Genomic DNA, 115,025 nt, shown 5'->3' on the forward strand with positions numbered 1-115,025 from the left:
CCTGCCGAACGCCGTCATGCGGTAACCAACCCGCGCATATCAGCATCGACCGCGCGTCGCAGACACGCTGAACCCGCACCGACCCCACGCCAGAACAGAGGCGCCGCCACGACAACCAGTCGCGACGACGCCTCACCCTGCCCCTTGACAGGAGATCCCTACATATCAGCCGAGGGCGGCGGCCTGCGCTGCGAGTCGCTCGACCCGGGCCCAGTCGCCGGCCGCGAGGGCGTCCTTCGGGGTCAGCCACGAGCCGCCGACGCACCCGACGTTCGGCAGCGCGAGGTACGACGCTGCCGACGCCGCGGTGATCCCGCCGGTCGGGCAGAACCGCGCCGCCGGGACCGGCGAGGCGATCGACGAGAGGAACGGCACGCCCCCGGACGCCTCGGCCGGGAAGAACTTCATCTCGGTGAGCCCGGTCTCGAGGACGGCGAGCACCTCGGAGACGGTGGCGGTGCCGGGCAGGAACGGCAGCCCGGTGTCGGCCATGCCCGCCAGCAGCGACGGGGTCGCCCCGGGGGAGACGAGGAACTGCGCGCCGGCGTCCACCGCCTCCTTGGCCTGACCCGGCGTCAGGACGGTGCCGGCGCCCACGAGGATCTCGGGCACCTCGTCGGCGATGGCCCGGATCGCGTCGAGCGCGACCGAGGTCCGCAGGGTCAGCTCGATGACCGGCAGCCCGCCGGCCACCAGGGCCCGTGCGACGGGCACGGCCTGGGCCAGGTCGTCGACGACCACGACCGGCACCACCGGGACGCGGTCGAGCAGGGAGCGCTCGGACGGTGACAGCTCAGACGGGGACAACGGAGACCTCCTGCGGCGGGACCGGCACGCCGGGGAACACGCTGGCGCCGGTGTCGGCCGAGCCGACGGTGGCCCGGAAGGCGGCGAACAGCTCGCGGCCGGTGCCGGACCACTCCGGCCCCTGCGGGGCGCGACCGGTGGCCGGACGGTCGTTCAGCTCGGCGCGGTCGACGTGCAGGTCGAGCAGCCCCGTGTTCGCGTCGACCGTGATCGCGTCCCCGTCGTGCACCCGGGCGAGCGGGCCGCCGAGGGCGGCCTCCGGGGTGACGTGGATGGCCGCGGGCACCTTGCCCGAGGCGCCGGACATCCGGCCGTCGGTCACGATCGCGACCTGCTGGCCGCGGTCCTGCAGCACGCCGAGCGCCGGGGTGAGCTTGTGCAGCTCGGGCATCCCGTTCGCGGCCGGCCCCTGGAAGCGGATGACCGCCACGAAGTCGCGACCGTCGAGCTCGCCGTCGCCGAAGGCCCGGAGGAGCTCGTCCTGGTGGTCGAAGACCAGGGCCGGGGCGGTGACGGCCCGGTGCTCGGGCTTGACCGCGGACGTCTTGATGACCGCGCGGCCCAGCGGCCCGGACAGCAGCTTCAGGCCGCCGTCGGGGGTGAACGGGTCGTCGGCCGGGCGCAGCACCGTGGTGTCGAGGGAGGCCTTCGGGCCCTCCTCCCAGGTCAGGTCCTCGCCGCGCAGCCGCGGCTCGGTCGTGTAGCGCCACAGCCCGTGTCCGGCGATCGTGCGGACGTCGTCGTGCAGCAGCCCCGCGCGCAGCAGGGTGTGCACGAGGAACGCGATCCCGCCGGCGGCGTGGAAGTGGTTCACGTCCGCCTCGCCGTTGGGGTACATCTTCGCCAGGCTCGGCACCACCGCGGACAGGTCGGACAGGTCGTCCCAGGTCAGCGTGATCCCCGCGGCCCGGGCGATCGCGACCAGGTGCAGGGTGTGGTTGGTCGAGCCGCCGCTGGCGAGCAGGGCGACGCAGGCGTTGACGATCGCCCTCTCGTCGACGATCTCGCCGATCGGGGTGTTCTCGCCGCCCTGGCGGGTCAGCTCGGTGACCCGGGCGCCGGCCGCGCGGGTCAGCGCCTCGCGCAGCGGGGTGCCGGGGTTCACGAACGACGACCCGGGCAGGTGCAGCCCGAGCACCTCCATCAGCAGCTGGTTGGAGTTCGCCGTGCCGTAGAAGGTGCAGGTGCCCGCCGAGTGGTACGACGCGGCCTCGGCCTCGAGCAGCTCGTCGCGGCCGACCTTGCCCTCGGCGTGCAGCTGGCGGACCTTGGCCTTCTCGCCGTTCGGCAGGCCCGACTCCATCGGGCCGGCCGGGACGAAGACGGTCGGCAGGTGGCCGAAGGAGAGCGCCCCGATCAGCAGGCCGGGGACGATCTTGTCGCAGACGCCCAGCATCAGCGCGCCGTCGAACATGTCGTGGGACAGCGCGATCGCGGTCGACATCGCGATCACGTCGCGGCTGTACAGGGAGAGCTGCATGCCGTCGCGGCCCTGGGTGATGCCGTCGCACATGGCCGGGACCCCGCCGGCGAACTGCGCGATGCCGCCGGCGCGGATGACGGCCTGCTTGAGCGCGCGCGGGTAGGTCTCGAACGGCTGGTGCGCCGAGAGCATGTCGTTGTAGGCCGACACGATCGCGACGTTCGGCTTGGTCCGGCCCCGCAGCGCCTTCTTGGCGGGCGCGTCCGAGGCGGCGAAGCCGTGGGCGAGGTTCGCGCAGGCGAGCCGGCCTCGGGCGGGGCCGCGGTCACCGGCGGCCCGGATCTGGGCGAGGTACGCCGTGCGGCCGGGCGCGCTGCGCTCGACGATGCGCGCGGTCACCTCGGCGACGACGGGGTGGAGGGGCGTGCGAGATGACGTGGTCACTGGTCGGACTCCTGCCAGGATCGGCCGTCCCGCTCGAGGAGCGTGGTGGCGGCGATGGGCCCGCTCGTGCCGGCCGGGTAGCGCAGCGGCTGGTCGGGCGACGTTGCCCAGCGGGTGAGGATCGGCTCCACCCACGTCCACGCCGCCTCGACCTCGTCGCGGCGCATGAACAGGGTGGGGTTGCCCTTGATGACGTCCATCAGCAGACGCTCGTAGGCATCGGGGAGGCGCTGCTCGAACGTCGTCGCGTAGCTCAGGTCCAGCGACACCGGGCGCAGCCGGATCCCGCCGGGGCCCGGCTCCTTCGCGGTCAGGTGCAGGCGCATGCCCTCGTCGGGCTGGACCTGGATGTGCAGCCGGTTCGGTTCGGTGACGCCCTCGCTGTTGGGGAACATGTGGTGCGGCGGCGCCTTGAAGACCACGATGATCTCCGAGGCCCGGCGGTCCATCCGCTTCCCGGTGCGCAGGTAGAACGGCACGCCCGCCCAGCGCCAGTTCTGCACCTCGGTCCTGAGCGCGACGAAGGTCTCCGTGCGGCTGCTTCCCGCGTGCTGGGCGGAGCGGCCGAGGTCGTCGACGTACGACGCCACGGGCGCGCCGTCGACGAGCCCGGCGGAGTACCGGCCGCGGACCGTGTCGCGGTCGACGTCGGCGGGCGTCATCGGCTTGAGGGCCTGGAGCACCTTCAGCTTCTCGTCGCGGACGGTCTCGCGGCCGACGTGCGAGGGCGGCTCCATGGCCACCAGGCAGAGCAGCTGGAGCAGGTGGTTCTGGACCATGTCGCGCATGGCGCCGGCGTGGTCGTAGTAGCCGCCCCGGTCGCCGACGCCGAGCGACTCGGCCACGGTGATCTGCACGTGGTCGACCCAGCGCGAGTTCCACAGCGGCTCGAGGAAGGCGTTGGCGAAGCGCGTGACCAGGAGGTTCTGGACGCTCTCCTTGCCGAGGTAGTGGTCGATCCGGAAGATCTGCGACTCGTCGAAGACGTGGCCGACCGCGTCGTTGACGGCCTGTGCGGACGCGAGGTCGTGGCCGATCGGCTTCTCCAGCACGACCCGGGCGCGCTCGTCGACGACACCGATCTCGTCGAGCCGGCGGCTGATCGCCCCGAACAGGGAGGGGGCGACCGCGAGGTAGAAGACCCGCACCGTCTGCTCGGCGCGCGGCCGGTCCTTGAGCAGTGCGTGGAAGCGGTGCCAGTGGTCGGGCTGCTCGGCATCGAGCATCAGGTGGCGCAGCCGGCCCAGGAACCGGTCCACGGTCTCGGTGTCGAGGTCGTCGGGAGCCACGTGCGTGGTCAGCGCGGTGCGGACCTCCTCGCGCCAGCCCTCGTCGTCCAGCACGGAGCGGGACACCCCCAGGATGCGGGCGTCGCCGGGCAGCTGGCCCTCGAGGTCGCGGTGGTACAGCGCCGGCAGCAGCTTGCGCAGCGCCAGGTCTCCCGTGCCGCCGAAGACGGTGAAGTCACACGACTCGGGGAGCGTGTGAGCGGTGGCGGTCTGGTCCATGCGCACCACCGTAGGGAGAAGTTTGGATCGATACAAGCAGGACTAAGGTATTTTTGAGATCAAAGTCGTGAACACTGTGTGACGGCGAGGAGGGACATGAGCGAGACGGTGCGAGAGTCGGCCGCGCCGGCGACCGCGGGAGAGCTGCTGGAGCTGGTGCGCACGGGTCGGGCCGCCACCCGGTCGGACCTGCGGCGGCTGACCGGGCTGTCCCGGACCGCGGTCGTCAGCCGCATCGCCGCGCTCACCGAGGCGGGGCTGCTGCTGATCGGGGAGGAGCTCGCCTCCACCGGAGGCCGCCCGCCCGGCGCCCTGGTCTTCAACAAGGACGCCGGGGTGGTCGTCGCGATCGCCATCGGTCGCTCCCGCACCCAGCTGGGGGTCTACGACCTCGAGGGCGCCGAGCTGGTCTCGCACTCCGGCGACCACGAGGTGGGCGCGGGGCCCGAGGAGCTGATGCCCCTGGTGGCCGAGCGGCTGGCGCAGCTGCTGGGCGGGATCGAGCCTCCGGTCGCCGCAGTCGGCCTCAGCCTGCCGGGCACGGTCGACGTGGTCCGCGGGCTGAGCATCGACTCCCCGGTCATGGCGGGCTGGGACGGCGTCGAGCTGGCGCCGTACCTCCAGGACGTGGCCCGCGCTCCGCTGTTCGTGGGCAACGACGCCGACGTCCTGGCCCGCGCCGAGCTCCTCGGCCGGTCCGGCCAGCTCGCCGACGCCCTCGTGGTGAAGGCGTCCACCGGTCTGGGCCTGGGCATCATCGCCGACGGGCGGGTGCTCTCCGGCCACGTCGGCGCAGCAGGGGAGATCGGGCACACCCGCGTCGAGGCGGGGGACGCGCTGCCGTGCCGGTGCGGCGCGACCGGTTGCCTGGAGACGGTGGCGGGCGGGTGGGCGCTGGTCGGTCGTCTCGCGGAGCACGGCCACCAGGTCGGGCACGTGCGGGACCTCGTCGCCCTGGCCCTGCGGGGTGACGCCACCGCCCGGGCGCTGCTGAGGGACAGCGGCCGCCACCTCGGCGAGCTGCTCGCGGTGGCCGTGAACCTGCTCAACCCCCAGGCCGTCGTGCTCGGCGGCGACATGGCCTCGGCGTTCGACACCTACGCGGCCGGCGTGCGCGAGAGCATCTACGCCCGGGCCGCCGCCCTCGCCACCCGCGACCTGCAGATCCTGCCGGCCACCCACGGGGACCGCTCCGGCCTGGTCGGGTGCGCGGCCCTCGCCCTGGACCACGTCCTGGCGCCGGCCGCGGTCGATGCCCGGCTGGTGGCCCAGACGACCCGGGTGGCCGAGGACGCGCTGCGATGATGCCGGCGTGACCACGGCCCGCAGGGCGTCCTGCTGCCCCTGCCGCCAGCCGTGCTTCCCTGAGTAGGTTGTCGCTCATGACACGCGTGCACGCCTTCGGTGACGACGTCCTCGGTGAGCTCGATGCCGTGGGCCTGGCGGCCCGGATCCAGTCCCGCGCCGTCTCCGTCGCCGAGGTCGTCGAGGCGGCGATCGCACGCGCGGAGCGGGTGGACCCGCTGCTGAACGCGATCGCGCACCCCGCCTACGAGCGCGCCCGGGACGAGGCGCGCAGTCCCCGCGGTGGCTTCTTCGCCGGGGTGCCGAGCTTCCTCAAGGACAACGTCGACGTTGCCGGCATGCCGACCCACCACGGGACCGACGCCTTCACCTCCCGGCCCCGGCGCCACGACGGCGACTTCGCCCGGATGTTCCTGGCCACCGGGCTGGTGCCGCTCGGCAAGACCCGGCTCTCGGAGTTCGGCTTCAGTGCCTCGGCCGAACACCCCCGGCTCGGGGCGGTCCGCTCCCCCTGGGACACCGACCGCTCGGCCGGCGCCTCGTCGGCGGGGTCCGCGGCCCTGGTCGCCGCGGGCGTGGTGCCGATCGCGCACGCCAACGACGGCGGCGGCTCGATCCGGATCCCGGCGGCGGTCAACGGCCTGGTCGGGCTGAAGCCGACCCGCGACCGCCTCGCCCAGGACAAGCTCATGCGGGACATGCCGGTGCGGATCGTCTCCGACGGCGTCCTCACCCGCTCGGTGCGGGACACCGCTGCGTTCTACCGGGAGGCCGAGAAGGTCTACCGGGAGCTGCGGCTGCCGCCGGTCGGCGACATCACCCGCCCCGGCCGCGCCCGGCTGCGCGTCGCCGTGGTCACCAGTGGGGTGGGCGTCGGTGCCTCACCCGAGGTCGCGGACCTCACGCTCAAGACCGCGCAGCTGCTCGAGGAGCTCGGCCACCGGGTCGAGCCCGCGAGTGCGCCCGTCCCCGGCTCCTTCCCCGACGACTTCCTCCTCTACTGGGCCCTGCTGGCGCTCGCGCTGGTGCGCACCGGCAAGCGCCGACACGGGCGCAGCTGGGACCCCGGGCGCCTGGACAACCTGACCCTCGGCCTGGCCCGGCACGCGCGCCGCAACCTGCACCGCGTGCCGCTCGCGATCACCCGGCTCAAGCGCTCGCGCCGGGTGACGGCGGAGCTCTTCGGCTCCTACGACGTGGTGCTGACGCCGACGCTCGCGACCGAGACGCCGCTGGTGGGGCACCTCGACCCGACCCAGGACTACGACACGATCATGGAGCGGCTGCTCGGCTGGGTGGCCTTCACCCCGCTGCAGAACGCCAGCGGAGACCCGGCCATCTCGCTGCCGCTGGCGACCACCTCCTCCGGCATGCCCCAGGGGATGATGTTCGGCGCGGCCGCCGGCCGCGAGGCCACCCTCCTCGAGCTCGCCTACGAGCTCGAGGAGGCCCGTCCCTGGGCCCGCATCCAGGACTGATCCGCCGAGTCGGCGCAGTTTCACCCACCCACACGCCCGAGTCGGCGCAGTTTCACCCGTCAGCGCGGTGCGACGAGCAGCGCCTGCGAGGAGCGGGCGACCAGGCCGGTCTCGTCGGAGATCGCCGCGGTCGCGATGCCCACCGCCCCCGAGCCCAGGGTCGTCTCGGCGTCCAGGCACACCCAGTCGCCCACGGGCGGGCGCAGCACGTGCACCGTCAGCTCGGTGTTGAGGAACGCCCACCGGCGTACGTCGAGGGCCGCGCTCACCCCGGAGGCCGAGTCGGCGCAGGCCAGCAGCCGCTGCACCGGCGAGAGCGGCTCGCCCTCGACCAGCGCCGGCGGCCGCATCCACACCACGCCCGGTCCGGCGGTCTCGACCGAGCCGGACACCCACCGCCACTCGACGGCGTCGAGGTAGCCGCCGTGCCAGGCGGTCGGCCGCGCGTGGTGCGCGCCGTCGGCCGGACCGTGCTCCGGCGGCTTGGGCTGCTCCGGCCCCCGGTCGGAGGCGGGGAAGAGCCAGGCGCGGGCCGACGCGACCACTCGGCCCCGCGCCACGTCGTACAGCTCGGCGCCGACCAGCTGCACCGAGCGGCCGGGCCGCAGCACGGTCGCCGTGGTCGCGAGCCGGCCGACCGGGACCGGCCCGTGCAGCTCCATCGTGAACCGGCCGATGACGGCGTCCGAGGAGCGTTCGAGAGCCCGGGCCAGGAGTGCCGCGGGAGGCCCGCCGTGCTGGGCCTCGGGGCTCCACGGACCGGCGGTCGCGGGCAGCGACTCGAAGGTCTCGCGACCGTCCCCGGAGGCGTCCAGGAGCCGGTAGAAACAGGGGTGCTGAGCCGATTTTTCGATCACGTGTCTCCCTGTGTATTGTTCTCGCTCGTTGCCCCTTTAGCTCAGTCGGCAGAGCGTCTCCATGGTAAGGAGAAGGTCTACGGTTCGATTCCGTAAAGGGGCTCTGGGTGTGGGATTGCGGCGGCCAGTATTCTGGTCGGCGCACCCTGTCCCGGTGGCGGGGTAGCTCAGGTGGTTAGAGCACACGGCTCATAATCGTGGTGTCGCGGGTTCGAGTCCCGCCCCCGCTACTCAGTTCGACCCTAGACCAGCAACAAAAGGACTTCCCGTGGCCAGCAAGAGCTCCGACGTTCGCCCCAAGATCACGCTCGCGTGCGTGGACTGCAAGGAGCGCAACTACATCACCAAGAAGAACCGTCGCAACGACCCCGACCGGCTCGAGCTGGCCAAGTTCTGCCCCCGTTGCCGCAAGCACACCGCTCACCGCGAGACCCGCTGAGCGCGTCTGCACCACAGTCCTCCGTGGACCCGCCCGAGTGATTCGGGCGGGTCTACGTCTATTTTGGAGCCCATGCCAGTCGACCAGTCGCTCGTCGGTCGGGAGTTCCCGCCGACCAGTCCGTACCCCGTCTCCGTCGAGAAGGTCCGCGCGTTCGTCGCCTCGACCGGCGGGGAGTACGACGGCGGCCCGGTGCCCGCGACGTTCCCGATCGTGCTGGCCTTCGACGCGATGAACGCGTTCCTCGAGGCGGAGGCCATCGACCTGTTCCGGATCGTGCACGGCGAGCAGAAGTTCTTCTACGAGCGCCCGGTCGTTCCCGGTGACGTGCTGACCGCGACGCTGACCGTGGCCAGCCTGCGCCAGATCGGCGGCAACGACATCATCGGCACCGCCAGCGAGATCACCGACGCCGAGGGGGCGCTCGTCTGCACCACCACCGCCACTCTCGTCCACCGGGGGGCCGAGGCATGAGCACCGACTCCACGAGCCTGGGCACGCAGGTCTTCACGATCACCCGCGCCGACCTGGTCGCGTACGCCGGCGCGAGCGGTGACCACAACCCGATCCACCAGGACGAGTCGGTGGCCCGCAGCGTCGGGCTCCCCGGCGTGATCGCCCACGGCATGTACACCATGGCGCTGGCCGCCCGCGCGGTCGAGGCGTGGTTCCCGGGCGCCGAGGTGGTCAGCTTCGGCTGCAAGTTCACCAACCCGGTGGTGGTGCCTGCCGACGGCGGCGTCGACGTCGAGGTGGCCGGCGTGGCCAAGCCCGGCGAGGACGGCCTGACCACCGTGGCCCTCACCGTCACCAGCGGCGGCCAGAAGGTGCTCGGCATGCCCAAGGCAGTCGTGCGTGTCTGAGCAGCTGCGCGACCACACCACGCTCCGTCTCGGCGGCCCCGCCCGCGACTTCGTCACCGCCGGGACCGAGGCCGAGCTCGTCGAGGCGGTACGCCGTGCCGACGAGGCCGGCGAGCCCGTCCTGGTGCTGGGCGGCGGCAGCAACCTGGTGGTCTCCGACGACGGCTTCGACGGCACGGTCGTGAAGGTCGCGACCCGCGGCATCGAGCCCGACGTCGAGGACGCCGCTCCCGGCGGGCCGAGCTCCTGCGGCGGGGTGATGGTCACCGTGGCCGCGGGCGAGACCTGGGATGACCTGGTGGCCCGGGCCGTCGCCTCGCAGTGGGTGGGCGTCGAGGCCCTCTCCGGGATCCCCGGATCCGTCGGCGCGACCCCGATCCAGAACGTCGGCGCCTACGGCCAGGAGGTCGCCCAGACCATCGCGTCGGTGCGGGTCTGGGACCGGACCCTCCGGGGCATCCGTACCTTCGCCAACGCCGACTGCGGCTTCGGCTACCGGCACAGCCGGTTCAAGGCGGACCCCGGGCGGCACGTGGTGCTCGACGTGACCTTCCAGTTCCGTCAGGGCAGCCTCGGCGCGCCCGCGACGTACGCCGAGCTGGTGCGCACCCTCGGCGTCGAGCCCGGCGGACGCGCGCCGCTGCAGGACGTCCGTGACGCGGTGCTGTCGCTGCGCCGGGGCAAGGGCATGGTGCTCGACGCCAGGGACCACGACACGTGGAGCGCCGGTTCGTTCTTCACCAACCCCGTCGTCGAGCCCGAGTTGGTTCCCGAAGGGGCGCCGGCCTGGCCGCAGCCCGACGGCACCGTCAAGACCAGCGCGGCCTGGCTGATCGACCACGCCGGCTTCGGCAAGGGCCACGGCAACGAGCTCGCGAGCCTGTCCACCAAGCACACGCTGGCGGTCACCAACCGGGGCAGCGCCTCCACCGCGGACCTGCTGGCGCTCGCCCGCGAGGTCCGCGACGGCGTGGAGAAGCGCTTCGGGATCCAGCTCGTCAACGAGCCGGTCCTCGTCGGCTGCGACCTGTAGGGATCAGACGGTCGAGGTGTCGCTGGAGACGACGGCCAGCGAGAACAACCCGATGAGCCCGATGATGCCGATCACCAGCAGCACGGTGCCGATGATGCCCATGATGCGTCCGGCGTTGGCCTGGTCGCGGCCGCCGTACATGCCCGGGTTGGCGTCGATCTCACGCACCGCCTTCGCCCCGGTCCGCCACGCGAACGGCGAGAGCACCAGCGTGATGCCGCCGCAGAACGCGATGCCGACCAGGCCGATCAGGCTCAGCACCAGGGCCGTGGTGGCCGACGGGTGGTTGGCCGGCGCGGGGGCGCCGTAGCCGTAGCCCGGCTGCTGCCCGTACGGCTGCTGTCCGTAGGGCTGGCCATAGGGCTGCTGTCCGTACGGCGGCTGTCCCTGGCCGTAGGGCTGCTGCTGGCCGTAGGGGTTCTGCGCCGGCGGGGGAGTCCCGTAGGGCTGCTGCCCGGAGGGGCCCTGCTCGTAGGGGTTCTGGCCGTACGCCGGGGGCTGCTGCCCGGGGGCGCCGTAGGGGTTCTGCCCGTAGGGCTGGTGCGTCGGGGGCAGCTGCTGGTCGTCGTTGCCGGAGCCGCCGGGCTCGTTCGAGCCGGAGTCTGAGGAAGTCACGCGTCCATCCTCTCAGGAACGGCATCCAGCCAGGCGTCGACGTCTGCCGTCAGCTCCTTCTTGACCTCGTCCGGCGCCCTGGAACCCCGGATCGACATCCGGGCCAGCTCCGCCAGGTCGGCGTCGGTCAGGTCGTGGGCCGCGCGCATGGTGGCGTACTGGCCGGCGAGCCGGGAGCCGAACAGCAGCGGGTCGTCCGCGCCCAGCGCGACCGTGGCGCCGGCCGCCATCAGCGCCGGCAGCGGCACCGAGGTGAGGTCGGAGTAGACCCCGAGCGCGACGTTGGAGACCGGGCACACCTCCAGCACGACGCCGGCCTCGACGATCCGGTCCAGCAGGGCGGGGTCCTCCACCGAGCGGATCCCGTGGCCGAGCCGGTCGGCGCGCAGGCTGTCCAGGCAGACCCGGACGCTCGCCGGGCCCAGCAGCTCGCCGCCGTGCGGGACCAGCGCCAGGCCGGCCCGTTCGGCGATCGCGAACGCGGGCGCGAAGTCCCCGGTGGTGCCGCGGCGCTCGTCGTTCGAGAGCCCGAAGCCGACGACGCCGCGGCCGGCGTACTGGGCGGCCAGCCGGGCCAGCGTCCGGGCGTCGAGCGGGTGCCGGGTGCGGTTCGCCGCGATCACCACCGCCATGCCCAGGCCGGTCTCCCGCGAGGCGTCCCGGACCGCGTCGAGCACGAGGTCGGTGAAGGCCGTGATCCCGCCGAACCGGGCGCCGTACCCGCTCGGGTCGACCTGGATCTCCAGCCAGCGGCCCCCGTCGCGGACGTCGTCCTCGGCCGCCTCGGTCACCAGGCGGCGTACGTCGTCCGGCGTGCGCAGGACGGAGCGCGCGACGTCGTAGAGCCGCTGGAACCGGAACCAGCCCTTCTCGTCGGCGGCCGACAGCTTCGGCGGCCACTCCGAGACCAGCGAGTCGGGCAGCACGATGCCGTCACGCTCGGCCAGCTCGAGCAGCGTCTCGTGCCGCATGGAGCCGGTGAAGTGCAGGTGCAGGTGCGCCTTCGGCAGCGCGTGGAGGTCGCGCACTCAGGCGAACAGCTTCTGGAGCCGGGTGATGCCCTCGGCCAGGTCGTCGTCGCCGAGCGCGTAGGAGAGCCGCAGGTACCCGGGCGACCCGAACGCCTCACCGGGCACCACCGCGACCTCGGCCTTGTCGAGGATGTACTCGGCGAGCTCCGCGGAGGTCTCGACCATCCGGCCGTCGTGCTCCTTGCCGAGCAGCCCCAACACCTGGGGGTAGGCGTAGAACGCGCCGTGCGGCGTGGGGCAGACGACGCCGTCGATCTCGTTGAGCATCGCGACGATCGTCTTCCGGCGCCGGTCGAAGGCGACCTTCATCTCCTCGACCGCCGTCAGGTCGCCGCTGACCGCGGCGAGCGCGGCCCGCTGGGCCACGTTGGAGACGTTGGAGGTGGCGTGCGACTGGAGGTTCGTCGCGGCCTTGACGAGGTCGGTCGGGCCGATCATCCAGCCCACGCGCCAGCCGGTCATCGCGTAGGTCTTGGCGACCCCGTTCACGACGACGCAGCTGTCGGCCAGGAACGGGCACAGCACGGGCATCGAGCCGGTGTCGACGCCGTCGTAGACGAGGTGCTCGTAGATCTCGTCGGTCAGCACCCACAGCTGGTGGTCCTCGACCCACTGGCCGATGGCCCGGATCTCGTCGGCGGTGTAGACGGCGCCGGTCGGGTTCGACGGCGAGACGAACAGCAGCACCTTGGTGCGCTCGGTGCGCGCCGACTCGAGCTGCTCGACGGTGACCTTGTAGTCCTGGGTCTCGTCGGCCAGCACCTCGACCGGCACGCCGCCGGCGAGCTGGATCGACTCGGGGTACGTCGTCCAGTACGGCGCCGGCACGATCACCTCGTCGCCCGGGTCGAGCATCGCGGCGAAGGCGGCGTAGATCGCCTGCTTGCCACCGTTGGTGACCAGCACGTTCGCGGGCTCGATCTCGTAGCCGCTGTCGCGCCGGGTCTTCTCGGCGATCGCCTTCTTCAGCTCCGGCAGGCCGCCGGCGGGCGTGTAGCGGTGGTTGCGCGGGTCGCGGCACGCCTCGACGGCCGCCTCGACGACGTAGTCGGGGGTGGGGAAGTCGGGCTCGCCGGCGCCGAACCCGATGACCGGTCGACCCTCGGCCTTGAGCGCCTTGGCCTTCGCATCCACCTTGAGCGTCGCGGACTCGGCGATCGCGCCGATCCGCTGCGAGACGCGGCGGTCGCGGGGGCTCCCCTGGCCGCTGGGGCCGGGCTGGGCGGGCGAGTTGGCGGTCATGGCACCATCGTAGAGGCGGGGTTTCTCGGGAGCAGGCCGGGTTTCACGCCCGGGACGCACCCGCGGCGGGGCCGGTTTGGACTCGGCCTCGGTCTTGCCCGTAGACTCCCGCTTTGGTGGTTTCCCACATGCTCCGGCATGCCCGCGAACGGGTCATCATCGGAGGGCACTAGCTCAACTGGCAGAGCATCGGTCTCCAAAACCGAAGGTTGGGGGTTCAAGTCCCTCGTGCCCTGCAGAGCCGGACACGGCAACGCAGACGCATGGCAGCAACGCAGATGAACAGCAGCAACAGCTTGGTCAGCTGGTCGACGCCGACCAGGTCGTCGAACGAGGAGAGGTGACGAGCGTGTCGGACAGCAAGGCCGTCCGCGGTTCGCGGGACAGCAGGGCCGACAAGCGCACGAGCCTCCCCACGTTCTACCGGCAGGTCGTCGCCGAGCTGCGCAAGGTGGTCTACCCGACCCAGGAGCAGCTGGTCACCTACTTCCTGGTGGTCATGGTGTTCGTCCTCTTCATGATGGCGGTCGTCTCGGCGCTCGACCTGGCGTTCGGCAAGCTCGTCTTCGCGGTCTTCGCCGGCAACTCGGACCAGTGACCCACGCGGGACCGCCCGTCGGCGGCCCGCCCCGTAGAACGAAATTGACATCGAAGTGACGGAGCATCACGTGTCGGAGCAGTACGACTCGGTCGAGACCGAGGAGACGGTGGCCACGGGTACGCCCGAGGCCGACGCGTCGGCGGAGGAGACCCTCGACGCCGCCGCGGACGCCGAGAGCGCCGTCGACACCGAGGACACCGACGTCACGTCGGACGAGGACGCCGAGCCCGAGACCGGGTCGGCCGATGAGGACGACGACCCGCTCGAGGCGTTCCGCCGGGAGCTGTGGGCCAAGCCGGGCGACTGGTTCGTGGTGCACACCTACTCCGGCATGGAGAACCGGGTGAAGTCCAACCTCGAGAACCGCATCATCTCCTTGAACATGGAGGACTACATCCACGAGATCGTGGTCCCCACCGAGGAGGTCGCGGAGATCAAGAACGGCCAGCGCAAGATGGTCAAGCGCACCGTTCTCCCGGGTTACGTCCTGGTCCGGATGGACCTCACCGACGAGTCCTGGGCCGCGGTCCGGCACACCCCCTCGGTCACCGGCTTCGTGGGCCACAGCCACCAGCCCGTACCGCTGAGCATGTCCGAGGTCGAGAACATGCTGGCCCCCGCCGTGGTGGCCCGCGCCGAGGCCGAGGCCGTGGCGGCCGGTGTCCCTGCCGCCAGCGGCGCCGCGCCGGCCAAGAAGCCGGTCGAGGTCGCCGACTTCGACGTCTCCGACTCGGTGATGGTGGTCGACGGACCGTTCGCCACGCTCCACGCGACGATCACCGAGATCAACGCGGAGTCGCAGAGGGTCAAGGCCCTCGTCGAGATCTTCGGCCGGGAGACCCCGGTCGAGCTGAGCTTCAGCCAGATTCAGCGCGTCTGAGCGGACGGAGCTTGCTCCGGCCGGTCAGAACCCCGCGCTGAGGTTGAGGAGCGTCGACGTACGTCCGAGCGCAGCGAGGAAGTGCGTGACGCGTCTCGAAACCCGGTAAGAGAACAGGGAAACACCTGTGGCAGGGGGAACCACCCCCGTCATGACCACGAGAGAGAGAAGAAGAATGCCTCCCAAGAAGAAGATCGCCGCGCTCGTCAAGGTGCAGCTGCAGGCTGGTGCCGCGACGCCGGCCCCGCCGGTCGGTACCGCCCTCGGTCCGCACGGTGTGAACATCATGGAGTTCTGCAAGGCGTACAACGCCCAGACGGAGTCCATGCGCGGCAACGTGATCCCGGTCGAGATCACCATCTACGAGGACCGGTCCTTCACCTTCGTCACGAAGACCCCGCCGGCCGCCGAGCTGATCAAGAAGGCCGCCGGCCTGAAGAAGGGCTCGGGCGTCCCGCACAAGGAGAAGGTCGGCAAGCTGACCAAGGACCAGATCCGCGAGATCGCCACGACGAAGCTCCCGGACCTCAACGCGAACGACATCGACGCCGCGATGAAGATCGTCGAGGGCACCGCCCGCTCGATGGGCGTCACCACCGACTGATCACCCCTCGCTGGTCGAGCCTGTCGAGACCACGAGCCATCTAGCACCTGTGGCAGGGCCGCGCTGGCCCCCTGAAGACCACACCTGGAAGAGAAGAGAAACCAGACATGCAGCGCAGCAAGACCTACCGCGCGGCCGCCGAGCAGTTCGACAAGGACGAGCTCTACGCCCCGCTGGCCGCGATCAAGATCGCCAAGACCTCGAGCAAGAAGAAGTTCGACGAGACCGTGGACGTCGTCATGCGTCTCGGCGTCGACCCCCGCAAGGCGGACCAGATGGTCCGCGGCACCGTCAACCTGCCGCACGGCACCGGCAAGACCGCCAAGGTCCTGGTCTTCGCGAACGCCGAGAAGGCCGAGGCTGCGCGTGAGGCGGGCGCCGACGTCGTCGGCGGCGACGAGCTCATCGAGAAGGTGGCCGGCGGCTGGCTCGACTTCGACGCCGTCGTCGCGACCCCGGACATGATGGGCAAGGTCGGTCGCCTCGGCCGCGTGCTCGGCCCCCGCGGCCTGATGCCGAACCCGAAGACCGGCACCGTGACGCCGGACGTGGCCAAGGCCGTGTCCGACATCAAGGGCGGCAAGATCGAGTTCCGCGTCGACCGGCACGCCAACCTGCACTTCATCATCGGCAAGGCCTCCTTCTCCGAGGTCCAGCTGGCGGAGAACTATGCCGCCGCGCTCGAGGAGGTGCTGCGGCTCAAGCCCGCCAGCTCCAAGGGCCGCTACCTGAAGAAGGTCACCGTCTCGACGACCATGGGCCCCGGCGTCCAGGTCGACCCCAACCGCGTCAAGAACGTCGCGGCCGAGGACGAGGCGACCGCCTGAGGATCGCACTCGCGACCACGCACGAAGGGCCGGCCACCCCACGGGGGTGGCCGGCCCTTCGGCTGTCGAGGGTCGTTCAGTCCGTGAAGATGCGCTCGTCGACGAGCTGCTCGTTGACGTTCTGCCCGGTCGCCTCGAAGCGGCCCTGGTCGAACCGCTTCCGGAACTCCAGCTCCACGCCGTCGCGGCCGAAGCGGTTCTTCTCGACCGAGAGCACCGCCCACTCGCGGAACCGCTCGGCGTTGCCGAGGTCGTAGGTCAGGTGGTGGCGGGCCACGATGTCGTACTTGCCGTTGAGGATGAGTACGACGTCCGCCTCGTAGGCCAGCGCGGAGGAGCCGCGCAGGTGGTTGACCCGCATCCGCTTCCCGGTCTCGAGCGCTGACTTGTCCGCGGCGACGATGGCCAGCACCGGCACCGCGGCGTCGATGGCGAGGTCCTTGAGCCCCTCCACCACCGTCGTGGTGCGCTCCATCTCCTCGGCCGGGCCGTCCGGCACGAGCACCTTCTGCAGGTAGTCCACCACCACCATCGGGGAGAGCCCGGTGAGGTGGTGCGTGGTGTCGACCGCCTTGCGGATCGCCGCCAGGTCGGTCGCGCTGCCGGTGGAGCGGTGCACGTACAGCAGGTCGGCGTACTTGCGGACCTGGCTGAGCGCCTCGTTGCCCGCGACGACGTCGTCGAGCCGCTCCTCCATGGAGCCGCCGCCGACGGCGTCGAAGGCCTCGCGGATCGCGGTCAGCCGGGCCTGGTTGGTGTCGTCGAGCTCGCCGGCCTCGAGGGCGACGAGCTTCTCCACCAGGTCCTCGGGGGCGTGCTCGTAGGAGAAGTAGATGACCGGACGTCCCTCACGGACGACGTTGCGGGTGAGCTGGAGCGCGAAGGTGGTCTTGCCCAGACCCTGCGGGCCGGCGAGCAGGCACAGCCCGCCGGAGCGGAGGCCACCGCCGATGACCGGGTCCAGGCCACCGAAGCCGGTGGCCCACACGCGGTCCGCGGCGTGGCGGCCGGTGCGCAGCCGCTCGTCGGTCCGGGCCATCACCATCGAGACGGAGTTGAGCTTGTCGTCCATCCCCACAGTGGAGCAGCAGCGCTTCCTCCGCGTGCCCGGAATGCGCCACCCGGGCGCTCGCCATCCCCAGAACTGGGTACGGCGCCCGACCCCCCTGCGTCCGGTCCGGCGACCGGCGCCTCTACGTTGGCGCCCATGCGCTGCGTGATCCTCGACGACTACCAGGGAGCCGCCCTCGCCCTGGCCGACTGGTCGGGCCTCGAAGGGGTGGAGGTGTCTGCGGTCCGCGAGCACCTCGACGACGAGGACGCGCTGGTCGCGGCGGTCGGCGCCGCGGAGATCCTGGTGGTGATGCGGGAGCGGACCCCGCTGCCGGCGTCGGTGCTCGCCCGGCTGCCACGCCTGCGACTGGTGGTGACCAGCGGGATGCGCAACGCCTCGATCGACGTCGCGGCGGCGGGTGAGCGAGGCGTCGTCGTCTGCGGCACCGCCAGCCGCCCGACCCCGCCGGTGGAGCTGACCTGGGCGCTGCTGCTGGGTCTCGCACGGCACGTGGTGCCGGAGGCGACGGCGCTGCGCGCGGGTGGGCCGTGGCAGTCCACCCTCGGCCGCGACCTGGCCGGCTCGACCCTGACCCTCGTCGGGCTGGGCAAGATCGGCACCCGGGTGGCCGCCGTCGCGCGGGCCTTCGGGATGGACGTCGTGGCCTGGAGCCCGCACCTGACCGCCGAGCGTGCCGACGCGGCCGGGGTGCGACTGGCGCCGAGCCTGGTGGCGGCGCTGGCCGAGGGCGACTTCGTGTCGCTGCACCTGGTGCTCTCCGATTCCACCCGCGGCCTGCTGGGGCCCGACGAGCTCGCGGCGATGCGCGACACGGCGTACCTCGTGAACACCTCGCGGGCGGGCCTCGTCGACACCGCCGCGCTGGTGGCGGCGCTCGAGGCGGGCCGGATCGCCGGCGCCGGCCTCGACGTGTACGACGTGGAGCCGCTGCCGGCGTCCGACCGGCTGCGGTCGCTGCCGACCGTGCTCGGCACGCCGCACCTCGGCTACGTCACCGAGGGCAACTACCGGACCTACTTCACCGAGGCCGTGGAGGACATCGCCGCCTGGCTGGCGGGGGAGCCGGTCCGCCTGCTGACCTGAGCCGCACCGATTTGGACGGCCGTCCGGATTGCCCGTAGTCTTCCCGTCGAAACCAGAGACCGCCGGTTGTCGCGCTGCATCAGCAGCACGACCGAAGGCTCCGCGAGAGTGGACGGCCTGCGCAGGGACAGAGCACGAACCGTGTCGCGAGACGCGGGATCCCACGCCCTGAGCCTGCGCTCGGGGCGTTCGTCTTTCCCGGGGTCGGGCGGCGGTCTCCCAGTCCGGAAGGAGACCCATGGCGCGCTCAGACAGGCAGGCGGCCGTCGCGGACATCGTTGAGTCGTTCAACGATGCCGCCGGTGCTGTGCTGACCGACTACCGCGGTCTCACCGTGAAGCAGCTGCAGGAACTGCGGCGCTCCCTCGGCGAGAACGCCAACTACGCCGTGGTCAAGAACACGCTGGCCAAGATCGCCGCCAACCAGGTGGGCATCTCCGGCTTCGACGACCTGCTCGCCGGCCCGACCGCGATCGCCTTCATCCAGGGCGACGTCGTCGAGGCGGCCAAGGGTCTGCGTGACTTTGCCAAGGCGAACCCCGCCCTGATCATCAAGGGCGGTGTCCTGGACGGACAGCCCCTCGACGCAGCCGAGGTGGCCAAGCTGGCCGACCTCGAGTCGCGTGAGGTGCTGATGGGCAAGCTGGCGGGCGCGATGCTCGCGTCGCTCAGCCAGGCCGTCTACCTGCTCAACGCCCCCATCGCCCAGGCTGCCCGGCTCGCCGGTGCGCTGCAGGCGAAGGCCGAGCAGGACCCCTCGATCCTCGCAGGTGGTGCCTCCCAGGAAGCCAGTACTGGGCCGGCCGCCGCCGAGGAGGCTCCGGCACCAGCGGACGAGTCCGCCGACGCCGAGGTCCCCGCTGACGAGGCCGCCGCTCCCGCGGAGGCCTCCGAGGGCGAAGCCACCGAGGCCTGAGGGCCCCGGTAACCAACCACCTGTAACCCGGCCTGTCGCGACCCGGCAGGCCACCGAATGGAAGGAACCGCCACCATGGCGAAGCTCACCACCGACGAGCTCCTCGACGCGTTCAAGGAGATGACCCTCATCGAGCTCTCCGAGTTCGTGAAGGAGTTCGAGGACACCTTCGGCGTCACCGCTGCCGCTCCCGTCGCCGTTGCCGCCGCGCCGGCCGCGGGCGGCGCTGCCGCCGGCGGCGAGGCCGCTGCCGAGCAGGACGAGTTCGACGTCGTCCTCGAGGCTGCCGGTGACAAGAAGATCAACGTCATCAAGGAGGTGCGCGCCCTCACCTCGCTCGGCCTGAAGGAGGCCAAGGAGCTGGTGGAGTCCGCGCCGAAGCCGATCCTGGAGAAGGTCACCAAGGACGCCGCGGAGAAGGCCAAGGAGGCCCTCGAGGGCGCCGGCGCCACCGTCACCCTCAAGTGACGTCTCGCTGAATCCCCGAACAGGGGCGGCCACCCGCACGGGTGGCCGCCCCTGTTCTGCATTTCCGGGGGAGTGCTCCTCGCGCAGCGGGTGGCGGCCGTCACAGAAAGGACTGGACCGGAGGTTTCCGCAGTCTGGCCCGAGGGCACGGTGAGCCGGGGAGGCCATGGCGTGGACGGTCGGTGATCTCGTGGCGGGAGCCGCGTAACCTCACCGGCGCGACGCCGTTGTTACTGACCAGTGGGCTCGATGCGGGCGATGTCTCGTGCGCCCACGCGGGGGCTTGCGACGGGGAGATTCACGAGAGGGAGAGAGCGCAGCCATGGGCGTGGAGATCAAGGTCGAGGACTTGAGCAAGTCCTTCGGCAAGCAGCTCATCTGGGGAGACGTGACCCTCACCGTCCCCGCCGGCGAGATCTGCGTCATGCTCGGTCCCTCCGGCACCGGCAAGTCGGTGTTCCTCAAGACCCTGATCGGGCTGCTCAAGCCCGACAAGGGCTCGATCGTCATCGAGGGCACCGACATCGCCAGCTGCAGCGAGAGGGACCTCTACGAGATCCGCAAGCTGTTCGGCGTGCTGTTCCAGGACGGCGCCATGTTCGGCTCGATGAACCTCTACGACAACGTCGCCTTCCCGCTGCGTGAGCACACCAAGAAGTCCGAGTCCGAGGTCCGTGACATCGTCATGGAGAAGATGGACCTCGTCGGCCTGATCGGTGCCGAGGACAAGCTTCCGGGCGAGATCTCGGGCGGCATGCGCAAGCGCGCAGGCCTGGCCCGCGCCCTGGTGCTCGACCCCGAGATCGTGCTCTTCGACGAGCCGGACTCCGGCCTGGACCCGGTGCGCACCTCGTTCCTCAACCAGCTCATCGTCGACCTGAACGCCCAGATCGACGCCACCTTCCTGATCGTCACCCACGACATCAACACCGCGCGCACCGTCCCGGACAACATCGGCCTGCTCTACCACCGGCACCTGGCCATGTTCGGCCCGCGCGAGATGCTGCTCTCCTCCGAGGAGCCGGTGGTGCGCCAGTTCCTCAACGCCCAGCGGGTCGGTCCCATCGGCATGTCCGAGGAGAAGGACGCCGACGAGCTCGCCGCCGAGGCGGACCAGGAGCTGCCGCCGCTGCCGCCGATCCCCATGCAGCTCGAGCCCTCGAACGGCATCGCCCGACGCAGCCAGCGCGAACCGGGCGCCTGGTGCCGCGAGAACGGCGTCACCCCGCCGCCGGGCTCGTTCGAGGAGAACATGACCATGACCACCGGCGTCTGAGGCGGGACACGTGGCAACCCTGACCGCCAGCCGGGCACTCGCTCCGGTCGGTACCGCCGGCAAGCTCTTCGCCTTCGGTCTCGACGTCGGACGCGGGCTGTTCCGACGCCCCTTCCAGATGCGGGAGTTCCTCCAGCAGGCGTGGTTCATCGCCTCGGTGACGATCATCCCCACCGCCCTGGTCGCCATCCCGTTCGGCGCGGTGATCGCGCTCCAGGTCGGCGGCCTGATCAAGCAGTTCGGCGCCCAGTCCTTCACCGGGTCCGCGGCGGTCCTCGCCGTGGTCCGGGAGGCGGGCCCGATCGCCACCTCGCTGCTCATCGCGGGTGCGGGAGGCTCGGCCATCGCGGCCGACCTCGGCGCCCGCAAGATCCGCGAGGAGCTCGACGCGATGATGGTGCTGGGCATCGACCCCATCCAGCGCCTCGTCGTGCCCCGCGTGCTCGCCTGCATGCTCGTCGCGGTCTTCCTCAACGGCCTGGTGAGCGTGGTCGGTGTGGCCGGTGGCTACGTCTTCAACGTCGTCCTGCAGGACGGCACACCAGGGGCCTACCTAGCGAGCTTCACAGCCCTGGCCCAGCTGCCAGACCTGTGGCAGGGCATGGCCAAGGCGTTGGTGTTCGGCCTGATCGCGGCGATCGTCGCGTCGTACAAGGGCATGAACGCCGCCGGGGGACCGAAGGGTGTCGGTGACGCGGTGAACGAGTCCGTCGTCATCACCTTCATGTTGTTGTTCGTCGTCAACTTCGTGATGAGCGCGATCTACTTCCAGCTCGTCCCACCGAAGACGGGTTGATCCCATGGCCAGCATCAAGGCGGTCTACGTCAAGCCGCTCAAGACCCTCGACAGCCTGGGCGAAGAGCTCGCGTTCTACCTCAAGGCCCTGGCCTGGACCCCGCGCACGGTCCGGCGCTACAAGAAGGAGATCCTGCGCATCCTCGCCGAGGTGACCCTCGGCTCGGGCGCGCTGGCGGTCATCGGTGGCACCGTGGGCGTCATCACGGCCATGTGCTTCTTCACCGGCACCGAGGTCGGCCTGCAGGGGTACGCCGCGCTCAACCAGATCGGCACCGCCGCGTTCTCCGGCTTCGTCTCCGCCTACTTCAACACCCGGGAGATCGCGCCGCTGGTGGCCGCGATCGCGCTCGCGGCGACGGTCGGCTGCGGCTTCACCGCCCAGCTCGGTGCGATGCGGATCTCGGAGGAGGTCGACGCCCTCGAGGTGATGGCGATCCCGTCGCTGCCCTTCCTGGTGACCACCCGGATCATCGGCGGCCTGATCGCGATCATCCCGTTGTACGTCGTGGGCCTGTTGTCGTCGTACTTCGCGACGCGGCTCACGGTCACCCAGTTCTTCGGGCAGAGCACCGGTACCTACGACCACTACTTCAACCAGTTCCTGCCACCCGGCGACGTGCTGTGGTCCTTCGGCAAGGTGCTGGTGTTCGCGGTGACGGTGATCCTGATCCACTGCTACCACGGGTACACCGCCTCCGGCGGTCCCGCGGGCGTGGGCGTGGCCGTCGGCCGCGCGGTCCGCACCAGCATCGTGGCCATCAACGTGATGGACCTGTTCCTGTCCATGGCCATCTGGGGCACCACCACGACCGTCCGGCTGGCGGGGTGAGGCAGACGTGAGAATCCTGCAGAACTTCAAGGTCCTGGGCCTGGTCTTCCTGTGCCTGCTGCTCGCCGGCGTCTACCTGACCTACGGGATCTTCAGCAAGAAGTTCGTCGACTACGACGAGGTGAAGCTGCAGACCTCGACGATCGGGCTGCAGCTGCCCGCGCGTGCCGACGTGAAGATCCGCGGCGTGATCGTGGGGGAGGTGCTCGCCTTCGACAGCAACGCCGAGGGCGCCGAGCTCACGCTGGGCCTCTACCCCGACAAGATCGACACGATTCCCGCCAACGTGACCGGCGCGATCGTGCCCAAGACGCTCTTCGGTGAGAAGTACGTCTCCCTGGTGGTGCCGGACGACGCGGACGCCGACCACATCGAGGCCGGGGCGACGATCGACCGGACCCAGGTCGCGACCGAGGTCGAGAAGGTCCTCTCCGACCTCTATCCGCTGCTGCGCACCGTGCAGCCGGCCGCGATCAACCAGACGCTCAACGCGCTGGCCACCGCCCTCGAGGGCCGGGGCGAGCAGATCGGCGAGAACCTCGAGACCGTCGACAGCTACCTCAAGCGGATCAATCCGCAGATCCCGGCCATCGTCGAGGACCTGCGCCTGACCGCGGACGTCTCGGACACCTATGCCTCGGTGATGCCGCAGATCGCGGACATCCTGCGCAACACCGTCAAGACCACCGGCACCCTGAAGGACCGGCAGGCCAAGCTCAACGCCCTCTTCACCGACGTGACCGGCTTCTCGAACACCGCCACCGGCTTCCTCCAGGACAACGGCGACAACCTGATCCGGCTGAGCAAGGTGGGGGCCGAGCAGCTGCGCGTCTTCGCCAAGTACGCCCCCGAGTTCCCCTGCCTGACCAAGGGCATCGTGAACGCCGGCAAGCTCCAGGCCGAGGCGTTCCGCGGCTTCACCCTGCACATCGTGCTGGAGACGCTGCCGAACCAGCCGCGCGGCTACGGCGCGCAGGACGTGCCGCGCTACGGCGAGGACCGCGGGCCGAACTGCCTGCACCTGCCCAACCCGCCCTGGTCGCAGTCCAACCCGGTGCGGCACCAGCCGGACTTCAACGACGGTGTGGACGAACCCACCGGCAAGGGGACCAGCAGGGTCGCCCCCAGCTACTACCGCGCCGGCCTCACCGGCAGCCGCCAGGAGTCGGCCTTGCTCAAGTCGCTGCTCGCACCCTCGCTCGGCATGACCGCCGACGACGTGCCCGACCTCGGTGTCCTGCTCCTGGGACCCATGGCCCGAGGGGCGGAGGTGTCGCTGCGATGAAGATGCTCGACAAGCGCACCGCCTCGGACCTCACCAAGCTCCTGATCTTCATCGTGGTCACCACGTTGGCCACGGGCGTCCTGGTGATCACCATCGGCAACCTGAGCTTCGGCGGCAGCAAGGAGTACCAGGCCGAGTTCGTCGACGCCACCGGCGTCGTCAAGGGCGACGACGTCCGGATCGCGGGCGTCAAGGTCGGCACGGTCAAGGACATCGAGATCGTCGACCGCACCCGGGCGATGGTGACCTTCAGCGTCCAGGACGACACCGCCCTGAGCAAGGCGACCCACGCCAACATCCGCTACCGCAACCTCGTGGGCCAGCGGTACATCTCGCTCACCCAGGAGATCGGCGACGCGGGGACCCTGCCCGAGGGGGCCACGATCCCGGTCGCGCAGACCTCGCCGGCGCTCGACCTGACCGTGCTGTTCAACGGCTTCAAGCCGCTGTTCCAGGCGCTCTCACCGGCGGACATCAACAAGCTGTCCTACGAGATCGTCCAGGTCTTCCAGGGCGAGGGCGGCACGCTCGAGGGACTGCTCTCGCACACCGCCTCGGTGACGTCCACGCTCGCCGACCGCGACAAGGTGATCGGCAGCCTGATCGACAACCTCAACGAGGTGCTGGACCACATCGGTGACCGGGACGACCAGCTCACCCAGCTGATCCAGACGTACCGCACCTTCGTCGGTGGCCTCAAGGACGACCGCGAGGCGATCCTGGGCTCGCTGGACCAGATCTCGCAGCTCTCGGTGCAGACCGCCGACCTCGTCTCCGGCATCCGCGAGCCGTTCGTCGACGACATCAAGCAGCTGCGGTCGGTGGCGGGCACCCTCGACGCCAACAAGAGCGAGCTCGACCGGGCGCTGCAGGTGCTGCCGATCAAGCTCAACAAGGTGGGCCGGACCGCGATCTACGGTTCCTGGTTCAACTTCTACCTCTGCCACTTCGAGGGCCGCGTCCGGCTGCCCGGTGGCCAGTCCCTCCCGGTGGACTACAACACCCAGTCCGACCGGTGCGACCTCGGGGGGAACCAGTGATGAGCGTCCCGTTCCGCGAGCGCAACCCCGTCATCGTGGGTGCCGTCAGCCTCGCCGTCATCGCCGTGATGATCCTGGCCGCCTTCCGGGCCCAGGACCTGCCGCTGATCGGCGGCGGCGACACCTACTACGCCGCGTTCTCCGAGTCCGGCGGCCTCAAGGCCAACGACGAGGTGCGCATCGCCGGCGTCCGGGTGGGCAAGGTCGAGAGCGTCGAGCTCGAGGGCGACCACGTGAAGGTCACCTTCCGGGTCGACAGCGGTGCCGACTTCGGCGACCAGACCCACGCCGCGATCAAGGTCAAGACGCTGCTCGGGGCCATGTACCTCTCCCTCGAGCCGTCGGGGTCCGGCCAGCTCGCGGAGGGCACCGAGATCCCCGTCGACCGCACCAGCTCGCCGTACGACGTGATCGACGCGTTCTCCGGCCTCGGCGAGACCTCCGAGCAGATCGACACCGACCAGCTCGCCAAGTCGCTGACCACCCTCGCCGACCTGACGCGGAACACGCCCGAGGAGTTCCGCCACGCGCTGGACGGCGTCTCGCGGCTCTCCTCGAACATCGCCGCCCGCGACGACCAGATCAACTCCCTGCTGAAGAACCTCAAGCGTGTCTCCAGCGTCCTCGACGACCGCGACCAGGACATCGTCGGGCTGATGAAGGACTCCGACGTCCTCTTCCGGGCGCTGGTCGAGCGCCGCCAGGCGGTGCACAACCTCCTGGTCTCGACGTCCACCCTCTCCAAGGAGCTGACCGCGCTGGTGAAGCAGAGCCGAGCTGACCTCAAGCCCGCCCTGACCCACCTGGAGTCCGTCGTCGCCGTGCTGAACAAGAACGAGGACAACCTCGACAACAGCCTGCGCCTGATGGCGCCGTTCTACCGGGTCTTCGCCAACACGCTCGGTGACGGACCGTGGTTCGACACCTACATCCAGAACCTTCCCCCGGTTCCGCAGGTGGGCTGACATGACGACCCTGAAGAAGCTCATCGTCCCGGCGGTCATCGTGGCCCTCGTCGCGGCCGCGGCGCTGACCATGTTCCGCGGCGGGGACCAGAAGACGCTCGTGGCCAAGTTCCCGCGCACCATCTCGATCTACGAGGGGAGCGACGTGCGGGTGCTCGGCGTCCCGATCGGTCAGGTCGACAAGGTGACGCCGTCCGGCACCGACGTCGTGGTCACGATGTCCTACGACCCCGAGGTGAAGATCCCGGCCGACGCCAAGGCCGTCATCATCGCGCCCTCGATCGTGGGTGACCGCTTCGTGCAGCTGACGCCCACCTACGAGCAGGGCGACGACGTGATCTCCGACGGGACGGTGCTCGACCAGGACCGTACGGCGGTGCCGCTCGAGCTCGACCAGATCTACTCGTCCATGGACGACCTGACCGTGGCGCTCGGCCCCACCGGCGCGAACCGCAAGGGTGCCCTCACCGACCTGCTGGAGTCGACCGCGAAGAACTTCGGCGGCCAGGGAGCGCAGTTCCACCAGACGATCGAGGACTTCGGCAAGCTGAGCGCCACCCTCGACGACAACAAGGACGAGCTCTTCGGCTCGGCCCGCGAGCTCGAGGGCTTCATCGGGACGCTGGCCAAGAACGACAAGACGGTCCGCCAGTTCAACCAGTCGCTCGCCGACGTCTCCTCGATGCTCTCGGGCGAGCGCCAGGAGCTGGCCGCGTCGCTGAAGAACCTCGCGACGGCGATGGGCCAGGTGTCGACCTTCGTGCGCGACAACCGCGAGATCCTCGGCCGGAACATCACCGGGCTCAACCGGGTCGCCAAGGTGCTGGTCAAGCAGCGCGGCGCGCTCGACGAGGTCCTCCAGGACGCGCCGCTGGCGCTGAACAACCTCGCCCTGACCTACAACCCGCAGGCAGGGACGCTCGACACCCGGTCCAACCAGGGCGAGCTCGGCAACCAGATCTCGAACGACCCGGCGGCGTTCCTGTGCTCGCTGGTCTCCCAGGCCGACACCAGCGGACAGGCGTGCGACGCGATCTCGCAGTCGTACCCCCGGACCGGCACGTTCGGCCAGGGGGCCCGGTCGGCACCGCACGACGTCTACGACCCCACCCTCGGTGGCCTGGTGGAGGTGCAGCGATGAGCCGCGTGACGACGATGCTGAAGGCGCTTGTCCTGCCGCTGGCGGGCTCGCTGCTGCTGACCGGCTGCGACTTCGACGTCTACAAGCTGCCGCTGCCCGGCGGCACCGACGTCGGTGACAACCCGATCACGGTGCACGTCATGTTCCGCGACGTCCTCGACCTGGTCCCCAAGTCGACCGTCAAGGTCAACGACGTCAGCGTCGGGCAGGTCACCGACATCGAGCTGAAGGGCTACACCGCCGACGTGACCATCGAGCTGCGCGGGGACACCGAGCTGCCCGACAACACCGAGGCGACCATCCGGCAGACCAGCCTGCTGGGCGAGAAGTTCGTGTCGCTCGCCCCGCCCACGGAGGGTTCCGACGGCACGCTCGGCAACGGCGACGTGATCGACCTCGACCACTCGGGGCGCAACCCCGAGGTCGAGGAGGTCCTCGGCGCGCTGAGCCTGCTGCTCAACGGCGGTGGCGTGGCGCAGCTGAAGACGATCGCGCATGAGCTCAACCTCGCGCTCGAGGGCCGCGAGGACTCCGCCAGGTCGGTGCTGACCCAGGTCAGGACCCTGATGACGCAGCTGGACGAGAACAAGGCGGACATCGTCCACGCCATCGACTCGCTGAACTCCCTCGCGGTGTCGGTGCGCAAGCAGGAGGGCAGCATCGACGCCGCCCTCGAGGAGCTGCCCGGCGCGCTCACCTCGCTGGACAAGCAGCGCGGTGACCTGGTCCGGATGCTGCAGGCGCTCGACCGCCTCGGTGACGTCGGGGTGCGGGTGATCGAGGCGTCGAAGGACTCCACGATCGAGTCGGTCCGTCAGCTCGACCCGGTGCTGACCGAGCTCGCGAACTCCGGCGACGACTTCGTGAAGTCCTTCAACGTCTTCCTCACCTACCCGTTCGTCGACGAGGTCGTCGGCCGCGACCCGCAGGTGGCCCGCAACCTGCACATGGGCGACTACACCAACCTCTCGATCGAGATGGACTTCTCGGCCACGGGCGACGGCGGCGGCTCGACCGGCCTGCCGACGGCGCTGCCGTCGGACCTGGACCCCACGGTGATCCTCGACAACGTCACCAAGTGCCTCCAGAACGGCAAGGTCGCCAGCAAGCCGTGCCAAAAGGTGCTCAAGAACGTCGAGTCGCTGGCGAAGCTCCGTGAGGAGTGCGCGAAGCAGCAGAACAAGAACAAGCCCATCTGCGAGTACGTCAATGCGCTGCCGGGTGCGCCCACTCCCTCCGGTGGGGGCGGCCTGCCGACGAGCCTGCCCTCGGTCCCGGGCGTCCCCCGCGCCGGGTTCGGTCCCACGCAGCACTGGTCGGCGCAGGGCCCCACGATGAGGCAGCTGATGAAGCTCTACGACCCGTCCCTCGTCAGCCTCCTCGTCCCCGGGATGGTGGTCCGATGATCACGCGCCGCACCAAGATCCAGCTGATGGTGTTCGTCCTGATCACCCTGCTGGGCGTGAGCTACGTCGGTGCGCGCTACGCCCGCCTCGACCGGCTGATCTTCGACGACTCCTACACCGTGGTCGCCCACTTCAAGGACTCCGGCGGCATCTTCGCCGGCGGAGAGGTGTCCTACCGCGGCGTGCGCATCGGCCAGGTCGGGAAGCTCCAGCTCACCGACGAGGGCGTCGACGTCTACCTCGACATCGACAAGTCCTACGACTCCATCCCCGCGGACACGCTCGCGGTGGTCGGCAACAGGTCGGCGGTCGGGGAGCAGTACGTCGAGCTGCAGCCGCAGGTCGACACCGCGCCGTACCTCGACGACAGCTCGCAGATCGCCGCCGACGACACCCGCACGCCCATCGCCACCGAGAAGCTGCTCGGCGACATCACCAACACGGTGGAGTCGGTGGACAAGAAGTCGCTGCGCACCAGCGTCACCGAGCTGGGCAAGGCCTTCGGCGGCACCGGCAAGGACCTGCAGCAGATCATCGACACCGGCAACTCCTTCATCCAGTCGGCCAACCAGAACTTCGACGTCACCAAGGCCCTGATCCAGGACAGCAACACGGTGCTGCACGGCCAGATCGCCTCGGCCAGCGCGATCCGGACCTTCGCTCGCGACCTGTCGCTGTTCAGCGGCACGCTCGCCGGCTCGGACAAGTCGCTGCGCGCGGTCATCGACAACGGCTCGGCCACGGCGACCCAGCTGCGCACCTTCCTCGAGGACAACCAGGTCGAGCTCGGCGAGCTGATCAACAACCTGGTCACGACCGGCGACGTCGTGGTCAAGCACCTCGACGGCATCGCGCAGATCCTGGTGATCTACCCCTACGTCGTCGAGGGTGGCTTCACGGTCGTGTCGAAGTCCCCGGACACCGGTCTCTACGACGCCCACTTCGGGCTGATCCTGACCCAGGACCCGAAGGTCTGTGAGCGGGGCTACGAGAGCACCAACACCCGGCCGCCGCAGGACGGCAGCAACGCGCCGATGAACGAGCAGGCGCACTGTGCCGAGCCGCCGTCGGTCAGCAACGCTCGAGGCGCGCAGAACGCCCCCCGGGCGGGCGCGGCCTACCGCGCGCCCGCGGGGCCGAGCTACCGCGCACCCGTGGTGGCGTCGTACGACCCCGCGACGGGCAAGTTGTCGTGGGGTGGCAAGGTTGACCCGGCTCTCGGTTCGCCCGGCACGCCGGCCCCAGCAACCCTTGGAGAGGAGTCGTGGAAGTGGCTGTTCCTCCAGCCCCTGATCAAGACGCAGGAGTGACGAGCAGCAGCGATTCCGACTCATCGGTCCACTCGGTGACGACGGAGTCCTCCACGGGGGAGCATTCCGGATCCGCGACCTTCCGGGTCGTCGTCCTCGGCGTGCTCGTCGTCGTCCTGCTCGCGTCCTGCGGCACCCTCATCTGGCTGCTCGCCGGCCGTCGCGGCGAGGCCGACGACGTCCAGCGTGAGCGGGAGTCCGTGATGGCCCAGACCGACCAGTTCATGCTCCGGATGGGCACCTACGGACCCGACCTGCTCGACGACAAGGGGCAGATGCCGGAGTACCGGAGCCGGGTCGAGGGGGTCATCACCCCGAAGTTCGCGACCTCGTTCGAGAAGCAGGCCGGCACCGCCGAGCAGCTCGTCGCCCAGGCCGGCGTCTCGCGCACCGCCGACGTCTTCGCCACCGGAGTCTCCACGATCGACAGCGACTCGGCGACCGCGCTGGTGGCCGGGACGTTCACCGACAGCTACCAGAAGGGCGGCCGGCAGGAGCCGATCCCGTTCCGGATCTCGGTGTCGCTGGTCAAGACCGACGGGAAGTGGCTCGTGGACGACTTCACCCCCGTGACGGGAGAGGCACAGTGACGCCCAGCTGGTACGACCTCCTCGACGTCGCCCCCGACGCCTCCGAGGCGGAGATCCGGGCCGCCTGGAAGGCCGCCATCGTCGACCTCGACCCCACCGACCGCAGGTTCCGGGTCTACAACCAGGCCGCCGAGGTGCTGCTCGACCCGAAGCGTCGGGCGCAGCACGACGCGGAGCTGGCGTCGCAGCCGACCGACGAGGAGGGGCCCGTCGCTGCCGCGACGGCGCCCGGGGCCGGCGCTGCCGGCGGGCTGGTCGGCCGCCTCCACCGGTCGCGGAAGCCGAAGGAGGCCACACCGGCCCCGTCGGCCACTCCGGTCACCCACGAGGACCACAGCCTCCAGGACCGCACCCGCCGGGGCGTCCCCGGCTGGGCCCTCGCGGTGCTGGCCGTGCTGACCGCGGCCTCGGTGGGGGTCGCGGCCTGGCTGTGGTTCGAGGTGCCCTCCGACGCCGCGGTGCAGGAGTCCACCCGGGCCGCCCAGGGCGCCGCCGAGCGTGCCATCGGTCCGATCCTGTCCTACGACTACCGGCACCTCGACGAGGACCAGGCGGCGGCGGAGTCGTACATGACCTCCGGCTACCGCGACGACTACGACAAGCTGTTCGCGGTGGTCAAGCAGAACGCCCCGGGCATCCGGACCGTGGTCACCGGGAAGGTGGTGTCCTCGGGCATCGTGCGGTCCGGCTCGGACCGGGTGGAGGTGCTGCTCTTCGTGGACCAGCCGACGACCAACAAGCAGCACAAGACCCCCGTCGTCTACAAGAACCAGGTGCGCGTGCAGATGGAGAAGGTGGACGGGGACTGGCTGGTGGACTGCCTGATCACCACGCCGAACGGTCACTGCGACTGAGCGCCCCGGCGCGGACACTTGACCAAGCGGGCCGCGCGGCGCATCATCTTCGTCAACGTCTCGCCCGCGTGGCTCGCCGGTCTTGTGGCGCGCCCCCCGTTCAGGTATCGTTGCGCTTTGCGCCTGCCCTCAAATGCGAATCGCCTGCCCGGTGGCTGATTTAGTGGTGGGCCGGCGCCATCCATGAGAGCGAACCCGTCGAAGGACACCTCTTGGCCGCGCGCACCACCCCCGCCCGTACGAATTCCACTGGCCACCGCCGCATCTCTTTCGCAAAGATCACAGAACCTCTCGAGGTTCCCCAGCTCCTCTCCCTGCAGACCAACAGCTTCGACTGGCTGGTCGGCAACGAGGCGTGGAACGACGCCGTCGAGCGTCGGATCGCCGAGGGTGAGGACGTCTCCCGCAAGTCCGGTCTCCAGGAGATCTTCGAGGAGATCTCGCCGATCGAGGACTTCTCCGAGACCATGTCCCTCTCGTTCGAGAACCCGGTCTTCTACGACCCGAAGTACACCGTGGACGAGTGCAAGGAGAAGGACTTCACCTACTCCGCCCCCCTCTACGTCTCGGCGGAGTTCACCAACAACGACACCGGTGAGATCAAGGGCCAGACGGTCTTCATGGGCGACTTCCCGCTCATGACCGACAAGGGCACCTTCATCATCAACGGCACCGAGCGCGTCGTCGTGTCGCAGCTGGTCCGGTCGCCCGGCGTCTACTTCGAGCGCTCCGCGGACAAGACGTCCGACAAGGACATCTACACCGCGAAGCTGATCCCCTCGCGCGGCGCGTGGCTCGAGTTCGAGATCGACAAGCGCGACCTGGTCGGCGTCCGTCTCGACCGCAAGCGCAAGCAGAACGTCACGGTGCTGCTCAAGGCCCTCGGGTGGACCAACGAGCAGATCCGCGAGGAGTTCGGCGAGTACGAGTCGATGATGCTGACCCTGGAGAAGGACCACACCCAGGGCCAGGACGACGCGCTGCTCGACATCTACCGCAAGCTGCGCCCGGGCGAACCGCCCACGCGTGAGGCCGCGCAGACGCTGCTGAACAACTACTACTTCAACCCGAAGCGTTACGACCTCGCCAAGGTCGGCCGCTACAAGATCAACAAGAAGCTGGGCCTCCTCGAGGCGTTCGACCAGCAGACCTTGACCATCGACGACGTGGTCGCCGCGATCAAGTACATCGTCGCGCTGCACGACGGCCGCGAGCAGCTCGAGATGCCGCAGGGCACCCTCGACATCGCCGCCGACGACATCGACCACTTCGGCAACCGCCGCATGCGCACCGTCGGCGAGCTGATCCAGAACCAGCTCCGCACCGGCCTGGCCCGCATGGAGCGCGTGGTCCGCGAGCGGATGACGACCCAGGACGTCGAGGCGATCACGCCGCAGTCCCTGATCAACATCCGTCCCGTGGTCGCGGCGCTGAAGGAGTTCTTCGGCACCTCGCAGCTCTCGCAGTTCATGGACCAGACCAACCCGATCGCCGGCCTGACGCACAAGCGTCGCCTCTCGGCGCTCGGCCCCGGTGGTCTGTCCCGTGACCGCGCCGGCATGGAGGTCCGCGACGTCCATCCGTCGCACTACGGCCGCATGTGCCCGATCGAGACGCCGGAAGGCCCGAACATCGGTCTGATCGGCTCGCTCGCCTCCTACGGGCGGATCAACCCGTTCGGCTTCGTCGAGACCCCCTACCGCAAGGTGGTCAAGGGTGTCGTCACCGACCAGGTCGAGTACCTCACCGCCGACGACGAGGACCGTCACGTCATCGCGCAGGCGAACGCCGTGCTCGACGAGAAGGGTCGCTTCGCCGAGGAGCGGGTGCTGGTCCGCCAGCGCGACGGCGAGGTCTCCGAGATCCTGGCCGACGAGGTCGACTACATGGACGTCTCGCCGCGCCAGATGGTGTCGGTCGCGACCGCCCTGATCCCCTTCCTCGAGCACGACGACGCCAACCGCGCGCTCATGGGTGCCAACATGCAGCGCCAGGCCGTGCCGCTCATCACGAGCGACTCGCCGCTGGTCGGCACCGGCATGGAGTACCGCGCCGCGGTCGACGCCGGTGACGTCGTCACCGCGACGAAGGCCGGTGTGGTCAAGGAGGTGTCCGCCGAGATCGTCGAGACGATGAACGACGACGGCACCTACTCGACGTACAAGCTGGCGAAGTTCCGCCGCTCCAACCAGGGCACCTGCATCAACCAGCGTCCGCTGGTGAGCGAGGGTGACCGTCTCGAGGTCGGCTCGCCGATCGCGGACGGCCCGTGCACCGACGACGCCGAGATGGCGCTGGGCACCAACCTGCTCGTGGCGTTCATGCCGTGGCAGGGCCACAACTACGAGGACGCGATCATCCTCAGCCAGCGCCTGGTGCAGGAGGACGTCCTCACCTCGATCCACATCGAGGAGCACGAGGTCGACGCCCGCGACACCAAGCTCGGCCCCGAGGAGATCACCAGGGACATCCCGAACGTCTCCGAGGAGATGCTGGCCGACCTCGACGAGCGCGGCATCATCCGCATCGGCGCCGAGGTCACCACCGGTGACATCCTGGTCGGCAAGGTCACGCCCAAGGGTGAGACCGAGCTGACCCCCGAGGAGCGGCTGCTCCGCGCGATCTTCGGTGAGAAGGCGCGCGAGGTCCGCGACACCTCGATGAAGGTGCCGCACGGTGAGTCCGGCACGGTCATCGGCGTCCGCGTCTTCGACCGCGAGGAGGGCGACGAGCTTCCTCCGGGCGTCAACCAGCTGGTCCGCGTGTACGTCGCGCAGAAGCGCAAGATCTCCGTGGGTGACAAGCTCGCCGGCCGTCACGGCAACAAGGGCGTCATCGCGAAGATCCTGCCGATCGAGGACATGCCGTTCATGGAGGACGGCACCCCGGTCGACGTCGTGCTCAACCCGCTCGGTGTCCCGCGTCGTATGAACATCGGCCAGATCCTCGAGCTCCACCTGGGCTGGCTCGCCAAGCAGGGTTGGGACCTCGACCTGTCGGACGACAAGAACGACGCCGACTGGAAGCAGCGCCTGATCAAGATCCACGCGGACAAGGCCGAGGCGAACACCAAGGTCGCCACGCCGGTCTTCGACGGTGCGCGTGAGGACGAGATCACCGGCCTGCTCGGTGCGACGATCCCCAACCGCGACGGCGTGCGGATGATCGACGAGACCGGCAAGGCGAACCTGTTCGACGGCCGCTCCGGCGAGCCGTTCCCGGACCCGGTGTCGGTCGGCTACATGTACATCCTCAAGCTGCACCACCTCGTGGACGACAAGATCCACGCGCGCAGCACCGGCCCCTACTCGATGATCACGCAGCAGCCGCTGGGCGGTAAGGCCCAGTTCGGTGGCCAGCGGTTCGGTGAGATGGAGGTCTGGGCGATGGAGGCGTACGGCGCCGCCTACGCCCTGCAGGAGCTGCTCACGATCAAGTCCGACGACGTGCCCGGTCGCGTCAAGGTCTACGAGGCCATCGTGAAGGGCGAGAACATCCCCGACTCCGGTATCCCCGAGTCGTTCAAGGTGCTCGTCAAGGAGATGCAGTCGCTCTGCCTCAACGTGGAGGTGCTGTCGCAGGACGGCTCGGCCATCGAGATGCGCGACGCGGAGGAGGACGTCTTCCGCGCCGCCGAGGAGCTCGGCATCGATCTCTCCCGCCGCGAGCCCAGCAGCGTCGAAGAAGTCTGAGGAGTCGGGCGGCGCGCCCGGCAGGTTCCGGAGCGCGCCGCCCCACCTCAGTCCACAGCCTTGATTCACAGAACTAACGAAGGACAACAGCCACCGTGCTCGATGTGAACTTCTTCGACCAGCTTCAGATCGGCCTGGCCACCGCGGACGACATCCGCACCTGGAGCCACGGCGAGGTCAAGAAGCCGGAGACCATCAACTACCGCACGCTCAAGCCCGAGCGTGACGGCCTCTTCTGCGAGAAGATCTTCGGTCCCACCCGGGACTGGGAGTGCTACTGCGGCAAGTACAAGCGCGTGCGCTTCAAGGGCATCATCTGCGAGCGCTGCGGCGTCGAGGTGACCCGGTCCAAGGTGCGCCGTGAGCGCATGGGCCACATCGAGCTGGCCGCCCCGGTCACGCACATCTGGTACTTCAAGGGTGTGCCGAGCCGCCTGGGCTACCTGCTCGACCTGGCGCCGAAGGACCTCGAGAAGGTCATCTACTTCGCGGCGTACATGATCACCGCCGTCGACGAGGACGCCCGCCACCGCGACCTGTCCTCGCTCGAGGGCAAGGTGCAGCTCGAGCGCGAGCGCCTCGAGAAGCGTCGTGACGGCTCCATCGAGGACCGCGCCCGCAAGCTCGAGGAGGACCTCGCGGCCCTGGAGGCCGAGGGTGCCAAGGCCGACGCGCGTCGCAAGGTCAAGGACGGCGCCGAGCGCGAGATGAAGCAGCTCCGCGACCGTGCGCAGCGCGAGATCGACCGTCTCGACGAGGTGTGGAACACCTTCAAGTCCCTCAAGGTCCAGGACCTCATGGGCGACGAGATGCTCTACCGCGAGATGAAGAACTGGTTCGGAAAGTACTTCGAGGGCCACATGGGCGCCACGGCGATCCAGAGGCGCCTCGAGGACTTCGACGTCGAGGCCGAGGTCGAGTCGCTGCGCGACACGATCGCCAACGGCAAGGGCCAGCGCAAGGTCCGCGCCCTCAAGCGCCTCAAGGTCGTCGACGCCTTCCGCAAGACCGGCAACAAGCCGCAGGGCATGGTGCTCGACGCCGTCCCGGTCATCCCCCCGGACCTGCGTCCGATGGTGCAGCTCGACGGTGGCCGCTTCGCGACCTCCGACCTCAACGACCTGTACCGCCGCGTGATCAACCGCAACAACCGCCTCAAGCGGCTGCTCGACCTCGGCGCGCCCGAGATCATCGTCAACAACGAGAAGCGGATGCTCCAGGAGGCCGTCGACTCGCTGTTCGACAACGGCCGTCGCGGTCGTCCGGTCACCGGCCCGGGCAACCGGCCGCTGAAGTCGCTGTCCGACATGCTCAAGGGCAAGCAGGGTCGCTTCCGCCAGAACCTGCTCGGCAAGCGCGTGGACTACTCGGGCCGTTCGGTCATCGTGTCGGGTCCGCAGCTCAAGCTGCACCAGTGCGGTCTGCCCAAGCAGATGGCGCTGGAGCTGTTCAAGCCGTTCGTGATGAAGCGCCTCGTCGACCTGTCGCACGCGCAGAACATCAAGTCCGCCAAGCGGATGGTCGAGCGGGCGACGTCCGGTGCCCGGTACGCCGTGGTGTGGGACGTCCTCGAAGAGGTCATCACCGAGCACCCGGTGCTGCTGAACCGTGCACCCACGCTGCACCGCCTCGGCATCCAGGCGTTCGAGCCCCAGCTGATCGAGGGCAAGGCCATCCAGATCCACCCGCTCGTCTGCTCGGCGTTCAACGCCGACTTCGACGGTGACCAGATGGCTGTCCACCTGCCGCTCTCCGCGGAGGCGCAGGCCGAGGCCCGGATCCTGATGCTGTCGACGAACAACATCCTGAAGCCGTCGGACGGTCGCCCCGTGACCATGCCGACCCAGGACATGATCATCGGTCTGTTCTTCCTCACCACCGACCGTGAGGGCGAGCCCGGCGAGGGTCGTGCGTTCTCGTCGCCGGCCGAGGCGATCATGGCGTTCGACCGTGGCGAGATCACGCTGCAGAGCAAGATCCGGCTGCGCCTCGACGACATCGTCCCGCCGCTCGAGCTCGAGCTCGGCGAGGACTGGGAGGAGGGTCAGTCCCTGACCCTCGAGACCACGCTGGGTCGATCGCTGTTCAACGACACCCTGCCGGCCAACTACCCGTACGTGAACTACGAGGTGGGCAAGAAGGCCCTGGGCGCGATCGTCAACGACCTGGCCGAGCGCTACACCAAGGTCGAGGTCGCGGCGTCGCTGGACGCGCTCAAGGACGCCGGCTTCCACTGGGCGACCCGCTCGGGCGTCACGGTCTCGATCGACGACGTCACCACGCCGCCGGAGAAGGCCAAGATCCTCGAGGGCTACGAGGCCCAGGCCGCCAAGGTGCAGAAGCAGTTCGAGCGCGGTCTGGTCACCGACGAGGAGCGTCGCCAGGAGCTCATCGAGATCTGGACCCAGGCGTCCAACGACGTGGCCAAGGCCATGGAGGGCACCTTCGACCGGTCGAACCCGATCTACATGATGGTCGACTCCGGTGCGTCCGGAAACATGATGCAGATCCGTCAGGTCGCGGCCATGCGTGGTCTGGTGGCGAACCCGAAGGGCGACATCATCCCGCGGCCGATCAAGGCGAACTTCCGCGAGGGCCTCACGGTGCTGGAGTACTTCATCTCCACCCACGGTGCCCGCAAGGGTCTCGCCGACACGGCGCTGCGTACCGCCGACTCGGGCTACCTGACCCGTCGTCTGGTGGACGTCTCGCAGGACGTCATCATCCGTGAGGACGACTGCGGCACCGAGCGTGGCCTGCCGAAGCGGATCGGTGAGCGTCGTGAGGACGGCACCGTCGTCAAGCACGAGAACGCCGAGACCGCGGCGTACGCCCGGTCCGCGGCTACCGAGGTCACCCACCCGGAGACCGGCGAGGTGCTCGCCGGTGCCGGTGAGGACCTCGGCGACGTGAAGATCGGTGAGCTCGTGGCCGCCGGTATCGAGGAGGTCAAGGTCCGCTCCGTGCTGACCTGTGACGCCCGCACCGGTACCTGCGCCAAGTGCTACGGCCGCTCGCTGGCCACCGGCAAGCTCGTCGACATCGGTGAGGCGGTCGGCATCATCGCCGCCCAGTCGATCGGTGAGCCCGGCACGCAGCTGACGATGCGTACCTTCCACACCGGTGGTGTGGCCTCCGCGGACGACATCACGCAGGGTCTGCCCCGCGTGGTCGAGCTCTTCGAGGCCCGCTCGCCCAAGGGTCGTACGCCGATCTCCGAGGCCGCCGGCCGCGTGGAGATCGAGGAGACCGACAAGGCCCGCAAGGTCCTCGTCACTCCTGACGACGGCTCCGAGGTCCAGGAGTACCCCGTCTCCAAGCGCTCGCGCCTGATGGTCGCCGACGGCGACCACATCGAGGTGGGCCACCACCTCACCGCGGGTACCCCCGACCCGCAGGACGTCCTGCGGATCCTGGGTGTCCGGCGGGCGCAGGAGCACCTCGTGGACGAGGTCCAGGCGGTGTACCGGTCGCAGGGTGTGTCGATCCACGACAAGCACATCGAGATCATCGTGCGGCAGATGCTGCGCCGAATCACGGTCATCGAGTCGGGCGACACCAACCTGCTGCCCTCCGACCTGGTCGACCGGGTGCTGTTCGAGGAGGAGAACCGTCGCGTGGTCTCCGAGGGCGGCAAGCCGGCCTCGGGTCGCCCGGTCCTCATGGGCATCACCAAGGCGTCGCTCGCGACCGAGTCGTGGCTGTCGGCGGCCTCCTTCCAGGAGACCACCCGCGTCCTCACCGACGCGGCGATCCACGGTCGCTCGGACTCGCTGCGCGGCCTGAAGGAGAACGTGATCATCGGAAAGCTGATCCCGGCGGGTACCGGCCTCGAGCGGTACCGCAACATCCGGGTGGAGCCGACCGAGGAGGCGCGTGCCGCGGCCTACTCCGTCACCGGCTACGACTCGTACGACTACGAGTTCGGCAACACCGGGAGCGGTCAGGCCGTCGCGCTGGACGACTTCGACTTTGGCTCATACCAGAACTGATCGCGTCAGCGATCAGCTCTGATTGCGGGAGCCAGATCGAGCAAGCCAACGCCCGCCCACGCTTGCGTGGGCGGGCGTTGGTGCGTCGAGATCCATCTCGTGACCCGGGCGGGACCCCGTCACCTCTTCTGGGTGGCGGGGGTTTCGTCATTTCCCGGCGGTTGCGCCGGCCGCGGCCTGTCGTGGGGAAGCGGCCGGGGTGTCGAGTCGGAGGCGTGCGCGGTTGCGTTGGGGAGACCTGCGAGAATTCGCGGGTGACCAGTGCTGTCGTTCCGTCCTCCTGTGACGTGCTCGTCGTGGGGGCGGGGCCGGCGGGGTCGGCCGCCGCCGCGTGGGCGGCGAAGGCCGGGCTGGACGTGCTGCTCGTGGACTCGGCCGACTTCCCCCGGGACAAGACCTGCGGGGACGGGCTGACGCCGCGGGCGATCGGGGAGCTGCAGCGGCTGGGCCTGGAGGACTGGCTGCGCGCGCACACCGTGAACCGGGGGCTGCGCGCCCACGGGTTCGGGCAGACGCTGCTGCTGCCGTGGCCGGGCGGCTCATTGCCGGACTGGGGATCCGCGGTGGCCCGCACCGAGCTGGACGACCACCTGCGCACCACAGCAATCAAGGCCGGCGCCCAGGCGATCGACGGCGCCCGGGCGGTGGACGTGCACCTGGACGGTGGCCGGGTCGCGAGCGTGACCTTCGAGCGCGCCGGTGCCGGCGGGACCGCCCACGTCGAGGTTGCCTGCCGGCGGCTCGTCGTGGCCGACGGGGTGCGCTCCCCGCTGGGCAAGCTGCTGGGCCGCGAGTGGCACCGCGAGACCGTGTACGGCGTGGCCGGCCGCTCCTACGTGGCCTCTGAGCAGTCCGACGACCCCTGGATCAGCTCGCACCTCGAGCTGCGCGGGGCGAGCGGCGAGATCCTGTCCGGGTACGGCTGGATCTTCCCGCTGGGGACCGGGGAGGTGAACCTCGGCGTCGGCACGCTCGCGACCGCGAAGCGGCCTGCGAACGTCGCGATCAAGCCGCTGATGTCCTTCTACGCCGAGGAGCGGCGCGAGGAGTTCGGCCTGTCCGGGGACCTGCGGGCCCCCACGTCGGCGCTGCTGCCGATGGGCGGCGCGGTCTCGAACGTCGCCGGACCCAACTGGGCGCTGATCGGCGACGCGGCGGCGTGCGTGAACCCGCTCAACGGCGAGGGCATCGACTACGGCCTGGAGACCGGCCGGCTGGTCGCGGAGACGCTGCAGGGGCACGACGACCTCGCGACCGTGTGGCCGGCGCTGCTGCGCGACCACTACGGCGAGTCCTTCTCGATCGCGCGGCGACTGGCCGGCCTGGTCACGGTGCCGCGGCTGCTGCCGACGCTGGGCCCCGCCGGGATGCGTTCGGACTGGATGATGACCCTGGCCCTGCGCTGGATGGGCAACCTCGTGACCGAGGAGGACCGGGACCGCTCGGCGCGCGTGTGGCGCTGGGCCGGGCGCCGTTCGCTCGCGCGCGACCACCGGCCGCCGTTCGCCTGATGTCCCTCTGGTACCGCCTCACCATCGCGGTGGGCCGGCTGGCGATGCGCGTCCTCGGCGTCACCACTCGGTGGACGGGGGAGCACCACCTGCCGGTGTCCGGGCCGGTGCTGCTGGCCAGCGTCCACGTGTCCTACCCCGACTTCCTGTTCGTCGGGAAGGCCGCGCTCGCCCGCGACCGTGCGGTGCGGTTCATGTGCCGGCACGACGTGTGGCACGTCCCGCTCGTCCGCCGCGCCATGGACTCGATGCGGCACGTCCCCGTCGACCGCCGGGCGCCGGCGGCGGCGTACCTCCGGGCCCGCCGGCTGCTCGCCGAGGGGGAGGCGGTCTGCGTCTTCCCCGAGGCCGGGATCTCGCACTCCTTCACCGTGCGCGCGCTGATGCGGGGGGCGGCGGCGCTGGCCCGGGAGACCGGGGTGCCGGTCGTGCCGGTCGTGGTCTGGGGCAGCCAGCGCATCTTCACCGTCGGCAGGGACGGCCGCCGGCCGCGCCCGGACCTGCGCCGCGGCCGCACCGTCGACGTACGGTTCGGCCCGCCCACCACGGTGCCGCCGGACGCCGACCTGGTCGCGGCGACCGAGGCGCTGGGGCACACGCTGACCGCGATGCTGGAGTCGGTGCAGCGGCTGCCGGAGCACCGGCCCCGTGACGGCGAGCACGCGCCGTGGTACCCCGCGCACCTCGGCGGTCACGCGCCGGACCGCCGGGCCGCGCTCGCCCTGGACGACGTGCCGCGCTCCGCGGTGCGGCCCACCTGGGGACCCTCGGCCGACCCACTACCGTGAGGGCATGGGGACCCTGCCGAAGCGCCAGCGTGTCGGTGCGTACGCCGTGATCCTGCGCGACGACCGGATCCTGCTGAGCCGGCTGGCCCCGATGGTGACCAGCGAGGAGCTGTGGACGCTGCCGGGGGGCGGGCTCGACCACGGCGAGGACCCGCGCGACGCGGTGGTCCGCGAGATCCACGAGGAGACCGGCCTGACCGCCGAGGTCGGGGAGACCGCCCGCGTCTACTCCGCCCACCTGCCCAGCGCCTGGCGTGACGGCCGGCGGATCGACGCCCACGCGCTGCGCATCGTGTACGACGGCTGGGTGCCGGTCGACGCGCCGGAGCCGCACGTGGTCGAGGTGGACGGGTCCACCGCCGAGGCGGCCTGGGTGCCGGTGCGCGACGTCCTCGACGGGACCGTGCCGGTGGCGGCCCTGGTCATCGAGTCGTTGCGCGACCACCGGCCGTTCCGCAAGCAGCGGGTGGCGGCGTACGCACTGGTGGTCCGCGACGAGCAGGTGCTGCTCACCCGGATCTCCGCACGTGGCCACCACAGCGGTTCGTGGACCCTGCCCGGTGGCGGTGTCGACCACGGCGAGTCGCCGCGGGAGGCCCTCGAGCGGGAGATGGTGGAGGAGTGCGGGGTCGCCGGCACCGTCGGCACGCTGCTCGACGTCCACGACGCGCACTTCAGCGGCACCGCCCCGTCGGGCCGGCACGAGGACTTCCACGCGGTCCACCTCGTCTTCGAGGCCGACGTGGCCCCCGACGCGGAGCCACGGGTGGTGGAGGTCGACGGCACCACCGACGCGGTGGCCTGGGTGCCGCTGGACCAGGTCGGCTCCGTGGCGTACCCGGTGCTCGACGTCGTCCGCCACGCCCTGGAGGTCCGCGGCGACCGGCTCCGGCGGCACCCGGTCTGAGCCCCGCCGGGGGCTGCCCACGGACCGGCGGTGGACCGGACCGGCGCTGGGCGCCCGTTATCGTGGGGCGGTGGATGCGCCCGACCTCGTTGCCGAGCTTCGCTCCCGGGGGATCCCCGACGTCGACGGCTCCAGCCTGACCCGCGCCCTCTACTCCTCCGACGCCTCGCTCTACCGCGTCGTGCCGCAGGCGGTGGCCAGGCCGCGACACGACGGGGAGCTGCTCGCACTCCTCGACGCCTCCCGCAGCCTCGGGGTGCCGCTGACGATGCGCGGCGCGGGCACCTCGATCGCCGGGAACGCCGTCGGCCCCGGCATCGTCGTGGACACCCTCAAGCACCTGAACAAGGTCGTCTCCATCGACCGCGAGGCCGGCACAGCCGTCGTCCAGCCGGGCGTCGTGCACGCCGACCTGCAACGGGCCGCCGCCCCGCACGGGCTGCGGTTCGGCCCGGACCCGTCCACCCACACGCGCTGCACGATCGGCGGGATGGTCGGCAACAACGCCTGCGGCTCGCGGGCGCTGGGCTACGGCCGCACCGTCGACAACGTCGAGGGGATGCGGGTCGCGTTCGGCACCGGCGAGGTGGTCTCGACAGGCTCGACCACCGGAATGGGCGGCTCGACCAGCGGGGGCGACGGCGTCGCCGCGTCCGCGCTGGGGTCGCTCGTCGACCAGCACCTCGGGCACGTGCGCACCGAGTTCGGCCGGTTCACCCGCCAGGTCAGTGGCTACTCGCTCGAGCACCTGCTCCCCGAGAACGGCCGGCGCGTGGACCGGTTCCTGGTCGGGTCGGAGGGCACGCTCGGGCTGGTGCTCGAGGCGACCGTGCGGCTGGTGCCCGAGGAGACCGGGCGGCTGCTGGTGCTGCTCGGCTACCCGTCCATGGTGGAGGCGGCCGACGCGGTCCCGGCGCTGCTGGCCGCCGGTGGCGGCCGGCTGATCGCCTGCGAGGGCCTCGACGCCCGGATCGTCGACCTGGTCCGAGCCCGTGGCGGTGGCGTGCCCGAGCTGCCGCGCGGTGCGGGCTGGCTGTTCGTGGAGGTCGCCGGCGAGGACGCCCCGGCGCTCGCGGGCCGGCTGGTCGCCGAGTCCGCCGCCCTCGACAGCCGGGTCGTCTCCGACGCCGCCGAGTCCGCTGCGCTGTGGCGGATCCGCGAGGACGGCGCCGGTCTGGCCGCCCGCAGCCTGGGCCGCCCGGCGTACTCCGGCTGGGAGGACGCCGCCGTGCCGCCCGAGCGGCTCGGCGCCTGGCTGCGCGACTTCGACGAGCTGCTGCGCGGGCACGACCTCGACGGCGTGCCGTACGGGCACTTCGGCGACGGCTGCGTGCACGTGCGCATCGACTTCCCCTTCGAGCCCGGCGACGACCGCGGCCGCAAGCTGTTCCGCGACTTCCTGACCGCCTGTGCCCTGAAGCTGCGCGACCACGGCGGCTCGCTGTCCGGGGAGCACGGCGACGGCCGGGCCCGCTCGGAGCTGCTGCCGCTGATGTACGACGTGGAGTCGCTGCGGCTCTTCGGTGCGGTCAAGGCCGTCTGCGACCCGGACAACCTGCTCAACCCCGGCAACCTGGTCGACCCGGCGCCGCTGGACGCCGACCTGCGGCCGGTCCGGCCCCGGCTGCCGATCACCCCGGCACTGCGCCTGACCCACGACGGCGGGTCGCTCGGCAACGCGGTCCACCGCTGCACCGGGGTGGGCAAGTGCGTGGCGCCGAGGACCAACGGCGTGATGTGCCCCTCCTACCTCGCGACGCGCGACGAGAAGGACTCCACGCGCGGCCGTTCCCGAGTGCTCCAGGAGGCCCTGGACGGGACCCTGGTCCGCGGCCTCGGCGACCCCGCGGTCGACGTGGCGCTCGACCTCTGCCTGGCCTGCAAGGGCTGCGCGTCCGACTGCCCGACCGGTGTCGACATGGCGACCTACAAGGCCGAGGCCCTGTACCAGAAGTACGACGGGCCGGACGCGACCGAGCGGCGGCCGCGCAGCCACCTGCTCCTCGGCCGGCTGCCCCGGTGGGCCGCGTTGGCCGCCCCGATGGCTCCGGTGGCCAACCGGATGACGAAGCTCGGCCCCGTCGCGCGGCTGGCGAAGGCCGCGGCCGGCATCGACCAGCGCCGGTCGATCCCGTCGTTCGCGCCCAAGACGCTGCGGCGCGGCCGGGCCAAGGGGCTCGACCGGCTCGACCGGCACGGGGTCCAGCCCGACGTGTGGATCTGGGCGGACTCCTTCACCGACCACTTCCTGCCGCAGACCGCGCACGCCGCGATCCGGGTCCTCGAAGCGGCCGGCCTGACCGTGCGGGTCATCCCCGACGACGCCTGCTGCGGCCTCACCTGGGTCACCACCGGCCAGCTCGACCGGGCCCGCGCGATCATGGAGCGCACGGTCGCCACACTCGCGCCGTACGTCTTCTCCGGCGTGCCGGTCCTCGGCCTGGAGCCCTCCTGCCTGGCCACGCTGCGCAGCGACGCCGTCGAGCTCACCGACGACCCGCGGGCCCACGACGTGGCCGGGGGAGTGCTCACCCTCGCCGAGCTGCTGGCCGACCTCGACTGGACCCCGCCGGACCTCAGCGGCGTCACCGTGGTCGCGCAGCCGCACTGCCACCACGCCTCGGTCCTGGGCTGGGAGGCCGACCAGCGGCTGCTGGAGTCCGCCGGCGCGACCGTCACCCGGGTCGCCGGCTGCTGCGGGCTGGCCGGCAACTTCGGCATGGAGAAGGGGCACTACGAGGTGTCGGTGGCGATCGCCGAGACCCACCTGCTGCCGGCGGTGCGGGCCCACCAGGACGCCGTCGTGCTCGCCGACGGCATGTCCTGCCGGGTCCAGCTCGACGACCTCGCGGACGTCCCGGCGATTCATCTGGCCGAGCTGCTCGCCTCTAAACTCGAGGCGTGAACCCCCGCCACCGCCGTCTCGTGATCCCGGTGGCCCTGGCGGCCCTCCTGCTGCTCGTCGTCATCGCCGCGGTGGTGCAGAGATGAGCGAGCCGCTGCTGCGGGCGCTGTCCCGGATGCGTGGCCACCTGCTCGACCCCGACAGCCTGGTCAAGGCCGTCGCGTCCGGACGCCAGAAGGGGCAGCAGCCGCGCTGGAAGCGGGTCGAGCTGCGGTACGTCGACCTCAAGGCCGGCCGCCACCTCCAGGTCACGGCGTACGACGCCACCCAGGCGCACACCTCCAACCACGCGGTCGGGCAGGAGGCGCGCGACGCGGTCGACGACCTGCTCGACCAGCCCTTCGGCAACTGGCACGTGGACACCACGACGCAGAGCCACCAGGTGCGGGTCACCAAGAAGCTCGAGGCCGTCGTGCACACCACCGAGCGGTCCGCCGAGGTCGAGGTGGACCGCGGCCACGACCGGGACAAGACGCGGCTGCTCGCCGAGGACGACCCGGTCTTCCGTGCGCTCGGCCTGACCGACGCCCAGGGCCGGATGAAGCCGAGCCGGCAGGCGAAGTACCGCCAGGTCGAGGAGTTCCTGCGCCTGCTCGACGCCTCCGTCACCGACGCGCTCGACAAGGGCCACCTGCGCCGTCCGACCGCCGCGGAGCCGCTTCGGATCGTGGACCTCGGCTGCGGCAACGCCTACCTGACCTTCGCCGCCCAGCGCTATCTGACGACGGTGCGGGACCTGCCCGTCGTGGTCACCGGCGTCGACGTCAAGGAGCAGTCCCGCCAGCACAACAGCGCGGTGGCGGCCGACCTGGGCATCGACGCGGAGTTCGTGGTCGGCTCGATCTCCGGCGCCCAGCTCGACCCGGCGCCCGAGGTGGTGCTGGCCCTGCACGCCTGCGACACCGCGACCGACGAGGCGCTGGCGCGGGCCGTGGAGTGGGAGGCCCAGCTGGTGCTCGCCGCGCCCTGCTGCCACCACGACATCGCCGCCCAGCTGCGCAAGGCGCCCACGCCCGCGCCGTACGCCATGCTCACCCGGCACGGCATCCTCCGCGAGCGCTTCGCCGACACCCTCACCGACGCGCTGCGTGCCTCGCTGATGCGGCTGGCGGGCTACCGCGTCGACGTCGTGCAGTTCGTCGAGAGCCAGCACACCCCGCGCAACACCCTGCTCCGGGCGGTGCGCACCGGCAGCCCGGTCAGGGGTGGCGGCGTCCGCAAGGAGTACGACGACCTGGTCGCCACCTGGTCGCTCCGGCCCCGCCTCGCCGAGCTCCTCGACCGGCCGCGCCCTGCCTCCGGGGCCACCGGGGGCGCCGATGCGTGACCGGGTGCTGGCCGGCATCCTCGTGGTGCCGTTCGTGATGGGCGCCGCGGCGGCGCCCTCGCACCCCGGTCGCGTCGAGCTCACCTTCCGCGACCCCGCCATCGTCGAGTCCAGCGGGCTGGTCCTTCAGGACGGGCTCTTCCTCACCACCAACGACTCCGGCGACTCCGGCCGGGTCTTCGCCGTCGACCCGGCGACCGGCCGGACCGTGGGCGTCACCACCTGGTCCGAGGACCCGACCGACGTGGAGGCGCTGGCGCCCGCCGGCCGGGGCGCCGTCTGGGTCGGCGACATCGGCGACAACACCGCCTCCCGCGACGGCGTGCAGGTCACCCGCGTCCCGGTCGGTCGTGGTGACCGCACCGCCGACGCGACGACCTACGAGCTGACCTACCCCGAGGGCGCCGTGAACGCCGAGACGCTGCTCGCGGACCCGTCGACGGGACGGCTCTACGTCGCCACCAAGAACGTCTTCGGCGGCTCTCTCTACGAGGCGCCGGCCCGGCTCGACCCCGAGGGTCCCAACCGGCTGCGGGAGGTCGGCCCGGTGCTGCCGATCGCCACCGACGGCGCCTTCTTCCCCGACGGCAGGCACGTCATCCTGCGGGACTACTCCCGGGCCGTCGTCTACACCTTCCCGGCACTGGAGGAGGTGGGCTCGTTCCGGCTGCCCGACCAGGACCAGGGGGAGGGCCTTGCGGTCGCGGCCGACCACACCGTGTACGTCAGCTCCGAGGGGCAGGACCAACCGGTGCTGCGGGTCCCGCTCCCGGCCGACGTACGCCGGGCCGTGGCGCCGGCGTCCGCCTCGCCGACCGCTGCCCCGACCGCCTCGCCCTCGTCGGGCACCTTCTCCCGCGAGGGCCGGGAGCTGCCCGAGCAGGAGTACACCGACCGGCCGGCCTGGCCGTGGTTCCTCACGGCCTGGGTCGTGCTGGGCGGCCTGGTCGTGCTGGTCCGCTCGCTGCGCCGCCGCTGACCGGCGGTCCTCGGAAGTGGCTCGGAGGGTCGCCCTCGCGGGTGAACCCGATTGCCCCAGCACGTCGCTAGGCTCCGCGACGTGCCGCGGACCCGTCGCTCCTCGCCCGACCAGCCCGGCTGGACCCGTCGCCGTAGCGGCAGGGGCTTCGTCTACCTCGACGAGGACGGCGACCGGCTCGCCGAGGAGCACGCCCGGCGGGTGCGCGACCTGGTCATCCCGCCCGCATGGGAGGACGTGTGGATCTGCCCGTGGCCCCACGGCCACCTCCAGGCGGTCGGCACCGACGACGCCGGGCGGCGGCAGTACCTCTACCACCCCGACTGGCGGGCCCGACGGGACGCGGAGAAGTTCGACCGGATGCTGGAGTTCGGCACCGCACTGACCCGGGCACGCGAGCTCGTCGTCGCCGACCTGGGGCGCGAGGGGATGCCGCTGGAGCGGGCCTGCGCGGCCGCCGTGCGCCTGCTGGACCTCGGCTACTTCCGGATCGGCAACGACGTCTACGCCGACACCAACGGCAGCTTCGGGCTGACCACGCTCGAGCGCCGGCACGTGCGCCGGCAGCAGGACCGGCTGGTGTTCACGTTCACCGGCAAGTCCGGGGTCGACCACCGCATCGAGATCGACGACGCCGTGGTGATCGAGGCGATCGACATCATGCGACGCCGCCGCGGCCAGGACCTGCGGCTGCTGTCGTACAAGGAGGGGCGCTCGTGGCGGTCGATCCTCCCGACGCTGGTCAACGAGTACGTCCGCGCCAGCACCGGGCTCGAGGCCACGGCCAAGGACTTCCGGACCTGGCACGCGACCGTGCTGGCGGCCGCCGCCCTGGCCGAGACCGACGAGCCGGGGGAGAGCAAGGCGTCGCGCAGGCGTGCGGTGTCGGGCGCCATGAAGGAGGTCGCGGCGTTCCTCGGCAACACGCCGACGCTGGCGCGCTCGTCGTACGTCGACCCGCGGGTGGTCGAGGCCTACGAGGAGGGCCGCACGATCAACGGCACCACCCGCCGCAGCCACGACACCCCCGACGCCCGGCAGGCCGCCCTCGAGCGCGCCACGCTGCGGCTGCTCACGCGCTCCTGACCGGCTCGAACACCCAGTTCTGCCGCACGTAGAGCTCGGTGAGGCCCAGCTGGCGCATGTTGTGCTGGGACGGGTTCGGGTTGCCGGGGGACTCCGGCCAGGTCTCGGTGGACAGCCAGGTGCAGCCGCGCGCGGCGCCCTCGCGGATCCGCGCCGCCATCAGCGCGGACTGCGCGCCCCGGCGCCGGAACTCCGGCAGGGTCGCCGCGCCGCTGAGGGTCGCCACGTCACCGTGCACGAAGAGGTTGGCGACGGCGGCCAGGTCGTCGCCGGCCCACGCGCCGTAGGTCACCCAGTCGTCGCCGTACGTCGGGGCCTCCGCGAACCAGGCCTCCATCGCGGGGTCCGCCGGCATCCCGAACCCGGTGCGGATCACCCGGCCGTACCCGGCGGCGTGCTCCGGCCCCAGCCGGTCGATGCGCAGGTCGGTGTGGTCCGGGCCGGGGTCGGGAATCCGGCCGAAGTACTTCACGAACAGCGAACCGGGTGCCAGCCCCCGCTCCTCCAGCAGCCCCTGCCAGTCGGCGGGGCGGGCGTGCGGGGCGACCTGGAACGCCAGCGCCGGCACGGCGCGCTCGGCCGCCAGCCGCAGCACCTCGTCGACCGTGCCGGCGGTGAGCGGCGCTTCGAGTCCGAGCCCGATCGCCTTGTTCCAGTAGCCACCGGTCGGGTCGTGGGTCATCAGGGTCAGCACGCCGCCGCCGATCCGGACCGCGTCCATGCCGAGCGCACGCTTCGCGTCCGCGGACGCGTCGTGGTTGAGGCGGTACATGAACTCCGCCTCGGCCTGCTCGGCGAGCACCCCCCACGCGGGGTCGAAGGTCGTGGGCACCGCACCAGCATGCCCGCCTCCCCTGCGGTCGCGCCACGCCCGCCGTCGGACCCGGCGGGCACAATCGAGCAATGGAGATCACCGTCGTCCAGGGCGACATCACCCGGCAGCAGGTCGACGCGGTCGTCAACGCCGCCAACCGCGCGATGCGCGGCGGCGGCGGGGTCGACGGGGCCATCCACGCCGCCGGCGGCCCGGCGGTCCTCGAGGACTGCATCGCCCGCTTCCCGCGCGGCCTGGCGACCGGCGACGCGGGGTGGACCACGGCGGGCGAGCTCCCGGCGCGCTGGGTCATCCACGTGGTCGGGCCGAACCACCGGGCCGGCCAGACCGACCGCACGCTGCTGACGTCCTGCTACGCCCGCGCGCTCGAGGTCGCCGACGAGCTCGGTGCCGCGACGGTCGCGTTCCCGTTGGTCAGCGCCGGCATCTACGGCTGGCCCAAGGACGACGCGATCGCGGCCGCCGTGGAGACGCTGGCGGCCGCGGAATCAGCGGTCGCCGAGGCCCGGATGGTGGCCTACGACCACGCGACGTACGCCGCGATCCGTCAGAGCCTGCCGACCACGTAGTCGATGCAGCCGGTGAGCGCCTCGACGTCGGCGGGGTCGACGGCGGGGTACATCGCGATCCGCAGCTGGTTGCGGCCCAGCTTGCGGTAGGGCTCGGTGTCGACGACGCCGTTCGCGCGCAGCGTCGCGGCCACCGCGGCAGCGTCGATGGAGTCGTCGAAGTCGATGGTGCCGATCACCAGCGAGCGGTGCTCGGGGTCGACGACGTACGGCGTGGTGTACGCCGTCTTCTCGGCCCAGCCGTAGAGCGCGTCGGAGGAGGCGGTGGTCCGTTCGACCATGCCCGCCAGGCCCCCTTGGGCGTTCATCCAGTCCAGCTGCTCGGCCATCAGGAAGAGGGTGGCGACCGCGGGGGTGTTGTAGGTCTGGTTCTTCCGTGAGTTGTCGATCGCGGTAGGCAGGTCGAAGAAGGCAGGGACGTGCCGGTCGTTCGCGGCGATCTCGGCGGCCCGGTCCAGCGCTGCGGGCGACATGATCGCGAGCCACAGCCCACCGTCGGAGGCGAAGCACTTCTGCGGCGCGAAGTAGTAGGTGTCGACCTCGGTCAGGTCGACCGGCAGGCCGCCGGCGCCCGAGGTGGCGTCGACGAGCACCAGGGCGTCCGTGGCGCTCGTCCCGGCCGGCCGCACGACGGGAGCCATCACGGCGGTGGAGGTCTCGTTGTGAGCCCAGGCGTAGGCGTCCACGCCGTCCTCGGCCACGGCGGTGGGGCGCGAGCCGGGCTCGGAGGCGATCACCGACGGGTCGGCGAGCCAGGGGGCGTCCTTCGCGGCCTTGGCGAACTTCGAGGAGAACTCGCCGAAGGAGAGGTGCTGGCTCTTCTCCCGGATCAGGCCGAAGGTCGCGATGTCCCAGAACGCCGTCGCGCCACCGTTGCCCAGCACCACCTCGTGGCCCTCGGGCAGCGAGAACAGGTCCGCGAGACCCTCGCGCACCCGTCCCACGAGGTCGCGCACCGGCGCCTGGCGGTGCGACGTGCCCATCAGCGACGCGCCGGTCGCGGCGAGCGCGTCGAGGTGGCTCGTCTGGATCTTGGAGGGGCCCGCCCCGAAGCGGCCGTCGGCCGGGAGGAGGTCGGTGGGAATCTGCACGGGGTCCTGCGGGGCGTCGGCCATGGGCAACCTTCCGGGAGGGGCAGGTGGTGACTCCTGACGACGCTGTCAGCCCTTCTATTGTGTCATCCGCCACCCCTGCCCGACGGAGGAGTCCACATGACCCGCAGCTCCGGTTTCGACGACCAGGCCCGCGCGCGGCTCGCCTTCCGCATCGAGGCGGGATTCCTCGGTGACGGGCCGGGCGTCCTCGGCGTCGGATCGGCTCTTGGCTGAGAGGCAGGCCGCGGTGGAGATCCTTCGCGTCGGCTACGGCCAGCCCGATGCGATGCGGCTGATCGCGGAGGTGCAGGCGGAGTACGTCGTGCGCTACGGCGGCCCCGACGACACCCCGCTCGACCACGCGATGTTCGAGCCGCCGGCCGGCAGCTTCTACGTCGGGTACGTCGCTGGCGAGGCGGTCGCGACCGGGGCCTGGCGGCGCTGCGAGGTCGAGGCGTTCGGCAGCACGGAGACCGCCGAGATCAAGCGGATGTACGTCGTCCCGCGGTGGCGCGGCGCGGGCCTCGCCCGGCGGATGCTGGCCCACCTCGAGGCGAGCGCCGCTGCCGCCGGTGCGCGGGCCCTGGTGCTGGAGACCGGGCTGCGCCAGCCCGAGGCGATCACCCTCTACGAGTCCTCCGGGTACACGCCGGTCCCGGGTTTCGGCTACTACCGGGACGCGCCGCTGTCGCGGTGCTTCGGGAAGCGGGTCTGACCCCTGCGGGTCGCTAGCGGCAGGACCGGGCCTGGTGGCTCGGGCCGTGGCCGCTCGCGCAGCCCGTCCCGGCGGACGTGCTGCCGCCGGCGACGGCGTGCGCCAGCTGCGCGGGGGAGATCCCGCCGGTGATCCCGAGCAGGGCGCCGATCAGGACCAGCCGCGGGACGATCGCGCAGGCGAGGTGGCGGAGGAGGTGCCGGGGGACGGCGGACAGGCACTCCTGGGGCCGGTCTTCCTCGGTCTCGACTGCCTGGTGCTGCACGGGTCTCCTCGTGTTCGCTTCCCCGGGGACCCGCGGGAGTCTAGGAAAAATGCATGCACCCGCGTCAAGCGCATCCCCCATTGTGGGGATCAGGTGACCATTTCGGGCTCCTCGTCACGCTCCTGCCGCGTGGCCACCAGGCTCGTGGTCACGGTGACGGCGAGGATGCCGACGACCACCCCGAGCGACGCCAGGGTGGGGATCTCGGGCACCGCCGTCCACTGCAGGTGCCCCCAGTGCAGCGCCAGCTTGGCGCCGATGAAGCCCAGGATCGCGGCGAGGCCGTAGCCGAGGTGCACCAGGCGGCTCAGGGCGCTCTCGAGGACGAAGTAGAGCGCCCGCAGGCCGAGCAGGGCGAAGGCGTTGGTGGCGAAGACCAGATAGGGGTCCCCGGTGATGCCGTAGACCGCCGGCACCGAGTCGATCGCGAAGACGATGTCGGTGGCCAGCACCGCGAGGACGACCAACGCGAACGGGGTCAGCGCCCGGGCCCCGGCGCGACGCACGGTGAGCCGTGGGCCGTCGTACTCCTCGGTGACGGGGAACAGCCGACGGGCCGCCCGCACCACGCGCATCCGGGAGATGTCGACCTCCTGGCCGTGGCCGCTGAGCGTGTCGCGCAGGATCTTCACGCCGGTGACCAGCAGCACCAGCCCGAAGACGAGGAAGACCCAGTCGAACGCCGCGAGCGCGGCGGCGCCGAGGGCGATGAAGAGGCCGCGCAGCACGAGCGCGCCGATGATGCCGTAGAGCAGCACCCGCTGTCGCAGAGCCGGCGGTACGGCGAACGCACCGAGCAGCAGCATGAACACGAAGAGGTTGTCGACGCTCAGCGACTTCTCGACGAGGTAGCCGGTGAGGTACTCCACGCCGCGGTCGGTGCCGTGCTGCCACCAGACCCAGCCACCGAACGCGAGCGGCAGCGCGACGTAGAACGCGGACCACGCCAGCGCCTCGCGCAGGGAGACCTCGTGGGGTCGGCGGGTGAGCAGGAAGTCCACGGCCAGGAGGACCAGGACGAGGCCGATCGTGACGGCCCACAGGGTCGGGGTGCCGATCGTGGCAGTGGCAGCGGCGATGAGAGGCACGGGGTCTCCTCGGACGACAGATGGTGTCCGAGGTCTTCCTCGACCGGCTCCTGGAGCTGCCGGTGCCCGCCCGGGACGGCCACGGGGCCGTCGTACTGACCGGAAGGTGCTTGGGTGAGGTACTCCCCTCGAGCCCCCAGTGTACTGACCCTCTTCAAGAGCTGGTTCCGTGACGGCAACCGCCCCGGCTCAGCTGACGACGAGGTACCGCTCGTCGTCGATCTCCCGGCCCCAGTAGACGGGTTCCGGCAGCAGCGTCAGCTCGGCCTCCCGGCCGGCCCCCTCGACCAGCGCGACGGTCTCGGCCGCGGACAGCCCGGCGCCGTTGAACCACCGGCCCTCGACCAGCAGCAGGCGGCCGCCCGGCACCAGCAGGTCGATCCAGCGGCGCAGGGTCGCCGCCGGGTCGGGCATCGCCCACAGGACATGGCGGCACAGCACCACGTCGTACGACGCCGGGTCGAGCGGCGGCGCCGAGGCGTCGCCCTCGGTGAACCGCACGGCGGTGTCACCGGCAGCCTTCTCCTGCGCCAGCCGCACCATCTCGGGGGAGATGTCGACCCCGTCCACCGTGTAGCCGTGCCCGGCGAGCAGCAGCGCCAGCGTGCCGGTGCCGCTGCCCAGGTCAGCGACCCGGGCGGGCGCCGGCGGCAGGGCGTCGAGCAGCAGCTCGCGCCATGCCGCGCGGACCGTGTCGTCCCGAAGGCCGTGGTCGGCCGCTTCGTCGAAGCTTGCGGCTTCAGCATCCCAGAGGTCGCGGGTCTGCTGCAGGTCGTCCCGTGAGGTCATGCGCGCAGCATAGGAGTCGGTGTCGACATATTGCCGGCGGTGGCCGGATTCTTCCGGCGGGGCCGGATTCTTCCGGCGGGGGCGGATTCTTCCGGCGGGGGCCGGGCTCTCTTTCGGCGGGGTCTCGGGGTCTCATCGGTGGGGTCGGCTGCGCGGGCAGGGCGCCGTCGCTTGCTTCGCCGTTGGCGCCGCAGCGTCGTCTGCTTGGGGTTGCGCGCCGTGGCGGCGCCCCCCGGCTCGCTTTTACGCTCCTTGCACCCTGCCCGCGCTGCCGACCCCACGGTGCGGCAGCCTCGCCCTCGCCGCTTCTGGCTGGGTGGGGGGTGGTCGGTTGCGTCGCTGACTGCGTTCACTCGCGTCTTGGTCGGCTTCTGATCCACTCGGGTGGTGGGTGCCCACGCTTGGGTGGGGGCAGGAACTCGGGTCGGCCGTCGTGGGGGTTGAGGCGGACCTGCCAGGGGGTGTGGTGGATGACCCGGTGGTGCTGGCCACAGAGCAGGACGAGGTTCTCGAGCTTGGTCTCGCCGCCGTCGACCCAGTGGAGGATGTGGTGGGCGTGGCACATGAGCGGGGGCCGGGTGCAGCCGGGGAAGGTGCAGTGCCGGTCCCGGCAGACCACGGCCCGCCAGATCGCTGGGGTGACCAGCCGGCTGGTGCGGCCGACGTCGAGGACCTCGCCCTTGCCGCCGAGGGCGACGGGGATGATGTCGGCGTCGCAGGCCAGCCGCCGGATCACCGAGGGCGCCAGCTCGAGCCCGTCATCCGTGACGGCGGGGGTGCCGAGGGTGGCCCAGTCGATCTTCTGGCGCAGCACCTCCAGCGACGTGGTGACGGTGACCCGGGGTCTTGCGCCGTGGCAGTCCGGGGGCAGGTCGGTGTCCAGGGCGTGCTGGGCGGTCGCCACCAGGGCGTCCCACATGCGGGCGCCGTGGTCGCGGGGGTCGACGTTCTCCTCGCAGGTCTCGGGGTCGACGGCGGGTTCGGGCTTGGTGAGCGGCAGGAAGGCGGCCTTGAGGATGGCGGCGTCCTCGACGGTGCCGCGGCCCCGGAGCCGGACGCCGCCGGCGCCGTCCTCGGTGATGGACAGGTGCCGGTGCAGGTGCGCGGCCCGGTCCTCGCGGTCCAGGGCCTTCTCGGCGTCGCGTTCGGCCTTGTCGGGGTCGACCACCAGCACCAGGCGCTTGGCGGCATGGTGCAGCTCGGTGGCGGTCAGCCGGGACGCCGCCTCCAGCAGCAGCTCCTCGCCCTCCGCCCGGACCGCGGGGTCGAGGGGGAGCTTCTCGATCGCGGCCACGATGATCGCGGCCTGCTCCGGGGAGACCCGTCCGGCCAGCAGCGCGGCGTGGGTGGCGGTCCGCTCCGTCACCAGGAGCGGGGCCTGCTCGACGGTGCGGTGCCCCTGCCCCCGTTTCATCCCGGCCAGGTGGGTGAACCAGCCGGCGGTCGAGGACCAGGCCAGCTCCTGCTTCGGGATCTTCCGGGCCTCGATCTCGGCCAGCATCGAGGCCTCCAGGCCGGCCAGGTGCGCGCGGAGCGTCTCGGCCTCGGCGACCGCCTCGACCAGCTCCTCCGACGTCTTGGCCGCCCACAGCGCCTCGTCCAGGCAGGCCAGCCGACCGTTCACGTCCGCGACCACCCCCGCGGGGGTGGTGGGGAGATCGGTGGGCTGCTCCATGTCCTGACTCAACCAGAGCCCACCGACAGTCCCGGGCTCCTGACCTGTGCATATCTCATCTGATGAGACGCTATCCGAAGAAACTTTCGAGAAACTTTTCGAGCCGAAGGGGACCGACCGCCGACCGCGAGCCGGAAACCGGCCGCGACCCCGAGCGGACCCCCGCCGTAGCCAGCCAAGACCGCAACCAGAGCGAACCCGCAAGCCGAGTGGCGGTGGTGCGCCGGCGCAGGCTGCGCATTCGTCTGACACGGCTCGAAGACCGACCTACCCTCGTCCGGTGTCTCGGATCCGAACCACCCCAGCCCTCGCCCTGCTCATCCTTCTAGCCCTGGTCTCAGCGCCCGCGTCGGCCACGCCGCTCGAGGACTACGCGTCGTACCAGCCGCAGACGAAGTGCTCGCCGCGGGCCAAGCCCGGGACGACGTACCTCGGGAAGCGGCTGGTGAAGCGCTTCGGGGGTGGGTTCGGGCCGATCTCGCGCTCGTGCGACAGCGGCGGCACCTCCGAGCACAAGGAGGGTCGGGCGTTCGACTGGTTCCTCGACGCGTCCAAGAAGTCCGACCGCAAGCGGGCGCACGCCTTCATGGACTGGGTCTTCGAGACCGACCGCCGTGGCAACACCGACGCCCGGGCGCGCCGGATGGGGATCATGTACGTGATCTGGAACGACCACATGTACCCGGCTTGGAGCGGGTTCGAGAAGGAGTCCTACCTCAGCTCGGGGTGCAAGAGCCGCAAGAAGTGCAGCACGACGCTGCGCCACCGCGACCACCTGCACGTCTCGCTGACCCGCAAGGGCGGCAAGGGCCGCACCAGCTGGTACGACGGGCGGCTGCCTCAGGGCTGACCGGCCTGCCGCGCGGGCTTCATGGGAGTGCCGAGCGCCGGTTCGCGCGTTCCGATGGTGCCGAGCGCTCCCATGAAGTCGTCAGGGAGCGTCAGTCCTTCGCCCAGTCGGCGTTCCAGCCGTCGACCTCGTCGGCCTTGCGGGACGACGGGCCCGTGTAGACCGCCGAGGGGCGGATCAGCCGGCCGGTGCGCTTCTGCTCGAGGATGTGCGCCGACCAGCCGCCGGTGCGGGCGCAGGTGAACATCGAGGTGAACATGTTGGCCGGCACCTCGGCGAAGTCGAGGACGATCGCGGCCCAGAACTCGACGTTGGTCTCCAGAACGCGGTCCGGGCGGCGCTCGCGGAGCTCGGCCAGCGCGGCCTTCTCCAGCGACTCGGCGACCTCGTAGCGCGGGGCGTTCAGCTCGCGCGCCGTACGCCGCAGCACTCGCGCGCGCGGGTCCTCGGCCCGGTAGACACGGTGCCCGAAGCCCATCAGGCGCTCGCCGGAGTCGAGCAGGCCCTTGACGTAGGAGCGGGCGTCGCCGGTCTTCTCGACCTCCTCGATCATCCCGAGCACCCGCGAAGGCGCGCCGCCGTGGAGGGGGCCGCTCATCGCGCCGATGGCGCCGGAGAAGGCCGCAGCGACGTCGGCGCCGGTGCTGGTGATCACGCGGGCGGTGAACGTCGAGGCGTTCATGCCGTGCTCCGCGGCCGAGGACCAGTAGGCATCGATCGCCTTGACGTGCTTGGGGTCGGCCTCGCCCTTCCACCGGATCAGGAACTTCTCGGCGAGGGTCTTGCCCGTGTCGACCTCGGACTGGGGGACCACCGGCATGTGCAGCCCGCGCGCGGACTGCGCGGCGTACGAGAGAACCATGACCGCGACCCGGCCGAGGTCGGCCCGGGCCTGCTCGTCGGAGATGTCGTAGGTCTGGCCGAAGCCGAAGGCCGGGGCGAGCATCGCGACCGCGGCCTGGACGTCGACGCGCACGTCGCCGGTGTGGACCGGCAGGTTGTACGGCTCGGCGGGCGCGAGCCCCGGGGTGTAGCTGCCATCGATCAGCAGGCCCCAGATGTTCTCGAAGGGCACCCGCCCGACAATCTCCTCGATGTCCACGCCGCGGTAGCGCAGCGCGGAGCCTTCCTTGTCGGGCTCGGCGATCTCGGTCTCGAACGCAACGACACCTTCGAGTCCGTGGTGTACCTCGGTCATGCGCTCGCGGCTCCTCTGCTCGGTGGGCGCCCGGTCGGGCGTGCCGGACGCATTCTGCACCCCTGTCCGGATCGTCGCACCTGCCCCCTCGCAACGCCTAGGGTCGAGGGCATGGCGACTGTGGACGGAACCGGACGGATCGACCTGCCCTCCCTGCGAGCGGAGTACACCCGCGCCGGGCTGACCGAGGCCGACCTCGAGCCGGACCCCTTCGCGATGTTCGACCGGTGGATGCACGAGGCGATCGCCGCCGACCTGTACGAGGCGAACGCGATGGTGGTGGCGACGGTCGGGCCCGACTTCCAGCCCTCCGCCCGGATGGTGCTGCTCAAGGGCTTCGACGAGCGCGGCTTCGTCTTCTTCACCAACACCGGCTCGCGCAAGGGCCAGGAGCTGGCCGGCAACCCGCGCTGCGCGCTGCTCTTCCCCTGGCACCCGCTCGAGCGCCAGGTGCGGGTCGACGGCGTGGCCGCGCCGCTGGACCGCTCGGCGGTGGAGGAGTACTTCGCGCAGCGGCCCCGGCGCTCGCGGCTCGGGGCGTGGGCCTCCCACCAGTCGAGGGTGGTGACCGGTCGCGACGAGCTGAGCCTGGCGTACGCCGAGGCCGACGCCCGCTACCCCGACGAGGTGCCGGCGCCCGAGGAGTGGGGCGGCTACCGCGTGCACGCGGAGGCGGTCGAGTTCTGGCAGGGACGACCGGGCCGGATGCACGACCGGCTCGTCTACCGCCGCTCCGGTGCGGGCTGGTCGACGGAGCGGCTGGCGCCGTGACCGACGTGGGTGTCCTGGGTCTGCGCCCGTGGTGATCGCGGTGTTCTTCGACGGTGACGGCACGCTGTGGGACTTCGACGCGGTCATGGTCGGGGACTCACTGGCGCACGACGTCGAGGCGGCACAGCGCGCCGGCTGGCGGGGGATCTGGCTGAACCGGCGCGGCGCGGTCAACGAGAGCCACACCGAGCCGGACGCGGAGATCTCCACGTTGGCCGAGCTGCCGAACCTGATCGCCGGACTGGCGGACGGCACCTGCTGAACCTGCAGATCCGGGAAATCCACTTGTGAGTGAGCGCTCACTCACTTACTCTGGACGGCGTGACTCCCCGCGCCGCCGCCATGGCTCCCGACGATCGCCGCAGGGCGATCCTCGCCGTGCTGGTCCCGCTCATCGTCGAGAGGGGCGGCGACGTCAGCACCCGTGAGATCGCCCGGGCCGCCGGCATCGCGGAGGGCACGATCTTCCGGGTCTTCCCGGACAAGAAGAGCCTGATGCTGGCCGCCGCCGAGGAGGCGATCAACCCCGCCGACGGGCAGGCCGCCTTCGACGAGGCGATGGCCGGGGCCGAGGGGCTGCGCGCGAAGGTGGTGGTGGCCACCGAACGGGTGCTCGACCGGATGCGGCTCACGATGTCGGTGATGATGGCCGCCCGACAGCACCTGATGGCCGCCCACGAGGCGGGCGAGCACCAACGCACGGGGCCCGACGGGAAGCCGGCGTTCGGGCCGCCGCCGTTCGTGATGCAGGCCCAGGAGGACCTGCACCGGCGGCTCACCGGCCTGTTCGAGCCGCACCGCGACGAGCTGGCCGTCGAGCCGTCCGTCGCTGCCGTCGCCCTGCGCTCGCTGATCTTCGGCGCCAGCCGACCCGAGCTGGGGATGACCCCGGCGCTGACCCCCGACCAGATCGCGGACCTGCTGCTCGACGGCGTCCGCCGGAGGGACTCCTGATGCTGCTCCGACTCCTGCGCACCCACCTGCGTCCCTACCGCCGATGGCTCGCCGCGGTCGTGGTGCTCCAGTTCATCGGCGTCGTCGCGATGCTCTACCTGCCGAGCCTCAACGCCGACATCATCGACTTCGGCGTGACCCGGGGGGACACGGGCTACATCATCCGCACCGGGGCCCTGATGCTCGCGGTCTCGCTGGCGCAGATCGCCTGCTCGGTCGGTGCGGTCTGGTTCGGTGCGCGTACGGCGATGGGATTCGGCCGCGACGTCCGCGCGGCGCTGTTCCACCGGGTCGGGACGTTCTCCCAGCGGGAGGTCCAGCACTTCGGGCCGCCCTCGCTGATCACCCGCGGCACCAACGACGTCCAGCAGGTGCAGATGCTGGTGCTGATGGCCTGCACCATCGCGATCTCCTCGCCGATCATGATGATCGGCGGCGTGATCATGGCGCTGCGCGAGGACGTCGGGCTCGGCTGGATCCTCGCCGTGGTCGTGCCGGCGCTCTTCCTGTCCGTCGGCCTGGTCGTCAGCCGGATGGTGCCGAGCTTCCGGCTGATGCAGGCCCGGATCGACGAGGTCAACCGGGTGCTGCGCGAGCAGATCACCGGCATCCGCGTGGTCCGTGCGTTCGTGCGTGAGCCCTACGAGGCGGAGCGTTTCGCCGGCGCCAACGGCGACCTCACCGAGGTCGCGGTCCGGGCCGGTCGGTGGATGGCCACGATGTTCCCGCTGGTGATGCTGGTCGTGAACGTCTCCAGCGTCGCCGTGATCTGGTTCGGCGGCCACCGCGTCGACAACGGGCAGATGCAGGTCGGCGCGCTGACCGCGTTCCTCTCCTACCTGATGCAGATCCTGATGTCGGTGATGATGGCGACCTTCATGCTGATGATGGTGCCGCGCTCCGCGGTCTGCGGCGACCGGATCGTGGAGGTCCTCGACACCGAGACCTCCGTCGTCCCGCCGGCGGACCCCGTCGTGCCCGACCCCGCCCGGCGCGGCTGGCTCGACCTCGACGAGGTCGTCTTCTCCTACCCGGGCGCGGAGTCCCCGGTGCTGAACGAGGTCGGGTTCGGGGCGCGGCCCGGGCAGACGGTGGCGGTGATCGGGTCCACCGGCGCCGGCAAGTCCACGCTGGTCAACCTGGTGCCGCGGCTCTTCGACGTCACGTCCGGCACGGTCTCGGTCGCCGGGGTCGACGTACGCCGTCTCGCCGCCGACGACCTGTGGGCGCAGATCGGGCTGGTCCCGCAGCGGGCCTGGCTGTTCAGCGGCACCGTGGCCAGCAACCTGCGGCACGGGAAGCCGGACGCCACCGACGACGAGCTGTGGGCGGCGCTGGAGGTCGCGCAGGCGCGCGACTTCGTCGAGGCCCTGCCCGAGGGGCTGGACGCGCCGGTCAGCCAGGGCGGCACCAACTTCTCCGGCGGCCAGCGCCAACGCCTCGCCATCGCCCGCGCGGTCGTGCGCCGGCCCGGGATCTACCTCTTCGACGACTCCTTCTCCGCGCTCGACCTGGCCACCGACGCCCGGGTCCGGGCGGCCCTGCGTCCGGTCACCACCGACGCCACGGTGCTGATCGTGGCCCAGCGGGTCTCCACGATCATCGACGCCGACCTGATCCTGGTGCTGGAGGACGGCCGCGTCGTCGGTCGCGGCACCCACGACGAGCTCCTCGCGAGCTGTGGCACCTACCAGGAGATCGTCACCTCCCAGCTGAGCAGCGAGGACGCCGCATGACACAGCAGGACGTGGTCTCGACAGGCTCGACCACCGAGGGGAGAGCGCCCAAGGGCAAGGCGCTCGCGGCCACCGAACGCATCCAGGCGCCCGTCGGAGGGCCCGGCCGCGGCCCGATGGGCGGCGGCATGGTCGGCCAGAAGGCGATGACCTTCGGGCCCTCGGCCCGACGGCTGGTCGCCCAGATGCGCCCGGACCGGGGCAAGGCCGTGGCCGTGGTCGTCCTCGGCGTCATCAGCGTCGCGCTGATGTCGGTCGGGCCGCGCATCCTCGGCCAGGCCACCGACCTGGTGTTCTCGGGCCTGTTCAGCCGCACCATCCCGGCCGGAGTCACCCAGGAGCAGGCGGTCGAGGGGCTGCGCCGTCAGGGGGACGGCAACCTCGCCGACATGCTCGCCTCGATGGACCACGTGGTCCCCGGCCAGGGCGTGGACTTCGACGCCGTCCGCAACGTGCTGCTCGTCGTCCTCGCGATCTACGCCGGCGCCGCGCTGCTCGGCTGGCTGCAGGGCTTCGTGCTCAACACCGTCGTGCAGAACACCGTCTACCGGATGCGCGAGGAGGTCGAGGCCAAGATCAACCGGCTGCCGCTGGGGTACTTCGACCGCTCGCCGCGCGGGGAGCTGCTCAGCCGCGTCACCAACGACATCGACAACGTCAGCCAGACCCTGCAGCAGACCATGAGCCAGCTGATGACCTCGCTGATGACCGTGGTCGCCGTGCTCGCGATGATGATCTGGATCTCCCCGCTGCTGGCGCTGATCGCGCTGGTCTCGGTGCCGATCTCCCTGCTGGTGACCCGCGCGATCATGAAGCGCTCGCAGGGCATGTTCGTCGCGCAGTGGCGGCGTACCGGCCGGCTGAACGCGCACATCGAGGAGACCTTCTCCGGCCACTCCCTGGTCAAGGTCTTCGGCCGCCAGCACGAGGTCGAGGAGACCTTCGCCGAGGAGAACGACGAGCTCTACCGGGTCAGCTTCGGGGCGCAGTTCGTCTCCGGGCTGATCATGCCCTCGATGATGTTCGTCGGGAACCTCAACTACGTGGTGATCGCCGTGGTCGGCGGGCTCCGGGTCGCGAGCGGCTCGCTGTCGCTGGGGGAGGTGCAGGCGTTCATCCAGTACACCCGCCAGTTCACCCAGCCGCTCACCACCGTGGCCTCGATGATGAACCTGCTCCAGTCCGGGGTCGCCTCGGCCGAGCGGGTCTTCGAGCTGCTCGACGCCGAGGAGGAGCCGGTGGACGCGCCCGCGACTTCGGCCCCCGCCGTACGCCGTGGCGAGGTCGCCTTCGAGGACGTCGCGTTCCGGTACGACGAGGACCAGCCGCTGATCGACGACCTGTCCCTGGTGGCCCGGCCGGGCCAGACCGTCGCCATCGTGGGCCCCACCGGCGCCGGCAAGACGACGCTGGTCAACCTGGTGATGCGCTTCTACGACGTCGACGCCGGGCGGATCACGCTGGACGGCGTCGACATCACCGCGATGCCGCGCTCGGCCCTGCGCGGCCAGATCGGCATGGTGCTCCAGGACACCTGGCTCTTCGAGGGGACCATCCGCGACAACATCGCCTACGGCCGCCCGGATGCGACCGAGGAGCAGGTCCTCGAGGCCGCGCGGGCGACGTTCGTCGACCGGTTCGTGCACTCGCTGCCCGACGGCTACGACACCGTGATCGACGAGGAGGGCAGCAACCTCAGCGCCGGTGAGCGCCAGCTGGTCACGATCGCCCGGGCCTTCCTCACCGATCCCGCGCTGCTGATCCTCGACGAGGCCACGTCCTCGGTCGACACCCGCACCGAGCTGCTGCTCCAGCACGCCATGGCGGCGCTGCGCACCGACCGCACCAGCTTCGTCATCGCCCACCGGCTCAGCACCATCCGCGACGCGGACCTGATCCTGGTGATGGAGCACGGCGCGATCGTCGAGCAGGGGACCCACGACCAGCTGCTGCACGCCGAGGGCACCTACGCCCGGCTCTACAACGCCCAGTTCGCGCAGGCCGTCGCCTGACGGGAGGGGGCCGGGCACTTTCCCCGCCCGGGGAAAGTGGCACTGGTCAGGGGGAAGGCCACCTGACCAGTGCCTGTTTCCCCTGACCGGTCAGCCGGCATGCGGGCCGGGACGGCGGGGTGCGGGCTCGGCCACTACCCACCCGACGCGGTAATTCTCTTGAAGGCCCCGGACGCTCGGCCTACGGTGGTCGCACACGGGAAAGGAGGTGGTCCGAAGAATGAATTCTTATGGGACGCGTGAGGTGGCTGCCCGCTAGCAGCAACCGTCAGCGAAGTACTGCTGGCGAATCCACAGCAGCTACCCGACCCGCAGACGATCCGGTCATCACGTCCACCGGAGCGGGCCTCGCTCGAGGTCCACGTCTGCGGGTCGCTGCATGTCCGGGGCAGGTGTGGCCGCGCGCACATTGGTTGCCGATATCAACCATTCGGGATATGGTTGCTCCCGGCAACTTTTCTACCTCCCGCGAATCGAGCTTCCTTGTCCACCCAAGCAGCACCCACCTCCGCCGAGCAGGCCGGCCAGATGACGCACCGCGAGGTGCTCGAGGCCCTCAGCGGCCTCCTCCTCGCCATGTTCGTGGCGATGCTCTCCAGCACGATCGTCTCGAACGCGCTCCCGACGATCGTCTCCGACCTGCACGGCAGCCAGACCGGCTACACCTGGGTCGTGGTCGCCACCATGCTGACGATGACCGCGACCACCCCGATCTGGGGCAAGCTCGCCGACCTGTTCAGCAAGAAGGTCCTCGTGCAGTCCGCGCTGGTGATCTTCTCGATCGGCTCGATCATCGCCGGCCTCGCGCCCTCGATGAGCGTGCTGATCGGCGCCCGTGCGGTCCAGGGCCTCGGCGTCGGCGGCCTGACGGCCCTGGTCCAGGTCGTCATCGCCTCGATGGTGTCGCCGCGTGAGCGCGGCCGCTACTCCGGCTACATCGGCGCGGTCTTCGCGCTCGCCACGGTCTCGGGCCCCCTCGTCGGTGGCCTCCTGGTCGACACCGTCGGCTGGGAGTGGTGCTTCTTCGCCGGGCTGCCGGTCGCGGCCCTGGCGTTCGTCGTGCTCCAGAAGACCTTGCACCTGCCCGTCGTCAAGCGCGAGGTGCACATCGACTACCTCGGCGCGTTCCTGCTCGTGGGCGGCGTCTCGATCTTCCTGGTCTGGGTCTCCCTCGGTGGTCAGCAGTTCGGCTGGACCTCCGGCACCAGCCTCCTCCTCGTCGCCCTGGCCACCGTGGTCATCGCCCTCGCGGTGTACGTCGAGGCGAAGGTCGCGATCGAGCCGGTCGTCCCGCTGCGCCTGTTCAAGGACCGTACGACGTCGCTCGCGACCGTCGCGTCCGTCCTCATCGGCGTGGCCATGTTCGGCTCCACGGTCTACCTGAGCCTCTACTTCCAGCGGGCCCGCGGCATGAGCCCCACCGAGGCCGGCCTGATGTCGGTCTGCATGGTCGGCGGCCTGCTCGTCTCGAGCATCGTGTCCGGCCGGGTCATCACCACGACCGGCCTGTGGAAGCGCTGGCTGGTCGGCGGCATGGCCCTGGTCATCGTCGGCATCGGCCTGCTGAGCACCATCGACGCCACCACCCCGCTGTGGCGGGTGGGCGCCTTCATGGCGGTGCTGGGCCTTGGCCTGGGCGCCACCATGCAGAACCTGGTGCTGGCCGTGCAGAACAACACCGCCCAGGCCGACATGGGGGCGGCCTCCTCGGTGGTCGCGTTCTTCCGCTCGCTGGGCGGCTCGATCGGCATCTCCGCGCTCGGCGCGGTCCTGGCCCACCAGGTCGCCGCCTCCGTCGAGGACGGGGTCAGGGCGCTGGCCAGGACGCACCCCGAGCTCGTCAAGGGGTTCGGTGGGCACGGCAACGGCGAGATCCCGGACGTCAGCACGCTGCCGGCCCCGCTGAAGTCGATCTTCGAGGGCGCCTTCGGTGACGCGACGGGCCACATCTTCCTGGTGGCCCTGCCCTTCGCGGTGGCAGCATTCGTGTGTGTGCTGTTCATCAAGGAGGTGCCGCTGCGCACCACGATCGACCGCGAGGACGAGCTGGCTCCCGAGGCGACGGCGGAGCTGAGCTCGCGATGACCGCGTCGACCCGTTCGCGTCGTGCCGATTCGCTCCGGCTGCTCGAGAGCGAGGTCGGCGTGATGATCCGCCGGATCCGGCGGGTGCTGTGGGAGCGGGCTCGTGCCGTCCACCCGGACCTGCAGCCCGCGTCGTACCTGATGCTGGCCTACCTCGCCGACCACGGCGCGCTGCGTGGCTCCGGGATCGCCGAGGCGCTGTGCATCGACAAGGGGGCGGTGAGCCGTCAGCTCCACCACCTCGTCGAGCTCGGCCTCGTGGACCGCACCCCGGACCCGGCGGACGGCCGCGCGACGCTGGTGTCGGCCAGCGCCGACGCGGTACGCCGGATCAAGGACGTCGCCGAGGACCGGCGGCGCTGGCTCGACGAGCGCCTCGGCGACTGGACCGACGAGGAGCTCGCGGGCTTCGCCAACGTTCTAGGCCGCTACAACGCCGCGCTCGACGGCGGCGCCTGACCCGCACCACCTGACCCGCACCACCTGCCCCGCACCACCTGACCGGCGGCGCCGGACCGGCGCCGCCGATCCCGGTACCCGAACGCCGCGCCCTCTCGGGGGCGCGGCGTTCGCGTCGTCGGGGGGGCCTCAGCCGATCCAGGCCGCGGTGTCGGGCGGCAGCTGGCCCTCGAGCGGCCCGCTGGCCATCAGCACGTCGCCGGCCGGCAGAGCCGCCGGCTCGGTGCCGCAGTTGAGCACCACCGTGACCGGGCCGCGGCGGAACATGAGCACGTCGCCACCCTGCGGGATGACCTCGACATGGTCGCCGGCGCTGGTCGCGAACGTCCGGCGCACCCGCAGCGCCTCGCGGTAGAACGACAGGGTCGAGCCGGGGTCCCCGGCCTGCGCCTCGACCGTCCGGTCGGCCCACTCGGCCGGCTGCGGGATCCACGGCTGTGCGGAGCCCGGACCGAACTCGAAGGGCGGCTCCTGCCCACCCCACGGCATCGGGACCCGGCAGCCGTCGCGGCCCTCCTCGCCGGTGCGGAACCACGACGGGTCCTGCCGGTGGTCGGGGTGCACGTCGGCCTGCTCGAGGCCGAGCTCCTCGCCCTGGTAGAGGTACGACGAGCCGGGCAGCGCGAGCATCGCCAGCGTGGCCGCGCGGGCACGCGCGAGGCCCTGCGCGCCGCCGCCGTAGCGGGTCACGTGCCGGATCACGTCGTGGTTGCTGAGCACCCAGGTCGGGGTGGCGCCGACCGGCTCGAGCGCGGCGAGGGTGCCGGTGATGACCTCGGCGAAGGCCAGGGCCGACCAGTCGGCGAGCAGCCAGGCGAAGTTGAACGACTGGTGCATCTCGTCCGGGCGCACGAACCGGGCCAGCGACTCTGGGGTCTGGGTCCAGGCCTCGGCGACGTCCATCCGGTCGCCGTCGTACTTGTCCAGGATCTGCCGCCAGCGGCGGTAGACGTCGTGCACCTCGGGCTGGTCCCACATCGGCTCGTCCCGGAGGCGGCGCTCGACCATCGCGCTGGGCAGCTGGGTGGCCGGCCGGTCCTCGTCGACCAACTGGTCGCGCAGGCTCTCCTCCTTGAACAGCCCGTGCGCCACGTCGACGCGGAAGCCGTCGACGCCGCGGTCGAGCCAGAAGGTCAGCACGTCCTCGAACATCTCGGCGACCTCGGGGTGACGCCAGTTGAGGTCGGGCTGGGTGCTGTCGAAGAGGTGGAGGTACCACTGCCCGTCCTCGACCCGCGTCCACGCGGGGCCGCCGAAGACGGAGTCCCAGTTGTTCGGGGGCTCGGCGCCACCCTCGCCGCGGCCCTCGCGGAAGAGGTAGCGCTCGCGCTCCGGGCTGCCCGGGCCGGCGGCCAGCGCCGCCCGGAACCACTCGTGGGCGTCGGAGGTGTGGTTGGGGACGAGGTCGACGATCACCTTGAGCCCGAGCTCGTGCGCGCGGTCGAGCAGTGCGTCGGCGTCCGACAGGCTGCCGAACAGCGGGTCGACGTCGCAGTAGTCGGCGACGTCGTAGCCGTGGTCGTTCTGCGGCGAGGTGTAGAACGGCGTGATCCACAGCGCGTCCACGCCGAGGTCGCGCAGGTACGGCAGCCGCGCGGTGATGCCGGGGAGGTCCCCGACCCCGTCACCGTCGCCGTCGGCGAAGCTGCGGACGTAGACCTGGTAGATGGCTGCGTGGCGCCACCACTCGATTTGATCGTTCCAACCCATGTGATCAAGTGTTCCGAGGCCGAGGGGGACTAGTCAATTTGGGGTGCCCTGATCTGGGGACGCCCCGGGACGTCATGCGGGACGGCCGCCCGGGCAGCCATCCCGTACGACGTTGCGCGGACGCGCGACGGCTCAGGCGAAGGCCGCGGGGTCGACGGCCACCCACACGTGCTCGGCACAGGCGACGACGCGGCCGTCGGCGTCGTAGAGCGTGGACGCCGTGAAGGTCTTGCGGCCCTCGCGGCCGCGGGCCAGCCCCACGACCACGTGCTGCTCGCCGATCACCGGCAGCGCGTCCACGCGCGCGGTCATCCCGGCGAGCACCATCAGCCGCTCGGTGAGGTCGCCGGCCCAGCCACCGATGCAGTCCAGCGCCGCCCAGGTGGTCGCCAGCGAGGCGCGCGGGTGCTCGTCGACGTAGGAGTGGAAGTCCTCGCCGACGCTCGGGTGCGGCGACCAGGTGGCGGCGATGCGGGTCGCGCCGTCCTGGTCGGCGACCCGGCCGGGGAAGATCCGCAGCCCGTCGCCCTCGCCGCGGGCGGTCCCGCACACGAAGCAGGTCGGGAACGGGTGCGAGGCCAGACCCGGGTAGGTCGCGGAGGCGGCCCGGGCCTCCTCGGCCGGGACCGGGTCGACCGTCGTCGGCTCGTCGGCCACCACGGTCGCGCGGGCCACGACCGCACCATCGATGGTGGCGACCGTCGAGCCGTCCTCGTCCTCGCTCACCGACATCGGGGTGTCCAGCGGGGGCGGCTGTCGCAGCGCGACCCGGATCGTCGGCCACGACCGCGACCGGTCGTCCGGGCAGTCGTGGGGGATCAGCGCGGCGAGCGCCCCGGAGGTCCAGCCGCCGTTGCCCGAGGACGGCGGCCCGCAGAAGCGGCGGGGCACCAGCAGGTCGGGGGCCAGCGAGGTCGAGGTGGTCATGCGCGGATCTTCTCCCAGCGGTCCAGCGCCTCGCGGCGCTCCTCCTTGTGGTCGACGACCGGCGACGGGTAGCCCACCTGGCGCCGCACCTCGTCGTCGGGCTCGTGCGGGTCCTCGACCCCGGCCAGCTCCTCGACCCAGCGCCGGACGTAGCCCCCGGCCGGGTCGAACTTGCGGCCCTGGCTGGTCGGGTTGAAGACCCGGAAGAACGGCGCCGCGTCGGTGCCGCAGCCGGCGGTCCACTGCCAGCCGTGCTGGTTGGAGGCCAGGTCGCCGTCGACGAGCCAGTGCATGAAGTGCCGGGCGCCGTGCTGCCACTCGAGGTGCAGGTCCTTGACCAGGAAGCTGGCCACGATCATCCGCACCCGGTTGTGCATCCAGCCGGTGGCCCGCAGCTGGCGCATGCCGGCGTCCACGATCGGGAAGCCGGTGCGGCCGCGCTGCCACGCCTCGAGCTGCTCGCCGGGCTCGTCGTAGGGCATCCGCGCGAACTCCGGGCGGAGGTACTCCCGCGCCGTCTCGGGGCGGTGGAACAGCACGTCGGCGTAGAACTCCCGCCAGGCCAGCTCCTTGCGGTAGGTCGCCGCCCCCTGGGACCGGGAGCGGGCCAGGTCGGCCAGCATCGTGCGCGGGTGGATCTCGCCCCACTTCAGGTGCACCGACATGCGCGAGGTCCCCTCGACGCCCGGCTTGTCCCGGTCGGTGTCGTAGTCGCCGACGCGCTCGTCGAGGAAGTCCCGCCAGCGCCGGGCGGCCGCCCGCTCGCCGGCCTCGGGCAGCTCCAGCCCGTCGGGCAGCTCCGGGTCGGGGATGTCGGTGGTGTCGTCGAGGGCCAGCCAGGACGCCCCGGCCGGCGCGTCCACCGGAGCCCGCCAGCCGTGCTCGGCCCAGGCCTTCGAGAACGGCGTGAAGACCTTGTACGGGTCGCCCGACCCGTTGGTGACCCGGCCCGGCGCCACGGCGTACGGCGAGCCGGTGCGGACCAGCTCGATCCCGTGCTCGGCCAGCGCCTTCTCGACCGCGCGGTCGCGGCGGTGGCCGTAGGGGCCGAAGTCCGCGGCGACGTGGACCCGGCCGGCGCCGACCTCGCGCGCGGCCTGCACCACGCGGCGTACCGGATCGCCGCGGACCACCGACAATGACGCCTGCCGCTGGCGCAGCGAGGCGTCGAGCGCGCGGAGCGAGGCGCCGAGTTGGGCCCGTCGGCTGGGGCCGGCGGGACCCCACAGCGCCGGGTCGAGCACGAAGAGCGGGAGCACGTCGCCGTCGGCGGCGGCCTCGAGCAGCGCAGGGTTGTCGGCGAGTCGCAGGTCGCGGCGGAACCACATCACGGCGGGTGTCGAGGAGGCCATCGCGCCCCACTGTGCCACGGGTCGGCCAGCGCCGTCGGGGACGCGTCGGTGATGCGTCAGAATGAACCAGTGAGCGACCTGATCGACACCACCGAGATGTACCTCCGCACCATCTACGAGCTGGCGGAGGAGGGCATCGTGCCGCTGCGTGCCCGCATCGCGGAGCGGCTGCACCAGAGCGGGCCCACGGTGTCGCAGACCGTCGCCCGGATGGAGCGCGACGGGCTGCTCACCGTCCAGGGCGACCGGCACCTCGAGCTCACCGAGGAGGGCCTGCGGCTGGCGACGCGGGTGATGCGCAAGCACCGGCTCGCGGAGCGGCTGCTCACCGACGTGATCGGCCTGGACTGGGAGCTGGTCCACGAGGAGGCGTGCCGCTGGGAGCACGTGATGTCGGAGACCGTCGAGCGCCGCCTCGTCGAGCTGCTCGACCACCCCACGCAGTCGCCGTACGGCAACCCGATCCCGGGCCTCGACGAGCTCGGCGAGAGCGCCGTCGGCGAGGAGTTCATGGACGGCGTCGAGCCGCTCTCGAAGGTCGCCAGCCCCGAGGAGGGCCGGGTGATCGTGCGGCGCATCTCCGAGGAGATGCAGAAGGACGAGACGCTGATGAGCGCCCTGCGCCGGGTCGGCGCCCTGCCCGACAAGACGATCACGGTCGTCGCGACCGCCGAGGGCGTGCTGGTCGGGTCCGGCGGGGAGAGCGCCGAGGTCGTGCCGGAGGCGGCCGACCACATCTTCGTGCGCCGCCTCTGAGCCGCCCGACCCGGTTCAGGCCGCCAGGCGGGTCAGGAACTCGCTGCAGCCGGTCTCGAGCTTGTACGACGCCAGCTCGTCGCCGCGGGTCGTGCCCCGGTTCACGATGACCACGGGGGTGCCGTTCCTGGCCGCCCGGCGCACGAACCGGAGGCCGCTCATCACGGTGAGCGAGGAGCCGGCCACCAGCAGCGCGCCGCCGGCGTCGGCGAGCGCGTCGACCGCCGCGTAGCAGCGCTCGACCCGCGGCGGCGGGACGTTCTCGCCGAAGAACACGACGTGCGGCTTGAGGATGCCGTCGCACTCCGGGCAGCCCGGGACCACGAACCCCGCGGTCTCCTCGAGCTCGACGTCGCCGTCCGGCCGGCTCTCCGCGGCCCGGTGCCGCTCGGCGAAGCCGGGGTTGAGGGCGGTCAGTCGCTCGTGCAGCGACACCCGGGAGGCGGTGGCCCGGCAGCCGAGGCAGACCACCTCCGCGATCCGGCCGTGCAGGGCGACCAGCCGGCGGGAACCGGCCCGCTCGTGGAGGCCGTCGACGTTCTGGGTGATCAGCAGCCCGGGGTCGAGGCGGGCCAGCGCGTGGTGGCCGGGGTTCGGGTCCGCGCGCCGCATCCGGCCCCAGCCGAGGTGGCTGCGCGCCCAGTACCGCTGCCGTGCCTGCGGGCCGGACACGAACTCCTGGTAGGTCATCGGCATCCGCGGCGGCGAGCCGGGGCCCCGGTAGTCGGGGATGCCGGAGTCGGTGGACAGCCCGGCGCCGGTGAGCACGACGAGGGGCCGGCCACGCAGGAGGTCGAGCGCCTCATCGACCCCGGGCTCGGTGGTCGAGCCGGCCTCGGTGGTCGAGCCGGCCTCGGTGGTCGAACCGGCCTCGGTGGTCGAACCGGCCTCGGTGGTCGAGCCTGTCGAGACCACGCTCATCGGGCGTAGCGCAGCGCTGCGCGGGCCCGTGCCTTGTCGGCCTCGACCTCGCGGTTCTTCGGAGGGGCGGTGGTGACCAGGTCGTCGAGGAGGTGCTGGGTGAGGTGCGCGATCTCGCGGACGGCGTGGTCGAAGGCCTCCTGGTTGGCCAGCGACGGCTTGGTGGTCCCGCTGACCTTGCGGACGTACTGCAGGGCGGCCGCCGTGACCTCGTCGCGGCTGGCCGGCGGCTCGAAGTTGTTCAGCGGGCGGATGTTGCGGCACATGCGTTTCAGGGTACGTCGGGGCGGCCCGCCCCGGGAGGGTCCGGAGAGCGGTCGTCGCGCCGAGGGGCTGGGCCGGCCGGGCTAGCCTCCGGACATGGCTGACGCGCGCAACGCAGACCGTGAGTTCGACCTCGTGCTCTTCGGAGCGACCGGCTTCACCGGCCAGCTGACGGCGGAGTACCTCGCCCGGCACGCACCCGCCGGGCTGCGCTGGGCCCTCGCCGGGCGCAGCCCCGACAAGCTGGCGCGGGTCCGCGACCGCCTCGCCGACCTCGACCCGGAGCTGAAGAGGCTGGAGCTCCTCCACGCCGACGTCACCGACCCGACGTCGCTGGCCGACGTCGCCGGGCGCGCGCGGGTGGTGATCACCACCGTCGGCCCGTACCTGACGTACGGCGAGCCGCTGGTCGCCGCCTGCGCCGAGGCCGGAACCGACTACGTCGACCTCACCGGTGAGCCCGAGTTCGTCGACCGGATGTACGTCGCGCACCACGCGACCGCCGAACGGACCGGGGCCCGGATCGTGCACGCGTGCGGCTTCGACTCGATCCCGCACGACCTCGGGGCGCTGTTCACGGTCCAGCAGCTCAAGGCGAGCGGCCCGGTGTCGGTGCGCGGCGTCGTGCGCGCCAGCGGCATGTTCTCCGGCGGCACCTTCCACTCCGCGATGACCGCGATGTCGCGGGCGCGGCAGATGAAGGAGGCCTCCGGGGCCCGGCGGCGGGTCGAGCCGCGCCCGGAGGGCCGCTCGTCCCGGGCGGTGGGCGGCAAGCCCCACCGTGACGGCGAGCTCGGGCTCTGGCTGCTGCCGCTGCCCACGATCGACCCGTTCGTCGTGGCCCGCAGCGGGGCGGCGCTCGCGTCGTACGGCCCGAGGTTCCGCTACTCCCACTACGCCGGGGCGAAGACGCTGCGGTACGCCGCGGGCGGTGCGGCCGGCGTCGGCACCCTGGCCGTGGTCGCGCAGGTCCGGCCGCTGCGCAACCTGCTGCTCGGCAGGATCAAGCAGGGCGAGGGGCCCGACCTGGCCAAGCGCGAGAAGTCGTGGTTCACCGTGGACTTCGTCGGCGAGGGCGACGGCCGCAGCGTCCACACCCGGGTGTCCGGCGGCGATCCCGGCTACACCGAGACCGCCAAGATGCTCGCCGAGTCCGCCATGTGCCTCGCCTTCGACGACAACCCGACCACCGCCGGACAGGTGACCACCGCGGCGGCGATGGGCGACAACCTGATCGCGCGGCTGCAGGCGACGGGCATCCGGTTCGAGGTCGTGCCCTGACCCCAGTGGGGGACACCGGGGATTACCGGGGATCGAGAAACCCTTCCCCGTCCGGGGCGGCGTCGGGTAAAGATGTCCGTGGATCCAGTTTCCCGGGGGAGGGATCATGGCAGCAGGCTCGAGCGTCGAGACGCGAGAGGTCAGGGACCAGCTCGTCGACGCGATCATGGACGTGTCACGCGCGCAGCTCATGCTGAGCGGAACCGTCGAGTGGGCGCCGCCGTCGGTGCGACCGCTCACCGAGGAGGCGTTGCGGACGCTCGAGGAAGCGGTCGTCGCGCTGCGCTCCGTCGCCGTCCGGATGAAGACCTAGCTACGGCGGACCGGGTGTTGGTGCCCCAGGCAGGAGTCGAACCTGCGACCTTTCGCTTAGGAGGCGGCTGCTCTATCCGCTGAGCTACTGGGGCGGTGGGTCGGAGTAGCAGTCAGGCTAACTTTCCGGACTTCGCTGGGGAGAACCCTCGGGATAACGCCGGTGTAGTTCGACTGGCTTGGCCGACCCGCGCACAGTATGCCCGAGGCCGACCTCGCCGTTCTTCTTCGGGCGCCCAGTCAGCCGTCAGCCGCAACCTCCAGCCCCGGCAGCGAGTCAACAATCCTCGTCGTCTCGACACTGACGGTCACGACGCGAGCGAGCAGGTCCAGGATGTACCGCGGCTGGCCGGCCTCACGGGACCAGTCGTTGGGATCGTTCACGATGCCGGAGGCTTTGTCTGTTCTCACGTAGTAGCGGTCGATGATCCACTCGATCGCTGAGCGTGACCCCAACATGTAGCGGTACGCAGCCGAGGGGACGCCGCTGACCGCGAGCTGGTCGTTGTAGTGGATGACGCTCCGGTCGACCTTGTGCCCCGCCGCCGTCTGCTCGGCTGTCGGCCTACCGAACCGCATCTTCTTCTCACCGACCGCGTAGAAGGCGTACGCCTCCGCGCCCTCGGGCGCCCCGGCCGGATGCAGACCCTCGAGCGGATACGGCTCGACGCGTTCGTAGTTGATGTGCAGCTCTCCCAACGCCCTGCCGGCGTCGACGAACGCACGGGCGTCCTTCGCATTCGCCACGAATGGGATCCGCGGCAGCGACTTCTTCAAGTCCGCGGCGTAAGACTCGCGGTAGTCCGGGGAGTGCAGAATCCCGTAGCAGTAGAAGAAGATGTCGTCCTTCGTCCAACTGTCGTCGTACGCCGACTGCCATCGGCGCAGTGCTTCGTCCGTGACGTTGTCCACCCTGCGGTGGCCATCGACAACCTCGCTGTCACCGCCGAAGTTGAAGCCACCGTCAGCCGCCTCCCACGTCCAGCGAGGGAAAAACTGAACCGCATCCATCATCAGATTGAGGTTGGGTGCTGAACTCACCATGAAAGTCGTGAAGGGGGTGCGATCAATCGGGGCAAGAACGGAGAGCCCCAGATTGCCTCCGACGCCAAAGAGGCGCGGGCCGGCGCCAGGTCGATCGATCAGCCCGTCAGCGAGCGCAATCCACTGCTTCATGAAGGGCCGGTACGTCGCTTTGGCCAGGCGCAGACTATGCGCATCGATCTTCCGACGCCGGGTGAAGCGCCCTTCCAACGTCGCTGACCAACTGATCCGGCTGGGATCGCGATCTCGGATCCCGGTATCGATGCACGCATTGAACGTCGAGATCATATCCTGAGCCCGCGTCTCAAGCCTCGGGTGCGACGAGGACACCACCCAGGAGTCCCTGTTAGTAGAGAAGCCAAGCGATTGGGCCGCAAACACGGAAGCGGTTTCTCCCTTGGGCGATAACGCGAGGTGGCGCGAGAAGTCGTCCCGTCGCTGATTCACCCAGTCGCCGTGATCGTTCGGCGTGAGAATGCCGCCATCGAGGGCTGTAACACGTCCCGCCTCCACGACGAGCGCGAGCTTTTGCTCGCGAGTCAGGTAGTCGCCGATGTCGGAGTACTTGATCGTCGCGCGGCCAGCCTTGTCCGGATTCTTGACCAGGACGGTGATCGCAACCGTCGCCCGGGAACCGCCGCCAAAGATCTTGCCTCCCTCCTTGCGCGACTGCTCGCCGGCCGTCCGCTGGTTTCCACGGAGGTTGAAAACATGGATGGAACTGAACTCCTCCGCGAGAGCCAGCCGCATTCCATCCATCGCGTTGGCCTCGAGCCAGCCGCCGTTGGTCACGAATGCGATGACACCCCGGTTCTGGATCCGCAGCGACGCCCACTTGATGGCGCGGATGTAGGAGTCATAGAGGTTTCTGCTGAGCACGCCTGTCGAGCGAGCGGCGTATGTGCTTCGGATCGCGGCGTCGATGGTGGGGTACTTGGTGTTGGCGTTGTCATCGTTCGCTGAGTCTTGTCCGACCGAGTACGGCGGGTTGCCGACAATGACGGTGATGGGTAGCTGACGCTGACGTTCGATGCGCTCGTTGTTCGCCGGGAAGATGTCGAGGTCGTCGCGGTCACCGTCCTCGTAGGACTGGAAGGTGTCGGTGAGCACCAGGCCAGGGAACGGCTCATAAGTGCCAGGTGCGCTGCCGTCGCCGTTGGCGAGTGCGGCGTAGGTGCTCTCGATGTTGACCGCCGCGATGTAGTACGCGAGCAGCAGCATCTCGTTGGCGTGCAGCTCGTTCGCGTACTTGCGCGCCAGGTCGTGCGGCTCTATGAGTCCGGACTGGAGGAGCCGGACGATGAAGGTCCCGGTGCCGGTGAAGCCGTCGAGGATGTGCACGCCTTCGTCGGTAAGCCCTTGGCCGAACTCAGCGCGGAGCACCTCGTCGGCGGAGCGGAGGATGAAGTCGACGATCTCGATCGGGGTGTAGACGATGCCCAGTCTGTCGACGGTCTTCTTGAAGGCGGTGGCGAAGAAGTTGTCGTAGAGCTCGACGATGACCTTCTGCTTGCCCTCGGCGTCCCGAACGCCCTCAACACGCCGGCGGACCGACGCGTAGAAGCGGTCCAGGGACTGCTGCTCGGCCTCGAGGCTGTGCTCGTCGAGGCTGGCCAGCATCAGCTCCATCGTCTGGGCGACCGGGTTGTGCTCGGCGAAGTCGTAGCCGGCGAACAGTGCCTCGAAGATGGGCCGGGTGATGAGGTGCTGGGCGAGCATCTCCACGGCCTCGTCCGCGGTGATGGATTCGTTGAGGTTGCCCCGGAGCCCGTCGAGGAACGCGGCGAACTCCTTGGCCTGCGGGGTCTCTTGGTCGGCGATGAGGCCCTTGATGCGGGTGATGTGGGCTTGAGCGATGTCGGCAATGTCGGAGGCCCACTTCTCCCAGTACTTGCGCTCGCCGACCTTCTTGACGATGCGGGCGTACATGGCGTCGCGGAACTCGGCGAGGTCGAACTGCAGCATGAGCTGTTCGCTCTGCTGCTGCGACCGCTCTTGCCGCTCGTCACTGGAGGGGTGCTCGGTTTCTGGGAGCGGGGTGCCGCTGTCGACGATCAGCCGTTCTGGGGGCTGCTTGTTGAGCTCGATCTGGTTGATCATCGCGTGGAAGCGCTCGTCATGGGAGCGCAGTGCCTGGAGTACTTGCCAGACGACCTGGTAGCGCTTGTTGTCGTTGAGCGCCTCAGAGGCAGATAGGCCGGACGGCACCACCACGGGCAGGATGATGTAGCCGAGTTTCTTGCCGGGTGCCTTGCGCATGACCCGGCCGACGGCCTGGACGACGTCGACTTGTGAGCCGCGAGGGGTCAGGAACATGACGGCGTCGAGGGCGGGCACGTCGACGCCCTCGGACAGACAGCGGGCGTTGGTGAGCACCCGGCAGGTGCCGTCGGTGGGTTCGGCCTTCAGCCAGGCGAGGTGCTTGTTGCGCTCCTGGACCCCCATGGTGCCGTCAACGTGAATGGATTCGATCCGAGGGCCGCCGCGGCCGGCGGTGCGTCCCTCGGGGTCGCCGTCCACGGCGCGGTCGACCAGGGCGGGAAAGGACTCTGATGCCTGCTTGGAGGCGCGAATGTCCTTAGCGAAAGCCACGGCGCGGCGCATCGGCGTCGGGTCGGTCTCGCTCTCGCCGGGGTCGATGAAGTGCTTGGCCAGGCCGTTCCAGCAGCCGAGCAGCTTTGCCGCGTCCCCCAGGGCGATCTCGCCGGAGGTGGCCATGGCGTGCTGGAAGTTCTCCGCGACGTACTTCTCGTCGACCGCGAGGACCAGCACCTTGTAGTCGGTGAGCAGGTCGGCCTCGACCGCGTCGCCGAAGCCCAGCCGGTGCAGTTCGGGACCGAAGACGGCCTCATCACTCATGTCGGCGAGCACCGCGTCGGCCTCGGCGGCCTTGCGCTTGACCTCCTCGCCGAACACCCGCGGCGTGGCGGTCATGTAGAGCCGCTTGGCGGCCCGGAGGAAGTCGTTGTCGTGGACCTTGACGAAGTGGGACTCGTCGGCGTCGGCCAGCGTGACGCCGGTGGTGCGGTGGGCCTCGTCGCAGATGATGAGGTCGAAGTCGTCGAGCCCTTGGCGCTGGGCCTTGGCGATGACGTCGATGGACTGGTAGGTGGAGAACACCACGTCCATTCGGGGTGTGGCGTGCCGACAGGCCGCCATCCGCTCCACGAGGGTGGCGGCGTCGGTGGTCGCCGGCTCGGTGAGGTCGATGGTGGAGATCTCGCCCTCGTCGGAGGTCTTGCGGCCGACACGGACATCGGAGCAGACCGCGAACGGGCGGATGTCGACCTCGGTCTCCTGCATCCACTCGCGCAGCGATTGGGAGAGCAGTTGGATCGAGGGCACCAGGAATAGCACCCGGCCGCCGACGCCGACCAGCTGCTCGGCGACCTTCAAGGAGGTAAAGGTCTTGCCGGTGCCGCAGGCGCGGATCATCTTGCCCCGGTCGTGGGCTGCCAGCCCGGTGATGACCTCCTTGACCGCCTGCTCCTGGTCGAGCCGCAGTTGCTTCGGCCCGGTGCGGACCAGCACCTCCGGGGTGGACCAGGAGTACTGGTCCCAGTCGATCTTCGCCTCGTCCAGGTACGCCAGGTCGACGCGCTGCACGGGCACCGCCTGGTGCCGGGCGGTCTCGGTGGCGTTCGTGTTCCAGTCATCCGCGGTGTCGAAGAAGTACCGCGACACGAACTCGACCCCACCAGAGGCGGACAGGAATGTGTCCAGGTCGCCCTTCGAGACCCGGTGCGCCGGGTCATAGAACTTGCACTGGATCGCGGCGTACCCGTCCCGGTCTCGCAGCTTGGCCACGAGGTCCACGCCGGTGTCCGGGCGGCCATCACGGCCCGGCCACTCCGACCACAGCCAGACGTCCTCGAAGCGGCTCACCCACTCCGGCTCGGTGCGCAAGAGATTGAGCACCAGCCGCTCGAACCTGTCCCCCTTGTCGCGCTCATCCAGCGCTGAACCGCGGAGCCCCTCGAGAACCTCATGGATGGTGACAGACACGGGCGTCATCCTGCCTCAGCCACCCCCTGGCCCGCAGAGGTACTCGGATCGCGTGCAGGCCGCGGCGCGAACGACCGGTCCCGGGGCCCGAGTCTTCAGCGAACTGATCACCTGCGTGCCGGCCGGCGGGCATCATGTCGCGCGTGCAGAGTGACGGGCCAGAGAACCCTGAGACGCGGCTGTTCGTGTGGCTTGTGCTGGTCGGGCTGCTGGTGTTCGCGACGGCCGTTGCCGTTGGAGGCGTACTCGGAGGTGTACCGGGGACTCTTGCCGATTGGGTTGGCGCGGTGTCCACCTTCGCCGCCCTGTTGGCGGCCGGGTACGCGGCCGTGCAGACACGTCGCACCTTCGTTCTCGAGCAGCGCCGAGATGCGGCTCGTGACGAGGATGTTCGGCGGGGACAAGCGGTGCTCGTTGCCGTGTGGGCCGGAGAGATGGAGTGGGTCGGGCCGCGCATCTCCAGCACCTTCGTCCCGGGCAGCTCCTTGCCCGTGACGACTCGGGGCCAGGGCGTCGTGTACCCGACGAGCATTCCGGTGACGGTCCAGAATGCCTCGCAGGTGCCGATCTATCACCTCCGCGTTGAGGTTTTCGTAGGCCCATCAGCGTCCACAGCTGTCCCCGGTGCCGCCTGCGAGGTGAGCGACCGGGCTACTGGAGTGGCGGTGCTCGGGCTCACCGGCCCGATCGAGATCGTTAGTCCCAAGTTCGTCGGCGATCTCACCCCTGCCCTGGAGAGCCTGCCGGACGCCGCCAAGCGACCACCGGGTCTGTATCTCGGGTGGTCATTCCAGGACAACGCTGGGCAGTGGTGGCGCCGGCTGCCGACCGGCGATTTGGTCCGGCTCAGCGCAGCACCAGGGGATTTCCGGTCGGACGGATCCACTACGGCCGTTGATCGCGCCTCTGGCGCAGTGGCACTCTCCGGCGGCCTTGTGAACTGAGGCTGGGCATGATGTGCCCGGTCACTGGGTGCGTCGCTGTCTTGCTGGCCCTGTTGCGCCGGGGCTGGCTGCCGGGCTCGCCAGGCAAAGTGATCACCTCCTCTCGAGGCGGATTGCCCGGCGGCCAGCCGACGCGCGTAGATGTAGTTGTGAAGTTGCTGGTGGGCCGCCCGTGGGCGTCCGGGGTCGACGGGAGGGTGGTCGGTCAGGCGGCGGTCAGTGGTGTCGGGGCCGCGTCGCCGTCCCCGAGGTGAGGCCGGGCGTTGTTCCACTGGTGCGCAGGCATTTGTCCGACGACCGCGCCGTTTGTGTCGAGGATGTGTAGGAGGCCGGAGTAGCTGTCGAGCTCGTCCTTGGTGTAGCCGAGGGCGTCGAACAGGTTCTGGCGGGTGCCGCCGTGAATGACGAGGGCTGCCTCGATGTCTCCGGTGGTGCAGAGGGTGTGGTCGCAGCGCCACTTGGTCAGGCTCTTGGCCTGGATGTCGGTGCCGGTGATGCCGGCGCGTCGCATCTGGCGCATGAGGGCCGGTCCGGTGGATGAGCCGGCCGATGCCTTGCCGATGTTGTCGCCGGAGTAGGTCAGGGGCTGCTCCGCGCCGCCCCGGGTGCGGGGCAGGGTGCGGGCGAAGACACCCTGCACCCACGGGTCGAGCGGGATCGTCCGCGGGCCGCGGCCGCGAAGGCCGGCGACGGTGATGGAGGTGGGCGTCAGCGGGTGGTCGAGGTCGCCGACGACGGCCCGGGAACCGGCGGTCCCGGCTACGCCGGTCTCCGCGAGCAGATACAGGTGCAGGGGCTGCACGGTGGCCTGCTCGCGGATATCGAGCTCGATCATCAGACGATTGAGCAGGGTCTCGTCCTTGCGTAGCGGCCGGCCCTTGAAACCGGTTCGGTCGGGGAGCCCAGGCAGCCCGACGTCGATGGTGTCGGACTGAACGCGCTGAGATCGCCGGCCTAACGGGCCCGGGCGGGCGATCAGCACCGTGGTTCGCAGGGCGCTGCAAAGGTTGCGCAGCGTGTGTGCCCGGTCGAGCAGGAACTGGTTCTGCCGGTGCGCCATGCTGACCCCGACCTGCGGAGTGGGCGCGGCCGAGAACGCCTCCTCGCACAGGTCCGCGACCATCTCGGTGACGATCTCCCCGGCGAGGTCGGCGAGCGCCTCAATGCCGTGGAGGTCGGCCCACTTCGCGATCCGGTCAATGGACCTCAGGACAGGCTCCTGATCCCCAGGGAGGGCACCCAACCCGGGCCAGAGCTCGGCGGCGGCTGCCGCGGCCTCGGCGACGGTGTACCGGCCGACATCGGCGAGCAGCGTGCGCTTCTTGCCGCGCGATCCCGATTGGTCGGTCGCGGCGCGACTCGAACGGGCCGTGGCGCTGGCAGTGCTCATCAGGATGCTCCTTGGGTCGCTTGTGGTGTTGCGACCCGGATCGTCCGGCGACCTCTGTTGGCGCAACCGCGACCAGCGAGTGCGGTGCGGTTCTGATCGCCCTGTCGGGGGAAGGCTGCTCGGATCCCTTCAGCCCGAAAGGGCGCCACCCGATCGGGCAGCGGCATAAGCATCGCGGGTGCGGTGTTACGGGTGTGTCTCAAATGGCGACAACGACGGTGACCCGGGCACGGCGGATTGTCCGCGCTGTCGGGAATATGGACCCCATCTCGGGACGAGGAAGTCCGACGGGCGTCGAGGGCCGCTGGGTCTCCGCAGTAGCCCGCCAGACCGTGTATAACGATCTCTCAAGCCGTATAAGGAAATCCCATATACGGGGGCCAGGTACGCGGCAGAACCCCATCGCCAGAGTGGTCCGCCGGTCGGAATCGGCGCGGCGGCTAACTGCCGCCGCCGGCGAAGAACAAGATCATCAGCGACCCGACCTGTAGAACAAGTGACGCGACAGCACCGCAGAGCACCCCGGCGGCGCAAACGCGGGTCCGCCGCAACATCAGCAGAACGACACCACAACCGGCCGCGACGCCCAGGATCGGCCAGAAGGCGTCATCGAAGGCCGAGCCCGCGTGGGACCCGAAGAAGAGGCTTGTGGAGATCGCCAGGGTCAGAAGCAGCGCCATGAGGAACCCCACCAGGAACTGAGCGCCGCGGGTCACGCCGCAGAGTATGCCGACGCTCGCGGCCGCTCGCGGCACCCGACTCGCCTGCTCATCTGCACGTAATCGCCATCCCCGGATGGCCGCGGGCGCAGACTACGCGGCACGTGAGTGCCTCTGCATGAGGCGAGAGGTACGCGGCGTCGTCGGATAGCGACGAGGATCAGCACCGCTATCAGCACCCGGTGGGGTCGCATGACTGCCAAGGTGGCTTCGGTCCGGGCCGGAGGCGAGCGAGTGGAGGTTTCCGTGGATGATCGGCCCAGCCTGCGAGGGGCCAAGGTGCGTCTTATGCGCGCCGTGGCTCGGCACGTGGAACTGCAGACGCTTGAGCATGAAGGCAAGACGGACCCGCAGCCGATCCGTCTCACCGCGGATCGAGCAGATTGGGAGGCCGGCGAGCCGCTCCGTCCCACCATCGACTGGTCGCAGGCGCGACCGATCGACGTCACACACGCCAAGCTGCTTACAAGCGAGGTCGTCCAGCACCTTCGCGCGGCGCTCGACTATCTGGCCTACAACCTGGTGTGGCTCGACGCTGGCCCCCCTGATCGGGGACGAGAACGGTCCATCCACTTCCCGGTCGTGCGCCAGGAAACTCGTTGGAAGGCAGAGGCGACCGGGCGGCTGCCGGGCGTCACACCCGAGCACCTCGCGATCATTCGCGAATACCAGCCGTTCGCCGGCTGCAGCTGGACGGCGACACTGGCCGACCTGGCGATGATTGACCGCCACCGCTTCGTCCTCGACGTTTTCCGGGAGTACTCGGGCGCCTTCTCCAATAGCCCCGAGACGGTCTCCATCGACCCTGATAACCCGACGCGGGTAGTCGTAGACGTCGGCGGACTCGACTTCCGCTTCCTCCTCCCCGACGAGCGGCCAGCGGTCGAAGCCCTGGCAACGCTCAGCCGCGAGGCGGCCATGTTGGTGTGGCGGATGCAGGGTGACTTCGGCGAGTACGACGAGTTGACGATCCCCCGACAGTAAGACCCTGAGGCTTGAGTCGGCACGTCCCCGTGGCGGGCGCACGCTACGTCGGCATGTGCGAGGCTCGGTGGGGCTTGGCCCAGACTGTGTACATGCTGACGGTTCTGCGTCGGCGCCGGATCGTCCGTCGTCGGCGACAGTTCGACATCAAGCATGACTGCCCCCGGCTAACGGCGTTCGGACTCGCCTGTCGGCGTGAGCGACTACGGTCTCCGCCATGACGCAGGACCTTTTGCCTGACCGCTGGCAGGATCGCGATTTCCCAGCGCTACTGGCCGCGGCGAGAATCCTCGAGAGCGACACACCGGAGGACGCTGACACCCAGTTAGAGGTGTTCCAGGAGGCTGCTGGGCTAAGTGAGCGAGAGCTCGTGCGGGCGCTGATCGGTCTTGAGCAGGCCGGATACATACAGACCCAAGGCGTGGCGCCCTTGGTCGGCGATCCCACGATTTGGGTTACCGGACTGACCGAGCGCGGCCGACGCAAGACAGGTCTGTGGCCGGATGAGGAGTCGACCGCGGACGCGCTGGTAGACCTACTCGCGCAGGCCGCCGACCAGGTCGACGACGAAGACGATGCGGGCGCCCTCCGTAAGGCTGGGCGGCTTCTTCGTGGGGTCCCTTCAGCAGTCCTCGCCGACGTCACGGCCGCACTCATCCGCCAGCAGACCGGCCTCTGACGCCAGATCACGAATGCGCTCCGACCATCGCGCGATCGGCAGTTCGTGTCGGCGGGCGCCTGTACGTTGCCGGCCATGACCACCGAGATGCTCCCCGACCGCTGGCGCAGCCGCGACCTGTTGGTGCTGCTTGAAGCTGCCCGGCAAGCAGACGCTGGAGAGGACCCGGACACAGCAGCCATGGCCGGGGCCGCCGGCATCGACCGCGACGCCGTGGACAAGGTGCTGGTCGCACTGGAGAACGCCGGATACGTGCAGACGCGACGAGGCGCTGCCAGGGCCGGTGGCCCCGGCACTTTGTGGGAGATCGAGATCCTTGAACGCGGCCGACGCGCCACCGGCCTCTGGCCAAACGGAGACACCGCTGTAGAGCAGCTCCTCGACGCGCTCCGGCAAGCCGAAGAACTCGCTGATGACCCCGACGACAAGAGCGCACTGCGTAAGGCCGGCGGCCAGCTCGCATCAGTGTCCCGCAGCGTGCTGGCCGAGGTCATCGCGGCCGTCGTCACCCGGCAGGCCGGGCTCTGACCCATGAGCGCCCAAGCATGGGCGAACCTGATCGCCGGGTTTGCCTTCCTGGCCGCCCTGGGCGCACTCGTGCGCGGCGAGCTGAACGCGCGAGACAACCGGCAGGACGCTGAGAAGGCGCAGCGGGCCGCCGAGGAAGCGAACGGCGCAGCCAACCGCGCAGCGACCGCGCTCGAGCGCATGGCCGAGCAGTTCGCTGAGTCGCTGTCACGAGCCGAGAAGCGAGACCAGCGCCAGTGGGTCTCCCGCACACCGCGCGGTGACGGCGGCCCGTGGGCAGGACTCCCGTCAGCCGGACCGAGTGAGCCGATCGTGCACTGGACCGTGGACAAGATCAGAGGTGGAAGGCACGCTCTCACGAACCTCGGCCGCGGTGCTGCGCACAACGTCGTGCTGAGCAGCGAGAATGCCATCCGCTTCGACGCGCCGGAACCGCGTGACATCCAAATGGGCGAGGCAGTCGAGTTCATCGCAGTCGGGTCCTGGCAGACCGGCACGCCCGAGCTCGTCGTCACCTGGTCCGACACCCCGGAATGCGACGGCGAGCGAAGGACCTGGACCCGGATCCTGCCCTGACGAGCCGCACTCTCGACGCGCTCCGGATCAGCTCCGCCAGCGGGGTGAACTGCAAAGGCCCGGCCCCTCCCGCGCGACACTCGACGCACAGCGCCGGCTCGTCGGTCCGCAGGCCGCCCAGATCCACCGCTGGCCTCCCCGCAGCGCTCGCACCGCTCGCGATGGTGGGCGACCGACTACTCAGATGAAGCGATCCGCACATCGGCTGACGGCGCGCTTCCGCGCTCGGAGGACGGGCCACACCCCAAGTGTGGGTTGTCGCATGGGGGCTTGCCTTGGCGTCAGAAGTTGTCGTCGATGTCAAGGTCCGGTGCCCACACCCTGGCAGGCAGGAGCGCCAGCCGGTGGCGGGCCGCGTCGACGAGCTGCGGAAGCTCGGCCTCCGTCGCGGAGAACAGCGGCACGCCCACCAGAGCGGCGGCCTCGAACACGAGCCCGATAGCCACGGTCGGCACGCCCCGCTCAATGCGGGCGACGGTGTACGGGGTGACGTCGAGACGCTCAGCCAACTCGGCGGCGGTCCACACGCGCTCACGACGTGCCTGGGCGATCTGCGTACCCAACAGCGCGACCGCGGAGGTGGTCATCGGCATGAACGAACGGGTCTTCTTCGACATCTGCTCACCCTTCTCCACATGCCATATAACGAACGTTATAGCGCCTTATCGTCGCCTTATAGCAGTTCGACAGCCCTTCCTTCGCGACGACCAACGCGCCTGACGGGTGGGAAGCGCGCCGTCACCCACCTCGCTCTGGTCGGGGGGCGTCCGCACGCCGCTCGGCCTCCGCCAGCAACGTGCGCATCAGCGGGGTGTCGTCGATCCGCTCGTTGAAGGCCCCGAGGACGGAGGCGATGCTGATCGGATCGTCGTCGCCGAACTCAGGCGGGTCCGCCCATCTCCATGCCTCCGCCCGGATGAACGCGATGACGGCGTGCAGGTGCTCGGTGCTGAAGTCTTCGGGATCCGAGATCCGGTGCGGCCGCCGGAGGATGTCCACCCACCACGTGGTCTGCCCGAACACACGCGGGTCGAACCGGCCCGGCGGAAGCGAGGCAAAGCTCTCGAAGTCGGCTGGCTCCCACTCATCGAGGCCGTGGTGGCTGGCGCGGAAGTGGGCCTCGAGCTCTGGCTGGGCCACGCCGAGGGTCCGGGCCAGGCGCTCGGCCTCCTCCCGGAGACCCATGCTGACGCAGGCGGCGTAACGATGCCGCAGGCGCTGCTGATCGCGCCTCTGCCGGTCGCGGGGCTCCGGGGCGTCCGTCACGTGGCCAGTATCCGCCGGTGCAATCACCGCGTCTCCCTGCTGTCGCCGGGTCCCCCGTTACCGGGCGAAGAGCTCGACGATGGCCGCGCGAATGGTTCCGGGCGCAGTTGCCGGCCCCGCGCCCGGGGCGGTCGGCGCGAGACGGCTGTCCTGGGATGCCTCGGGGTTGCTGAGGCGGTACTGACGCAGCGCGAGGGCGTTGGTGATCAGCCCGGCGTAGAGGACGTCGAGGAGCTGGTGGTCGGCGTGCAGGCTGGCGGCCGTCTCGCCGCGACGCATGCGGGCCTTGAGCCAGGAGAACCACGATTCGGTGTCGTTGCGCAGCCCGTAGATGTCGCCGAACCCGCGGTCGCAGCGCGCCAGCGGCTGCATGGCGTGCAACGCCTTCTCCAGGCTGGTGCGGGGCTTCTTGGTGTGCTCGGTGCGCTTGCCGCGGTGAGGGACCGGCTCCCAGATGGTGTCGAACTCGAAGGGCTGCCGAGCGTCCTCGCAGAGCAGTCGGTGGGTGGTGACCATGGCCCAGTCGCCGGTGTCCGGGTGCTTGGTGCGCGTGGAGCGCTCGCTGATTGCGCGTTGGGCCTTGATGTGGGCGCCGCCGCTGACCCGGACCTCCCACAGTGCGCCGTCGTCGACGTAGAGCAGGTGCCCACACGGTTCGCCGTCGGGACCCGGGTGGCTGACCTCTCCGTACTCGTGGGCGGCGCTGTCGACCCTGGTCAGGTTGCCGCGCGAGCTCAGGTACTGGCTCGTGCCCAGGGGCAGGCCGAGGCCGGTCGGCACGCCCTGGCGGGTGGCTGCGGCGAAGGCTTCGAGGTCGCCCCGGGCGTTGAGCCGTTCCTGGACCAGCGCGGAGACGGGGTCGCTGTCCCTGCCCACGTTCTTCAGGCCAGGCAGGCCGGACTCGCGCAGCACCTTGCGGATGTCGAGGCGAGCCTCGGTCTCCTCGGCGGGAATCTCGTGCTCGGGGATGGCGGTGCTGATCACCGGGACGCCGTGTTCGGCCATCAGCCAGTCGATCGGCCAGTCGCGAAAGCCCATGTCGTGGCAGAGCATGTGCACGGTCTCGCCAGCGATGCCGATGAAGTCCTCGAGCAGTCCGAGGGTGCCCAGCGTCTCCCAGCCCAGGGCGCGGTCGACGCCGAGGATCACCCGGCCGTAGGGAGTGCGAGTCAGCAATGTGACGTGGCAGATGCCCATGTAGCTGTTGCCGTGCTTGGTGATCTTCCTGACCACGTCGGGGATGCGGGCGGTCTCGGCCGTCTTGGCCTTGGTGTTGAACACGTACGTCGTGCCGCTGCGTTCGTCGGTCCACGTCCGCGCACTGCTGAACGGGGACAGCCAGGTGCCGTCGGCACTGACGATGTTGCGGGGGTCGGGGTTGGCGAAGTCCCTGGGATTGTTGTCGGGGAGGTTGCCGAGCAGGCGTGCCCGGGCGAAGGCCAGCTGACGTGCCCGATGCTGGACCGTGCCCAGGTTGGGGTGTGGGTCGGGGCCGTGGTCGCGGAAGTGTGTGCTGGGCACCCACTGCTGGCGCCACTGACGGACCTGGTCCTCGCTCGGCGGCCGGTCCGGCAGAAGGTCTGCCCCGGTCATCCGGGTGACGGCGTGCCGCAGCCGGTTGTACAGGTCCGGGTTCTTGCGGTGGACCCGGCAGCACTTGCTGCGTGATCCGTAGACGCGGCCTCCGATGTCCATGAGCAGGCAGCCCAGATCCCAGCCGAAGCGGGCGTCCTCGCGGCCACGACCATGGCCGATCAGGCTGATCTCGTGGCCCAGGTCGTAGAAGTCTGGGTCGGTGGCCACCCCCAGCAGGGTCTCATCCTCGGTGGGCGGCTCGTAGAGGGAAGGCAACTTCGGCTCCTTGGTTGCGGCCGCGGGCGGGCCGGACACCCCGGACAGTGAGCACGCGGCAGCCCGGCGCAACCTCGACCAGCCGACGCTGCGCGGACCGAGCAGCGGAACCTTGTTCCCGTTCGATGGTGGGCCCGTTCCCGGGTCCGGTTGCCCGATGACACCGCGAGGAGCGCGTCTTAGCGTCGTGGTCAGGGAGGTAGCCATGGCGAACACCCCACGCACCACCGATTCCCGTCCCCTCCGCGGAGCCGGGTCGAACCCGTCGCCGAAGGACCCGTCCGGGCAGCGACCGCCGATGCTGGCGGTGGTCGAGGACGTGCGCGCCGAGTGGGCTCGCCGAGGTGAGTTCACCGCGCAGACGCTGGACAAGTGCGGCGAACAACTGACCCGCTTCGCCGGCCGCCTGCACGCCCAAGGCGTCACAGAGGTCTCACAGATCACCAGCGCGCACTGCCGCGGGTTCATCGAGGCGGCCACCACGGCCGGACCGGCGCCGGAGCTGACCACCCGGCACTCCCGGCGCTCGGCGCTGCGGATGCTGTTTCGGACCCTGCGCGACGTCGGCTACCCGGTGGGCGATCCCACCCTCGACCTGGAGCTGCCGCCCCGCACCTCGAAGACGGCTCGGCCGCTGACCGACGTCGAGGTCGCCCTGTGCCGCGCCTCCTCCCGCATGGGGGAGACCGGCGCAGACTCCTTGCATCGGGCGGTGTGCTGGGCCCTCGGAGAAGCCACCGCCGTCTCCAGCGAGGTCTCCGGGGTCCGCCTCGGCGACGTCGACGACCATCGCTCACCGCGGTGGGTGCGGCTGCCGGGCACCCGCCGCCACGACCCCCGGCTCGGGGAGCTTACCGACTGGGGATCGGTCATCATTGCCCGGCAGGTTGAGCTGCTGAGGCAGCGCAAGGCGACACCGGCCACACCGTTGGCCTATCGCGGCCAAGGGCTGCCGGGGGAGTACCACGCACAGGCCGCCTCGTGCACCGCGATCGGCTCGGTGCTGACACTGGCGGGCTTGGCCGCCGAACCCGACGTCCGACCCGCGTCGGTGCGGAACTGGGCCGGACGCCGGCTCTACGAGGGCGGAATGCCGATCGAGCTGGTCGCCCGCCGGATGGGCGCGCGCAGTCTGGACTCGGCCGCTGCCGACATCGCCCTGATCTGGCGGACAGCCCTATGAGCCGCCACCACTACAACACCTGGACCCGCGTCCGCGCGGTCCTGGAGTCACCCGGCCTCTACGAGCTCGCCACCGGGTTGGACTGGGACCCACCGGTCGGCCGCCCGCGGGCGAACCCCACCTACGTGGTGCTCGGATTCGGGGTCCTCGCCCGGCTGGCCAGGTCGGGGATCCGAGTCGAGTTGGACCTTGCTGAACCCCACACCTGGGCCGCAGTCCGCCAAATCATGGTCGCCGCGATCGCCCGCCACGGCCTCGACCTCCCGCCACCTGGTCCGCGGCCGCCAAAATGGGACCACTGGCGCTGGATGCGCGACTACGTCCTGGCCACCGACGAAGGCATCGCCGACCTGGGGCGCCTCCACCCACCCATCGCCGTTGCCGCCGCCCGCCGGCTCGGGCTACTCGACCCGGCCGGCCCTGGCTCGTTCACCCACCCGCATCCCAGCCGGGCTGTATACGGCGACGGCACCCTGGTGCGGCCCATGTACCGGCCACCCGAGACGGTCCTCCTCGACAACGACGACGGCACCCAGACCCCCGCCTACCTCGACCCGGCCACAGGTGCCCTGCATCCCGAGCCGCGTGGCCGGTTCGACCCCGACCTGCAGCCACACCACGGCAAGGGCGGCTCGGTCCGCACCCACGGCTACGTGTGCTGGCACACCCGCGGACCCCGGCCCTACCAACGCATCGACCTGGCCTGCGGCCACACACCCGCACCAGGCGCCGAGGCAGCCACCGCCGTGGCGCTGCTCCGCGAGGTCCACCGAGCAGCGGGGACCGGTATCCAGGCCGTGGTCTACGACGGCGCCCTGCGCGGCAGCCACATCGACCAAGTGATGCGGGACTACGGCTACCCCGTCCTCGCCAAGCAAGCCACCGGCACCCCCGAGACCGACGCCGGCGATCACCTCGAGGCCGTATCGCTGGCCCGCACGCCACAAGGCAGGCGCGTCCGCACCTACCCGCTCGGCACCGCCACCCACGACCTGCCCACCGGCCCCTGCACCCATCAAATCGCCACCACCGGCGGGCAGGTGGTCGAGATCGACCTCAACGAAGCCGGCGACCCCACGATCGTGGCCACGCTGGTTCGCCGCTCGGTGAAACGCTCCCGCCGGGCCAACGGCCGCTACCGCTTCAACGTCGGCTACGAACTCAACTGCCCCGCCAGCACCTTCACCATCTGGCTCAGCCCCCACGCCACCGCGACCGACCCCAGCCGACCCGAACAGTTGCGCGTACTGGCGCCCGGCGACCCCGACGCCCAACGCCTCCACGGCCTGCGCTCGGACGCCGAAGGCTTCCACTCCAGCTTCAAGCGAACCCTTCTCGTCGACAGGCAGATGAGCCTGGGTTGGCGCCGCGGCCTGGTCGACCTGTACTGCTTCACCCTCCTCAACAACGCCCTCGCCGAACACCGCGCCGCCGAAGAAGACCGCTCCGGGCGCATGGCGTCGCCGTCGGCGCTAAGGGGCGGCGGGTAGCGAGCCCTGGACGACTGCATCGCCCACGGGCGCCGCATTGGCGTGGGTCGGAGACCCCAACCACTCGCCGCAGCCAGAACTGCTACCGGGACCGATGTACCACGGAGCCGCTCCCCGGTCGCCAATGCCGATGACTCGTGCCCGCGCACGTTCGACCTCGACCTCACTGGTGCCGCGGCACAAAGCGGCACGCAACTGGTGTTGCTCAACGGCAGCTTGAGAACTCAACAGAGGACACATCGACGCACGAGACTCGGCGCGGCTACGCATCCAACTTTGGCGAGAAGGGAGGTGAATCCACCACGGCCAAGGATGCGGCCGCGCCGCAGGGTTCGATATGGGCGGGTTTGTCGGTGGCCGCTCCTAAGGTGTCGCCGTGCAAATGGACCTTTGGCTGTCTGCGGGGAGCAGTCTTCTCGGTGCCGTAATCGGTGCCGGCGCAGCATTGGGCGCCCAATCGATGCAGTGGACGACGGCGCGCAAGGCGGACGCCGAGCGAGAGCGGAAAAGCGCGATCGAGGACGTCCTCGTCAGAGCGCAAGCGGTTGACGTGATCACGGACAACCTCATGACGCTGGCTGCAAACGCGGGATCCTTCAACGGGCTCATCGGCCGGGTCTTGGGGACCGTCGCGCCCATCGACTACATGGCCATGTACGCCAAGCTGGGCGACGACCTCAACGCCCTTCATCGTGCGGCCGCCCAAGTGTCGCTGTTCGGTGACGCGCGAACCGTTCAACTCACAAATGCGGTGGTGCTTGCGGCTGCCGACGTCGTCAGTGCGCAGTGCACCCACAAGGGCGGCAAGCTGCGGAACTACCTCCGCATTGCATTCATCGGTCGTCACTCCAAGGACCACACGAAGATCGGGGCGGCTCGTCAACAATTGGCTGCGGCGCGCGGCGCGCTCGTGGACCACACCCGTCGCGCGTTGTCCCTGGACCACGTCGATCCATTCGCTTTGCCGGAACAGGTCGACGGCTGAGAGTTCGTGCACCTGCCCGTGTCAGCGAGGCTCGCTCGACGCCGACCGAGTCAGGCGACTCCGTAGCCGGTGATGCGCCATTGCCCGTCGATGCGGTCCAGGTAGAACCCGAAGCTCGTTTGCTCGCCGCTTGGGAAGCCGCCGATCCCGTTCGGGGTGAACGTGAACAGCACGTGGGCGTCGTGGCGGTCAGGCTCACCGAGACTCAGTTCGTGCACGTCTCCCCATGTGCCTGGGCGACTCCACAGTCGGTTGTGATCTTCAGGAAGCGGGATCTGGTTGGACGTCTTGAAGTCGCGCGCGTTGATGGCTTGGAGGTAGGTCGCCACGACTTGGATCGGCGTCGCGTCGGGGCCCGGCGGTGCAACATCCTGGCGTGGCCGTGCCCAGAGCCATAGCCCGGCCGCAAGCACGCCGAGAACCAAGACGAGGGCAAGGCTGGTTCGCACGCCACGGCACTGAAGTCGGGAGACCTCAGGTCTCACATCAGTTGCTGTGCTCACATCCGCGACCTTTCGCATGGGACGTTAGACGCCGCCAGGTCCATCTTTGTTGCTGCGCGGCGCGGAGCGAATTGTGACCGCTTGTGCACGCAATCCGCACATCGGACCCGCGCACCATCAGCGGCTACCGGATGGCCGCGGGCGCACGCTACGCGGTTCCAACCGCTTAGGTAGGAGAACATCGCGGTGGAGAAGTTCGGCACGAAAGGAGGTGAATCCACCAAAGCCACGGACGCGACCACTATGACTGGCGCGAGCCCAAGTCGGGGTGACGGGCCCTCATGGGCCGACGACAGCACTGCTTCGCCCGCTCGAGGAGGAGGCCCAGTCAGGGAACGGGCACCAGGGGGACCCCGCCCAACGCGCATCTATTCGGGGCGCCTTGAAATGAGGAGGCCAGCCCGACTGTCCACGTTGCGAAGGGAAATACATTTGCTCCGAGGAGCATCCGGCCTGACGGTTAGGACGACCCGGTTCCGGGCAGCATCGACAAGAACTCCGTGAATCCAAGGGTGCGCAGACCGAACTCCGAAGCCTTGGCCCGCACCGCACGATCCTCGCTCACAATCCGCCAGTCCTCCTCGAACAGCGAACTGGCCGCAACATCGATCGCGTGGAGCGCCGTGGCTACGAGGATAGGGTCGGCATTGCCCAAGTTGCGGTACAAGTCGATGAGCTTGAAATCGCCCGGCGCGACGGTAGACATCACCTCTCGCACGCGTTCGAGGACGCCGTCGCACACCGGGTACTCCAAGCGACGCAGGTCCGCGATGTCCGGCAACTCCGATGCCTCGTACAGCACCTCGCTCGGCAGGCGACAGGAGGCGCGGAAGAACCTGCTGCCACGCTGCTCTCGGCTGAGCCGGCTCAGTACGTTGTTGTCGACCAGATACCAGATGCTGCTCACAGCGCCTCACGGAACTGCTGGATCTGTGTCGCCTTCAGCTTGTTCAACAGCACCACGCGGCGGAACTCGCCCTGGCTGATCGCCCCCCGGTCGAGTTGATGCACCATCCGCCGGGAGAACTCGGTGCCGTTGTACTTCCGCAGAGCGTTCTCCGGCCGAGGTCTGCGCGCCGGCCGCTTCGGCCGTTTCGCGAACTCTGCAGCGAGCACCTCGAGGTGCTCCTCCGCCTTCTCCCGGCTGATCAGCCCCAACCTCAGCGCACGCATCACGAACGCGCTCGGCGTCACCTTGAACACGTCGGCACCAGCCACAACGCCATCCAAGGTCGAGGCACTCAGCTCGCGCACCTCGAGCCGAGGCATCAACACCTCCCCAGCCAGCTCGTACTCCCGATCCACGATCTGCTCGGCGGTGTGGTCGTCGTAGGTCACCGGTGCGAACTTGCCCTGGGCGACAAGGACGGCGAGGAGCACCAGCGTGAATAGCTTCCGGCCGGCCGGCTCCGGGTTGGCGCCCGCATCCCCGCCGGTGAGGAAGATGAACGGCACCTTCTTGTCACGCACACACAGGCCACTGAACTTGGCGTGGCGTGGCAGGCGCTGTGGCATGAAGTCCTGCTGGCTCTGCGAGACCAGCAACTGCTTCGCCTCGAAGCGCCCGATCAGCAGATCCAGGGCCGCGGACTTCTTCTTCGCTGCCTTGACGTCAGTCAACGTAAACCCCAGCACGTCCCGGAGCCTCGCAGCGTCCCCCGCCACCGAATCCCGCGAACCCCGAAGACACCCCACCACCGCGTTCTTCACCAGAGTGTCGTCCAGTTTTTTCAACAGCTCCTGCTTGCGTAGCAAGTCCTTCACGATGAGCTCGACGTCGCGCAGCCGCACCTCGCTTCGTGAGTTCAAGGAGAACGCGTCCTTACTGACGCCGGCCAGCAGCGTGTCCGACTTCTTCTGCAGTTGGCGTTCCACGGCCTCCAGCGGAGCAAACACGAGGGAGTACGGGATGTCCGCGATCCGCGCGAGCTTGACGAGGTCATCGAACTTGATGCGTGACCTCTCCAGTGCATGGAGATAAGGCGCCCGTGACGCCACGACCGACGCGTCGAACAGCGCCGTGAAGACCGACCTCTCGACCTCCACGCTCGACCCGGCATCCAGCCGCACCTCGATGGTCCCCAACTCGTCCTCCCCCGTGAGAGTCCGGGCAGCACTGTGCACCGCTTGAACGCCACGCTGCCCCGGACACGCCGAGTGCCAGCTTGGCGAGCGTCGGGCCAGTCAGGCAGAAGTCGTCATCGGCACCGTCTTTGGGCGCGAGCGGCGTACGTCGCAGGGAGGGCAGCCGAGCAGGCCAGGACGGCACGAACTGCCTACCGTGCGGCCGACGGAGGTCGACACTCTCGTGTTGGGTCAATGGATGTCGCTATCGTCACTCCGCGTAGTCGCGATAGGCATCCGAACGAGCAGGACGTGAGATGACACAAATGGCGGGGGACGAGTTGGCGCCTTTGCTCCAATGGAGCGTGCCGAAGCTGGGTGGAGACGGCACGGTCCAGCTATCTGCGTACCCGGGACACGCACTTGTCGTAGTAGGGCCGAATGGCTCCGGCAAGTCCGCACTCAGCCACTGGTTGGGTGCCAACCGCGGAGGTTCGGGAACTCCCGTGACTCGGGTGCTCGCCCACCGCCGGGTTTGGTTGCGCTCTGCCGGCGCGGAGATGACCGCCAGCCAGCGCGAGCAGTTGGTGCCATCCTTCGACACGTGGGACGCGCAGCCGAACTCAAGGGTTCGACTCGAAGGCGAGTCCGAGCGCACCTCCAGACTTCTCTATGACCTTCTCGGTCGCGTCAACGGGAGGAACGCCGAGATCGCTCAGTTGTTTGATGCCGGCCAAGATCCGTCATCCGTTTCAGAGTCGTTGCTCACCAAGATCGACAGAGTCTTTGCTTTGGCCAATCTCGGTATCTCTTTTCGCGTGACCAACGTGGGAGAGTTCGAGGCAGTCCGACCGACGGGAGTTGCCTATCCGATCTCGGAGATGTCGGACGGTGAGAAGGGTGCCTTCCTTCTCGCGGCCGAGGTCCTCTTGGCCCCACCGGACTGCGTTCAGCTCGTCGACGAGCCCGAACGTCACTTGCACCGTGCGATCTCGTCGGACTTTGTCGTCTCGCTAATGCGCGAGCGAACCGACTGCGCTTTCGTCTTGCTGACGCACGATCTGGATCTGATCGGCAAGCTGGAGTCGACCACAACAACGGTCTGCTCGGTGAGTGAGGTCTCATGGGGCGGGGCTACGGCCACCGGGTGGGGTATCGAAATCGATTCAGGTGCCGCAGAAGTGCCCGACTCGGTCCGCCAAGCGATCCTTGGGGGACGCACGCAGTTGCTGTTCGTGGAGGGCGAGGTCTCCAGCCTCGACTTCCCGTTGTATCGGTTGGTGTTTCCCGACTGGACTGTCGTCCCATGCGGCGGCGCCGAGGAAGTCAAGCGAGCGACCAGCGGGCTGAATGGGGTCGACGCCTACCACTGGGTCGACGGCCGGGGCGTTCTTGATGGAGATGCTCGTTCTCCAGAGGAGGTCGCCGCGCTGGGAACCAAGAAGATCCTGGTCTTGCCCGTCGACGAGGTCGAAAACCTCTACTACCTATCTTGCGTCGTAGACGCGGTCGCGGATCACCAAGCGGCAACCCTGGGAGAGGACGCGGAAGTTCTTAAGGCGACCGTTCGAGGAAAGGCGATGGAATCGCTAAAGGCAAGCACCGTGCAGCACTTGGCCTCGGTCAATGCCGTGAAGATTCTGCGTAGTCAGGCACTGGCCAGCATGCCGACTGGCGAGGACATGATCAACGGCGGAGCGGATCTTCCGATCAGCCTGTCGTCTCCATACCCGGCTGAGCGTCAGAAGCTGGTCGACCTTGTGGCCTCTCAGGACTATGACGCGATCGTGCGCGGGTACTCAGTGCGTGACAGCGGTCTTCGGACGGCCGTTGCCCATGCCCTCGGGTTCAAGAGCCTGGATCTCTACGAGAAGGCTGTCCGCGTTCTCCTCGGAAACAACGAGATGCTGCTGACCCAGGTGCGAAAGATTGTCGGAGACCTACCGTCGTAGGGCGTCACGGGCGAGGCGACGGCCGTCGAGGTCGCCGGGTGTTGACAGCCGAAGGCCGTGAGTGCATCGCGGTGATTGCCTTCGCACCACCTTCTTGAACCAGCCGGTGCTCCTCTTCCGGGCCTGCTGAGCCGGCTCGCAGGTCAACAGTCCCCCGGGCCACGGACTGGGTGCCCGGGCTTCGGAGCCGCCGGTGCGTCAACGAGGCATGGTGCTGCGAATCAGTTGTGCCAACTGCTGCCATCGCGCCGGGATCGGACCCCGGGTGCCGGCAGGGTTATGGGAGCGGGCCGCGCGGGCCAGCAGCGGCCAGAAGCCGTCCGCGCGGCGGTGCCCGCGAAGGACCACCGAGCTCACCTCGCCGTTGTCGTCCCACAGAACCGCGAGGTAGCGCGACGTATCGGCAAGGTTCGAAATGTTCGCCAGACACAGACGGCCGATCTCCCGGCGCCGGGCGCCGTCACCGCCCGGCCACAACTCGACCTTCACAACCAGCATGGTCGCAACGTAGCTGCGCCCGCCGACAGCCGGATGCCCGCGATCGACACGAGTGAGACCGTCTCGGGTTTGGACCTCAACTTGGCATGGTGCTCTGAATCGGCGCCAAGGCATCCGCTGCGGAGGACCTTCATCCCCGCGGCGACCAGAATCCTGAGGCCGGTCTGGTGACGTTTCGCCTGGTATGGATGGCGCCCTCACGTGGCGGTGCCGGTGTCGTCCAACGACACTGCTGTCATGAACGGGGACCTCGACAGGCAGCTTCTGGCTCGGAGCGTGCACCGGCTCTGGGAACGACGGGTGAAGGCGGCGGCTGAGAGCGTGCGGGTGTTCGCTCCATACCTCGACCGCACGCTGACCACCTTGCTGAAGAAGGCAGGCCCCGACGTGGAGCTGGCCGTAGTGACCGACCTGTCGCCGGCCAGCGGTGTCCTGAACTACGCGTGGCAGCTCCGCGGGGTGCAGCGACTGCTCAAGGAAGGTGTCGAGGTCCGGTCGTTGCGCCGGCTGCACGCCAAGGTCCTACTCGTTGACGGCAGTCACGCCACCATCGGGTCGCAGAACTTCACGGCATACGGCCGTGGCAGCAAGGAAGCCACCGTGGCGCCAGAGGTCGACCTCCAGGACTCCAGGTTCATCGCAACCCTGGCCGCATGGTTCGAGGAGTCAGAGCCCGTCGACCTCGCGTTCATTGAACGCCTGCTCGAGAGGCTCGCGCCCCAGATCACGAAGGCGCAGGACGCCCAGCAGGAACTCATCGACGCATACGAAGAGGCTGAAGAGAAGGAGGCGGAACTGCGCCGCCGAGACGCAGCCGCCCGGCGGATCGAGCGTGACCGTGAGCTGATCGAGAGCAACTCGCTTGGGATCGGCCTGCGGGAGGCGGCGGCCTCGACGGCGTACAGGGCTGGCCAGACGACTGCATACGCGCGGCTCACCTGGGATGCGACCTACTCGTACAAGACGCTCATGGCCACCGACAAGGACACCGACCTGTCGACCTGGTGGCTGAGGTTCGGCGACATCATCTTCGACACCATCCGTCTCCAGGGCTACGACTTCTACCCGGCGTTGCTCGGGCCCGACGGGCGGATGGCGTTCGTGCGCGTGACGAAGTCGCGCATCACATACGTGTGGCGCAGTCTTCGGCGCGGTTCGGCGCAGACGGTGGCGGGCTGGCGCGTCTGGCTGGTCCCCGGGTTTCCCGACCACGGTCTTGAGGAGGCGAACATGACCGTGACCGCAAAGTGGAGCCGGGAGACCGAATCGGGATACCAGATGCGACTGAGGTTTGACGGCGAGAAGGTCCTGCGCGCAGACGGCTGGGGGTTCGTCGGGAACTCGTCGGATCGGCTGCTGGAGCAAGCGGTCACCGCCGCCTACGAGGATGAGGATCAGTGGCGCGAGCTGCTGCGCGGGGTGTTCGCATCCGTGGCGCAGCCGGTGCGCTTCCGCAACACCCCCAACGCAGAGAGCTTCTTCTCCGCGGGCTGGCACCGCATCGACCTCACGACCTTCTTGGACCAGCCGGTGCTCCTCATCCAGCCCTCGTGAACGTGCGTTGAGGCATCGGCGCCGCCTGCGTCGGCAGACGCGGGGTGACCGGTGTCTGGAATCGTCATTGAACCCACCGGATGTGGGTCACCGCCATTCGCCAGCACCCTCCGCTGACCTCGGCCACGTCGCCCATGATCGTGGAGTCAGCTGAACTCCGGACGATGATTCCGAGGTGGGTGTTTGCAGCATTCGCGCCGCGTTGGTCTCTCGGCCGGAAGCTCGGGTTGGCCTACCACTTCACACCTGGCGGGCGATCGACCTGACCATCGCTTCGAGCGGGTCGTACCGGTAGGCCCGCAGCGGGACCGGCCAGTCGTCGAGGGTCTTCTTCACCCTGGTGTACGCGTCCTGGTCGAGTCCGTCCTCGGCGACTTGGAATCGGGAGACTTCGCGAACGCTGTCATCCGGTTCGGCTTCGGGCCGCTGTGGCGTTGTCCTGTGCACGAGCCCGAACTCTTCGAGCTCGTTGAGGGTCGCGTACACCCGCTTGGTGACGCCGTACCGCTGCCGCCGGCGCGCGGGTGTGGCGCCCACGCCACGGTCCTCGTGGGCCGTGGGGAAGTTCGCCGCCAGGTGCCTGATCATGAGATAAGCGACGATCTCGGGCGGGGTGAGCACCTGCGCCCACCCGTTCTTCCAGAACGACATGGGTACTGACAGGCCGGCGGCAGGCACCCGGTACGGACCATCGCTCCCGTCCTCGGACCTGAGCTGCCAGGCGCTGTACCCGGGGTTCTTGGTGATCGGACCGCGGAGGCGTACGAGCTCATGTTGCCGCAGGCGCTTGACGGCGTCGACAACGTGCCGGCGTGCGAGCTCGGAAGGGTCGCCGTCACCTATCAGCTTGGCCCAGGACTTCGTGCCCGTGTTGGGGATGTCGCTGAGGTCGACAGCGTCGCGAGGAAGGCCACGCGCGGCGGCTACGCCGATCGCGGCGAGGAGCAGCGGAATGGCTGCGCCCCCGCGATGGACGAGCTGCCCCAACGGAGGCCGGTCAGCGACCCTCGACTTCACGGTGACGGACAGAAGACCTGGGCTCTCGCTGGGCCGGCGGGTTGACAGGTCGGGGTTGACATCCTCTTCGGACTCTTCGGTGGGCAAGTAGAGCAGGCCGGTGCGGAGGATGGCCGACTCGGGGCGCAGCCGCTCCAGCTCGGTCTCGAGCATCGACTGCCCAACCCTGATGGCGTTTTCTCGAAGGGCGAGCTGGTCCCCCCGGACCTTCCGTGCCTCACGGGCGCGTTCTGCCGCGGCCTGCGTCCACGCGAGGTGTCGAGCTGCCTTCTCGGGATCGGGGGCGGGAGTGAGCTTGACGCGTGGCATGACGAACTCCGTCGCTTGGAGGGCCTACGGTCGGAGGGCCGTACACCGAGAATATCAAGTAAGTAGTTGTCTCTGCTATACAGCCCTCCAACCGTCACTGGTAGGCCCTCCGACCGTTATTGGTCGCGGCGCAGTCGTGCCGGAAGGTTGGCAGCGAGAGCGGGGAGATCGGCCGATGGTGGAGGTCTCCCTCGAGACGAGCGCCACTTGGCGCTGCGACGGAGAGGCAGTGCCATGACTGACGCGGACACCCCTGAGAACACGCCCGAAAAAGCTCCCGCGCGTGACCGCGACGCGGAGCTCGTCGGGTCGACGAAGAGAACGCTGAACAAGGCCGTCCTGATCCTGGCGCGCGGTCACGCGCGGCGCTCGATTGCGCGGGCTCAGAGGCCGCCGGGTGGGCGCTGGCTCGTTATCCTCGCCGTCGGCGCCGGAATGTTCGGGCATCCGATCGTTTCCGTCATCCTGCGCGGAGGGTGACGCTGGGCCGGGGACGTGCACATGGACCGCCGAGTGGGCGTGGTCGTCTTGCGGTCCAGCCGAGTGCCGTGCCGTAGCTCAGGCAAGCGCCCCGTCCGTTCCGCATTTCGTGGACGACATACCCAGATGGTGCGGTGGTAAAGCTGCGTCGCACGACAAGCAGCAGGTCAGAACAAATATTCCGATCCCCCACTGGGGCCCGACGACCGGGATCGTCGGCGCACAGTTTGTCACGTGCCGCACGGAACCCGGCGTCAGGACCGGGTCGACGACGAACCCCGACCGTCGCTACATCCGCTCCGGTGCGGTGATGCCCAGCAGCGCCAGGCCCTGCTCGAGCACGGCCAGCGTGACGCCGCACAGCCGCAGTCGCGACCCGCGGACGTCCTCGTCGGGCGCCTTGAGCACCGGGCACCGGTCGTAGAACGCCGTGAACGTCTGGGCCAGGTCGAACAGGTAGGTGCACAGCCGGTGCGGCTCCAGGGAGGCGCCCACCCCGGCGACCACGTCGCCGAACCCGAGCAGCGTGAGCATCAGGTCGCGCTCGGCGGGCTCGGTCTGCAGGATCGGCCGGTCGGGCGTCGACCCGGCCTTGCGCAGGATCGAGCGGATCCGGGCCGCGGCGTACTGCAGGTAGGGGCCGGTGTTGCCGGTCGGTGAGACCATCCGGTCGAGGTCGAAGGTGTACTCGCTGTCGTGGGCGACGGACAGGTCGGCGTACTTCACCGCGCCGATGCCGACCTGGTGGGCGATGACCTTGCGGTCCTCCTCGGACAACGTCGGCTGCGCGTCCGCGAGCACCGCGGCGGCCCGCTCCACCGCCTCGTCGAGCAGTGCGCGGAGCCGGACCGGGGCGCCGCTGCGGGTCCGGAGGATCTTGCCGTCGGGACCGAGCACGTTGCCGATCCGGACGTGCACGACCTCCACCTCGTCGGGCAGCCAGCCGGCCCGGCGCGCGGTCTCGAAGACCATCTGCAGGTGGAGGTGCTGCGGGGCGCCGATCACGTAGAGGATCCGGTCGGCGTGCAGGTCGCGGACCCGGTGCCGGATCGTGGCCAGGTCGGTCGTGGCGTAGCCGTAGCCGCCGTCGCTCTTGCGGATGATCAGCGGCACCGGCCTGCCCTCGCGGCCGGTGTGGCCGTCGAGGAAGACGCACAGCGCCCCCTCGCTCATGGTGGCGATCCCGGCGGCCTCGAGCTCGTCGCAGATGCCGGCCAGCTCGTCGTTGTACGTCGACTCGCCGGCCAGGTCGGCGTCGGTGAGGGTGACGTCGAGGGCGGAGTAGATCGAGTTGAAGTACGACGTGGAGAGGTCGATCAGCTCCTGCCAGAGCCGCAGCGTGTCGGGATCACCCGCCTGCAGCGCCACCACGCGCCGGCGGGACCGGGTCGCGAAGCTCTCCTGCTCGTCGGGCGAGGACGCGTCGAACTTCGCCCGCGCGGCCTGGTAGAAGGTGTTCGGGTCGTCGACCAGGGCCTCGGCCTCGGCGGAGCCCTCGCCGACGTCGAGGAGGTGCTCGATGAGCATCCCGAACGGCGTGCCCCAGTCGCCGATGTGGTTCTGCCGGACCACCCGGTGCCCGAGGTGCTCGAGCGTGCGGGCCAGGGCGTCGCCCACGACGGTGGTGCGCAGGTGCCCGACGTGCATCTCCTTGGCGACGTTGGGCGCGGAGTAGTCGATCGGGACGACCTGCTCGGCCTGCGTCGGGACCCCGAGGCGGCCGTCGCCGGCCAGCGCCGTCGTCCGCTCCGCCAGCCAGTCGCCGCGCAGCGTGAGGTTGACGAAGCCGGGACCGCTGACCACCGGCGCCACGCAGACGTCCGCGACGTCGAGGTGCTCGACCAGGGCCTCGGCGACGGCGCGCGGGTTGCTGCCCAGCCGCTTGGCCAGGGCGAGGGCGACGTTGGCCTGGTAGTCGGCGAACTGCGAGGGGCGCAGCACCGGGTCGGTCCCGGCGTGCTCCGGCCCGAAGGCGGCACCCAGCGCGCGCTGGAGGCGGTCGGTGAGGACGTTTGCGGGGCCGGTCACGCGGGCAAGGTTAAGCCTGGTCCCGGCGCACTTGTGCCCGGGTTTGTCGGAACCGGGAGGCCAACGGCACTATTTGGAGATTGCGCGTAGGTTCGACCTGCGCCGACGCTGTCCCGAGCCCCGAGGTGGATGCATGTCCGACGCTGAGCCGACCCGCGCCCAGCCGGAGCCGACCGCGCCCAAACGCAAGGGACGCACCCGCAAGAGACACACCGTCGCGAAGGTGCTCATCGCCTCGCTCGTGGTGCTGGGCATGGTCACCGGTCTCTCGGTCGTCTTCATCTACCGCCACCTCAACGGCAACCTGAACGTCGCCGACCTCACCGGACAGCTCGGCAGCGACCGGCCCGACAAGAAGGCAGTGGAGGGCCCCAAGGAGCCGCTCAACATCCTGGTCATGGGCTCCGACGCCCGCGACTGCGACGGCTGCAACATCGACAACCTGACCGGGATGGGGGAGCGCTCGGACACCACGATCCTGCTGCACCTCTCGGCCGACCGGACCCGCGCCTACGGGATCAGCATCCCGCGCGACTCGATGGTCGACCGGCCGACCTGCAAGAACGAGGACGGCGAGGACATCCCCGGCGGCCAGCACGTGATGTGGAACGAGGCGTTCTCGGTCGGCGGCCCGGCCTGCACGATGCGCCAGTTCGAGCAGCTCTCCGGCGTCCGCCTCGACCATTTCGTCGTGGTCAACTTCGAAGGCTTCAAGGACATGGTCGACGCCATCGGCGGCGTCGAGGTGTGCATCCCCGAGCCGATCGTCGACCCCTCGCACGGCATCAACCTGCCGGCCGGCACCCGCAAGCTCGAGGGCGTCCAGGCCCTGAACTACGTGCGGGAGCGGTACGTCGTCGGCAACGGCTCCGACATCGGCCGGATGAAGCGGCAGCAGGCGTTCATCGCCTCGATGGCCCACCAGGTCGTCTCCGCCGGCACGCTCTCGAACCCGATCAAGGTCGTCAGCTTCCTCGAGGCGGCCACCAAGTCGCTGACCCTCGACGAGCAGATCGGCAGCCTGAAGAAGATCGGCCAGCTCGCCTACGAGTTCCGCGACATCGGGCTGGACAAGATCCAGTTCCTCACCATCCCGAACACCGTCGACCCCGAGGACCCCAACCACCTGGTGTGGACCCCCGAGGCCAAGCGGGTGTGGCACAAGATCGTCGACGACGAGCCGCTCACCAAGCGCCTCGCCACCGACGTGATCACCGCCGGGAACGTCCCCGGGTCCGGCAGCCCGTCGGGCGGCTCCTCCGGCTCGCCCTCCGGCGGCGGCAACGGCGGCGGGAACGGCGGCGGCAGCCAGGCGCCGGACGCCCAGGCGCTGGCGGATGCGGGCCTCTGCGCGTGAGCGAGGAGACCGACTGGGAACGCCGCAGGCGGCTGGCCGCGGTCTTCGGTGAGGTGCTGCCCGAGACCACGGGCGACGAGCGGGACCCCGAGTCACGCCCAGGCCTCACCGGCGAGGACGCCGGTGAGGCCTGGCTGAAGGCCCAGGTCCCGCCGCACCACGGCTAGGGTGCCCTAGGAGCAGTCTCCTAGAGCTGCTGGCGCGCGACCAGCAGGTCGCGGATCTCCTGGAGCAGCTGGACGTCCTCGGGGGTGCCCGGCTCCGGGCTGGGGAAGTAGCGGTCCTTGGCCTTCGTGTACGGCATCACGATGAAGAAGTACACGACGGCCGCGATGATCAGGAACGAGATCAGGGCCGTGATCCAGGCGCCGACCGAGACGCCCCCGGGGCTGTAGTCGGAGAAGTTCGGCGTGCCCCCGACCTTGCCGATGAGGTCCATGATCAGGGTGACCGTGGCGGTCACCACCGCGGCGAACGCGGCGGCCATGATGAACGCGACCGCCAGCTCGACGAGATTGCCACGCAGGATGAAGTTCTTGAACCCGGTCATCGATGTGCTCCTAGTCAGCCGACGTGCCCGCCCCGTTCGGGGAGTGCCTGCACGCTAGTCGGCGTAGACGAAGGTCAGGAAGTACCGGACCGAGGCGTCCGCGATGCGGGGCACGTCGGCCGGCCCGGCACCGACTACCACCAGTCGCCCCGGCAGGCCGCCGGCAGCCGCCTCGTCCGGGGCCGGCGCCGGCAGGGCGAGGACCGGGACCCCGGCGGCCACGACCGAGGCACCGGAGCCCTGCGGGTCGGCCGCGACCAGGTCCACGCGGTCGCCGACGCGGAGCAGCCCGGCCATGCCCGCGTCCGGCAGCCGCACCGGAACCGCGGTGCGGCCCGGGTAGCCCGCCGCCAGGGCGGGGCCGACCAGGCGGACGTCGGTCACCGGCTCGCCGGCGCGCACCGGTGCGGCCACCATGCGCCCTTCAGGGGCGTCGTCGAGCCCGGCCGGGACCGTCCCTGGCGCGAAGAGCGCCTCGGTCAGGTCGCCGGCGCCGATCACCGAACCGGGCGCGAGGTCGTGGGCCGCGACGAGGACCCCGACCCGCGGGGGTGGGGGAGCGGCGGCAGCGTGGATCCCGGTGGCGACCGCGACCGCGGTCAGCAGCGCGGCGAGCAGCCGGCGGCGGCGCAGCACGGCACGGCGTACCGCCCGGGCGAGGCGGGTGAGACGGTCACGGGGCGAGGCCATGGCCTCGACCGTAGGAGTTCTCGGCCCGGCGCGAGCCGGCTCTCCACAGGCCGGCCGGCGGCCGGTGTCAGTCCTTGGTGGCGCTGGCCGCGGCCGGCTTGCTCTCGGTCTTCGGGGCGGAGCCCGACGAGGACGAGTCCGACGAGCCCGACGAGGAGTCGCTCGAGGACGACGACGCGGTCGACGTCGAGGAGCCCGACGAGCGGCTGTCGGTGCGGTAGAAGCCCGAGCCCTTGAAGACCACGCCGACGGCGTTGAAGACCTTGCGCAGCCGCCCGTCGCACTCGGGGCAGACCGTCAGCGCGTCGTCGGAGAAGCTCTGGAACTGTTCGAAGGCGTGGCCGCACTCGGTGCAGGCGTACTGGTAGGTCGGCACGATTCTCCTCGGGGGCGACACTCCTGGGCTGGCACTCGGCCCTGGCGACTGCCAATGATACGTCACGGCAGAATGTCCGGCACCATGAGCGACCAGCCCGGTTCCCCCGCCTCGGTGCCCCCGTCCACGCCTCGTCCCGGTATCCGCGACTGGTGGCGCAGCTTCCTGCGATGGCCACGGGTCGCCCGGATCACGACGTACGTCGTCGTCGGCCTGGTGCTGGTGCTGGTGGTCGCCCTCGTCACCGGCGCGGTGCTGGTGCGCCGGCCGTTCCCGCAGACCAGCGGGTCGGCCGAGCTGGCCGGCCTCGGGGCGGACGTCGAGGTGGTCCGCGACGACCACGGCATCCCGCAGCTCTACGGCGACTCGGTCGCGGACCTGATGCGCGCGCAGGGCTACGTGCACGCCCAGGAGCGGTTCTTCGAGATGGACGTGCGCCGGCACGCGACCGCCGGGCGGCTCGCCGAGATGTTCGGGGAGAAGGCCCTCGACAGCGACGAGATGGTCCGCACCATGGGCTGGCGGCGGGTCGCCGAGCAGGAGCTCGCGCTGATCAAGCCCGAGACCCGGGCCGCGCTGGAGGCCTACGCCGACGGGGTCAACGCCTACCTCGACCAGCACTCGCCCAGCCAGATCGCGGTCGAGTACACGGTGCTCAACGCCGGCGGCCTGGACTACCGGCCCGAGCACTGGACCGCGGTCGACTCGCTGGCCTGGCTCAAGGCGATGGCGTGGGACCTGCGCGGCAACATGACCGACGAGATCGACCGGGTGCTCGCGCTGGCCGACCACAGCGCCGAGCAGGTGCAGGAGCTCTACCCCGCCTACCCGTACGGCGAGCACGCGCCGATCGTCGGGCAGGGCGCGGTCGTCGACGGGATCTTCGACCAGGCCGCGACCCAGGGCGCCACCCGCAAGCCGCAGCGGCCGGCGTACACCGCCGGTGCCCGCCGGGTGCTGAGCCGGCTGCAGGCCGGGATCGAACGGATGCCCACGCTGCTGGGCCGGGGCGACGGCATCGGCAGCAACAGCTGGGTCGTGGACGGCGACCACTCCGCGACCGGCGAGCCGCTGCTGGCCAACGACCCGCACCTCGACGCCAGCCTGCCGGGCGTGTGGATGCAGATGGGCCTGCACTGCCGGACGGTGTCGGAGGACTGCCCGCTCGACGTCGCCGGCTTCACCTTCTCCGGGGTGCCCGGCGTGATCATCGGCCACAACGCCGACATCGCCTGGGGCTTCACCAACCTCGGCCCGGACGTCACCGACCTCTACCTCGAGCGGGTCCAGGGCGACCGGTGGCGCTACGACGGCAAGCTGCGCCCGCTGCGCACCCGCACCGAGACCATCAAGGTGCACGGCGGCGACGACGTCGAGCTCACCATCCGCTCCACCAGGCACGGACCGCTGCTCTCCGACGTGTCCGACCAGCTCACCGACGTGGGCGAGGAGGCGCGGGTCGACGGACGGCCCGACGAGGAGACGTACGCCGTCGCGCTGGAGTGGACCGCGCTGCACCCGTCCGCGACCGCCGACGCGGTCCTCGAGCTCGACACCGCCACCGGCTGGGACTCCTTCCGGGCCGCGGCCGCGGACTTCGCGGTGCCGGCGCAGAACCTCGTCTACGCGGACACCGAGGGCCACATCGGCTACCAGGCACCCGGCCGGATCCCGATCCGCAAGTCCGGGAACGACGGGCTGCTGCCGGTGGCCGGGTGGCGGCCCGAGAACGACTGGACCGGCGACTACGTGCCATTCGACGGGCTGCCCAACGTGCTGGACCCCGAGGAGGGGTTCATCGTGACCGCCAACCAGGCGGTGATCGGGCAGGACTATCCCTACCGGCTCACCGACGACTGGGACCAGGGCTACCGGTCGCAGCGGATCCGGGACCTGCTCGACAAGGAGGGCGAGCTGTCGGTCGACGAGATGCTCGACCTGCAGCTCGACGACCGGAACCCGATGGGGCCGGTGCTGACGCCGTACCTGCTCGACGTGGACCTCCCGCGGGGCTACTACTCCGACGGGCAGCGGCTGCTGCTGCACTGGGACTTCGGCCAGCCGGCGGACAGCGCGGCCGCGGCGTACTTCAACGTGGTGTGGAGCAACCTGCTGCGGCTGACCTTCCAGGACGAGCTGCCCGAGGACCAGTGGCCCGACGGCGGCGACCGGTGGTTCGCGGCGGTCAGCCACCTGCTGGCCACGCCCGCCGACCCGTGGTGGGACGACGCCGCGACGGACCGGGTCGAGACCCGCGACGACATCCTGGCCGAGGCGCTGACCACCGCCCGCGACGAGCTGACCCGGCGGCAGGACGTCAGCGCGGACGAGTGGAGCTGGGGCCGGCTGCACCGGCTCGACCTGCACCAGGCGGCGCTGGGGGAGTCAGGGATCGGGCCGGTGGAGTGGCTGGTCAACCGCGGGACGTGGCAGGTCGGCGGCGGCAGCGCGGCCGTCGACGCCACCTCGTGGGACGCCTCCGAGGGGTACGCCGTCACCAGCGCGCCGTCGATGCGGATGGTGGTCTCGGTCGGCGACTTCGACAAGTCCCGCTGGATCAACCTCACCGGCGTCTCGGGGCACCCCTTCGACGGCCACTACACCGACCAGACCGACCTCTGGGCCGACGGCGACACGCTGCCCTGGCCGTTCACCCCCTCGGCGGTCCACGACGCCGCCGAGGACACGCTCACGCTGACGCCCGCCGAGGCGGGGGAGTAGGGGGTGGGCACGTTTCCCGGTCAGCCGGGGAAACTTCCTGGCCCCAGCACCCGGATCCCGGCCGGGCCGGCGGCGGCCACCACCGGACGGTCGTGCGGCTCGGCGGGGACGTCGAGGCCGATCTCGTCGTCGTAGAGCAGGACGCAGGTGAAGGTGCCGACCGGCACCCGCGCCAGGGCCCGGTCGTAGGAGCCGCCGCCGCGGCCCAGGCGCAGCCCGTCGGGGTCGACGGCCAGGCCCGGGACCAGCACCACGTCGGCGGTGGCGACGGCGTCCCGCCCCAGCCGCTCGCTGACCGGCTCGAGCAGTCCCCGGCGGGCGGGCACCAGCGTGCCCTCGCCGCGGTAGGGGGCCCAGTCCAGGTCGCCGTCGGGCAGCAGCACCGGCAGGATCACCCGCTTGCCGGCCTCCTCCAGCCCGTCGAGGAGATGGCCGGTGCCGGGCTCGTTGCCGATCGAGACGTACGCCGCCACGGTGGCCGCGCGGCGTACCTCCGGGGCGGCCAGCAGGTGCGTGGCGATCGCCCGCGCGCAGGCCCCCACCTCGGCCAGCGACCGCCGGTTGCGGCGGGTGAGGAGCTGGTCGCGCAGGGCCAGCTTGGCCGCCGCGCCGGCCGATCCCGGGAACGGATCCGAGGGCATTTGCGGCGCGACCACCAGACAAGCCTACGATCGACTCATGGGTAGCGCTGGGTTGCACCGGGCACGCGACAAGATGGCTGACGCGGGCGTCGACGAGATCGCCATCGAGACGTTCGCGCACTACTACCGGCTGCTGGAGCACGGCGAGACCGGCATGATCCCCGAGTCGACGATCGAGCCGGTCGACATGGAGAAGCTGGCCGACGTCGAGGTCTCCGACGAGGACGCCTCCGAGGCGATCCGCAAGACCGTGGTGATCAAGCTCAACGGCGGGCTCGGCACCTCCATGGGCATGGACCGCGCCAAGTCGCTGCTCTGCGTGCGCCGCGGGCTCTCCTTCCTCGACATCATTTCTCGGCAGGTGCTGCACCTCCGCAAGGAGTACGACGCCACGCTGCCGCTGATCTTCATGGACAGCTTCCGCACCTCCGCGGACACGATGGAGGCCCTGGCCCGCTACTCCGACCTGCCCGTCGAGGGGCTGCCGCTGGAGTTCCTGCAGAACAAGGAGCCCAAGCTGCTGGCCAAGGACCTCGCGCCGGTGAGCTGGCCCAAGGACCCCGACCTCGAGTGGTGCCCTCCGGGCCACGGCGACCTCTACACCGCCCTGCGCGGCACCGGCCTGCTGGACCGGCTGATCGAGGCCGGCTACGAGCGGGTGTTCGTCTCCAACTCCGACAACCTCGGCGCGGTCCCGGACGCACGGGTGGCGGGCTGGTTCGCCACCTCGGGCGCGCCGTTCGCGATCGAGGCGGTGCGGCGCACGCCCTCCGACCGCAAGGGCGGCCACTTCGCCCGCCGCAAGAGCGACGGCCGGATCGTGCTGCGCGAGACCGCGCAGACGCTGGACGCGGACAAGAAGGCGCTGGCCGACCTCGACCGGCACCGGTTCTGCTCGACCAACAACCTCTGGTTCGACCTGGCCGCGATGAAGCACGCGCTCGACGTGCGCCAGGGCATCCTCGGGCTGCCGCTGATCCGCAACGTCAAGAACGTCGACCCCAGCGACAAGTCGACGCCCGAGGTGATCCAGGTGGAGACCGCCATGGGCGCGGCGATCGAGGTGTTCGAGGACTCGCGCCTGATCGAGGTCGGCCGCGACCGGTTCGTGCCGGTGAAGACCACCAACGACCTGCTGGTGCTGCGCTCCGACGTCTACGACCTGGGAGACGACTTCGTGCTCGACCAGGTCGCGGACGACCTGCCGTTCGTCGACCTCGACGCCGACCACTACAAGCTGGTCGGCGAGTTCGACAAGCGCTTCCCCGAGGGCGCGCCGTCGATGAAGAAGGCCACCGCGCTGCGGGTCGAGGGTGACTGGACCTTCGGGCACGGCGTCGAGGTGATCGGGGAGGTCAGGCTCGAGGCGGGCAAGGCCCAACGCGTCGACGCCGGCGCGGTGCTCTCCGACGGGCAGTCGGGGACGCCGGCGGGCGGGTCGCATGGCTGACCAGCTGACGACCGTCGAGGACCACCTCGAGCGCATCCTGGGCTCCATCAGGCCGCTACCCGACTTCCCGCAGCCGCTGATGGAGACCCTCGGCCTGGCCGCGGCCGAGGACGTCGTCGCGCCGATCCGGCTGCCGTCCTTCGACAACTCCGGCATGGACGGGTACGCCGTGTGCCACCGCGACGTGCTGACCGCGTCCGAGGAGTCCCCGGTGCACCTGCCCGTGGTCGGCGAGATCGGCGCCGGCCAGGCGCAGCTGCTGGCGATGTCGCCGGGCACCGCGGTCAAGATCATGACCGGTGCCCCGGTCCCCGCCGGCGCCGACACCGTGGTCCCCTACGAGTGGACCGACCGCGGCGTCGCGCAGGTGCGGATCGGTCGCGCCCCCGAGGCCGGCCAGCACGTGCGCCGCGCCGGCGAGGACGTCGACGAGGGCGACCTGCTGATCGAGCACGGCACCGTCCTGGGCCCGCGTCACCTCGGGCTGCTGGCCGCCGTGGGCCGCGCCACCGTCCGGTCCCGCCCCCGGCCGCGGGTCGTGATCATCTCGACCGGCTCCGAGCTGCGCGAGCCCGGTCAGTCCCTGGGCCACGACGCGATCTACGACGGCAACTCGTTCCTGCTCGCCGCCGCGGCCCGCCGGGCCGGTGCGATCGCCTACCGGGTCGGGATCGTCCCCGACGAGCCGCGGGCGTTCCTCGACGCGCTGGGTGACCAGCTGGTGCGCGCCGACATCGTCGTCACCAGCGGCGGGGTCTCCCAGGGCGACTACGACGTCGTCAAGGAGGCGCTCGCGCCGCTGGGCAGCGTGTGGTTCGGCGGGGTCGCGATGCAGCCGGGGAAACCGCAGGGCTTCGGGCTGGTCGGCGAGGACGAGACCCCGATCTTCACCCTGCCCGGCAACCCGGTCTCGGCGTACATCTCCTTCGAGATGTTCGTGCTCCCCGCCGTCCGCAAGCTGATGGGCAAGGCACCGTACTCCCGGCCGACCACGCGCGCCCGCCTCACCAACCCGATCTCCTCCCCGGCGGGGCGGCGGCAGTTCGTCCGGGGCGAGTACGCCGTGGACCGCGGCGGGCCGCACGTGGTGCCGGTCGGCGGCCACGGCTCGCACCTGATCGGTGACCTCGCGTCGTCCAACGCGTTGATCGTGGTGCCCGAGGACGTCACCTCGGTGTCGGCCGGCGAGCAGGTGCAGGTCCTGCCGCTCGACGAGGACTTCTGAGGGGAGCCCGATGGATCGCCTGACCCACGTGGACGAGGCCGGCGCGGCCCGGATGGTGGACGTGTCCGGCAAGGACGTCACCGCCCGGACCGCGACCGCGACCGGCCGGGTGCTCGTCTCCGCCGAGGTCGTCGCGCTGCTGCGCGGTGCCGGCGTGCCCAAGGGCGACACCCTCGCCGTGGCCCGGTTGGCCGGGATCATGGGCGCCAAGCAGACCCCGTCGCTGATCCCGCTGTGCCACCCGCTGGCGATCTCGGGGGTCACCGTCGACCTGACCGTCACCGACGAGGGCGTCGGAATCGCCGCCACCGTGAGGACCACCGACCGCACCGGCGTCGAGATGGAGGCGTTGACGGCCGTGTCGGTCGCCGCGCTCACCGTCGTCGACATGGTCAAGGCCGTCGACAAGGCGGCCGTGATCACCGACGTGCGGGTCGAGACCAAGACCGGCGGCAAGTCCGGCGACTGGGCGCGGGAGAGCGCCTCGTGAGCCTGCGCGCCGAGGTCGTGGTCGCGTCCAACCGCGCCGCGGCCGGGGTCTACGCCGACGAGACCGGGCCGCTGATCGTCGACGCCCTCACCGCACTGGGGTTCACCGTGGGCGCGCCCGTCGTGGTGCCGGACGGGGAGCCGGTCGGTGCCGCGATCGCCGCCGCCGCCGAGGGCGGGGCCCGCGTCGTGCTCACCACCGGCGGCACCGGCCTCACGCCGACCGACCGCACCCCCGAGGTGACCCGGCCACTGCTGGACTTCGAGGTGCCGGGCATCGCCGACGCGATCCGCGCCCACGGCGTCGCCAACGGCGTACCCACCGCCGTGCTGTCGCGCGGCCTGGCCGGCGTGGTCGGCTCCTGCCTGGTGGTCAACCTGCCCGGCTCGCGCGGGGGCGTGAAGGACGGCCTCGCGGTGCTGCAGCCGATCCTCGTGCACGCCGCGGAGCAAGTCGTCGGGAGCGACCATTGAGGCACAGCGTCGGGAGCGACCATTGAGGCACCGCGCCGGGGGCGCGCGGTGAGCGCGTGGCCGGTGTGGCTGACCTCGGGCGAGGTGACGCTGCGGCCACTGGCGTACGGCGACGCGCGCGCGTGGCGGGCGACCCGGCGCCGCAACGCCGTCTGGCTGCGGCCGTGGGACGCGACCGTCCCGCCGGGTGCCGACGCCCGGCCCTCGACGTTCCACTCCCTGGTGTGGCGGCTCAACCGCCAGGCCCGCGCCGACACGACGTACCCCTTCGCGATCGAGGTCGACGGTGCCTTCGTCGGCCAGGTGACGGTGAACAACGTGGTGCGCGGGTCCGCGCAGTTCGCGTCGGTGGGCTACTGGCTGGACCGTGAGTACGCCGGCCGCGGGATCATGCCGCGCGCGGTCGCGATGGTCATCGACCACTGCTTCTTCACCGCCCGGCTGCACCGCATCGAGATCGCGATCCGGCCGGAGAACTCCAACTCGCTGCGCGTGGTCGAGAAGCTCGGCATCCGCGAGATCGGCTACGCCCCGCTCTACCTGCACATCGACGGGGACTGGCGCGACCACCGGCTCTACGCCGTCACCGTCGAGGAGTGCCCCGAGGGGATGCTGGCCCGGCTGGAGTGAGCGCGCGGGCCGCAACTTTCTCACCAGTCACACGAGTCTTTTTGCGACACACCTGTGGACATCCGCGGGCCCGTGCGCTAGCACTCCTAACCTCTGAACCGTGGACCCCAGCGCGCTCATCTTCGTCGCCCTCGCCGTAGCGTGGGCCGTCTACCTCGTCCCCAAGGCGCTCCGGCAACATGACGAGGCGGTGCGCAGCCGCTCGGTCGAGCGCTTCTCCCACACCATGCGGGTGCTGGCGCGCCGCGAGCCCGTCGACCGGCGCAACGCGCGCCTGGTCGTCACCCCGGGCCGGCCCGCGTCCACCGCGGTGGTGACCACCAAGCCCGCGTCCGCGCGGCCCGACGTGGCGCCCGTCGCCGAGGCCACGCCGGCCCAGCTGCGGACCCGCCGCGAGGCCGCCAACCGCGCCGCCCGCCGGCGGCGCCGCGTGCTCGGCACGATCCTGCTCGCGAACGTGGCCGTGCTGGCGCTGGCCGCGTTCTCCGTCATCGCCTGGGGGTACGCCGCGATCCCGGCCGGCCTGCTGGTGGCCTGGCTGGTCGCCTGCCGCCTGATGGTCCGCCAGGAGCGGGCCGTCCGGTTCCCCGTGGCCCGCACCCGTCCGGCCTCGTCGGTGCCCGCCGCGGACGCCGAGGTCGAGGGCGAGGTCGCCGAGGGGGACGACTGGACCGCCGACACCTCCTCGATGCCGGCCGCGATCGTCGACCCGACCCTGTGGGACCCGGTGCCCGTCACGCTCCCGACGTACGTCACCAAGCCGGCCGCCACCCGCCGCACCGTGCGCACCATCGACCTCGACGACACCGGCGTGTGGACCTCGGGCAACACCTACGCCGACTCCCAGCTCGCGCGTGAGGCCGAGGAGGCCGACCGGGCCCGCAAGTCGCACGCGCAGGACGCCGACCAGCGCGCCGTGGGCTCCTGACGCAGCGTCCGAACCGATTGGGAGCGGCCCGGCAACGGGTGCTAACGTTCCCTCCGCGTCTTCGGACGCACTGGGGCTGTGGCGCAGTTGGTAGCGCGTCTCGTTCGCAATGAGAAGGTCAGGGGTTCGAATCCCCTCAGCTCCACCAAAGTGTGCGGGGTCTTTGCGAAACGCTCGCTGAGCGTTTGTGAAACCCAGAGGCACAAAGAGAGCCGCTGTCTTCGAGTCGAAGGCGGCGGCTCTTGTGCTGTGCTGGGGTCGTTCGGCGGCCCGCGATGGCCGGTCAACGGCGCGGGGTGGGCCGGTGAGGCCGCCTGACCAAGGGCGAGCGTCTTGTTCCTACGCCTCTGAGGCGCGGTTCTGCTGGTGCCGCCGACGGTTGCGAGCACGGACGCCTTCCGTGATGGCGATCGCAATCACGGCGAGAACGAGGACCGCCGCAGACCACATGACCCCTTCGAGGCCCGCCAGGTCGCACTCGCCACCGAAGTCGGGTCCGCTGCACTTGGTTGCCTCGAAGTGCGCCATCCCGGCGAAGAAGGCAGCGACCACGGCGACAATCAGGGCGAATGCGTAAACGCCCATCCTTGCCCAGGCCGACATCGTGTTGGCGGTGTCGGCGGGCCCCGCGGTCTCGTTCCGCGGGTCGGTGTTGGGGCTCATGCCTGTGCTCACTCTTTCGGTTCTTCGCCGCGCGTGGCCGACGAACAAGGACTCCTGGGACATTGTGACCGTCACGCTGGACGAATGAGCCCGCATCGGTCGCACTGCCGTCTCCTTCGGCCGTACCCGATGCGATCCGAGCGTCACGCGCGCTTTCCGACGGCTGATGGGTTGCCCACTTCCTGGAGACATGCGGAGAGCGGCGGGGGATTCTGGCCGAACGGCTGTGGGATTGGGCCCGTCACCGGGCTACGTCGCCGCAGGTCGGCCGGTTTCGCAAACGGCCCACCAAACCCGCTGTCAGAGGCCTGCACGGATCCTGAATTCAGGAGCAGGCAGTGGCAAGTCAGCAGGAACTCAGCACAAAGTCGGTCCGTCGGTCGACCTCCTCGGCCTGTCTGGGGCCCTCTCGGCCCCCCCGCGGCAGGCTTGGCGCACGCCGATCGGCACCCACGGCGGGATCAACACCCGCCGCGCCGGCGGGCGCGTGGTGGCCGAGACCCGCGTCCGTGACCTGGACGGTCGCCTCCGCCAGGTCAGGGCCTCCGGGCCTACCGCGGCGGCCGCGAAGACCCGGCTGATGGAACGGATCCGCGAGCGACCCTCTCTCCCGAGCTCCGGCAACTGTCAGGCGAAGGGGTGGCTCCCGAGGGTACCGGCTCCGAGCCGACGCGCCCTACCGGATCGGTAGTGGCGGGGGTTCATTCGCTGCGGGCACGATGGAGCAGTGGTCGACGATCGGTTGCGCCTCGTGGATGTGTTGGCGGCGCTGTCCGTCGCCACGGACCTGGGCATGGGGCAACCAGCGGGGACTGCGCTGCGGTGCTGTCTGCTGGCTACTGGGCTCGCCCGTTCGATGGATATCTCGGAAGACGACGTCCGCAGCACCTTCCTGGGCGCGTTGCTGCGCCACATCGGGTGTACGTCGACTGCGGCGGCCGAGGCGCGGGCGTACGGCGACGAGCTGGTGTCGCGTCGGGCGGCCCAGCCTGCTGACTTCGGCAACCCCCGGGAGATGGTGCGCCTGGCACTGGGCACCGGCCGCGGGGCCGGACTGAGGCGGCCTGGCGTCATCGCCAAGACGGTGGTGGGCGACCTGCGCCACGGGACCGAGATCCTCACCTCGGTGTGCGACGCTGCCTCGATCCTCGCGGGTCGGCTCGGGCTGGGCCGAGCGGTGCAGGAATGCGTGGCGCAGCAATTCGAGCGGTGGGACGGCAAGGGGCCGCATCGGTTGACGCACGATGAGGTGTCACTGCCGGCTCGCGTCGGTGAGGTCGCCACGCAGGCCGTCCTCTTCCTCGATTCCGATGGTCCGGGTGCGGCCGTCGCCATGGTGGGACACCGGGCGGGCGGGTGGTTCGACCCGGAGGTGGCGAACGCCTTCGCGAAGGCAGGGCGGCCTCTGATGGACGAGCTCGCGGCAGTGGATCCTTGGTCGGCGCTGCTCGAGGCGGAGCCCCGGCCTGTCGAGTGCATCAACGAGCCTGACCTGGATCGCGTGGCGCGATGCTTCGCCGACATGGTCGACCTGAAGTCGTCGTACACGGTGGGTCATTCGGCTGAGGTGGCTCGCCTCGCCGAGGCTGCCGCTCGTGCCCTGGGGCTTCCGGAGGGTGAGGTCGTGGAACTGCGTCGTGCGGCGCTGATGCACGACCTGGGGAAGGTGGGTGTGTCGAGCGCAGTCTGGGAGAAGACCGGTCGGCTCACCCGTACGGAGTGGGAGCAGATCAGGCTGCATCCATACCACACGGAGCGAATCCTGGCCTGCTCGGCGATCCTTGCCCCTCTTGGTCGGATTGCGGGGCTGCACCACGAGCGGATGGACGGCAGCGGCTACCACCATGGCCTGCGGGGATCCGCGATACCCGTGCCGGCCCGTGTCCTGGCCGCAGCCGTCGCGTTCCGGACGGCGACCGAGCATCGCCCGCATCGCCAGGCTCGCAGTCCGGAGGAAGCGGCCGGGCACGTGATGAGAGAGGCA

104 protein-coding genes and 5 tRNA genes (1 of these 109 running past the window's edge) are annotated in these 115,025 nt (G+C 70.4%); 71 read left to right on the top strand and 38 right to left on the bottom strand.

Going from position 1 to position 115,025, the window contains the following annotated elements:
- Nucleotides 1-165: 165 nt before the first annotated feature.
- The 3 genes from eda to zwf are packed head-to-tail and all read right to left on the bottom strand — an operon-like array spanning nt 166 to nt 4,182.
- The gene (gene eda, locus ABD268_RS10990) at nt 166-807 is read right to left on the bottom strand and encodes a bifunctional 4-hydroxy-2-oxoglutarate aldolase/2-dehydro-3-deoxy-phosphogluconate aldolase (protein WP_344151455.1); all 642 of its coding nucleotides are present in this window, start codon (nt 805-807) and stop codon (nt 166-168) included.
- On the bottom strand, nt 794-2,674 hold the full coding sequence (gene edd, locus ABD268_RS10995) for a phosphogluconate dehydratase (RefSeq protein WP_344151458.1): 1,881 nt from the start codon (nt 2,672-2,674) through the stop codon (nt 794-796). The genes eda and edd overlap by 14 nt, the downstream gene beginning before the upstream one ends.
- A complete protein-coding gene (gene zwf / locus ABD268_RS11000) occupies nt 2,671-4,182 on the bottom strand; it encodes a glucose-6-phosphate dehydrogenase (RefSeq protein ID WP_344151461.1) in 1,512 nt (503 codons plus the stop codon). The genes edd and zwf overlap by 4 nt, the downstream gene beginning before the upstream one ends.
- Before the next feature lie 96 nt (nt 4,183-4,278).
- Here zwf and ABD268_RS11005 point away from each other — a divergent pair, with 96 nt between their 5' ends.
- Together ABD268_RS11005 and ABD268_RS11010 are read left to right on the top strand one after the other, a co-directional pair.
- Nucleotides 4,279-5,487 (top strand): ROK family protein, encoded by a 1,209-nt coding sequence (locus ABD268_RS11005; RefSeq protein ID WP_344151464.1) that lies wholly within the window; start codon nt 4,279-4,281, stop codon nt 5,485-5,487.
- A 77-nt stretch (nt 5,488-5,564) separates the two neighbouring features.
- Nucleotides 5,565-6,965 carry an amidase gene (locus tag ABD268_RS11010; protein ID WP_344151467.1) on the top strand — a complete coding sequence of 467 codons (1,401 nt, stop codon included), beginning with the start codon at nt 5,565-5,567 and terminating at the stop codon, nt 6,963-6,965.
- A 59-nt stretch (nt 6,966-7,024) separates the two neighbouring features.
- Here the strand turns inward: ABD268_RS11010 and ABD268_RS11015 are convergent, their stop codons facing one another.
- Nucleotides 7,025-7,822, bottom strand: coding sequence for a thioesterase family protein (locus tag ABD268_RS11015; RefSeq protein WP_344151470.1), 798 nt, complete (start codon nt 7,820-7,822; stop codon nt 7,025-7,027).
- 30 nt (nt 7,823-7,852) lie between these two features.
- Between ABD268_RS11015 and ABD268_RS11020 the strand changes: the two genes are divergently transcribed.
- The 6 genes from ABD268_RS11020 (at nt 7,853) to ABD268_RS11045 (ending at nt 10,157) form a co-directional block, all read left to right on the top strand.
- Nucleotides 7,853-7,925 (top strand) — tRNA-Thr (locus tag ABD268_RS11020).
- Nucleotides 7,926-7,978: 53 nt separating this feature from the next.
- A tRNA-Met gene (locus ABD268_RS11025) sits at nt 7,979-8,052 on the top strand.
- 38 nt (nt 8,053-8,090) lie between these two features.
- Nucleotides 8,091-8,261 carry a 50S ribosomal protein L33 gene (rpmG, locus tag ABD268_RS11030; protein WP_121804265.1) on the top strand — a complete coding sequence of 57 codons (171 nt, stop codon included), beginning with the start codon at nt 8,091-8,093 and terminating at the stop codon, nt 8,259-8,261.
- Nucleotides 8,262-8,333: 72 nt separating this feature from the next.
- Nucleotides 8,334-8,735: an FAS1-like dehydratase domain-containing protein gene (locus ABD268_RS11035; RefSeq protein WP_344151482.1), complete on the top strand. Its 402-nt coding sequence runs from the start codon at nt 8,334-8,336 to the stop codon at nt 8,733-8,735.
- Entirely contained in the window at nt 8,732-9,124 is a 393-nt protein-coding gene (locus ABD268_RS11040; RefSeq protein ID WP_344151485.1) for a MaoC/PaaZ C-terminal domain-containing protein, read from the top strand. The genes ABD268_RS11035 and ABD268_RS11040 overlap by 4 nt, the downstream gene beginning before the upstream one ends.
- Complete coding sequence (locus ABD268_RS11045; protein ID WP_344151488.1) at nt 9,117-10,157, top strand: UDP-N-acetylmuramate dehydrogenase; 1,041 nt, start codon at nt 9,117-9,119, stop codon at nt 10,155-10,157. Before ABD268_RS11040 ends, ABD268_RS11045 begins: the two co-directional genes overlap by 8 nt.
- A gap of 3 nt (nt 10,158-10,160) precedes the next feature.
- On the opposite strand, the gene ABD268_RS11050 is transcribed toward ABD268_RS11045, so the two are convergent.
- From ABD268_RS11050 to ABD268_RS11060, 3 genes are read right to left on the bottom strand one after another with little or no spacing between them, the layout of a single operon-like run.
- A complete protein-coding gene (locus ABD268_RS11050; protein ID WP_344151491.1) occupies nt 10,161-10,772 on the bottom strand; it encodes a DUF4190 domain-containing protein in 612 nt (203 codons plus the stop codon).
- A complete protein-coding gene (locus ABD268_RS11055) occupies nt 10,769-11,800 on the bottom strand; it encodes an adenosine deaminase (protein WP_344151494.1) in 1,032 nt (343 codons plus the stop codon). The genes ABD268_RS11050 and ABD268_RS11055 overlap by 4 nt, the downstream gene beginning before the upstream one ends.
- On the bottom strand, nt 11,801-13,045 hold the full coding sequence (locus tag ABD268_RS11060) for a pyridoxal phosphate-dependent aminotransferase (RefSeq protein WP_344151497.1): 1,245 nt from the start codon (nt 13,043-13,045) through the stop codon (nt 11,801-11,803).
- 163 nt (nt 13,046-13,208) lie between these two features.
- On the opposite strand from ABD268_RS11060, the gene ABD268_RS11065 reads away from it, so the two are divergent.
- From ABD268_RS11065 to rplA, 5 genes are all read left to right on the top strand, one after another.
- Nucleotides 13,209-13,281 (top strand) — tRNA-Trp (locus tag ABD268_RS11065).
- A 113-nt stretch (nt 13,282-13,394) separates the two neighbouring features.
- Nucleotides 13,395-13,643, top strand: a complete 249-nt coding sequence (gene secE, locus ABD268_RS11070; RefSeq protein ID WP_344151500.1) for a preprotein translocase subunit SecE — start codon at nt 13,395-13,397, stop codon at nt 13,641-13,643.
- Nucleotides 13,644-13,713: 70 nt separating this feature from the next.
- Nucleotides 13,714-14,526 (top strand): transcription termination/antitermination protein NusG, encoded by an 813-nt coding sequence (nusG, locus tag ABD268_RS11075; RefSeq protein ID WP_344151503.1) that lies wholly within the window; start codon nt 13,714-13,716, stop codon nt 14,524-14,526.
- Between the two features lie 175 nt (nt 14,527-14,701).
- The gene (rplK, locus tag ABD268_RS11080; protein WP_125036546.1) at nt 14,702-15,130 is read left to right on the top strand and encodes a 50S ribosomal protein L11; all 429 of its coding nucleotides are present in this window, start codon (nt 14,702-14,704) and stop codon (nt 15,128-15,130) included.
- Between the two features lie 107 nt (nt 15,131-15,237).
- Nucleotides 15,238-15,957: a 50S ribosomal protein L1 gene (rplA, locus tag ABD268_RS11085; RefSeq protein WP_344151508.1), complete on the top strand. Its 720-nt coding sequence runs from the start codon at nt 15,238-15,240 to the stop codon at nt 15,955-15,957.
- Nucleotides 15,958-16,033: 76 nt separating this feature from the next.
- On the opposite strand, the gene ABD268_RS11090 is transcribed toward rplA, so the two are convergent.
- Nucleotides 16,034-17,029 (bottom strand): DnaB-like helicase C-terminal domain-containing protein, encoded by a 996-nt coding sequence (locus ABD268_RS11090; protein WP_344151511.1) that lies wholly within the window; start codon nt 17,027-17,029, stop codon nt 16,034-16,036.
- A gap of 135 nt (nt 17,030-17,164) precedes the next feature.
- On the opposite strand from ABD268_RS11090, the gene ABD268_RS11095 reads away from it, so the two are divergent.
- The 23 genes from ABD268_RS11095 (at nt 17,165) to ABD268_RS11205 (ending at nt 48,181) form a co-directional block, all read left to right on the top strand.
- Nucleotides 17,165-18,115, top strand: coding sequence for a D-2-hydroxyacid dehydrogenase family protein (locus ABD268_RS11095; RefSeq protein ID WP_344151514.1), 951 nt, complete (start codon nt 17,165-17,167; stop codon nt 18,113-18,115).
- A 238-nt stretch (nt 18,116-18,353) separates the two neighbouring features.
- Entirely contained in the window at nt 18,354-19,031 is a 678-nt protein-coding gene (rplJ, locus tag ABD268_RS11100; protein WP_344151516.1) for a 50S ribosomal protein L10, read from the top strand.
- Nucleotides 19,032-19,106: 75 nt separating this feature from the next.
- Nucleotides 19,107-19,499: a 50S ribosomal protein L7/L12 gene (gene rplL, locus ABD268_RS11105; RefSeq protein ID WP_344151519.1), complete on the top strand. Its 393-nt coding sequence runs from the start codon at nt 19,107-19,109 to the stop codon at nt 19,497-19,499.
- 322 nt (nt 19,500-19,821) lie between these two features.
- Entirely contained in the window at nt 19,822-20,775 is a 954-nt protein-coding gene (locus ABD268_RS11110; RefSeq protein WP_344151522.1) for an ABC transporter ATP-binding protein, read from the top strand.
- Nucleotides 20,776-20,785: 10 nt separating this feature from the next.
- On the top strand, nt 20,786-21,571 hold the full coding sequence (locus tag ABD268_RS11115) for an MlaE family ABC transporter permease (RefSeq protein ID WP_344151525.1): 786 nt from the start codon (nt 20,786-20,788) through the stop codon (nt 21,569-21,571).
- 4 nt (nt 21,572-21,575) lie between these two features.
- Nucleotides 21,576-22,403: an MlaE family ABC transporter permease gene (locus tag ABD268_RS11120; RefSeq protein WP_344151528.1), complete on the top strand. Its 828-nt coding sequence runs from the start codon at nt 21,576-21,578 to the stop codon at nt 22,401-22,403.
- A 7-nt stretch (nt 22,404-22,410) separates the two neighbouring features.
- Complete coding sequence (locus tag ABD268_RS11125) at nt 22,411-23,688, top strand: MCE family protein (RefSeq protein WP_344151531.1); 1,278 nt, start codon at nt 22,411-22,413, stop codon at nt 23,686-23,688.
- A complete protein-coding gene (locus tag ABD268_RS11130; protein WP_344151534.1) occupies nt 23,685-24,728 on the top strand; it encodes an MCE family protein in 1,044 nt (347 codons plus the stop codon). Before ABD268_RS11125 ends, ABD268_RS11130 begins: the two co-directional genes overlap by 4 nt.
- On the top strand, nt 24,728-25,693 hold the full coding sequence (locus ABD268_RS11135) for an MCE family protein (protein WP_344151537.1): 966 nt from the start codon (nt 24,728-24,730) through the stop codon (nt 25,691-25,693). The genes ABD268_RS11130 and ABD268_RS11135 overlap by 1 nt, the downstream gene beginning before the upstream one ends.
- A 1-nt stretch (nt 25,694) precedes the next feature.
- On the top strand, nt 25,695-26,834 hold the full coding sequence (locus tag ABD268_RS11140) for an MCE family protein (protein WP_344151540.1): 1,140 nt from the start codon (nt 25,695-25,697) through the stop codon (nt 26,832-26,834).
- Entirely contained in the window at nt 26,831-28,240 is a 1,410-nt protein-coding gene (locus ABD268_RS11145; protein ID WP_344151543.1) for an MCE family protein, read from the top strand. The genes ABD268_RS11140 and ABD268_RS11145 overlap by 4 nt, the downstream gene beginning before the upstream one ends.
- Nucleotides 28,237-29,550: an MlaD family protein gene (locus ABD268_RS11150; protein ID WP_344151546.1), complete on the top strand. Its 1,314-nt coding sequence runs from the start codon at nt 28,237-28,239 to the stop codon at nt 29,548-29,550. Before ABD268_RS11145 ends, ABD268_RS11150 begins: the two co-directional genes overlap by 4 nt.
- A 35-nt stretch (nt 29,551-29,585) precedes the next feature.
- The gene (locus ABD268_RS11155; RefSeq protein WP_344151549.1) at nt 29,586-30,140 is read left to right on the top strand and encodes a hypothetical protein; all 555 of its coding nucleotides are present in this window, start codon (nt 29,586-29,588) and stop codon (nt 30,138-30,140) included.
- Nucleotides 30,137-30,994 (top strand): J domain-containing protein, encoded by an 858-nt coding sequence (locus ABD268_RS11160; RefSeq protein ID WP_344151552.1) that lies wholly within the window; start codon nt 30,137-30,139, stop codon nt 30,992-30,994. Before ABD268_RS11155 ends, ABD268_RS11160 begins: the two co-directional genes overlap by 4 nt.
- Nucleotides 30,995-31,206: 212 nt before the next feature.
- Nucleotides 31,207-34,686 (top strand): DNA-directed RNA polymerase subunit beta, encoded by a 3,480-nt coding sequence (gene rpoB / locus ABD268_RS11165; RefSeq protein ID WP_344151555.1) that lies wholly within the window; start codon nt 31,207-31,209, stop codon nt 34,684-34,686.
- Nucleotides 34,687-34,781: 95 nt separating this feature from the next.
- Complete coding sequence (locus ABD268_RS11170) at nt 34,782-38,678, top strand: DNA-directed RNA polymerase subunit beta' (protein WP_344151558.1); 3,897 nt, start codon at nt 34,782-34,784, stop codon at nt 38,676-38,678.
- A 254-nt stretch (nt 38,679-38,932) separates the two neighbouring features.
- Nucleotides 38,933-40,189 carry a geranylgeranyl reductase family protein gene (locus tag ABD268_RS11175; RefSeq protein ID WP_344151561.1) on the top strand — a complete coding sequence of 419 codons (1,257 nt, stop codon included), beginning with the start codon at nt 38,933-38,935 and terminating at the stop codon, nt 40,187-40,189.
- A complete protein-coding gene (locus ABD268_RS11180; RefSeq protein WP_344151564.1) occupies nt 40,189-40,977 on the top strand; it encodes a lysophospholipid acyltransferase family protein in 789 nt (262 codons plus the stop codon). Before ABD268_RS11175 ends, ABD268_RS11180 begins: the two co-directional genes overlap by 1 nt.
- A 4-nt stretch (nt 40,978-40,981) precedes the next feature.
- Nucleotides 40,982-41,884, top strand: a complete 903-nt coding sequence (locus ABD268_RS11185; protein WP_344151567.1) for an NUDIX hydrolase — start codon at nt 40,982-40,984, stop codon at nt 41,882-41,884.
- 70 nt (nt 41,885-41,954) lie between these two features.
- Nucleotides 41,955-44,789: an FAD-binding and (Fe-S)-binding domain-containing protein gene (locus ABD268_RS11190; RefSeq protein ID WP_344151570.1), complete on the top strand. Its 2,835-nt coding sequence runs from the start codon at nt 41,955-41,957 to the stop codon at nt 44,787-44,789.
- An 82-nt stretch (nt 44,790-44,871) separates the two neighbouring features.
- Entirely contained in the window at nt 44,872-46,116 is a 1,245-nt protein-coding gene (locus tag ABD268_RS11195; protein ID WP_344151573.1) for a class I SAM-dependent methyltransferase, read from the top strand.
- Entirely contained in the window at nt 46,109-47,095 is a 987-nt protein-coding gene (locus ABD268_RS11200; RefSeq protein ID WP_344151576.1) for a hypothetical protein, read from the top strand. Before ABD268_RS11195 ends, ABD268_RS11200 begins: the two co-directional genes overlap by 8 nt.
- A gap of 81 nt (nt 47,096-47,176) precedes the next feature.
- Nucleotides 47,177-48,181, top strand: coding sequence for a DNA topoisomerase IB (locus ABD268_RS11205; protein WP_344151579.1), 1,005 nt, complete (start codon nt 47,177-47,179; stop codon nt 48,179-48,181).
- On the opposite strand, the gene ABD268_RS11210 is transcribed toward ABD268_RS11205, so the two are convergent.
- Nucleotides 48,168-49,013: a GNAT family N-acetyltransferase gene (locus ABD268_RS11210; protein ID WP_344151582.1), complete on the bottom strand. Its 846-nt coding sequence runs from the start codon at nt 49,011-49,013 to the stop codon at nt 48,168-48,170. The genes ABD268_RS11205 and ABD268_RS11210 overlap by 14 nt on opposite strands.
- A 71-nt stretch (nt 49,014-49,084) precedes the next feature.
- Here ABD268_RS11210 and ABD268_RS11215 point away from each other — a divergent pair, with 71 nt between their 5' ends.
- On the top strand, nt 49,085-49,585 hold the full coding sequence (locus ABD268_RS11215; RefSeq protein WP_344151585.1) for an O-acetyl-ADP-ribose deacetylase: 501 nt from the start codon (nt 49,085-49,087) through the stop codon (nt 49,583-49,585).
- On the opposite strand, the gene serC is transcribed toward ABD268_RS11215, so the two are convergent.
- A complete protein-coding gene (serC, locus tag ABD268_RS11220; protein ID WP_344151588.1) occupies nt 49,564-50,700 on the bottom strand; it encodes a phosphoserine transaminase in 1,137 nt (378 codons plus the stop codon). The two genes, ABD268_RS11215 and serC, sit on opposite strands and share 22 nt — an antisense overlap.
- A 205-nt stretch (nt 50,701-50,905) precedes the next feature.
- Between serC and ABD268_RS11225 the strand changes: the two genes are divergently transcribed.
- Nucleotides 50,906-51,394 carry a GNAT family N-acetyltransferase gene (locus ABD268_RS11225; RefSeq protein ID WP_344151591.1) on the top strand — a complete coding sequence of 163 codons (489 nt, stop codon included), beginning with the start codon at nt 50,906-50,908 and terminating at the stop codon, nt 51,392-51,394.
- A 13-nt stretch (nt 51,395-51,407) separates the two neighbouring features.
- On the opposite strand, the gene ABD268_RS11230 is transcribed toward ABD268_RS11225, so the two are convergent.
- The 4 genes from ABD268_RS11230 to ABD268_RS11245 all read right to left on the bottom strand — a co-directional run bounded on the left by ABD268_RS11230 (nt 51,408) and on the right by ABD268_RS11245 (nt 55,211).
- Nucleotides 51,408-51,659 carry a hypothetical protein gene (locus ABD268_RS11230; RefSeq protein WP_344151594.1) on the bottom strand — a complete coding sequence of 84 codons (252 nt, stop codon included), beginning with the start codon at nt 51,657-51,659 and terminating at the stop codon, nt 51,408-51,410.
- 89 nt (nt 51,660-51,748) lie between these two features.
- On the bottom strand, nt 51,749-52,747 hold the full coding sequence (locus ABD268_RS11235; RefSeq protein ID WP_344151597.1) for a TerC/Alx family metal homeostasis membrane protein: 999 nt from the start codon (nt 52,745-52,747) through the stop codon (nt 51,749-51,751).
- A gap of 189 nt (nt 52,748-52,936) precedes the next feature.
- A complete protein-coding gene (locus tag ABD268_RS11240) occupies nt 52,937-53,536 on the bottom strand; it encodes a class I SAM-dependent methyltransferase (RefSeq protein WP_344151600.1) in 600 nt (199 codons plus the stop codon).
- Between the two features lie 349 nt (nt 53,537-53,885).
- Nucleotides 53,886-55,211 carry an HNH endonuclease signature motif containing protein gene (locus ABD268_RS11245; protein ID WP_344151603.1) on the bottom strand — a complete coding sequence of 442 codons (1,326 nt, stop codon included), beginning with the start codon at nt 55,209-55,211 and terminating at the stop codon, nt 53,886-53,888.
- A 280-nt stretch (nt 55,212-55,491) separates the two neighbouring features.
- Between ABD268_RS11245 and ABD268_RS11250 the strand changes: the two genes are divergently transcribed.
- On the top strand, nt 55,492-56,061 hold the full coding sequence (locus ABD268_RS11250) for a VldE C-terminal domain-containing protein (RefSeq protein WP_344151606.1): 570 nt from the start codon (nt 55,492-55,494) through the stop codon (nt 56,059-56,061).
- A gap of 91 nt (nt 56,062-56,152) precedes the next feature.
- Here the strand turns inward: ABD268_RS11250 and ABD268_RS11255 are convergent, their stop codons facing one another.
- Nucleotides 56,153-57,259: a citrate synthase 2 gene (locus ABD268_RS11255; protein WP_344151609.1), complete on the bottom strand. Its 1,107-nt coding sequence runs from the start codon at nt 57,257-57,259 to the stop codon at nt 56,153-56,155.
- 111 nt (nt 57,260-57,370) lie between these two features.
- Here ABD268_RS11255 and pdxH point away from each other — a divergent pair, with 111 nt between their 5' ends.
- From pdxH to ABD268_RS11290, 7 genes are all read left to right on the top strand, one after another.
- Nucleotides 57,371-58,030, top strand: coding sequence for a pyridoxamine 5'-phosphate oxidase (gene pdxH / locus ABD268_RS11260; protein WP_344151612.1), 660 nt, complete (start codon nt 57,371-57,373; stop codon nt 58,028-58,030).
- A 28-nt stretch (nt 58,031-58,058) separates the two neighbouring features.
- Nucleotides 58,059-58,292, top strand: a complete 234-nt coding sequence (locus ABD268_RS11265; RefSeq protein WP_344151615.1) for an HAD family hydrolase — start codon at nt 58,059-58,061, stop codon at nt 58,290-58,292.
- A 59-nt stretch (nt 58,293-58,351) separates the two neighbouring features.
- A complete protein-coding gene (locus ABD268_RS11270) occupies nt 58,352-58,984 on the top strand; it encodes a TetR/AcrR family transcriptional regulator (RefSeq protein WP_344151618.1) in 633 nt (210 codons plus the stop codon).
- On the top strand, nt 58,984-60,720 hold the full coding sequence (locus tag ABD268_RS11275; protein WP_344151621.1) for an ABC transporter ATP-binding protein: 1,737 nt from the start codon (nt 58,984-58,986) through the stop codon (nt 60,718-60,720). The genes ABD268_RS11270 and ABD268_RS11275 overlap by 1 nt, the downstream gene beginning before the upstream one ends.
- Nucleotides 60,717-62,732, top strand: coding sequence for an ABC transporter ATP-binding protein (locus tag ABD268_RS11280; RefSeq protein ID WP_344151624.1), 2,016 nt, complete (start codon nt 60,717-60,719; stop codon nt 62,730-62,732). The genes ABD268_RS11275 and ABD268_RS11280 overlap by 4 nt, the downstream gene beginning before the upstream one ends.
- Before the next feature lie 483 nt (nt 62,733-63,215).
- Nucleotides 63,216-64,817, top strand: a complete 1,602-nt coding sequence (locus ABD268_RS11285) for an MDR family MFS transporter (RefSeq protein WP_344151627.1) — start codon at nt 63,216-63,218, stop codon at nt 64,815-64,817.
- A complete protein-coding gene (locus tag ABD268_RS11290; RefSeq protein ID WP_344151630.1) occupies nt 64,814-65,275 on the top strand; it encodes a MarR family winged helix-turn-helix transcriptional regulator in 462 nt (153 codons plus the stop codon). Before ABD268_RS11285 ends, ABD268_RS11290 begins: the two co-directional genes overlap by 4 nt.
- A 129-nt stretch (nt 65,276-65,404) precedes the next feature.
- On the opposite strand, the gene ABD268_RS11295 is transcribed toward ABD268_RS11290, so the two are convergent.
- The 3 genes from ABD268_RS11295 to ABD268_RS11305 form a co-directional block, all read right to left on the bottom strand.
- Nucleotides 65,405-66,985 (bottom strand): glycoside hydrolase family 13 protein, encoded by a 1,581-nt coding sequence (locus ABD268_RS11295; RefSeq protein ID WP_344151633.1) that lies wholly within the window; start codon nt 66,983-66,985, stop codon nt 65,405-65,407.
- 132 nt (nt 66,986-67,117) lie between these two features.
- A complete protein-coding gene (locus ABD268_RS11300) occupies nt 67,118-67,912 on the bottom strand; it encodes a hotdog family protein (protein WP_344151636.1) in 795 nt (264 codons plus the stop codon).
- Nucleotides 67,909-69,264, bottom strand: coding sequence for a cryptochrome/photolyase family protein (locus ABD268_RS11305; protein WP_344151639.1), 1,356 nt, complete (start codon nt 69,262-69,264; stop codon nt 67,909-67,911). Before ABD268_RS11305 ends, ABD268_RS11300 begins: the two co-directional genes overlap by 4 nt.
- A 69-nt stretch (nt 69,265-69,333) precedes the next feature.
- Here ABD268_RS11305 and ABD268_RS11310 point away from each other — a divergent pair, with 69 nt between their 5' ends.
- A complete protein-coding gene (locus ABD268_RS11310) occupies nt 69,334-70,020 on the top strand; it encodes an iron-dependent transcriptional repressor DtxR (RefSeq protein ID WP_344151642.1) in 687 nt (228 codons plus the stop codon).
- A gap of 15 nt (nt 70,021-70,035) precedes the next feature.
- On the opposite strand, the gene ABD268_RS11315 is transcribed toward ABD268_RS11310, so the two are convergent.
- The gene (locus ABD268_RS11315) at nt 70,036-70,941 is read right to left on the bottom strand and encodes a Sir2 family NAD-dependent protein deacetylase (protein WP_344151645.1); all 906 of its coding nucleotides are present in this window, start codon (nt 70,939-70,941) and stop codon (nt 70,036-70,038) included.
- A complete protein-coding gene (locus ABD268_RS11320; RefSeq protein ID WP_344151648.1) occupies nt 70,938-71,207 on the bottom strand; it encodes a DUF2277 domain-containing protein in 270 nt (89 codons plus the stop codon). The genes ABD268_RS11315 and ABD268_RS11320 overlap by 4 nt, the downstream gene beginning before the upstream one ends.
- 94 nt (nt 71,208-71,301) lie before the next feature.
- On the opposite strand from ABD268_RS11320, the gene ABD268_RS11325 reads away from it, so the two are divergent.
- Both ABD268_RS11325 and ABD268_RS11330 read left to right on the top strand, forming a co-directional pair.
- Entirely contained in the window at nt 71,302-72,486 is a 1,185-nt protein-coding gene (locus ABD268_RS11325) for a saccharopine dehydrogenase family protein (protein WP_344151651.1), read from the top strand.
- Between the two features lie 106 nt (nt 72,487-72,592).
- Nucleotides 72,593-72,799 (top strand): hypothetical protein, encoded by a 207-nt coding sequence (locus ABD268_RS11330; protein WP_344151654.1) that lies wholly within the window; start codon nt 72,593-72,595, stop codon nt 72,797-72,799.
- Nucleotides 72,800-72,817: 18 nt separating this feature from the next.
- On the opposite strand, the gene ABD268_RS11335 is transcribed toward ABD268_RS11330, so the two are convergent.
- Together ABD268_RS11335 and ABD268_RS11340 are read right to left on the bottom strand one after the other, a co-directional pair.
- Nucleotides 72,818-72,893, bottom strand: a tRNA-Arg gene (locus tag ABD268_RS11335).
- Between the two features lie 145 nt (nt 72,894-73,038).
- Nucleotides 73,039-77,847, bottom strand: coding sequence for a DEAD/DEAH box helicase (locus ABD268_RS11340; protein ID WP_344151657.1), 4,809 nt, complete (start codon nt 77,845-77,847; stop codon nt 73,039-73,041).
- Nucleotides 77,848-77,981: 134 nt separating this feature from the next.
- Here ABD268_RS11340 and ABD268_RS11345 point away from each other — a divergent pair, with 134 nt between their 5' ends.
- The gene (locus ABD268_RS11345) at nt 77,982-78,791 is read left to right on the top strand and encodes a hypothetical protein (RefSeq protein ID WP_344151660.1); all 810 of its coding nucleotides are present in this window, start codon (nt 77,982-77,984) and stop codon (nt 78,789-78,791) included.
- 205 nt (nt 78,792-78,996) lie between these two features.
- On the opposite strand, the gene ABD268_RS11350 is transcribed toward ABD268_RS11345, so the two are convergent.
- Both ABD268_RS11350 and ABD268_RS11355 read right to left on the bottom strand, forming a co-directional pair.
- A complete protein-coding gene (locus tag ABD268_RS11350; RefSeq protein WP_344151663.1) occupies nt 78,997-80,247 on the bottom strand; it encodes a hypothetical protein in 1,251 nt (416 codons plus the stop codon).
- 374 nt (nt 80,248-80,621) lie between these two features.
- Nucleotides 80,622-80,897, bottom strand: a complete 276-nt coding sequence (locus tag ABD268_RS11355; protein ID WP_344151665.1) for a hypothetical protein — start codon at nt 80,895-80,897, stop codon at nt 80,622-80,624.
- Between the two features lie 312 nt (nt 80,898-81,209).
- Here ABD268_RS11355 and ABD268_RS11360 point away from each other — a divergent pair, with 312 nt between their 5' ends.
- The 4 genes from ABD268_RS11360 (at nt 81,210) to ABD268_RS11375 (ending at nt 83,667) form a co-directional block, all read left to right on the top strand.
- On the top strand, nt 81,210-81,884 hold the full coding sequence (locus tag ABD268_RS11360; RefSeq protein ID WP_344151668.1) for a hypothetical protein: 675 nt from the start codon (nt 81,210-81,212) through the stop codon (nt 81,882-81,884).
- 217 nt (nt 81,885-82,101) lie between these two features.
- Nucleotides 82,102-82,563, top strand: coding sequence for an alpha/beta hydrolase family protein (locus ABD268_RS11365; protein WP_344151671.1), 462 nt, complete (start codon nt 82,102-82,104; stop codon nt 82,561-82,563).
- 75 nt (nt 82,564-82,638) lie between these two features.
- Nucleotides 82,639-83,091, top strand: coding sequence for a hypothetical protein (locus tag ABD268_RS11370; RefSeq protein ID WP_344151674.1), 453 nt, complete (start codon nt 82,639-82,641; stop codon nt 83,089-83,091).
- A gap of 3 nt (nt 83,092-83,094) precedes the next feature.
- Nucleotides 83,095-83,667, top strand: a complete 573-nt coding sequence (locus ABD268_RS11375; RefSeq protein ID WP_344151677.1) for a hypothetical protein — start codon at nt 83,095-83,097, stop codon at nt 83,665-83,667.
- Nucleotides 83,668-83,948: 281 nt separating this feature from the next.
- Here ABD268_RS11375 and ABD268_RS11380 read toward each other — a convergent pair whose 3' ends face one another.
- The 3 genes from ABD268_RS11380 to ABD268_RS11390 form a co-directional block, all read right to left on the bottom strand.
- The gene (locus ABD268_RS11380; RefSeq protein ID WP_344151680.1) at nt 83,949-84,284 is read right to left on the bottom strand and encodes a helix-turn-helix transcriptional regulator; all 336 of its coding nucleotides are present in this window, start codon (nt 84,282-84,284) and stop codon (nt 83,949-83,951) included.
- 121 nt (nt 84,285-84,405) lie between these two features.
- Nucleotides 84,406-84,933 (bottom strand): hypothetical protein, encoded by a 528-nt coding sequence (locus ABD268_RS11385; protein WP_344151683.1) that lies wholly within the window; start codon nt 84,931-84,933, stop codon nt 84,406-84,408.
- Nucleotides 84,934-84,990: 57 nt separating this feature from the next.
- Complete coding sequence (locus ABD268_RS11390; RefSeq protein WP_344151686.1) at nt 84,991-86,784, bottom strand: hypothetical protein; 1,794 nt, start codon at nt 86,782-86,784, stop codon at nt 84,991-84,993.
- A 298-nt stretch (nt 86,785-87,082) separates the two neighbouring features.
- Here ABD268_RS11390 and ABD268_RS11395 point away from each other — a divergent pair, with 298 nt between their 5' ends.
- From ABD268_RS11395 to ABD268_RS11405, 3 genes are all read left to right on the top strand, one after another.
- Nucleotides 87,083-87,967 (top strand): hypothetical protein, encoded by an 885-nt coding sequence (locus ABD268_RS11395; RefSeq protein WP_344151689.1) that lies wholly within the window; start codon nt 87,083-87,085, stop codon nt 87,965-87,967.
- Nucleotides 87,964-89,457: a hypothetical protein gene (locus ABD268_RS11400; protein WP_344151692.1), complete on the top strand. Its 1,494-nt coding sequence runs from the start codon at nt 87,964-87,966 to the stop codon at nt 89,455-89,457. Before ABD268_RS11395 ends, ABD268_RS11400 begins: the two co-directional genes overlap by 4 nt.
- 376 nt (nt 89,458-89,833) lie before the next feature.
- Complete coding sequence (locus ABD268_RS11405) at nt 89,834-90,442, top strand: hypothetical protein (protein ID WP_344151695.1); 609 nt, start codon at nt 89,834-89,836, stop codon at nt 90,440-90,442.
- A gap of 50 nt (nt 90,443-90,492) precedes the next feature.
- Here the strand turns inward: ABD268_RS11405 and ABD268_RS11410 are convergent, their stop codons facing one another.
- The 3 genes from ABD268_RS11410 to ABD268_RS11420 all read right to left on the bottom strand — a co-directional run bounded on the left by ABD268_RS11410 (nt 90,493) and on the right by ABD268_RS11420 (nt 93,030).
- Nucleotides 90,493-90,891, bottom strand: coding sequence for a hypothetical protein (locus ABD268_RS11410; protein ID WP_344151697.1), 399 nt, complete (start codon nt 90,889-90,891; stop codon nt 90,493-90,495).
- 514 nt (nt 90,892-91,405) lie between these two features.
- Entirely contained in the window at nt 91,406-91,852 is a 447-nt protein-coding gene (locus ABD268_RS11415) for a hypothetical protein (protein ID WP_344151700.1), read from the bottom strand.
- Nucleotides 91,849-93,030, bottom strand: a complete 1,182-nt coding sequence (locus ABD268_RS11420; protein ID WP_344151703.1) for an ImmA/IrrE family metallo-endopeptidase — start codon at nt 93,028-93,030, stop codon at nt 91,849-91,851. The genes ABD268_RS11415 and ABD268_RS11420 overlap by 4 nt, the downstream gene beginning before the upstream one ends.
- A 485-nt stretch (nt 93,031-93,515) precedes the next feature.
- On the opposite strand from ABD268_RS11420, the gene ABD268_RS11425 reads away from it, so the two are divergent.
- Nucleotides 93,516-94,961, top strand: coding sequence for an AAA family ATPase (locus ABD268_RS11425; RefSeq protein ID WP_344151706.1), 1,446 nt, complete (start codon nt 93,516-93,518; stop codon nt 94,959-94,961).
- 198 nt (nt 94,962-95,159) lie between these two features.
- Here the strand turns inward: ABD268_RS11425 and ABD268_RS11430 are convergent, their stop codons facing one another.
- Entirely contained in the window at nt 95,160-95,459 is a 300-nt protein-coding gene (locus ABD268_RS11430) for a hypothetical protein (RefSeq protein WP_344151709.1), read from the bottom strand.
- 237 nt (nt 95,460-95,696) lie between these two features.
- On the opposite strand from ABD268_RS11430, the gene ABD268_RS11435 reads away from it, so the two are divergent.
- Entirely contained in the window at nt 95,697-97,013 is a 1,317-nt protein-coding gene (locus tag ABD268_RS11435; RefSeq protein WP_344151712.1) for a phospholipase D-like domain-containing protein, read from the top strand.
- 240 nt (nt 97,014-97,253) lie between these two features.
- On the opposite strand, the gene ABD268_RS11440 is transcribed toward ABD268_RS11435, so the two are convergent.
- On the bottom strand, nt 97,254-98,339 hold the full coding sequence (locus ABD268_RS11440) for a hypothetical protein (protein WP_344151715.1): 1,086 nt from the start codon (nt 98,337-98,339) through the stop codon (nt 97,254-97,256).
- Nucleotides 98,340-98,573: 234 nt separating this feature from the next.
- Here ABD268_RS11440 and ABD268_RS11445 point away from each other — a divergent pair, with 234 nt between their 5' ends.
- The gene (locus ABD268_RS11445) at nt 98,574-98,819 is read left to right on the top strand and encodes a hypothetical protein (protein ID WP_344151718.1); all 246 of its coding nucleotides are present in this window, start codon (nt 98,574-98,576) and stop codon (nt 98,817-98,819) included.
- A 288-nt stretch (nt 98,820-99,107) separates the two neighbouring features.
- Here ABD268_RS11445 and argS read toward each other — a convergent pair whose 3' ends face one another.
- Nucleotides 99,108-100,847 carry an arginine--tRNA ligase gene (gene argS, locus ABD268_RS11450; protein ID WP_344151721.1) on the bottom strand — a complete coding sequence of 580 codons (1,740 nt, stop codon included), beginning with the start codon at nt 100,845-100,847 and terminating at the stop codon, nt 99,108-99,110.
- A gap of 133 nt (nt 100,848-100,980) precedes the next feature.
- Between argS and ABD268_RS11455 the strand changes: the two genes are divergently transcribed.
- Entirely contained in the window at nt 100,981-102,204 is a 1,224-nt protein-coding gene (locus ABD268_RS11455; protein ID WP_344151723.1) for an LCP family protein, read from the top strand.
- Nucleotides 102,201-102,371, top strand: coding sequence for a hypothetical protein (locus tag ABD268_RS11460; protein WP_344151726.1), 171 nt, complete (start codon nt 102,201-102,203; stop codon nt 102,369-102,371). The genes ABD268_RS11455 and ABD268_RS11460 overlap by 4 nt, the downstream gene beginning before the upstream one ends.
- Nucleotides 102,372-102,391: 20 nt before the next feature.
- Here ABD268_RS11460 and ABD268_RS11465 read toward each other — a convergent pair whose 3' ends face one another.
- The 3 genes from ABD268_RS11465 to ABD268_RS11475 form a co-directional block, all read right to left on the bottom strand.
- Nucleotides 102,392-102,754 carry an MscL family protein gene (locus ABD268_RS11465; protein WP_344151729.1) on the bottom strand — a complete coding sequence of 121 codons (363 nt, stop codon included), beginning with the start codon at nt 102,752-102,754 and terminating at the stop codon, nt 102,392-102,394.
- Between the two features lie 54 nt (nt 102,755-102,808).
- The gene (locus tag ABD268_RS11470; RefSeq protein ID WP_344151732.1) at nt 102,809-103,444 is read right to left on the bottom strand and encodes an SAF domain-containing protein; all 636 of its coding nucleotides are present in this window, start codon (nt 103,442-103,444) and stop codon (nt 102,809-102,811) included.
- Nucleotides 103,445-103,511: 67 nt separating this feature from the next.
- Entirely contained in the window at nt 103,512-103,820 is a 309-nt protein-coding gene (locus ABD268_RS11475; protein WP_344151735.1) for an FmdB family zinc ribbon protein, read from the bottom strand.
- 84 nt (nt 103,821-103,904) lie between these two features.
- Between ABD268_RS11475 and ABD268_RS11480 the strand changes: the two genes are divergently transcribed.
- Entirely contained in the window at nt 103,905-106,541 is a 2,637-nt protein-coding gene (locus ABD268_RS11480) for a penicillin acylase family protein (protein ID WP_344151738.1), read from the top strand.
- Between the two features lie 20 nt (nt 106,542-106,561).
- Here the strand turns inward: ABD268_RS11480 and ABD268_RS11485 are convergent, their stop codons facing one another.
- Nucleotides 106,562-107,197, bottom strand: coding sequence for a 5-formyltetrahydrofolate cyclo-ligase (locus ABD268_RS11485; protein WP_344151741.1), 636 nt, complete (start codon nt 107,195-107,197; stop codon nt 106,562-106,564).
- Between the two features lie 22 nt (nt 107,198-107,219).
- Here ABD268_RS11485 and ABD268_RS11490 point away from each other — a divergent pair, with 22 nt between their 5' ends.
- The 7 genes from ABD268_RS11490 (at nt 107,220) to ABD268_RS11520 (ending at nt 112,526) form a co-directional block, all read left to right on the top strand.
- Nucleotides 107,220-108,632: a UTP--glucose-1-phosphate uridylyltransferase gene (locus ABD268_RS11490; RefSeq protein ID WP_344151744.1), complete on the top strand. Its 1,413-nt coding sequence runs from the start codon at nt 107,220-107,222 to the stop codon at nt 108,630-108,632.
- Nucleotides 108,625-109,857 carry a molybdotransferase-like divisome protein Glp gene (gene glp / locus ABD268_RS11495; protein WP_344151747.1) on the top strand — a complete coding sequence of 411 codons (1,233 nt, stop codon included), beginning with the start codon at nt 108,625-108,627 and terminating at the stop codon, nt 109,855-109,857. Before ABD268_RS11490 ends, glp begins: the two co-directional genes overlap by 8 nt.
- A 10-nt stretch (nt 109,858-109,867) precedes the next feature.
- Nucleotides 109,868-110,347 carry a cyclic pyranopterin monophosphate synthase MoaC gene (gene moaC / locus ABD268_RS11500; RefSeq protein ID WP_344151750.1) on the top strand — a complete coding sequence of 160 codons (480 nt, stop codon included), beginning with the start codon at nt 109,868-109,870 and terminating at the stop codon, nt 110,345-110,347.
- Nucleotides 110,344-110,820 (top strand): MogA/MoaB family molybdenum cofactor biosynthesis protein, encoded by a 477-nt coding sequence (locus tag ABD268_RS11505; protein WP_344151753.1) that lies wholly within the window; start codon nt 110,344-110,346, stop codon nt 110,818-110,820. Before moaC ends, ABD268_RS11505 begins: the two co-directional genes overlap by 4 nt.
- A 48-nt stretch (nt 110,821-110,868) precedes the next feature.
- Nucleotides 110,869-111,450 (top strand): GNAT family N-acetyltransferase, encoded by a 582-nt coding sequence (locus ABD268_RS11510; RefSeq protein ID WP_344151756.1) that lies wholly within the window; start codon nt 110,869-110,871, stop codon nt 111,448-111,450.
- A gap of 100 nt (nt 111,451-111,550) precedes the next feature.
- Nucleotides 111,551-112,378, top strand: coding sequence for a divisome protein SepX/GlpR (gene sepX / locus ABD268_RS11515; RefSeq protein ID WP_344151759.1), 828 nt, complete (start codon nt 111,551-111,553; stop codon nt 112,376-112,378).
- 72 nt (nt 112,379-112,450) lie between these two features.
- Nucleotides 112,451-112,526 (top strand) — tRNA-Ala (locus ABD268_RS11520).
- Between the two features lie 191 nt (nt 112,527-112,717).
- Here the strand turns inward: ABD268_RS11520 and ABD268_RS11525 are convergent.
- The gene (locus ABD268_RS11525; protein ID WP_344151762.1) at nt 112,718-113,041 is read right to left on the bottom strand and encodes a hypothetical protein; all 324 of its coding nucleotides are present in this window, start codon (nt 113,039-113,041) and stop codon (nt 112,718-112,720) included.
- A 727-nt stretch (nt 113,042-113,768) separates the two neighbouring features.
- On the opposite strand from ABD268_RS11525, the gene ABD268_RS11530 reads away from it, so the two are divergent.
- Nucleotides 113,769-115,025: the 5' portion of an HD domain-containing phosphohydrolase gene (locus ABD268_RS11530; RefSeq protein ID WP_344151765.1), read on the top strand. It continues 285 nt past the right edge of the window; 1,257 of the gene's 1,542 nt are visible here — the first part of the coding sequence; the start codon lies at nt 113,769-113,771; its stop codon lies off the right edge, out of view.

It is taken from the genome of Nocardioides koreensis (genome assembly GCF_039531775.1).
GTDB classification, from domain to species: Bacteria; Actinomycetota; Actinomycetes; order Propionibacteriales; family Nocardioidaceae; genus Nocardioides; species Nocardioides koreensis.

Excerpts from the sequence above, each read along its gene's own strand:
- ABD268_RS11200 (WP_344151576.1), top strand. The coding sequence starts at position 46,109 with ATGCGTGACCGGGTGCTGGCCGGCATCCTCGTGGTGCCGTTCGTGATG.
- ABD268_RS11445 (WP_344151718.1), top strand. The coding sequence starts at position 98,574 with ATGACTGACGCGGACACCCCTGAGAACACGCCCGAAAAAGCTCCCGCG.
- ABD268_RS11280 (WP_344151624.1), top strand. The coding sequence starts at position 60,717 with ATGACACAGCAGGACGTGGTCTCGACAGGCTCGACCACCGAGGGGAGA.
- ABD268_RS11145 (WP_344151543.1), top strand. The coding sequence starts at position 26,831 with ATGAGCCGCGTGACGACGATGCTGAAGGCGCTTGTCCTGCCGCTGGCG.
- rplA (WP_344151508.1), top strand. The coding sequence starts at position 15,238 with ATGCAGCGCAGCAAGACCTACCGCGCGGCCGCCGAGCAGTTCGACAAG.
- ABD268_RS11010 (WP_344151467.1), top strand. The coding sequence starts at position 5,565 with ATGACACGCGTGCACGCCTTCGGTGACGACGTCCTCGGTGAGCTCGAT.
- ABD268_RS11480 (WP_344151738.1), top strand. The coding sequence starts at position 103,905 with ATGAGCGACCAGCCCGGTTCCCCCGCCTCGGTGCCCCCGTCCACGCCT.
- ABD268_RS11315 (WP_344151645.1), bottom strand. The coding sequence starts at position 70,941 with ATGAGCGTGGTCTCGACAGGCTCGACCACCGAGGCCGGTTCGACCACC.
- zwf (WP_344151461.1), bottom strand. The coding sequence starts at position 4,182 with ATGGACCAGACCGCCACCGCTCACACGCTCCCCGAGTCGTGTGACTTC.
- ABD268_RS11325 (WP_344151651.1), top strand. The coding sequence starts at position 71,302 with ATGGCTGACGCGCGCAACGCAGACCGTGAGTTCGACCTCGTGCTCTTC.
- ABD268_RS11180 (WP_344151564.1), top strand. The coding sequence starts at position 40,189 with ATGTCCCTCTGGTACCGCCTCACCATCGCGGTGGGCCGGCTGGCGATG.
- ABD268_RS11185 (WP_344151567.1), top strand. The coding sequence starts at position 40,982 with ATGGGGACCCTGCCGAAGCGCCAGCGTGTCGGTGCGTACGCCGTGATC.
- ABD268_RS11090 (WP_344151511.1), bottom strand. The coding sequence starts at position 17,029 with ATGGACGACAAGCTCAACTCCGTCTCGATGGTGATGGCCCGGACCGAC.
- rplJ (WP_344151516.1), top strand. The coding sequence starts at position 18,354 with ATGGCGCGCTCAGACAGGCAGGCGGCCGTCGCGGACATCGTTGAGTCG.
- ABD268_RS11290 (WP_344151630.1), top strand. The coding sequence starts at position 64,814 with ATGACCGCGTCGACCCGTTCGCGTCGTGCCGATTCGCTCCGGCTGCTC.
- ABD268_RS11465 (WP_344151729.1), bottom strand. The coding sequence starts at position 102,754 with ATGACCGGGTTCAAGAACTTCATCCTGCGTGGCAATCTCGTCGAGCTG.
- ABD268_RS11120 (WP_344151528.1), top strand. The coding sequence starts at position 21,576 with ATGGCCAGCATCAAGGCGGTCTACGTCAAGCCGCTCAAGACCCTCGAC.
- ABD268_RS11140 (WP_344151540.1), top strand. The coding sequence starts at position 25,695 with ATGACGACCCTGAAGAAGCTCATCGTCCCGGCGGTCATCGTGGCCCTC.
- ABD268_RS11330 (WP_344151654.1), top strand. The coding sequence starts at position 72,593 with ATGGCAGCAGGCTCGAGCGTCGAGACGCGAGAGGTCAGGGACCAGCTC.
- ABD268_RS11375 (WP_344151677.1), top strand. The coding sequence starts at position 83,095 with ATGAGCGCCCAAGCATGGGCGAACCTGATCGCCGGGTTTGCCTTCCTG.
- ABD268_RS11110 (WP_344151522.1), top strand. The coding sequence starts at position 19,822 with ATGGGCGTGGAGATCAAGGTCGAGGACTTGAGCAAGTCCTTCGGCAAG.
- ABD268_RS11525 (WP_344151762.1), bottom strand. The coding sequence starts at position 113,041 with ATGAGCCCCAACACCGACCCGCGGAACGAGACCGCGGGGCCCGCCGAC.
- ABD268_RS11440 (WP_344151715.1), bottom strand. The coding sequence starts at position 98,339 with ATGCCACGCGTCAAGCTCACTCCCGCCCCCGATCCCGAGAAGGCAGCT.
- ABD268_RS11060 (WP_344151497.1), bottom strand. The coding sequence starts at position 13,045 with ATGACCGCCAACTCGCCCGCCCAGCCCGGCCCCAGCGGCCAGGGGAGC.
- ABD268_RS11490 (WP_344151744.1), top strand. The coding sequence starts at position 107,220 with ATGGGTAGCGCTGGGTTGCACCGGGCACGCGACAAGATGGCTGACGCG.
- ABD268_RS11255 (WP_344151609.1), bottom strand. The coding sequence starts at position 57,259 with ATGACCGAGGTACACCACGGACTCGAAGGTGTCGTTGCGTTCGAGACC.
- ABD268_RS11035 (WP_344151482.1), top strand. The coding sequence starts at position 8,334 with ATGCCAGTCGACCAGTCGCTCGTCGGTCGGGAGTTCCCGCCGACCAGT.
- ABD268_RS11455 (WP_344151723.1), top strand. The coding sequence starts at position 100,981 with ATGTCCGACGCTGAGCCGACCCGCGCCCAGCCGGAGCCGACCGCGCCC.
- ABD268_RS11240 (WP_344151600.1), bottom strand. The coding sequence starts at position 53,536 with ATGACCTCACGGGACGACCTGCAGCAGACCCGCGACCTCTGGGATGCT.
- ABD268_RS11275 (WP_344151621.1), top strand. The coding sequence starts at position 58,984 with ATGCTGCTCCGACTCCTGCGCACCCACCTGCGTCCCTACCGCCGATGG.
- ABD268_RS11400 (WP_344151692.1), top strand. The coding sequence starts at position 87,964 with ATGAGCCGCCACCACTACAACACCTGGACCCGCGTCCGCGCGGTCCTG.
- ABD268_RS11305 (WP_344151639.1), bottom strand. The coding sequence starts at position 69,264 with ATGGCCTCCTCGACACCCGCCGTGATGTGGTTCCGCCGCGACCTGCGA.
- ABD268_RS11215 (WP_344151585.1), top strand. The coding sequence starts at position 49,085 with ATGGAGATCACCGTCGTCCAGGGCGACATCACCCGGCAGCAGGTCGAC.
- ABD268_RS11095 (WP_344151514.1), top strand. The coding sequence starts at position 17,165 with ATGCGCTGCGTGATCCTCGACGACTACCAGGGAGCCGCCCTCGCCCTG.
- ABD268_RS11365 (WP_344151671.1), top strand. The coding sequence starts at position 82,102 with ATGACGCAGGACCTTTTGCCTGACCGCTGGCAGGATCGCGATTTCCCA.
- pdxH (WP_344151612.1), top strand. The coding sequence starts at position 57,371 with ATGGCGACTGTGGACGGAACCGGACGGATCGACCTGCCCTCCCTGCGA.
- ABD268_RS11005 (WP_344151464.1), top strand. The coding sequence starts at position 4,279 with ATGAGCGAGACGGTGCGAGAGTCGGCCGCGCCGGCGACCGCGGGAGAG.
- ABD268_RS11380 (WP_344151680.1), bottom strand. The coding sequence starts at position 84,284 with ATGTCGAAGAAGACCCGTTCGTTCATGCCGATGACCACCTCCGCGGTC.
- ABD268_RS11245 (WP_344151603.1), bottom strand. The coding sequence starts at position 55,211 with ATGGAGCAGCCCACCGATCTCCCCACCACCCCCGCGGGGGTGGTCGCG.
- ABD268_RS11435 (WP_344151712.1), top strand. The coding sequence starts at position 95,697 with ATGAACGGGGACCTCGACAGGCAGCTTCTGGCTCGGAGCGTGCACCGG.
- ABD268_RS11195 (WP_344151573.1), top strand. The coding sequence starts at position 44,872 with ATGAGCGAGCCGCTGCTGCGGGCGCTGTCCCGGATGCGTGGCCACCTG.
- ABD268_RS11135 (WP_344151537.1), top strand. The coding sequence starts at position 24,728 with ATGAGCGTCCCGTTCCGCGAGCGCAACCCCGTCATCGTGGGTGCCGTC.
- serC (WP_344151588.1), bottom strand. The coding sequence starts at position 50,700 with ATGGCCGACGCCCCGCAGGACCCCGTGCAGATTCCCACCGACCTCCTC.
- ABD268_RS11320 (WP_344151648.1), bottom strand. The coding sequence starts at position 71,207 with ATGTGCCGCAACATCCGCCCGCTGAACAACTTCGAGCCGCCGGCCAGC.
- ABD268_RS11430 (WP_344151709.1), bottom strand. The coding sequence starts at position 95,459 with ATGCTGGTTGTGAAGGTCGAGTTGTGGCCGGGCGGTGACGGCGCCCGG.
- ABD268_RS11345 (WP_344151660.1), top strand. The coding sequence starts at position 77,982 with ATGTCGCGCGTGCAGAGTGACGGGCCAGAGAACCCTGAGACGCGGCTG.
- ABD268_RS11130 (WP_344151534.1), top strand. The coding sequence starts at position 23,685 with ATGAAGATGCTCGACAAGCGCACCGCCTCGGACCTCACCAAGCTCCTG.
- ABD268_RS11395 (WP_344151689.1), top strand. The coding sequence starts at position 87,083 with ATGCTGGCGGTGGTCGAGGACGTGCGCGCCGAGTGGGCTCGCCGAGGT.
- ABD268_RS11295 (WP_344151633.1), bottom strand. The coding sequence starts at position 66,985 with ATGGGTTGGAACGATCAAATCGAGTGGTGGCGCCACGCAGCCATCTAC.
- glp (WP_344151747.1), top strand. The coding sequence starts at position 108,625 with ATGGCTGACCAGCTGACGACCGTCGAGGACCACCTCGAGCGCATCCTG.
- ABD268_RS11470 (WP_344151732.1), bottom strand. The coding sequence starts at position 103,444 with ATGGCCTCGCCCCGTGACCGTCTCACCCGCCTCGCCCGGGCGGTACGC.
- ABD268_RS11370 (WP_344151674.1), top strand. The coding sequence starts at position 82,639 with ATGACCACCGAGATGCTCCCCGACCGCTGGCGCAGCCGCGACCTGTTG.
- moaC (WP_344151750.1), top strand. The coding sequence starts at position 109,868 with ATGGATCGCCTGACCCACGTGGACGAGGCCGGCGCGGCCCGGATGGTG.
- rplL (WP_344151519.1), top strand. The coding sequence starts at position 19,107 with ATGGCGAAGCTCACCACCGACGAGCTCCTCGACGCGTTCAAGGAGATG.
- ABD268_RS11300 (WP_344151636.1), bottom strand. The coding sequence starts at position 67,912 with ATGACCACCTCGACCTCGCTGGCCCCCGACCTGCTGGTGCCCCGCCGC.
- ABD268_RS11040 (WP_344151485.1), top strand. The coding sequence starts at position 8,732 with ATGAGCACCGACTCCACGAGCCTGGGCACGCAGGTCTTCACGATCACC.
- rplK (WP_125036546.1), top strand. The coding sequence starts at position 14,702 with ATGCCTCCCAAGAAGAAGATCGCCGCGCTCGTCAAGGTGCAGCTGCAG.
- ABD268_RS11150 (WP_344151546.1), top strand. The coding sequence starts at position 28,237 with ATGATCACGCGCCGCACCAAGATCCAGCTGATGGTGTTCGTCCTGATC.